The organism is Methylobacterium sp. 285MFTsu5.1 (assembly GCF_000383455.1).
In the GTDB taxonomy this organism is placed as follows: domain Bacteria; phylum Pseudomonadota; class Alphaproteobacteria; order Rhizobiales; family Beijerinckiaceae; genus Methylobacterium.
In genome coordinates this window covers 1-107,080 of sequence record NZ_KB911289.1, presented here as the reverse complement: position 1 = coordinate 107,080, position 107,080 = coordinate 1, and the positions used below count along the sequence as shown (strand labels likewise).

Annotated in this window: 97 protein-coding genes; 39 read left to right on the top strand and 58 right to left on the bottom strand. The window is 73.2% G+C overall.

The window, feature by feature from the left end; translation table 11 throughout:
* The 12 genes from H288_RS32790 to H288_RS0124200 form a co-directional block, all read right to left on the bottom strand.
* Positions 1 to 747: transporter substrate-binding protein (locus tag H288_RS32790; RefSeq protein WP_020095178.1), on the bottom strand; the 747-nt coding region annotated here is incomplete at its 3' end.
* A gap of 175 nt (positions 748 to 922) precedes the next feature.
* Positions 923 to 1,759, bottom strand: a complete 837-nt coding sequence (locus H288_RS0124250; protein ID WP_020095177.1) for an urease accessory protein UreD — start codon at positions 1,757 to 1,759, stop codon at positions 923 to 925.
* 2 nt (positions 1,760 to 1,761) lie between these two features.
* The gene (gene ureG / locus H288_RS0124245; RefSeq protein WP_020095176.1) at positions 1,762 to 2,388 is read right to left on the bottom strand and encodes an urease accessory protein UreG; all 627 of its coding nucleotides are present in this window, start codon (positions 2,386 to 2,388) and stop codon (positions 1,762 to 1,764) included.
* Positions 2,389 to 2,430: 42 nt separating this feature from the next.
* The gene (gene ureC, locus H288_RS0124240) at positions 2,431 to 4,143 is read right to left on the bottom strand and encodes an urease subunit alpha (RefSeq protein WP_020095175.1); all 1,713 of its coding nucleotides are present in this window, start codon (positions 4,141 to 4,143) and stop codon (positions 2,431 to 2,433) included.
* A gap of 10 nt (positions 4,144 to 4,153) precedes the next feature.
* Complete coding sequence (locus H288_RS0124235; protein WP_020095174.1) at positions 4,154 to 4,849, bottom strand: urease subunit beta; 696 nt, start codon at positions 4,847 to 4,849, stop codon at positions 4,154 to 4,156.
* 10 nt (positions 4,850 to 4,859) lie between these two features.
* Complete coding sequence (locus H288_RS0124230) at positions 4,860 to 5,543, bottom strand: urease accessory UreF family protein (RefSeq protein WP_020095173.1); 684 nt, start codon at positions 5,541 to 5,543, stop codon at positions 4,860 to 4,862.
* Positions 5,537 to 6,001 carry an urease accessory protein UreE gene (gene ureE, locus H288_RS0124225; RefSeq protein WP_026605247.1) on the bottom strand — a complete coding sequence of 155 codons (465 nt, stop codon included), beginning with the start codon at positions 5,999 to 6,001 and terminating at the stop codon, positions 5,537 to 5,539. The genes H288_RS0124230 and ureE overlap by 7 nt, the downstream gene beginning before the upstream one ends.
* A 90-nt stretch (positions 6,002 to 6,091) precedes the next feature.
* Entirely contained in the window at positions 6,092 to 7,399 is a 1,308-nt protein-coding gene (gene glnT / locus H288_RS0124220; RefSeq protein ID WP_020095171.1) for a type III glutamate--ammonia ligase, read from the bottom strand.
* A gap of 75 nt (positions 7,400 to 7,474) precedes the next feature.
* Positions 7,475 to 8,803 (bottom strand): FMN-binding glutamate synthase family protein, encoded by a 1,329-nt coding sequence (locus H288_RS0124215; RefSeq protein ID WP_020095170.1) that lies wholly within the window; start codon positions 8,801 to 8,803, stop codon positions 7,475 to 7,477.
* Positions 8,804 to 8,906: 103 nt separating this feature from the next.
* Entirely contained in the window at positions 8,907 to 9,593 is a 687-nt protein-coding gene (locus H288_RS0124210; RefSeq protein WP_020095169.1) for a GXGXG domain-containing protein, read from the bottom strand.
* 34 nt (positions 9,594 to 9,627) lie between these two features.
* Positions 9,628 to 10,536, bottom strand: coding sequence for a glutamine amidotransferase family protein (locus H288_RS0124205; protein WP_020095168.1), 909 nt, complete (start codon positions 10,534 to 10,536; stop codon positions 9,628 to 9,630).
* Positions 10,537 to 10,637: 101 nt separating this feature from the next.
* The gene (locus tag H288_RS0124200; RefSeq protein WP_020095167.1) at positions 10,638 to 11,324 is read right to left on the bottom strand and encodes an XRE family transcriptional regulator; all 687 of its coding nucleotides are present in this window, start codon (positions 11,322 to 11,324) and stop codon (positions 10,638 to 10,640) included.
* Between the two features lie 308 nt (positions 11,325 to 11,632).
* Here H288_RS0124200 and H288_RS0124195 point away from each other — a divergent pair, with 308 nt between their 5' ends.
* The 4 genes from H288_RS0124195 to H288_RS0124180 are packed head-to-tail and all read left to right on the top strand — an operon-like array spanning position 11,633 to position 14,973.
* Positions 11,633 to 13,087 (top strand): FAD-binding oxidoreductase, encoded by a 1,455-nt coding sequence (locus H288_RS0124195; protein ID WP_020095166.1) that lies wholly within the window; start codon positions 11,633 to 11,635, stop codon positions 13,085 to 13,087.
* 59 nt (positions 13,088 to 13,146) lie between these two features.
* Positions 13,147 to 13,566: a DUF4383 domain-containing protein gene (locus H288_RS0124190; protein WP_026605246.1), complete on the top strand. Its 420-nt coding sequence runs from the start codon at positions 13,147 to 13,149 to the stop codon at positions 13,564 to 13,566.
* Positions 13,563 to 14,690, top strand: a complete 1,128-nt coding sequence (locus H288_RS0124185) for a hypothetical protein (RefSeq protein WP_043713076.1) — start codon at positions 13,563 to 13,565, stop codon at positions 14,688 to 14,690. The genes H288_RS0124190 and H288_RS0124185 overlap by 4 nt, the downstream gene beginning before the upstream one ends.
* Positions 14,674 to 14,973, top strand: coding sequence for a hypothetical protein (locus H288_RS0124180; RefSeq protein ID WP_020095163.1), 300 nt, complete (start codon positions 14,674 to 14,676; stop codon positions 14,971 to 14,973). Before H288_RS0124185 ends, H288_RS0124180 begins: the two co-directional genes overlap by 17 nt.
* A 46-nt stretch (positions 14,974 to 15,019) precedes the next feature.
* On the opposite strand, the gene H288_RS0124175 is transcribed toward H288_RS0124180, so the two are convergent.
* The 11 genes from H288_RS0124175 to H288_RS0124125 form a co-directional block, all read right to left on the bottom strand.
* On the bottom strand, positions 15,020 to 15,364 hold the full coding sequence (locus H288_RS0124175; protein WP_020095162.1) for a hypothetical protein: 345 nt from the start codon (positions 15,362 to 15,364) through the stop codon (positions 15,020 to 15,022).
* A gap of 128 nt (positions 15,365 to 15,492) precedes the next feature.
* A complete protein-coding gene (locus H288_RS0124170) occupies positions 15,493 to 16,419 on the bottom strand; it encodes a lysozyme inhibitor LprI family protein (RefSeq protein ID WP_020095161.1) in 927 nt (308 codons plus the stop codon).
* 91 nt (positions 16,420 to 16,510) lie between these two features.
* Positions 16,511 to 16,930, bottom strand: coding sequence for a hypothetical protein (locus H288_RS0124165; RefSeq protein ID WP_020095160.1), 420 nt, complete (start codon positions 16,928 to 16,930; stop codon positions 16,511 to 16,513).
* A 141-nt stretch (positions 16,931 to 17,071) separates the two neighbouring features.
* Positions 17,072 to 17,881: a hypothetical protein gene (locus H288_RS0124160; RefSeq protein ID WP_026605244.1), complete on the bottom strand. Its 810-nt coding sequence runs from the start codon at positions 17,879 to 17,881 to the stop codon at positions 17,072 to 17,074.
* A 67-nt stretch (positions 17,882 to 17,948) separates the two neighbouring features.
* The gene (locus tag H288_RS0124155) at positions 17,949 to 18,716 is read right to left on the bottom strand and encodes a hypothetical protein (RefSeq protein WP_020095159.1); all 768 of its coding nucleotides are present in this window, start codon (positions 18,714 to 18,716) and stop codon (positions 17,949 to 17,951) included.
* A gap of 52 nt (positions 18,717 to 18,768) precedes the next feature.
* Positions 18,769 to 20,100 carry a hypothetical protein gene (locus tag H288_RS0124150; RefSeq protein ID WP_020095158.1) on the bottom strand — a complete coding sequence of 444 codons (1,332 nt, stop codon included), beginning with the start codon at positions 20,098 to 20,100 and terminating at the stop codon, positions 18,769 to 18,771.
* 12 nt (positions 20,101 to 20,112) lie between these two features.
* A complete protein-coding gene (locus tag H288_RS0124145) occupies positions 20,113 to 21,540 on the bottom strand; it encodes a peptidoglycan-binding protein (protein ID WP_020095157.1) in 1,428 nt (475 codons plus the stop codon).
* Entirely contained in the window at positions 21,537 to 22,898 is a 1,362-nt protein-coding gene (locus tag H288_RS0124140; RefSeq protein ID WP_026605243.1) for a hypothetical protein, read from the bottom strand. Before H288_RS0124140 ends, H288_RS0124145 begins: the two co-directional genes overlap by 4 nt.
* Before the next feature lie 22 nt (positions 22,899 to 22,920).
* On the bottom strand, positions 22,921 to 24,876 hold the full coding sequence (locus H288_RS0124135; RefSeq protein WP_026605242.1) for an AAA family ATPase: 1,956 nt from the start codon (positions 24,874 to 24,876) through the stop codon (positions 22,921 to 22,923).
* 85 nt (positions 24,877 to 24,961) lie between these two features.
* Complete coding sequence (locus H288_RS0124130; RefSeq protein WP_020095155.1) at positions 24,962 to 26,062, bottom strand: AAA family ATPase; 1,101 nt, start codon at positions 26,060 to 26,062, stop codon at positions 24,962 to 24,964.
* Between the two features lie 3 nt (positions 26,063 to 26,065).
* Positions 26,066 to 26,659 (bottom strand): hypothetical protein, encoded by a 594-nt coding sequence (locus H288_RS0124125; RefSeq protein ID WP_020095154.1) that lies wholly within the window; start codon positions 26,657 to 26,659, stop codon positions 26,066 to 26,068.
* A 274-nt stretch (positions 26,660 to 26,933) separates the two neighbouring features.
* On the opposite strand from H288_RS0124125, the gene H288_RS0124120 reads away from it, so the two are divergent.
* The 3 genes from H288_RS0124120 to H288_RS0124105 all read left to right on the top strand — a co-directional run bounded on the left by H288_RS0124120 (position 26,934) and on the right by H288_RS0124105 (position 30,581).
* On the top strand, positions 26,934 to 27,566 hold the full coding sequence (locus H288_RS0124120) for a response regulator transcription factor (RefSeq protein ID WP_020095153.1): 633 nt from the start codon (positions 26,934 to 26,936) through the stop codon (positions 27,564 to 27,566).
* Between the two features lie 79 nt (positions 27,567 to 27,645).
* A complete protein-coding gene (locus H288_RS0124115; RefSeq protein WP_106735945.1) occupies positions 27,646 to 28,503 on the top strand; it encodes a hypothetical protein in 858 nt (285 codons plus the stop codon).
* A 431-nt stretch (positions 28,504 to 28,934) separates the two neighbouring features.
* Positions 28,935 to 30,581: a hybrid sensor histidine kinase/response regulator gene (locus H288_RS0124105; RefSeq protein WP_020095150.1), complete on the top strand. Its 1,647-nt coding sequence runs from the start codon at positions 28,935 to 28,937 to the stop codon at positions 30,579 to 30,581.
* A 17-nt stretch (positions 30,582 to 30,598) separates the two neighbouring features.
* Here H288_RS0124105 and H288_RS0124100 read toward each other — a convergent pair whose 3' ends face one another.
* From H288_RS0124100 to urtA, 7 genes are all read right to left on the bottom strand, one after another.
* On the bottom strand, positions 30,599 to 30,895 hold the full coding sequence (locus tag H288_RS0124100; protein ID WP_020095149.1) for a hypothetical protein: 297 nt from the start codon (positions 30,893 to 30,895) through the stop codon (positions 30,599 to 30,601).
* A 100-nt stretch (positions 30,896 to 30,995) separates the two neighbouring features.
* Positions 30,996 to 31,202, bottom strand: a complete 207-nt coding sequence (locus tag H288_RS0124095; RefSeq protein ID WP_020095148.1) for a hypothetical protein — start codon at positions 31,200 to 31,202, stop codon at positions 30,996 to 30,998.
* Positions 31,203 to 31,502: 300 nt separating this feature from the next.
* The gene (gene urtE, locus H288_RS0124085; protein WP_020095147.1) at positions 31,503 to 32,198 is read right to left on the bottom strand and encodes an urea ABC transporter ATP-binding subunit UrtE; all 696 of its coding nucleotides are present in this window, start codon (positions 32,196 to 32,198) and stop codon (positions 31,503 to 31,505) included.
* 2 nt (positions 32,199 to 32,200) lie between these two features.
* Positions 32,201 to 32,911 (bottom strand): urea ABC transporter ATP-binding protein UrtD, encoded by a 711-nt coding sequence (gene urtD / locus H288_RS0124080; protein WP_042675143.1) that lies wholly within the window; start codon positions 32,909 to 32,911, stop codon positions 32,201 to 32,203.
* An 89-nt stretch (positions 32,912 to 33,000) separates the two neighbouring features.
* Positions 33,001 to 34,155: an urea ABC transporter permease subunit UrtC gene (gene urtC, locus H288_RS0124075; RefSeq protein ID WP_026605241.1), complete on the bottom strand. Its 1,155-nt coding sequence runs from the start codon at positions 34,153 to 34,155 to the stop codon at positions 33,001 to 33,003.
* Positions 34,156 to 34,160: 5 nt separating this feature from the next.
* A complete protein-coding gene (urtB, locus tag H288_RS0124070; RefSeq protein WP_020095144.1) occupies positions 34,161 to 35,732 on the bottom strand; it encodes an urea ABC transporter permease subunit UrtB in 1,572 nt (523 codons plus the stop codon).
* A 91-nt stretch (positions 35,733 to 35,823) separates the two neighbouring features.
* On the bottom strand, positions 35,824 to 37,119 hold the full coding sequence (urtA, locus tag H288_RS0124065) for an urea ABC transporter substrate-binding protein (protein WP_020095143.1): 1,296 nt from the start codon (positions 37,117 to 37,119) through the stop codon (positions 35,824 to 35,826).
* 325 nt (positions 37,120 to 37,444) lie between these two features.
* Here urtA and H288_RS0124060 point away from each other — a divergent pair, with 325 nt between their 5' ends.
* Entirely contained in the window at positions 37,445 to 37,663 is a 219-nt protein-coding gene (locus H288_RS0124060; RefSeq protein WP_020095142.1) for a hypothetical protein, read from the top strand.
* 224 nt (positions 37,664 to 37,887) lie between these two features.
* A complete protein-coding gene (locus H288_RS0124055; protein ID WP_020095141.1) occupies positions 37,888 to 38,667 on the top strand; it encodes a Crp/Fnr family transcriptional regulator in 780 nt (259 codons plus the stop codon).
* A 3-nt stretch (positions 38,668 to 38,670) separates the two neighbouring features.
* Here the strand turns inward: H288_RS0124055 and H288_RS0124050 are convergent, their stop codons facing one another.
* Both H288_RS0124050 and H288_RS0124045 read right to left on the bottom strand, forming a co-directional pair.
* Positions 38,671 to 39,390: an HWE histidine kinase domain-containing protein gene (locus H288_RS0124050; protein ID WP_020095140.1), complete on the bottom strand. Its 720-nt coding sequence runs from the start codon at positions 39,388 to 39,390 to the stop codon at positions 38,671 to 38,673.
* A 57-nt stretch (positions 39,391 to 39,447) separates the two neighbouring features.
* Entirely contained in the window at positions 39,448 to 40,179 is a 732-nt protein-coding gene (locus H288_RS0124045) for a Crp/Fnr family transcriptional regulator (RefSeq protein ID WP_026605240.1), read from the bottom strand.
* Between the two features lie 424 nt (positions 40,180 to 40,603).
* Between H288_RS0124045 and H288_RS0124040 the strand changes: the two genes are divergently transcribed.
* From H288_RS0124040 to H288_RS0124020, 5 genes are read left to right on the top strand one after another with little or no spacing between them, the layout of a single operon-like run.
* Positions 40,604 to 41,554, top strand: coding sequence for an ABC transporter ATP-binding protein (locus H288_RS0124040; RefSeq protein ID WP_020095138.1), 951 nt, complete (start codon positions 40,604 to 40,606; stop codon positions 41,552 to 41,554).
* Positions 41,551 to 42,444 carry a branched-chain amino acid ABC transporter permease gene (locus H288_RS0124035; protein ID WP_020095137.1) on the top strand — a complete coding sequence of 298 codons (894 nt, stop codon included), beginning with the start codon at positions 41,551 to 41,553 and terminating at the stop codon, positions 42,442 to 42,444. Before H288_RS0124040 ends, H288_RS0124035 begins: the two co-directional genes overlap by 4 nt.
* Positions 42,445 to 42,471: 27 nt before the next feature.
* Positions 42,472 to 43,485 carry a branched-chain amino acid ABC transporter permease gene (locus H288_RS0124030; protein WP_234083011.1) on the top strand — a complete coding sequence of 338 codons (1,014 nt, stop codon included), beginning with the start codon at positions 42,472 to 42,474 and terminating at the stop codon, positions 43,483 to 43,485.
* A gap of 33 nt (positions 43,486 to 43,518) precedes the next feature.
* A complete protein-coding gene (locus tag H288_RS0124025) occupies positions 43,519 to 44,886 on the top strand; it encodes an ABC transporter substrate-binding protein (protein ID WP_020095135.1) in 1,368 nt (455 codons plus the stop codon).
* A 7-nt stretch (positions 44,887 to 44,893) separates the two neighbouring features.
* Positions 44,894 to 45,694 carry an ABC transporter ATP-binding protein gene (locus H288_RS0124020; RefSeq protein ID WP_020095134.1) on the top strand — a complete coding sequence of 267 codons (801 nt, stop codon included), beginning with the start codon at positions 44,894 to 44,896 and terminating at the stop codon, positions 45,692 to 45,694.
* Positions 45,695 to 45,733: 39 nt separating this feature from the next.
* On the opposite strand, the gene H288_RS0124015 is transcribed toward H288_RS0124020, so the two are convergent.
* The 3 genes from H288_RS0124015 to H288_RS34850 all read right to left on the bottom strand — a co-directional run bounded on the left by H288_RS0124015 (position 45,734) and on the right by H288_RS34850 (position 47,638).
* Positions 45,734 to 45,955 (bottom strand): hypothetical protein, encoded by a 222-nt coding sequence (locus tag H288_RS0124015; RefSeq protein WP_020095133.1) that lies wholly within the window; start codon positions 45,953 to 45,955, stop codon positions 45,734 to 45,736.
* Between the two features lie 98 nt (positions 45,956 to 46,053).
* The gene (locus tag H288_RS0124010; protein ID WP_020095132.1) at positions 46,054 to 47,304 is read right to left on the bottom strand and encodes a hypothetical protein; all 1,251 of its coding nucleotides are present in this window, start codon (positions 47,302 to 47,304) and stop codon (positions 46,054 to 46,056) included.
* A gap of 55 nt (positions 47,305 to 47,359) precedes the next feature.
* A complete protein-coding gene (locus tag H288_RS34850) occupies positions 47,360 to 47,638 on the bottom strand; it encodes a hypothetical protein (RefSeq protein ID WP_020095131.1) in 279 nt (92 codons plus the stop codon).
* A gap of 640 nt (positions 47,639 to 48,278) precedes the next feature.
* Here H288_RS34850 and cysE point away from each other — a divergent pair.
* The 3 genes from cysE to H288_RS0123985 all read left to right on the top strand — a co-directional run bounded on the left by cysE (position 48,279) and on the right by H288_RS0123985 (position 52,959).
* Positions 48,279 to 49,151 (top strand): serine O-acetyltransferase, encoded by an 873-nt coding sequence (cysE, locus tag H288_RS0123995; RefSeq protein WP_020095129.1) that lies wholly within the window; start codon positions 48,279 to 48,281, stop codon positions 49,149 to 49,151.
* 429 nt (positions 49,152 to 49,580) lie between these two features.
* Positions 49,581 to 50,978: a family 2B encapsulin nanocompartment shell protein gene (locus H288_RS36295; protein ID WP_026605239.1), complete on the top strand. Its 1,398-nt coding sequence runs from the start codon at positions 49,581 to 49,583 to the stop codon at positions 50,976 to 50,978.
* Entirely contained in the window at positions 50,965 to 52,959 is a 1,995-nt protein-coding gene (locus H288_RS0123985) for a family 2A encapsulin nanocompartment cargo protein cysteine desulfurase (protein ID WP_020095127.1), read from the top strand. Before H288_RS36295 ends, H288_RS0123985 begins: the two co-directional genes overlap by 14 nt.
* Positions 52,960 to 53,073: 114 nt before the next feature.
* On the opposite strand, the gene serA is transcribed toward H288_RS0123985, so the two are convergent.
* The gene (gene serA, locus H288_RS0123980) at positions 53,074 to 54,294 is read right to left on the bottom strand and encodes a phosphoglycerate dehydrogenase (protein WP_020095126.1); all 1,221 of its coding nucleotides are present in this window, start codon (positions 54,292 to 54,294) and stop codon (positions 53,074 to 53,076) included.
* 220 nt (positions 54,295 to 54,514) lie between these two features.
* Between serA and H288_RS0123975 the strand changes: the two genes are divergently transcribed.
* Positions 54,515 to 55,534 (top strand): NAD(P)-dependent alcohol dehydrogenase, encoded by a 1,020-nt coding sequence (locus H288_RS0123975; RefSeq protein ID WP_020095125.1) that lies wholly within the window; start codon positions 54,515 to 54,517, stop codon positions 55,532 to 55,534.
* A gap of 48 nt (positions 55,535 to 55,582) precedes the next feature.
* Here H288_RS0123975 and H288_RS0123970 read toward each other — a convergent pair whose 3' ends face one another.
* From H288_RS0123970 to H288_RS0123930, 8 genes are all read right to left on the bottom strand, one after another.
* On the bottom strand, positions 55,583 to 55,810 hold the full coding sequence (locus H288_RS0123970; protein ID WP_020095124.1) for a DUF1127 domain-containing protein: 228 nt from the start codon (positions 55,808 to 55,810) through the stop codon (positions 55,583 to 55,585).
* Positions 55,811 to 55,947: 137 nt separating this feature from the next.
* Positions 55,948 to 56,640 (bottom strand): helix-turn-helix transcriptional regulator, encoded by a 693-nt coding sequence (locus tag H288_RS0123960; RefSeq protein WP_020095122.1) that lies wholly within the window; start codon positions 56,638 to 56,640, stop codon positions 55,948 to 55,950.
* A 70-nt stretch (positions 56,641 to 56,710) separates the two neighbouring features.
* Positions 56,711 to 57,553 (bottom strand): anti-sigma factor, encoded by an 843-nt coding sequence (locus tag H288_RS0123955; protein WP_020095121.1) that lies wholly within the window; start codon positions 57,551 to 57,553, stop codon positions 56,711 to 56,713.
* Positions 57,550 to 58,092: a sigma-70 family RNA polymerase sigma factor gene (locus H288_RS0123950; RefSeq protein ID WP_020095120.1), complete on the bottom strand. Its 543-nt coding sequence runs from the start codon at positions 58,090 to 58,092 to the stop codon at positions 57,550 to 57,552. The genes H288_RS0123955 and H288_RS0123950 overlap by 4 nt, the downstream gene beginning before the upstream one ends.
* A 165-nt stretch (positions 58,093 to 58,257) precedes the next feature.
* The gene (locus H288_RS0123945) at positions 58,258 to 58,485 is read right to left on the bottom strand and encodes a hypothetical protein (protein ID WP_245274569.1); all 228 of its coding nucleotides are present in this window, start codon (positions 58,483 to 58,485) and stop codon (positions 58,258 to 58,260) included.
* 193 nt (positions 58,486 to 58,678) lie between these two features.
* Positions 58,679 to 58,945, bottom strand: coding sequence for a hypothetical protein (locus tag H288_RS0123940; RefSeq protein WP_026605238.1), 267 nt, complete (start codon positions 58,943 to 58,945; stop codon positions 58,679 to 58,681).
* Positions 58,946 to 59,102: 157 nt separating this feature from the next.
* Positions 59,103 to 60,107 carry an SDR family oxidoreductase gene (locus H288_RS0123935; protein ID WP_020095117.1) on the bottom strand — a complete coding sequence of 335 codons (1,005 nt, stop codon included), beginning with the start codon at positions 60,105 to 60,107 and terminating at the stop codon, positions 59,103 to 59,105.
* Positions 60,108 to 60,148: 41 nt separating this feature from the next.
* Positions 60,149 to 60,364: a hypothetical protein gene (locus tag H288_RS0123930; protein WP_020095116.1), complete on the bottom strand. Its 216-nt coding sequence runs from the start codon at positions 60,362 to 60,364 to the stop codon at positions 60,149 to 60,151.
* Between the two features lie 192 nt (positions 60,365 to 60,556).
* On the opposite strand from H288_RS0123930, the gene H288_RS0123925 reads away from it, so the two are divergent.
* Positions 60,557 to 61,138: a hypothetical protein gene (locus H288_RS0123925; protein WP_020095115.1), complete on the top strand. Its 582-nt coding sequence runs from the start codon at positions 60,557 to 60,559 to the stop codon at positions 61,136 to 61,138.
* Between the two features lie 178 nt (positions 61,139 to 61,316).
* Here the strand turns inward: H288_RS0123925 and H288_RS0123920 are convergent, their stop codons facing one another.
* Entirely contained in the window at positions 61,317 to 62,147 is an 831-nt protein-coding gene (locus H288_RS0123920) for a porin family protein (protein ID WP_020095114.1), read from the bottom strand.
* A gap of 1,009 nt (positions 62,148 to 63,156) precedes the next feature.
* Between H288_RS0123920 and H288_RS0123910 the strand changes: the two genes are divergently transcribed.
* Together H288_RS0123910 and H288_RS0123905 are read left to right on the top strand one after the other, a co-directional pair.
* A complete protein-coding gene (locus tag H288_RS0123910; RefSeq protein WP_020095112.1) occupies positions 63,157 to 63,639 on the top strand; it encodes a DUF2721 domain-containing protein in 483 nt (160 codons plus the stop codon).
* Between the two features lie 222 nt (positions 63,640 to 63,861).
* Positions 63,862 to 64,041 (top strand): hypothetical protein, encoded by a 180-nt coding sequence (locus H288_RS0123905; protein WP_020095111.1) that lies wholly within the window; start codon positions 63,862 to 63,864, stop codon positions 64,039 to 64,041.
* Positions 64,042 to 64,060: 19 nt separating this feature from the next.
* Here the strand turns inward: H288_RS0123905 and H288_RS0123900 are convergent, their stop codons facing one another.
* The 4 genes from H288_RS0123900 to H288_RS35735 form a co-directional block, all read right to left on the bottom strand.
* Positions 64,061 to 64,321, bottom strand: coding sequence for a hypothetical protein (locus H288_RS0123900; RefSeq protein WP_020095110.1), 261 nt, complete (start codon positions 64,319 to 64,321; stop codon positions 64,061 to 64,063).
* Between the two features lie 337 nt (positions 64,322 to 64,658).
* Positions 64,659 to 65,024 (bottom strand): hypothetical protein, encoded by a 366-nt coding sequence (locus H288_RS32785; RefSeq protein WP_020095109.1) that lies wholly within the window; start codon positions 65,022 to 65,024, stop codon positions 64,659 to 64,661.
* Positions 65,025 to 65,197: 173 nt separating this feature from the next.
* On the bottom strand, positions 65,198 to 65,440 hold the full coding sequence (locus H288_RS0123890; protein ID WP_020095108.1) for a hypothetical protein: 243 nt from the start codon (positions 65,438 to 65,440) through the stop codon (positions 65,198 to 65,200).
* Between the two features lie 36 nt (positions 65,441 to 65,476).
* Positions 65,477 to 65,653: a hypothetical protein gene (locus H288_RS35735; RefSeq protein WP_020095107.1), complete on the bottom strand. Its 177-nt coding sequence runs from the start codon at positions 65,651 to 65,653 to the stop codon at positions 65,477 to 65,479.
* 207 nt (positions 65,654 to 65,860) lie between these two features.
* On the opposite strand from H288_RS35735, the gene H288_RS0123880 reads away from it, so the two are divergent.
* From H288_RS0123880 to H288_RS0123860, 5 genes are all read left to right on the top strand, one after another.
* Positions 65,861 to 66,040 carry a hypothetical protein gene (locus H288_RS0123880; RefSeq protein ID WP_020095106.1) on the top strand — a complete coding sequence of 60 codons (180 nt, stop codon included), beginning with the start codon at positions 65,861 to 65,863 and terminating at the stop codon, positions 66,038 to 66,040.
* Between the two features lie 265 nt (positions 66,041 to 66,305).
* A complete protein-coding gene (locus tag H288_RS0123875; RefSeq protein ID WP_020095105.1) occupies positions 66,306 to 67,346 on the top strand; it encodes an AraC family transcriptional regulator in 1,041 nt (346 codons plus the stop codon).
* A gap of 63 nt (positions 67,347 to 67,409) precedes the next feature.
* Positions 67,410 to 67,781 (top strand): hypothetical protein, encoded by a 372-nt coding sequence (locus H288_RS0123870; protein ID WP_020095104.1) that lies wholly within the window; start codon positions 67,410 to 67,412, stop codon positions 67,779 to 67,781.
* Positions 67,782 to 67,915: 134 nt separating this feature from the next.
* Entirely contained in the window at positions 67,916 to 69,301 is a 1,386-nt protein-coding gene (locus H288_RS0123865) for an efflux RND transporter periplasmic adaptor subunit (protein ID WP_020095103.1), read from the top strand.
* Between the two features lie 11 nt (positions 69,302 to 69,312).
* On the top strand, positions 69,313 to 72,552 hold the full coding sequence (locus tag H288_RS0123860; protein ID WP_020095102.1) for a CusA/CzcA family heavy metal efflux RND transporter: 3,240 nt from the start codon (positions 69,313 to 69,315) through the stop codon (positions 72,550 to 72,552).
* 45 nt (positions 72,553 to 72,597) lie between these two features.
* On the opposite strand, the gene H288_RS35730 is transcribed toward H288_RS0123860, so the two are convergent.
* The 3 genes from H288_RS35730 to H288_RS0123845 all read right to left on the bottom strand — a co-directional run bounded on the left by H288_RS35730 (position 72,598) and on the right by H288_RS0123845 (position 73,470).
* Positions 72,598 to 72,741 (bottom strand): hypothetical protein, encoded by a 144-nt coding sequence (locus tag H288_RS35730; RefSeq protein ID WP_020095101.1) that lies wholly within the window; start codon positions 72,739 to 72,741, stop codon positions 72,598 to 72,600.
* A gap of 105 nt (positions 72,742 to 72,846) precedes the next feature.
* Complete coding sequence (locus tag H288_RS0123850) at positions 72,847 to 73,059, bottom strand: TOBE domain-containing protein (protein WP_020095100.1); 213 nt, start codon at positions 73,057 to 73,059, stop codon at positions 72,847 to 72,849.
* Positions 73,060 to 73,188: 129 nt separating this feature from the next.
* On the bottom strand, positions 73,189 to 73,470 hold the full coding sequence (locus H288_RS0123845) for a hypothetical protein (RefSeq protein ID WP_020095099.1): 282 nt from the start codon (positions 73,468 to 73,470) through the stop codon (positions 73,189 to 73,191).
* Between the two features lie 615 nt (positions 73,471 to 74,085).
* Between H288_RS0123845 and H288_RS0123835 the strand changes: the two genes are divergently transcribed.
* From H288_RS0123835 to H288_RS0123780, 11 genes are all read left to right on the top strand, one after another.
* Positions 74,086 to 75,195: an AAA family ATPase gene (locus H288_RS0123835; protein ID WP_020095097.1), complete on the top strand. Its 1,110-nt coding sequence runs from the start codon at positions 74,086 to 74,088 to the stop codon at positions 75,193 to 75,195.
* The gene (locus H288_RS0123830) at positions 75,192 to 77,504 is read left to right on the top strand and encodes a DUF5682 family protein (RefSeq protein WP_020095096.1); all 2,313 of its coding nucleotides are present in this window, start codon (positions 75,192 to 75,194) and stop codon (positions 77,502 to 77,504) included. Before H288_RS0123835 ends, H288_RS0123830 begins: the two co-directional genes overlap by 4 nt.
* A gap of 47 nt (positions 77,505 to 77,551) precedes the next feature.
* Complete coding sequence (locus H288_RS0123825) at positions 77,552 to 81,442, top strand: WGR and DUF4132 domain-containing protein (protein ID WP_020095095.1); 3,891 nt, start codon at positions 77,552 to 77,554, stop codon at positions 81,440 to 81,442.
* A gap of 14 nt (positions 81,443 to 81,456) precedes the next feature.
* A complete protein-coding gene (locus tag H288_RS0123820; RefSeq protein ID WP_020095094.1) occupies positions 81,457 to 85,329 on the top strand; it encodes a DUF4132 domain-containing protein in 3,873 nt (1,290 codons plus the stop codon).
* Positions 85,326 to 86,456, top strand: a complete 1,131-nt coding sequence (locus H288_RS0123815; protein ID WP_020095093.1) for a VWA domain-containing protein — start codon at positions 85,326 to 85,328, stop codon at positions 86,454 to 86,456. The genes H288_RS0123820 and H288_RS0123815 overlap by 4 nt, the downstream gene beginning before the upstream one ends.
* Positions 86,457 to 86,465: 9 nt before the next feature.
* Positions 86,466 to 88,451, top strand: a complete 1,986-nt coding sequence (locus H288_RS36290; protein WP_020095092.1) for an SWIM zinc finger family protein — start codon at positions 86,466 to 86,468, stop codon at positions 88,449 to 88,451.
* A gap of 196 nt (positions 88,452 to 88,647) precedes the next feature.
* Positions 88,648 to 91,770: a hypothetical protein gene (locus tag H288_RS0123805; protein WP_020095091.1), complete on the top strand. Its 3,123-nt coding sequence runs from the start codon at positions 88,648 to 88,650 to the stop codon at positions 91,768 to 91,770.
* Complete coding sequence (locus H288_RS0123800; RefSeq protein WP_020095090.1) at positions 91,767 to 93,431, top strand: hypothetical protein; 1,665 nt, start codon at positions 91,767 to 91,769, stop codon at positions 93,429 to 93,431. Before H288_RS0123805 ends, H288_RS0123800 begins: the two co-directional genes overlap by 4 nt.
* A gap of 310 nt (positions 93,432 to 93,741) precedes the next feature.
* On the top strand, positions 93,742 to 95,592 hold the full coding sequence (locus H288_RS0123790; RefSeq protein ID WP_020095089.1) for a reverse transcriptase family protein: 1,851 nt from the start codon (positions 93,742 to 93,744) through the stop codon (positions 95,590 to 95,592).
* Positions 95,589 to 96,329, top strand: a complete 741-nt coding sequence (locus tag H288_RS0123785) for a hypothetical protein (protein WP_020095088.1) — start codon at positions 95,589 to 95,591, stop codon at positions 96,327 to 96,329. The genes H288_RS0123790 and H288_RS0123785 overlap by 4 nt, the downstream gene beginning before the upstream one ends.
* Positions 96,326 to 96,724 carry a hypothetical protein gene (locus H288_RS0123780; RefSeq protein WP_020095087.1) on the top strand — a complete coding sequence of 133 codons (399 nt, stop codon included), beginning with the start codon at positions 96,326 to 96,328 and terminating at the stop codon, positions 96,722 to 96,724. Before H288_RS0123785 ends, H288_RS0123780 begins: the two co-directional genes overlap by 4 nt.
* 32 nt (positions 96,725 to 96,756) lie before the next feature.
* Here H288_RS0123780 and H288_RS0123775 read toward each other — a convergent pair whose 3' ends face one another.
* The 6 genes from H288_RS0123775 to H288_RS35240 form a co-directional block, all read right to left on the bottom strand.
* Positions 96,757 to 97,857, bottom strand: coding sequence for an adenylate/guanylate cyclase domain-containing protein (locus H288_RS0123775; RefSeq protein ID WP_020095086.1), 1,101 nt, complete (start codon positions 97,855 to 97,857; stop codon positions 96,757 to 96,759).
* Positions 97,858 to 98,647: 790 nt separating this feature from the next.
* Positions 98,648 to 99,574 carry an alpha/beta hydrolase gene (locus H288_RS0123770; RefSeq protein ID WP_020095085.1) on the bottom strand — a complete coding sequence of 309 codons (927 nt, stop codon included), beginning with the start codon at positions 99,572 to 99,574 and terminating at the stop codon, positions 98,648 to 98,650.
* Positions 99,575 to 99,588: 14 nt separating this feature from the next.
* Complete coding sequence (locus H288_RS0123765) at positions 99,589 to 101,541, bottom strand: FAD-binding monooxygenase (RefSeq protein ID WP_026605234.1); 1,953 nt, start codon at positions 101,539 to 101,541, stop codon at positions 99,589 to 99,591.
* Between the two features lie 147 nt (positions 101,542 to 101,688).
* Positions 101,689 to 102,219, bottom strand: coding sequence for a lysozyme inhibitor LprI family protein (locus tag H288_RS34195; protein WP_128083443.1), 531 nt, complete (start codon positions 102,217 to 102,219; stop codon positions 101,689 to 101,691).
* A 147-nt stretch (positions 102,220 to 102,366) separates the two neighbouring features.
* Positions 102,367 to 102,897: a lysozyme inhibitor LprI family protein gene (locus H288_RS34190; RefSeq protein WP_081636529.1), complete on the bottom strand. Its 531-nt coding sequence runs from the start codon at positions 102,895 to 102,897 to the stop codon at positions 102,367 to 102,369.
* A 180-nt stretch (positions 102,898 to 103,077) separates the two neighbouring features.
* Positions 103,078 to 103,344 carry a hypothetical protein gene (locus H288_RS35240; protein WP_128083444.1) on the bottom strand — a complete coding sequence of 89 codons (267 nt, stop codon included), beginning with the start codon at positions 103,342 to 103,344 and terminating at the stop codon, positions 103,078 to 103,080.
* Positions 103,345 to 104,137: 793 nt separating this feature from the next.
* Between H288_RS35240 and H288_RS0123755 the strand changes: the two genes are divergently transcribed.
* A complete protein-coding gene (locus H288_RS0123755) occupies positions 104,138 to 104,623 on the top strand; it encodes a MucR family transcriptional regulator (protein WP_020095082.1) in 486 nt (161 codons plus the stop codon).
* 463 nt (positions 104,624 to 105,086) lie between these two features.
* The coding region (locus H288_RS34185) for an autotransporter-associated beta strand repeat-containing protein (RefSeq protein ID WP_245274568.1) at positions 105,087 to 107,080 on the top strand (1,994 nt) is incomplete at its 3' end.

Genomic DNA, 107,080 nt, shown 5'->3' with positions numbered 1-107,080 from the left:
GTTCGAGCCGCCCACGATCGTGGCGAAGATCACCTTCGGCTTGGTGAGCTTGATCTTGTTGATGACCGAGTTGAACTGCGTGTGGCCGAGGGGGAAGTACTCCTCGCCGACGACCTTGCCCTTGAGCACGGTCTCCACGTGCTTGCGGGCGATCTTGTTGGAGGTGCGCGGCCAGATGTAGTCGGAGCCGATGAAGTAGAAGCTGTCGCCGCCCTTCTCCTTGTGGACCCAGTCGAGGCCGGCGAGGATCTGCTGCGTGGCCTCCTGGCCGGTGTAGAAGACGTTCTTCGACTGCTCCAGGCCCTCGTAGAAGGTCGGATAGTACAGCAGGCCGTTGTACTGCTCGAAGACCGGCAGCACCGCCTTGCGCGAGGCCGAGGTGAAGCAGCCGAACACGGCGGCGCAGTGGTCGTTGACGAGGAGCTTCTTGGCCTTCTCGGCGAAGGTCGGCCAGTCGGAGGCGCCGTCCTCCTGGATGATCTTGATCTTGCGTCCGAGCACGCCGCCGGCGTCGTTGATCTGCTGGATCGCCAGCTTCTCGCCCTGGCTCGGCCCGGTCTCCGAGATCGCCATGGTGCCGGTGATCGAGTGCAGGATGCCGACCGTCACCTCGCTGTCGGTCACCGCCAGAGCGCCGGCCTCGGCGGCCGCCGCGACGCGCGGCAGCGATGCCGCGAGCGGGGCCGCCGCCAGCCCGAGCAGCAGGCGCCGGCGGAGGGTGAAGTGCGCGGGATCGTCTGTCGCCATGGGGGGCAAATCCTTCAGATCGTTCGAGAAGGTGGGCCGCCCCGTCCGCACCGGATCAGCCGTCGCGCACGGATCGTCTCCTTCGGCATATTTCTTCAAAAGAAAATAAATTTCGCAAGATGAAAACATCGGCAGCCTGCCCATATCGGCGGCGGCGATCCCGGGCGCCGGCTTCCTATTTGCGGCGGCGCGCCGGGGCGAGCCCGGTCAGCGCCGCGAAGGCGCGACCAGCGGCCGCCTCCAGCCCCGCCGCCAGGGTGCCGCCGTCGGGCGCGAGGAGCCGGAGGCCGAGCCCGGCCGCGTTCGGCAGCGGGCTGAGCCCGGCCCGGCAGCCGGTGCGGTCGGCCGCGGCCTGGACGTCCCCGGGATCCGGCAGGCACGGGGCCGGACCGAGGATGACGAGGGCGCCGTAGGCCCGCCACGGGCCGAGCGGCGAGGCCGGATCGCGGAACTCGGCGCCGGCGATGCGCGCCCGCTCGCGGACCAGGACGGCCCCCGCCGCCGTCTCGATGCCGAGGGCGAGCTCGACGTGCTCGAACGGCCTGCCGCGGCCCTCCGGGTCGTGACACGCAATGCTCTCGGAGACGACGGCACGGGCCCCGGGCTCGAGCGTGACCCGGGTCGAGGCCGAGAGGGCGGCGCCGGGGAACAGGATCAGGGGATCGGGCACGCAGTGGAGGAAGGCATCGGCGCCGACGCGGATCCGCGTGTCCTGGCGGGCCGGCTGGTCGGCGCTGCGATGGACGACCGTGGCGGCCTGGGTGGTGACGTGCGCCGCCGAGCCCGGACCCATCGTGATGTCGAGGCCGAGACGGTCGCCGCGGTAGAGGCCGCCGGAGGCCGATTGCAGGTACAGCGTGATCAGCTCCGGCCGCTGCGGATACAGGCGGAACGGCTTCGTGATGTGGAACGGGTACGGCACGTGCTGGTCGGCGAGCACGCTGGTCCCGCCGCCGCGCACGAAGCCGAGGCGGGCCGTCGCGCGGCGGCCGGTCTGGACGTCGTCGGGCACGGCTAGGGCGCGAACAGGACGGCCCGGCCGATGGCATCCGCCACCGCGTCGATGCCGAGGCCCGCGCGCGCGTTCGTGGCGAGGACCGGCCTGCCGCTCCGGACCCGCGCGGCCTCCGCGAGCATCCCGTCGAGGTCGACGCCGACATGCGGCGCGAGGTCGACCTTGTTGATCACGAGGAGGTCGCAGCGCAGCACGCCCGGGCCGCGCTTGCGCGGGATGTCGTCGCCGCCGGCCACGTCGATCACGAAGATCCACCAGTCCACGAGGTCGAGGGAGAAGGTCGAGGCGAGGTTGTCGCCGCCGGATTCGAAGACGAGCAGCTGCAGGCCCGGGAAGCGCGCCTCCAGCGCGTCGCCCGCGGCGATGTTGAGGGTCGGGTCCTCCCGGATCACCGTGTGCGGGCAGGCCCCGGCCTCCACCGCCTCGACGCGGCTCGGATCGATCAGCCCGGAGCGGCGCAGCCGCTCGGCATCCTCCTTGGTGACGAGATCGTTCGTGATCACCGCGAGATCGACGCCCCGCGCCCGCAGCACGGGGATCAGCCGCTCGATCAGCGCGGTCTTGCCGGATCCGACCGGGCCGCCGATCCCGATCCGGGCGGCGTTCGCGGGAGTCACGTCGGTCATGGGGAGCGGGGCCGTGAGAGGGGTGGCGGGGTTCGGCGCCGCTCAGCGCAGCATGTAGCGCTGGGCGAGCGGCAGAGTCCGGGCCGGCTCGCAGGTGGCGAGCACGCCGTCGACGAAGACGTCGAAGGTCTGCGGGTCGACGCGGATCTCCGGGCAGGCGTCGTTCCAGAGCATGTCGGCCTTCGTCAGCGTGCGGGTCCCGCGGGCGGGCAGGAGCGCCTTGCGCAGGCCGAGCCGGCCGCCGAGATCGGCCTCGATCGCCAGGGGGTGGACGAAGCAGGCCGAGAGCGCCTGCTTGGCGCGCCCGAAGGCGCCCCATTGCGGGCGCATCAGCACCGGCTCGCAGGTCATCAGCGAGGCGGCGGAATCGCCCATCGCGCCCCAGGCGATGAAGCCGCCCTTGATCACGAGCTCCGGCTTGATCCCGAAGAAGGCCGGCCGCCAGACCACGATGTCGGCCATCTTGCCGGGCTCCAGCGAGCCGACATGCTCCTGGATGCCGAAGGTGCGCGCCGCGTTGATCGTGTACTTGGCGATGTAGCGCCTGATCCGGGCATTGTCGCCGAAGCCCGGCCTCTCCTCGGGGAGCGGGCCGCGCTGGTCCTTCATCTTCGAGGCGAGCTGCCACGTCCGGCAGACGACCTCGTGGATCCGGCCCATGCCCTGGCTGTCGGAGCCGAGCATCGCGATCGCCCCGATGTCGTGGAGCACGTCCTCGGCGGCGATGGTCTGGGCGCGGATGCGGCTCTCCGCGAAGGCCACGTCCTCCGGCAGGGCCGGGTTGAGGTGGTGGCACACCATCGTCATGTCGAGGTGCTCGTCGAAGGTGTTGACCGTGTAGGGGTTGGTCGGGTTCGTCGACGAGGGCAGGCAGTGCGGCAGCCCGGCGACCCGGATGATGTCCGGCGCGTGGCCGCCCCCGGCCCCCTCGGTGTGGTACATGTGGATGGTGCGGCCGCCGATCGCCGCCAGCGTGTCCTCCACGAAGCCCGACTCGTTCAGCGTGTCGGTGTGGAGCTGGACCTGGAAGTCGTACGCGTCGGCGAAGCCCAGGCAGGCGTCGATCGCGGCCGGCATCGCGCCCCAGTCCTCGTGGATCTTGAGGCCGAGGACGCCGGTCTCCAGCTGCTCCTTCAGGGCGGCCGGCCGGTGGGTGTTGCCGCGCCCGAGGAAGCCGAAATTGACCGGCCAGGCCTCGGCGGCCTGGAGCATGCGGCCGGTGTTGAACGGGCCGCCGGAATCGATGCCGACGGTGATCGGCCCGAGCGAGCCGCCGAGCAGGGTCGTGACGCCGGAGGCGATCGCGTGGTCCGGCAGGCCGGCGGAATCGAAGTGCACGTGCACGTCGATGGCCCCGGGCGTCGCGATCAGACCCTCGCAGTCGCGCACCGTCGTCCCGGCCGACACGATCAGGCGCGGGTCGACGCCGTCCATGATCGCCGGGTTGCCGGCCTTGCCGAGCGCCACGATCCGCCCGTCCTTGATGCCGAGATCGCCCTTCTGGATGCCGAGGACGGGGTCGATCACCACGACGTTGCAGAGGAGGAAGTCGAGCGCGCCCTGCGCGGCGGTCACCCCGGGCGCCATCCCGATCCCGTCGCGCAGGGTCTTGCCGCCGCCGTGCAGGCACTCGTCCCCGTAGACGGCGTGGTCGTGCTCGACGACCGCCACCAGGGAGGTGTCGGCGAGCCGCACCCCGTCCCCGGTGGTCGGCCCGTAGAGGGCGGCGTAGTCGCGGCGCGGGATCGTCACCATGGCACTCTCCCTAGGCGCCCTTGAAGCCGCGGGCCTTGGCGCGGGCGAGGGCCGCCGCCCGCGCCGCGTCGTCGGGCAGGGTCCCCTGCGTCAGGTCGTTGAGCCCGGTCAGCTCCCGGGCGCCGCCGAAGCCGACCAGCGTCACGGTCTTGCGCTGCCCCGGCTCGAAGCGGATCGCCGTCCCGGCCGGGATGTCGAGGCGGTAGCCCAGGGCCGCCGCCCGGTCGAAATCGAGCGCCCGGTTCACCTCGAAGAAGTGGTAGTGCGAGCCGATCTGGACCGGGCGGTCGCCGGTGTTGACGACGTCGAGGGTGACCCGCGGGCGGCCCGCGGCCAGCTCGATCGCGCCGTCGGCCGGCAGGATCGCCCCGGGCTCCAGGGTGTCGGCGGGGGCGCCCGCCCGGGCGCGGACCGGCTCGTGGACCGTGACGAGCTTGGTGCCGTCCGGGAAGACGCCCTCGACCTGCAGGATCGGCAGCATGGCGGCGATGCCCGGCATCACGTCCTCGGTCGACAGGATCGTGGAGCCCCAGCCGATGAGGTCGGCGACGCTGCGCCCGTCGCGCGCGCCCTCCAGGATCTCGTCGGTGATGAGCGCCACCGCCTCCGGGTAGTTGAGCCTGAGGCCGCGGGCCCGGCGCTTGCGGGCGAGCTCGGCCGCGGTGAAGATCGTGAGACGTTCCAGCTCGGTGGGCGTGAGCAGCATCACCCGCTCCCTAGTTGGCGAACAGGCGCAGGTCGGCGCGCGCGTGCCGCATCGCGGCGACCTCGATCAGCGGCGTGAAGCCCGTGAGGACGATCGCGCCGTCGGGGTCCTCGGTCACGGGCCGCTCGGCGATCTCCGCGACGAGCGACAGCACCGTCTGGAGGGCCTGCTGGCCCTGGATGGCGCCCACCTGACCGAGCCGGACCGTGGCCGAGACCAGGCCGGAGACGAGCTGGTAGCCGGCGACGGCCGCCGCCTCCGCTTCCGACAGGCCCAGCCCCCGCCACAGGGCGCCCTGCACGGTGGCGAGGTGCCCCAGCATGAGCCCGGACCGGATCGCGGCGCGAATGTCCCCGGCACCGGGCGTGGCGAGCCGCGCGTGGGTGGTCAGCAGGGAGGCGCCGTTGCGCCGGCTGCCGGTGCGCATCGCCTCGACGAGGGTGGCCGCCTCCACGGCGGCGTCGATGCGGCCGAGCCGGGCCGGATCGGGGCCGGCGCGGTGGGCGAGGATCAGGGCGACGCGGTCGCTCTCCGCCCACCGGAAGCGCACGAGGGCCGTGAGCGTCCGCGTCAGGCTCACCGTGTCGAAGGCCGGGTCGCCCGCGACGAGCCCCTCGATCCCGTTGGAGAAGGCGAAGCTCCCGCTCGGGAAGGCGGCGTCGGCCTGCTGGAACGCCAGGAGCCGGCTCAGCACGGCGCCGCCTCGTCGAGGATGGTGTGGGTCACCTGCCGGTCGGTGACGAGGGCGCCGAGGCGGACGAGGTACGCGTCGGCCGGTCCGTCCAGGGCCACCAGGAGGGCGCCGTCGGCGAAGCGAACCCGCCAGTGGAGGTTGCCGGCGTGGTAGCCGAGCTCGAGGGCGGCGGCCTGGCTGTCCGGGACGAGGCGGAGCCAGCGCTCGGAGCCGACCCGGGCGACGAGGGCGCGGTCCGCCTCCAGCGCCAGCACGGCCCCGTCGAAGAGCGGCTCGTCCCGCGGCAGGGCGAGGGCGATCTCCTCGCCGGACTGGGTGGTCGCGCGGATCCGCCGCCGGGCGACGTCGGTGCTCGACACGACGAGCACGTCCACCGCGCCGTGATGCGCGAGATGGTGCAGGCGCTCGGCCATCCCGGATTCGTGCCGGCTGCCCAGGATACGATGGATCACACGCATGTCGGTCCGCGTCCCGCTCCCCGTCGCCAGGATCGAACTGGGCCTTGCAAGAGCCGGTCCGCCGTTCGGCGCGTCACCGGCAGCACCGGCTCAGACATCGAGCGTGGTCTCGCGCTCCCAGGCGGTGAAATGGGCGCAGTAGCTGTCCCACTCATTTTGCTTCAACTTGAGGTAGGCGACGGAGAACGCGCCGCCCAGATTGTCCCGCAGGGCCTCGTCGGCCTCGAAGGCCCGCAGCGCGTCCAGCAGGTTGAGCGGCAGGCGCGGCGCGCCGGTGACGGCGTGGCCGTCGCGGTACATGTCGACGTCGCTGTGCGGCCCGGGATCGGCCGCCGACGCCACACCGTCCAGGCCCGCGGCCAGGATCGCCGCCTGGAGCAGGTACGGATTGGCCGCCCCGTCGGGCAGGCGCAGCTCGAACCGGCCCGGCCCGGGCACGCGCACCATGTGGGTGCGGTTGTTGCCGGTCCAGGTCACGGCGTTCGGCGCCCAGGTCGCGCCCGAGATCGTGCGGGGCGCGTTGATGCGCTTGTAGGAATTGACCGTCGGGTTGGTGATCGCGGCGAGCGCGGGCGCGTGCCGCATGATCCCGCCGAGGAAGTGCCGGCCCCGGGTCGAGAGGCCGAACGGCATCTCGGGATCCGCGAAGGCGTTCACGGTGCCGGCCGTGTTCCACACCGAGACGTGGCAGTGGCAGCCGTTGCCGGTGAGGCCGGGGAACGGCTTCGGCATGAAGGTCGCCCGCAGGCCGTGCCGCTCGGCGACCGAGCGGACCATGAACTTGAAGAAGGCGTGCTTGTCGGCGGTGGCCAGCGCGTCGTCGTACTCCCAGTTCATCTCGAACTGGCCGTTCGCGTCCTCGTGGTCGTTCTGGTAGGGCTTCCAGCCCAGAGCCAGCATGTGGTCGCAGATCTCGGCGATCACGTCGTAGCGGCGCATCAGCGCCTGCTGGTCGTAGCAGGATTTCTCCGCCCGATCGTGGTGATCCGAGATCGCCGATCCGTCCGCGCTCAGCAGGAAGAACTCGGCCTCGACGCCGGTCTTGACCCGCAGGCCCTCGTCGGCGGCCCGCGCCACGAGCTGCTTCAGCACCACCCGGGGCGCCTGGCCGACGGGGGCGTCCGCCATGGTGCAGTCGGCCGCCACCCAGGCGACGTCTGGCTTCCAGGGCAGGCGGATCACCGAGGCGGCGTCCGGCATTGCGAACAGGTCGGGATGGGCCGGGGTCAGGTCGAGCCAGGTGGCGAAGCCCGCGAAGCCCGCGCCGTCGCGCTGCATGGCGCCGATCGCCTGCGCGGGCACCAGCTTGGCGCGCTGGCAGCCGAACAGGTCCGTGTAGGAGATCATGAAGTACTTCACGCCGTGCTCGGCGGCGTAGGCGGAAAGGTCGGTCGTCACGGCAGCCCCCTGAGCGCGGATCGGGTGGGGGCCGGCCGCGCCCCGTTCCGGCGCGACCGGCGGGGTTGAAGGGCCCTAGAAGCCCGCTTTGCCCGGGTACCAGTCGGTGCCGGCCAGCGGCACGCGGGCCATGGCGGCGGCCTCGAGCGTCAGCGCCACGAGGTCCTCGGGCTCCAGATTGTGCAGGTGGTTGTGGCCGCAGGCGCGGGCGATGGTCTGCGCCTCCAGGGTCATCACCTTCAGGTAATTGGCGAGCTTCCGGCCGGCGCGGACCGGGTCGAGGCGGGCCGCCAGCTCGGGATCCTGCGTGGTGATGCCCGCCGGGTCGCGGCCCTCGTGCCAGTCGTCGTAGGCACCCGCGGTCGAGCCGAGCTCGCGGTACTCCTCCTCGTAGGCCGGGTCGTTGTCGCCGATGGCGACGAGCGCCGCGGTGCCGATCGAGACCGCGTCCGCCCCGAGCGCGATGGCCTTGGCGACGTCCGCGCCCGAGCGGATGCCGCCCGAGATCACGAGCTGCACGCTCCGGTGCAGGCCGAGATCCTGCAGCGCCTGCACGGCGGGGCGGATGCAGGCGAGCGTCGGCTGGCCGACATGCTCGATGAACACGTCCTGAGTCGCCGCCGTGCCGCCCTGCATGCCGTCGAGGACGACGACGTCGGCCCCGGCCTTCGCGGCGAGCGCGGTGTCGTAATAGGGCCGGGCGCCGCCGACCTTCACGTAGATCGGCTTCTCCCAGTCGGTGATCTCGCGCAACTCGCCGATCTTGATCTCGAGATCGTCCGGGCCGGTCCAGTCCGGGTGCCGGCAGGCGGAGCGCTGGTCGATGCTCTTGGGCAGGTCGCGCATGGCGGCGACCCGGTCGGAGATCTTCTGGCCGAGCAGCATGCCGCCGCCACCGGGCTTCGCGCCCTGGCCGACCACCACCTCGATGGCGTCGGCGCGCCGGAGGTCGCGCGGGTTCATGCCGTAGCGGGAGGGCAGGTACTGGTAGACGAGGATGTCGGAATGGCCGCGCTCCTCGTCGGTCATGCCGCCGTCCCCCGTGGTGGTCGAGGTGCCGGCCAGCGTAGCGCCGCGGCCGAGGGCCTCCTTGGCGTTGGCGGACAGGGATCCGAAGCTCATGCCGGCGATGGTGATCGGGATCTTCAACGCGATCGGTTTCTTGGCAAATCGCGTGCCGAGGGTGACGCCGGTCCCGCAGGCCTCCCGGTAGCCCTCCAGGGGATAGCGGGACATCGAGGCGCCGAGGAACAGCAGGTCGTCGAGATGCGGGAGCTTGCGCTTCGTGCCGCCGCCGCGGATGTCGTAGATGCCGGTGGCCGCGGCCCGGCGGATCTCCGCCAGGGTGTGGTCGTCGAAGGTCGCCGACTTGCGCGGCGGCATCGGCGGGTTCTGATAGGTCATGCCCGGTCTCCCGCTTGAGCCGCTCCCGATCGGGAGCGGCTTTAAGTCCTTGATTCGACGCGCTCGCTCGCGCCGAACCGGTATCCACTCCGGCGGCGCGCTCTCAGTAGGCGTCGGCGTTGTCGATGTTGAAGCTGTAGAGTTTGCGGGCCGAGCCGTAGCGCCGGAACTCTTCCGGCCGGACGTCCGCGACCCCGGCGCGGTCCAGCAGGGCCGCGAGGTGCGCGCGGTGCTCGGGGCGCATCGGTTTCTCGATGCAGTCGGCCCCGAGGCTCTTCACGCTGCCGCGGACGAACAGCTTCGCCTCATAGAGCGAGTCGCCTAACGCCTCGCCGGCATCGCCCAGGACCACGAGGGATCCGGACTGGCCCATGAAGGCCGACATGTGCCCGATCGAGCCGTGCACGACGATGTCGATCCCCTTCATGGAGATGCCGCAGCGCGAGGCCGCGTTGCCCTTGATGACGAGGAGGCCGCCGCGCCCGGTGGCGCCGGCATATTGCGAGGCGTCGCCCTCGATCACGACCGTGCCGGACATCATGTTCTCGGCGACGCCCGGGCCCGCCGAGCCCTGCACCGTGACGGTGCCGCCGTCGTTCATGCCGGCGCAGTAGTAGCCGACCGGGCCGCGCACCGTGACGGTGACGGGCCCGTCGATCCCGACCGCGACCGCGTGCTGGCCCCGCGGGTTCAGCACCTCGAATTCGGTGTCGTTGGCGCCCGGCGCGACGCCGTGGAGGGCCTGGTTCAGGGCGCGCAGGGGCGTCGCCGCCAGATCGAAGACGGGCATGGGCGAGATCCGTGAAGGCTGCGGGGGGAGCGGCTCAGGCGGCCTGCCGCTGATCCCAGAAGTAGACGGTCGCCGGCTCGGGCTCCCAGACGCGGGCGGATTCGATCCCCGGCAGGCCGACGAGCGCCCGGTATTCCGAGCCGAAGGCGACGTAGCGCTCGGTCTCCGTCATGATCGCCGGCTTGCAGGCGATCGGGTCGCGCAGCACGCCGAAGCCGGACTTGGTGCCGACCACGAAGGTGAAGAACCCGTCGAGATCCGTGAGCGCCCCCGCGAGCGCCGCGCCGAGGTCCCGGCCACGCGCCATCGCGGTGGTGAGATAGGCCGCCGCGACCTCGGAATCGTTCTCCGTCTCGAAGGCCATGCCGGCCCGGGCGAGGCTCCGGCGCAGGTTGTTGTGGTTCGACAGCGAGCCGTTATGGACGAGGCACTGGTCGGCGCCCGTCGAGAACGGGTGCGCGCCCATCGTGGTCACGGCCGATTCCGTCGCCATCCGGGTGTGGCCGATGCCGTGGGTGCCCGACATTCCTGCGATGCCGAAGCGCGCCACCACGTCCTTCGGCAGGCCGACCTCCTTGTAGATCTCGACGCTCTCGCCCGCGCCCATCACGCGCAGATCGGGCGCGAGGCCCTTCAGGGCATCGCGCGTCGCGGCGAGGCAGTCGGACGCCACGGTGATGACCGCGTGCGAGCTCTTCACCGCCACCCGCGCCGAGCCGCCGGAGGCCTCCGCGAGGCGCTGCTCCAGGGCGGGGAAATCCGCCTCCGGGCGTGCCGACTGCACGGTGATCTTCGACAGGCCGGGGGCCGGCGGCCGGTAGATCGCGAGGCCGGCCGAGTCCGGCCCCCGATCCGTCATGGTGACGAGCATGTCGGCGAGCAGCGCGCCGAGCTGCGGCTCCAGGGCGGGGTCCTTCAGGAACAATCCGACGATGCCGCACATGGCACCACCTCCGTCGCGGGTTCGCCCGGAGCATAGGCGGCCTGCGCGGCGGAAATCAACCCTCAAGAAATAAGATTTCTTCTTGAGAACAACGCGGCCCGTCAGCCGGTGCGGCCCGACTGCGGATACGCGATCACCGAGAGGTAGCGGGCCGGCAGCACGAGCAGCTCCGCCGGCCCGTGCGGGGCATCGGCGTCGAAGAACAGGCTGTCGCCGGGCTGCATGTGGAAGTGCCGGTCCCCGTGCCGGTACAGCACCTCGCCCTCCAGCATGTAGAGGAACTCCAGGCCGGGGTGCTGGAAGGTCGGGAACACGTCCGAATCGGTCGTGAGCGTGATCAGATACGGCTCGACCGTCACGCCGCTGGTGTTCTCGTGGATGTGCCCGAGCAGGTTGTACTGGTGCCCGGCCCGCGTGCCGCGCCGCTCCAGCTCGATCCCCTCCCCGGCCTTGACGAAGACCGCGTTGCGGACCTCCTCGTAGCCGCGGAAGAAGCCGGTGATCGGCATGCCGAGCGCCTGGGCGAGCAGCTGCAGCGTCGTCAGGGACGGCGAGATGTTGCCGTTCTCGATCTTCGACAGCATGCCGGGCGACAGGCCGGTCGTCGCGGCGAGGTCCGCCGAGGTGATGCCGAGCCGCTTCCGGCGCTCGCGCACCGCGTGGCCGATCGCGCGCTCGAGGTTGTTCTCGCGCGGCTCGCGGACGGCGTGCGGATCCTGCAGCAGGACCGGCTCCCGCTCCGGCCGCGGGGCCTCCCCTGCCGTCCGGTTCGAAGCGCCTGACGGCATGGCGGATCTCCCTCCTCGGCGATCGTGGGCTCCGGCCAAGCGGGTCCTCCGCCGCCGTGCCGTGGCCCCGGACGCCTGTCAACGTCGCGATCCGCGACCCGTCGAAGAATCGCGGTTGAGGACGGATCGGCGCGCGGCGCCGACGGCCGGAGCGCGGGCGCTCGACCGCGCCGGGGGCGGCGTGGCATCGTCCCGGCCGGCGGCGCACCGCGCTCCGTGCGTGATCTCACGCCGCCGGATCCGAACCCGTCGCAGGGTTGGCCGGCGGGGCGAGCCGGTCGCCCCGCCGGCGCGAATCGAGGGTGGGCATGGCCGGGACAGGACCGAGCAGGCGCGGGATCCTCGCGGGCGGCGGCGCCGCGGCGGCCGCCGCGCTGCTGCCGCGGGCGGCCCGGGCCGCGCCGCGGATCATCCTCAACGACGCGAGCGGCCTCAACCCGACCCCGGTGACGCGCCACGCCGTGCTCCCGACGGGGTCGACCGACGCCCTGATCGAGGCCGTGCGCGCCGAGATCCGGGATGCCGCCGCCGCCGGCCGGCCTGTCGCCGTCGGCGTCGCCCGGCATTCCATGGGCGCCCAGAGCCTCGCCCGCGACGGGACGGCCGTGACCCTGGAGGGCGGCCCGATCGAGCCCGACACAGCCGCCGGCCTCTACCGGGTCGGGGCCGGCGCGCGCTGGTCGCAGGTCATCCGGCAGCTCGACCGGATCGGCTACTCGCCGACGGTCATGCAGTCGAACAGCGATTTCGGGGTCGGCTCGACCTTCTGCGTCAACGCTCACGGCTGGCCCGCGCCGCACGGCCCGTTCGGCTCCACCGTCCGCGCCGTCCGCCTCGTCCTGGCCGACGGCAGCCTCGTGACCTGCTCCCGCGAGGAGAACGCCGAGCTGTTCGGGCTGGCGATGGGCGGCTACGGCCTGTTCGGCATCGTGGTCGACCTCGTGGTCGAGATGGTGCCGAACCGCCTCCTCACGCCGACCTTCGCGGTGATGCCGGCCGCGGATTTCGCGCCGGCCTTCGCGGCGGCGGTGGCGCGCGACGCGCGCCTGCGCATGGCCTACGGCCGGCTCTCAGTCGCGCAGGCCGGCTTCTTCGACGAGGCGATCCTCGTCACCTACGCGGAGGCCGAGCACCCGCCGCAGGTCCTGCCCGCGGCGGCCGCCCAGGGGGCGTTCTCGGCGGTCTCGCGGGAGATCTACCGCGCCCAGGTCGGCAGCGAGTTCGGCAAGCGCGCCCGCTGGATCGCCGAGACCCGGCTCAACCCGACGCTCGATCCCGGCCTCGCCACCCGCAACAGCCTGATGAACGAGCCGGTGGCCAACCTCGCCTCGCGCGACCGCAGCCGCACCGACATCCTGCACGAGTACTTCGTCCCGCCCGAGCGCTTCGACGCGTTCCTCGCCGCCTGCCGCGAGACCATCCCGCGCTCGGGCTGCGACTGCCTCAACGTCACCCTGCGCTACGTGGCGGCGGACCCGGACTCGGCGCTGGCCTACGCGCCGGGCCCGCGCATCGGCGCGGTGATGTCGTTCTCGCAGGGCCTCACCCCCGGCGACGAGGCCGCGATGATGCGCATGACCGAGGCCCTGATCGAGCGCGTCGTGGCGATCGGCGGGGCCTATTACCTGCCCTACCGCCTGCACGCCCGGCGCGACCAGATGGCCCGGGCCTATCCGAAGCTCGACGCCTTCGTGGCGGCCAAGCGCCGCTACGATCCGGGGCTGCTGTTCCGGAACGCCCTGTGGTCGACCTACATGGCCTGACCGCGCCCCGGCACGGATCCGCCTCGCGCGGGCCGCGCGTGCCGACTCAGGAGACGCCCATGAGACCCACGCCCCCGCAGGTGGCCGCCCTCGCCTTCGCGGCCATCCTGCTGTTCGCCGCCGCCACCGACTACGTCCCGGCCTTCCGGGACGCGGAGGGCCGCGTCTTCGGCCTGTTCCGGCTCGACGTCTACAAGGACGCGCTCCACCTCGCCTCCGGCCTGTGGGCGCTCGCCGCCGGCCTGTGGTCGCGCTCCGCCGCCGTGACCTTCCTGCGGGCCTTCGGGGCGATCTACCTGCTCGACGGCGTCGTCGGCGTGCTCACCGGGTCGAGCTTCCTCGACCTGTCGCTGTTCCTGAAGGGCTTCCAGGACAGCCCGCTCCTCTCCAACGGCCCGCACCTGAGCCTCGGCCTCGCCGGCGTCGTGCTCGGCTGGTGGCCGTGGCGCGCCCGGACCGCGGCCGGGGTCGCCGCGTGAGCCCCCGGCCCCCCCGCCGCCGGCGACGGGTCGTCCGCTGGGCGGTCGCCGGCCTCGCCGTTCTGGCCCTCGCCTGCGCCCTGCCCGTCGCGGCGATCGAGGGGGGCTGCACTGTCAGGCCCGATCCCGCCGGGCCGGGGCGTTCGGCGGGCGGCTCGCGCTTCGGGATCGCCCCCGAGGGCTACAAGCGCGCGGCCGGCGACAGCTACCTCACCTTCCCCGAATGGGACATCGTCCACGCCTACGCGGACCTCGCCGGGGTGACGCGTTCCGCCTCGGAATCGGCCTTCGACTACTGGGCGGCGACGACGGGCTTCTGGACGAGCCTGTGCGGAGCGACCCGGGCGGCCGGGCGCACCGGCGACGTCACCGCGGGCCAGAAAGTCACCAACTACGTGATCGGCCTGAGCTTCACGGCCGAGATGTTGATCCAGGGCGCCTACGAGCGCACCCTCGGGGCGCTGACCGCGTGGTGGCGGGGGCCGGAGCCGACGGACGAGGACCGGTTCAACGCCCGGCTGCTCGGGGATTACGCCGCGTTCCTGCGCCAGACCCCCTGGTACCGCTACCCGTTCGACGCGGAGCTGTCGCGGCTCTGGCACGAGGTCCCGTTCACGCCGTCCCTGCGGGCGGTCGAGCGGCGCGGCGCGCTCACGCTGCAATACGGGGTGAAATGGGCCTACGCCCAGGGGATCGCGTGGCTCGCCGGGATGGACCCGGCCGGCCTGACGATCCGCAGCGTCGTGGCGGGGCTCGATGCCGGCGACGCGGCCGCCGACCCGCGCATCACCCTCCTCGGCCCCGTCCCGGCCGGCGACGGCGGCCCGGCCGCCCTGATGGAGACGCCGCGCTACCGGGCCTTCACGGAGATCGTCCGGGGCCTCGGCGCGCGGGGCCGGAACGTCCTGGAGATCGCCGGCAACCACCGGATCCTCACCACCGTCCTCCTGCCGCCGGGCCGGACGGTCACCCTCGGCGGGGCCGAGCCGCTGTTCGCGATGCCGATCCAGTCCGAGCCGGGCTGGCAGCGCGTCGGCTACGACACCGCGGTAGAGCAGCTCGTCGCGCAGATCCGCGACGTGGAGGCCGCGGGGGGCCGGTTCGAGCATGCCTACGATTACTGATCGGCGCCCCCGGCGCGGCCTGCCGGTCGGCGCCGTCGCGGCGGCGCTCGCCGGGGGGCTCGGCGTGACCGCGCTGACCGCCCTCGCGGTCCAGCCGGAGACCGTGGTGGCGCTCGGGAACCCCGCCGCCCTGGCGGCCGCCGACGACGGGGCCCTGGTCTCGGCCGGCCGCGCGTATCTGGTGCTCCGGCCCGCCGCGCCGGGCGCGGTCCGGCGCCTCTACGCGGGCGGCGCCTGGCTGGTCCTGCCGGCGCCCGGGACCGGCTGCCTCGGCGTGCGCTGAGGACAGCGCCCGCGGGGCGGCCGGAGGGCCGGCCGCGGGCCGGTGCTCAGTAGGGATCGGATCGCTCGAGGATCTCCTGCCCCATCAGCACGCAGCTCCCGGGCATCGGCGCGTAGATCAGCCGGATCCGATACGCGCCCTTGTAGATGCTGCCCTCCACCTCGATCACCTGGAAGCGCCGCGTCCCGACCAGGGACGCGACGGTGCCGACGGACCGGACGGACGCGGGATCGACCGTGGCCCGCGCGTCGCCGTCGCTGTGGAAGCGCAGCAGCTTGAGGGCCTGCCGCTCGGCGTCGGCCGCGCAGGGGGGAATGGGGGCCGCGACCGCGGCGGTCGCGGCCAGGCCCGTCACGGCGATCAGCGGCAGCGCCCGCAGGATCCGTCTCATCGGCACGCGACCCCGTACTCGTGGACCTCGGGCAGTTCGCCGTCGCCCGTCGTGGTCACCGAGAGCGTGCCGGCGGCCCCGGGCCGGCGCAGGGCCCGGATCAGGCGCGGGGGCGTGCGGTCCCATCGTCACCGGCTGCTCGGGGCGCCCGCCGGCGCGGGCGGGCTCGATCCCGGGGCCGTCCGGGCCGCCGAAACCGGGTCGGGCGGCGGATAGGCGGGGTCGGTCAGGCACGCCGAGAGCCAGGTCTCGGCATCGGCGTCCGGGGCCAGCTCGACGTCGAGGACGGGCCGAGGTCCCGCGGGTGCCGCCGCGCCGGCGACGGCCGGGGCGGCAGGCCGCGCCCAGCGGCCGTCGGCGCTGTCGGGACCCGGGCATTCCGCGTCGTCGCCCCCGCCGATCGTGCAGGTCGCGACCGTGCGCGCGGCGCCGTCGACGACCCGCGCGACCGTGCGCGTCTCGGAGGTGTGGCCGCTCGCCCAGTCGTCGGACAGCGTGCAGACCCGGTCGCCGTTCTGGTAGCGCCGGCTGCCGAAGCACCCGTAGACCCGGTCCTGCCCGACGGGCAGGAAGTCGCACGCCGTGTCGAACCCCGCGAAGGGGCCGCCGGTGAACCGCGCCGCGAAGGCCCGCTGCCGCTGCGCCGCCGCGATCCAGTGCGGTCGGGCGGGATCGCTCTTCGAGCGGCCGGACAGGTCCTCGGTCCGTGCCCGGATCGCCTTCAGCACGACGGCGCGCGCGTCGGCCGCGTCCAGGTCGCCGAGCCACGTGTCCCGGGCCGCCACCCAGCGTTTCTGGCTGGCGACCAGCATCGCGCGGATCTCGGCGTCGTCCGTGCTGTGCAGGAGGCCGGAATAGGCCGCACCCAGGGCGGCGTCCGCCTTCCGGAGCGCCGGGTCGGCGCAGATCACGCGCTCGAGTGGGCTGGCCGCCTTGCGGCAGTCGATCGCGCGGGCCGACGACGGCGCCAGGAGGGTTGCGGCGAGGAAAGCGGCGAGGGCTGCCGCGAGGGTGGCCGCCGGGAGGCGCGTCACGGCCGGCCCCGCGCTGAGCATCGCCCCGAACCTTGCCCCGAAGCTCGCACCGGACTGCGCATCGGAACCTCGCCTCTGGGCCGCGTGCCTGGAGCCGGTCGGCATCGGGGGCCTAATGCGCCGCGGCATCGACGATGCGGCACAGGTTCTGGTCGACGTCCTGGCCGATCTGGCCGGCCTGCACCATGAACAGGGCGTCGACCCGGCTGCCCGCCCCGGCCTTGCGCACGACGACCCGCAGCGTCTGCGGTCGCCCCGAACCGGATGTCTCCTGCTGGGCCGTCAGGGTGCCGAGCGCCTTCTCCACGTGCACGCCCACGAACCCCTCGGCCAGGACCGCCCGCGTCACCCGGTCGAACGCGGCCCTGGGGCTGACCGAGGGGAAGATCATCCACGTCTTGTAGGTGATGGCCTGGAGCATCGGCGTCCCCTCGCTCCGGTAATGGTCGCGGCACGTCTCCGCCGCGGCCGCCGGGAGCGGGAGCGTCGATAGGATGGCCGCGTAGATGGACGCGTTCCGCATCGATCCCATGGGGCGCCTCTCACTTCGCTCTGCTGGTGGTTCTACTGGTGGCTCTGTCGGTGACCTGCCGGACCTGTGCAGCGGGGGCCCGGTCAGGCGTGGATTCGCCGGATGAGCGAGGCCGGGCCGCACCGGCCGGCCCCGCGGGTCTCAGAGCTGCGGCGTGGCCGCTGGCCGGGGGCGCGGCGCCGGCGCCATCGCGCGTGGCGGCGGAGGCTCGGTCCGAGGCGGCGCGCCGGGCGCGTCCGCCGCGGCCGCCTCGGACTTCGGAGGCTCCGCGACCGGTGCCGGCCGCGGGGCCGCGACCGAGCCGCGGACCGTGTCGCGCAGGAAGTCGCCGGTGCTGGTGCCGGCCTCCCGGGGGGCCGGAGCCGGCGTCGCCCGGGCCGCCGGCGCGGCCTGCCCGGCGCCGCCCGCGCGCGGGACGGGCGCCTGCGACACCGCCGGGGCCCGGCGGGGCTCGCCCGGCGGCACGGTGATCCGGAACGTGTACGGCACCGTGGACCCATCCCCGAAGGTGACGTCGATCGACAGGGTGTCGAGTCCGGAGAAGTCGGGCCGTGCCGTGTAGTAGAGCGACATCGAGTCCTTCTTGGCGTCCTCGCAGCCGTCCGGCTGCCGGATCTGCGCCCCCGTCTCGTCGACCTTGCCGCTGAGGATCCGGAACTCGCGCCGCTGCTCGATGCGCCCGCCGCGCGGCGGCCTGACGAGCTCGATCGTGGCCGCGCGCGAGCGGCACCCCTGCGTGGCGAAGTAGTAGGTGAAGCCCTGGAGGAAGATCCGCTGGCCGGCGCGCGCGGTCTTGTTCTCCACCTCCGCCCGGGCCGGCAGGGCGAGGCAGAGCGGCAGGCAGAGCGGCAGGCAGAGCGCCGATCCGAGGGCGAGGACGCCGGCGCCGGCGCGCCGACGCGGTCGGGTCGGTGCCGCGGATCGGGGGGCGTTCGGGAGGCGCTGATGCACGGGACTCGTCCTCGGCTTGGCGGTGGGGGTGCGGGCGGCCGGTCCGGCCGTCCGCGCCGGAGCTGCGTCAGAGCTGCGGCGCGGCGGGCGGGCGCGGTGGTGCCAGCTGCTGCTGCGGCGGCGGTGCGGGCGTGCCGGGCACGGGCGCCGCGGCCTCGGCGGCTTTCGGGGGCGGCGCGGCCGGCGCCGGCCGGGTGGCCGAGACCGCGCCCCGGACCGCGTCGCGCAGGAAGTCGCCGGTGCTCGCCTCCCGGGGCGCCGGAGCCGGAGTCGCAGCCGGAGTCGCGGCCGGAGTCGCCCGCTCGGCGGGAGCGGCGCGCGCCGCCGGGGCCGGCCGCGCGAGGCCCGCGTCGCGGGGGGCAGGTGCCTGGGACACCGCCGGCGCCCGCCGACCCTCGCCCTCGGGCACCGTGATCCTGTAGGTGTAGGTGGCCTCCTCGCCGGTGACGAAGGTGACGATCACCGACACCGTGTCGTGGCCGGCGAAGTCGGGCCGGGCCGTGTAGTAGAGCGTCCGCGCGTCCCGCTCGACGTCCTGGCAGCCGTCCCGCGACGGGGTGCCGTCGATGTTCTGGCCGAGGACCAGGAACTCGCGCCGCTGCTCGATGCGGCCGCCGCGCGGGGGCGTGACCAGCTCGATCGCGGCCGCCGGAACGGACGGGCAGCCCGGTCGGGTCTCGTGGGTGGCGTAGCCGTCGAGGCGGACCCGCTCCCCGGGCCGCGCGGTCACGCTCGTGGATCCCGCGAGCGCCGGTCCCGCGAGGCAGAGCCCCAGGAGGCCGACGAGGATCCCGGTGCCGCCGGCCCCTCCCGTCGTCGCAACGCGTCGTGCCATGGGATCCTCCTCGGGTTCGCGGGTCGGGCGATTCCGGTCCGCGGCGAGAGCCTCACTTCGCGTCGCCGCGCGTCAGGACCGGCTTGCCGCCGTCGGTGCGGAACCGGACCGCGTAGGTGCTGTTCGCCGACTGGGCGTTGCAGGTGATGACCACCGGGCCGCCCATCGGGTTGGGCATCTCGCAGGTGCCCTTGACCTTGAAGGTCGACTGGTCGCGCTCGGCGTACATCAGCTCGTCGACGGGCTGGTGCAGGGTGCCGCCCTCGACGAAGCCCTTGGCCGAGGCCATGAACGCCATGGCCTTGCCGTCGGTGGTGCCGAAGATGAACCCGGCCTTCGGGCTGCCGACGACGGAGGTGTTCACCGCCTCCGGGGCGCAGGTCGCGGTGAGGTCCTCCCCGTCCATCATCAGGGACTCGCAGCGGCCCTTGAAGGACAGCTTCAGGAACGTGCCCGGCGGCGGATCGCGCCCCTCCGCGCCGTCGCGCGGCGGAGGCGGCGCCTGTGACGGCGCCTGTGACGGTGGCGGCGACGGCGGCGTCTCGGGCGGGGCCGGAGCCCGGGCCTCGGCCCGCCGGTCCCAGCCGCCGCGGGGCTGGCCGGGCTGCCAGACGCAGAGACGGGCGCCGTCATTGTCCCAGCAGGGGCCGCTCGGCGACAGGGCGCCGAGGGCCTCGGCGGCGCGCAGGCCCCCGGACGACCCGTTCCAGAAGGCCGTGGCCTTCAGCGGGTTCTGCGGGTCGCGGACGAGCTGCGCCACGACGTCGAGCTTGCCCGCGGCGTAGGAGCGGATCTCGAAGCCGCGGGCACCGGTCTGCCCGGTCTCCGACCGGAACTGGCAGGCCCCGTCGAGGCGGACATCGCCCGCGACCTCGAGGTAGCAGTCGGCGGCCCGCGGGGCGCCGGCCTCGGGCGCCGCCGCGGGGGCGCCGCCGAAGCCGGGGCGGCCCTCGCCGACCTTCCAGGCGCAGATCCGGCTCCGGGACCCGGTCCAGCAGGCGCCCTCCGCGGTGACGCTGTCGGCGGGGCCGTCCTCGGGCTTGCCGCCGGGCTCCCGGTTCCAGGTCGCCGTGCCCTGGCCGGGCGCCGTCACCGACACGACCACGCCGTCGCGCAGGTAGCCGTTGGTGTAGGTGGCGAGGCGGAACCCGCCCACGCCGTAGCTGCGCGCGTCGGTCAGGAACTCGCAGACCCCGTCGATGACGGTCCTGCCGTCGGCCGCGAAGAAGCAGTCGGCCTTGCGGACCTTGATCTGCGCCTGCGCGGCGGCGGGCAGGAGGAGGCCGGCCAGCAGGCCCGCCATCAGGGCGGCGGTGCGGTGGCCGATGCGGCTTCCGGCCCTGGGGGCCGGGAACCGCGCGGGATCCTTGCGGCGGGGACCCATGATGGCCGTCTCCTATGGATTGCCGAGGAGGCGGCGCGCCGCCTGGATGGTCCGGTCGTTGCGCTGGTCGACGACGCGGCCCTGGTAGAGATTCCGGTCGGCGAGGCGCTGCTGGAGGGCGGCCCAGAAGCCGGCGCCCCACTGGTCCTGCTCGAGATTCTGCAGGATCTCGGTGGACTTGAGCTCGAGGGCGCGGATCGTCAGGTCGGCCGCCTTCGCGGGATCCCGCTGCAGGCCGGCGCCGCCGAGGTCGTACAGGAAGGCCGCCGAGGCCGCCGCGGGGGCGAAGGAGCGCTCGACCGCGAGGCGCTCGAGATAGCGGCTCGCGAGGGGGCCGTCCGGCGCGGTGACCCGCTGCTCCTTGTTGGCCGGGGACAGGTGCATCGCGGCGTAGAGGTACTGCGCCACCGGGACGCCGCTCTCCGCCAGGCCCCGGAGCTTCGCCGCGTCGGCGGCGTTGGAGACCGCGCTCTTCGACAGCGCGATGAGGTCCTCGACGCTCGGCGTCGCCGCGGGCGGTGCCGGAGGCGGCGGGCCGGCGGGCTTTCCGGCTCCGCTGTTGCCGGCTCCGGGGTTGCCCGCCCCCGCACTGCCAGCTCCCGCGTTGCCCTGCGGGCCGGCACCCCGGCCGGCCAGGGCCTGCACGGCCGCGCGCGTCTGCGGCGTCGCCGTCCCGTCGGCCGGCCCGGTGTAGAAGCCGCGCTTGGCGAGGTCGCGCTGGATCGCCGCCACGAGGTCGGGGGGCTGGCGGCCGAGCTCGTCCGTGAAGGTGGTGACCGCCCGCGGCAGCTTGGCCGCCACCGTGTTCATGTAGAGGTCGGCGGCCTTCTGCGGATCCCGCGGGACGCCGCTCCCGGCATCGGTGTAGCAGCCGGCGATCCAGTAGAGCGTCGACCAGGAATCGAGGTAGTTGTTCCGGACCGCGACCGGGTTCGCCTGGAAGGCCAGCCCGTAGCGGCAGCCCCGCTTGAGATCGTGCTGGCCGCGGGCGGGGTCGAGCAGGAGCTCGGTCATGCCGCGCTGGGCCCCGGGGAAGCCGAGGTCGGCGGGCTTCTGGTAGTAGGTCAGCGCCTTGGCGGCGTCGGGCTTGACCGGGTTCTTGGCGTAGACCGCGGCCCATTCGGGATTGTAGAGGGCGCCCATGAACGAGCGGGCGCTGACGTCGCCGGCCTCGGCGGCCGTCCGCAGCTTCTCGAAGGCGGCCCGGTCGCCGTCCTTGCCGGCCTTGTCGAGCAGGTCGAGATAGAGCTTCTCGTTCTCCTTGCTGTCGGCGGGCTTGCCCCACTCGCCCGCGGGCTTCAGCAGCGCCAGGGCGAGGCCGGCCAGGAGGGCGACCGCGGCCTGGGGCAGGACCAGCCAGGCGAGGCGGTAGCGCGCGTCCGCGTACCAGAGCGTCGCGTGCGCCCGGAGCCGGTCGGTCCCGATCGTGACGCCGCTCATGACTTGGCTTTCATGTAGGCGCGCAGGGCCGTGATGACCGCGGAATTGCGCTTGTTCTCGACCGGGAGCGTGTAGAAGCCGCGGGCGGTCAGCGCGGCCTGGATCGCGCCCCAGAACCCGTCGCTCCAGTTGCCCGCCTCCGGGAACAGCAGCCAGAAGGTGATCTGGTCGTCCTTGAGGTCGACGCCCCGCAGGGCGAGGGCGGCGGCCTTCCGGGGATCCTTGGCGACGTTGCCGTAGCCGGAATCGTACAGCACCGCCGCCTCGCCGGCCGCCATGCCGTTGCCGGCGGCCGCGGCGCGCTCGTAGGCGGCGACGGCGACCTGCGCGTCCGGCGCGAAGACGTCGCCCTTGTTCATCACCGGGTTGAACAGGCGCGCGTAGGCGGTGAGCGCGTCCGCGTCCCCGGCCTCGGCGCGGCTCTTCAGGTCGGCCATCTTCCGCCGGTCGCCGGTCCGGGCGGCGGCCTGGAGGGCCAGCACCTCCGGATCCGGGCCCTTGGGCGTCACCCGCCGCGGCTCGGGCCGCGGGGTCGCGACCGTGTTGGTGATCCCCGCCTCCACCTGGAGGGCCGTGATGATCCCGGGATTGGGCCGCCCGTCCACCGGGCCGATGTACCGGCGCTGCTCGGCCAGGTGCCGCTGGATGCCCGACACCAGGGCGGGGTTCTGCTGCCCGAGATTGTTGATGAAGGCGTCCATCGTCGGCCGGTGGCGGCGCCACAGCACCGCGGTCACCAGCCCCCCGGCCCGCACCGGGTCCTGCGGCAGGCCGCTCTCAGGCTCGACGTAGCAGGTGGCGAGCTTGACGGTCAGCCGCTCCTCGCCGGTGATCGTGCGCTCGAGCGTCTCGGGGGCGTCGATCCAAGTCTGGGCCAGGCGGCAGCCGCGCCGGAGGTCGCGGTTGGGGTTGGCCGGGTCGAGCAGCACGTCCGCGAGGCGCGTGACCGCCAGGAGATCGCCGATCGCGGCGCCCGGTCCGTAGAGGGCGGCCGCCCGGTCGAAATCGTTCGGCGCGGGCTTGTTCGGGAAGTAGGCGGCGGTCAGGGGGTCGTAGAGCGTCCCGAGCTTGGTCGCGGCGTCGATCTGGCCCTGGGTGGCCGCGGCGGTCAGCGCGTCGAACGCCTTGCGGTCGCCGTCCTTGCCGGCCCGGTCGCGCAGGGCGCTCAGCTCGGCGAGCCGCGCCTTCGAGGCGGTGGCCGGCTGACCCCAGACACCCTGCGCGGCCAGCGCCATGCACAGGCCCGCCACCGCGCAGGTCACGGCCTGCGGCAGGGCGAGCCAGGCCAGGCGGTATCGGCGATCGTCGTACCAGAGGGCCGCGTGCGCGCGCAGCCAGTCCTCGCGGGCGATGCTCATGGCTGCGACGGCTCCCGGGCCGTCACGACAGGGCGGCGGCGCGCGGGGCCCCGCCGCCGAGCGCCCGCTCGACATCCACGAGCTCGAACTGGCCGTAATCGCCCAGGGGATCGCTGGCGAGGCGCATCGCCTGGGCCTCGCGCAGGCGCTCCAGGAGCGTGCGCATCTCGCGGGCATTCGCCCAGTCGTGCCGCTGCGCGCGCTGCTCGACCCACGGGATCAGCAGGGTCTCGAAGCGCGGCGGCAGCCGGAACGATTGCCGCGACGCCATCAGGCGCAGGATCTCGACGAGGTCGTACGGGTCGTAGGCCGGGAACGCGACGGTCTTGGTGAAACGGCCGGCGAGGCCGGGATTCGTGTCGATGAACCGGGCCATGTCGCCGGTGTAGCCGGCGACGATCACGATGATCCGGTCGCGGTTGTCCTCCATGAACTTGAGGAGGGTGTCGATCGCCTCCTTGCCGAAGTCGCTGCCGCCCCCGCCGCCCTCGGCCAGCGTGTAGGCCTCGTCGATGAACAGGATGCCGTCGAGGGCCTCGCGGCAGCGCTCCAGGGTCTTGGCCGCGGTCTGGCCGACGTAGCCTGCCACCAGCCCGGCCCGGTCGACCTCGACCACGTGCCCCTTCCGCAGGACGCCGAGCGTCCGGAAGATGTCGCCCATGATGCGCGCCACCTCGGTCTTGCCGACGCCGGGGGGCCCGGTGAAGACCATGTGCTGGCTCACCGCGCCGACCTCGATGCCCTCGGCGCGGCGCCGGGCATCGACCAGCACCCGCGCCGCCACGGTCTTCACCTGCTCCTTGACCGGCGCGAGCCCGATCATCGCGTCGAGGCGGGCCATGACCTTCCGGGCCGCGTCCATGTCGACCGCGCCGCCGGCTTGGCGGCCGAGGGCCGCGGCGATGTCGGCGGGTTCGAGCCGGTTGATGTCGCCGCCGGGGCTGGCGGCGAGGCGCAGCGCCTGCGCCTGGCGGGCCTTCTCCAGGACCGTGCGCATCTCGCGGGCGTTGGCCCAGTCCTCGGCCTTCGACCGGGCCCCGACATAGGCGGCGAGGTCCTTCTCGAACCCCTCCGGCATGACGAAGCCCTGGCCCGCGGCCATGCGCTTCAGGATCTCGGCGAGCTCCGGCGGGCTGTAGGGCGGGAACTCGACGGTCTTGGTGAACCGGCTGGCGAGACCGGGATTCGCGTCGATGAACCGGCGCATGTCGTTGGTGTAGCCGGCGACGATCACGATGATCCGGTCGCGATTGTCCTCCATGAACTTGAGGAGGGTGTCGATCGCCTCCTTGCCGAACTCGCCGCCGCTCCCGCCGCCGGGAGCCAGCGCGTAGGCCTCGTCGATGAACAGGATGCCGTCGAGGGCCTCCTTGCAGCGCTCCAGGGTCTTGATCGCGGTCTGGCCGGCGTAGCCCGCCACCAGCCCGGCCCGGTCGACCTCCACGAGGTGGCCCTTGCGCAGCACTTTCAGCGCCTTGAAGACGCTGCCGAGGACCCGCGCCACCTCGGTCTTGCCGACGCCGGGGGGGCCGGTGAACACCATGTGCTGGCTCATGGCCGCCACCGGCAGGTTCTGGGCGCGGCGCTGCTGCTCCACCTGCATCCGGGCGATGACGCCCTTCACCTCCAGCTTCACGGGGTCGAGCCCGACCATGCCGTCGAGGGTCGCGAGCGCGGTGGCCAGGAGGTCCTTCTTCTCCGCGGCCGCGCCGTCGTCGACGAAGCGGATCGGGCGGATCTTGCGGCTCGCCCGGGCCCGGTCCAGGGCGCGCCGCGTCGCCTCGATCCGCGCCGGGATGTAGCTCGCCGCGAGCAGGCCGCCGACGAGGCCGCCGAGGATCAGGCCGTTGCGCAGCAGCGCCGACGGCGTCGCGGCGAGCGACCCGAGCACGTCCGGCCGCAGGGCGACCAGCAGGCCGGTGGCACCCAGCACGATGACCGCGAAGAGCGCGACCGGATGCTTGTCGAGGCGTTCCATGGACGTGGTGAACCTTGGTGCTGGCCCTGGTGATGGCCTGGGTGCTGGCCTGGGTGCTGGGCGCGCGTGGCCCCTCGGGCCGCCCTCAGGCGTCCTCGCCGGTGGCGCGGAGCAGATCGACGATCTCCAGGCGGCGCAGGTCGCCGCCCTGGAGGGCGACCCGGGCGGCCTGGGCCTCGCGGGCCTTCTCGAGGAGGGTGCGCATCTCGCGGGCGTTCGACCAGTCGTCGGCGCGGGACCGCTGCGCGAGCCAGGGGGTCAGCGCCGCCTCGAACCCCTCGGGGAGCGCGAATTGCTGCCGGGCCGCCATGCGCTTCAGGATCTCGCAGAGATCCTTCGGGCTGTAGGGCGGGAACTCGATAATCTTGGTGAACCGGCCGGCGAGGCCGGGATTCGTGTCGATGAACCGGCGCATGTCGTTGGTGTAGCCGGCGACGATCACGATGATCCGGTCGCGGTTGTCCTCCATGAACTTGAGGAGGGTGTCGATCGCCTCCTTGCCGAAGTCGCCGCCGCCCCCGCCGCCGGCGGCCAGGGTGTAGGCCTCGTCGATGAACAGGATGCCGTCGAGGGCCTCGTGGCACTTCTCGAGGGTCCTGGCCGCGGTCTGGCCGACATAACCAGCCACCAGGGCCGCGCGGTCGACCTCCACGAGATGCCCGCGGCGCAGCACCTCGAGGGACCGGTAGATCTCGCCGATCGCCCGCGCCACCTCGGTCTTGCCGACGCCGGGGGGGCCGGTGAACACCATGTGCTGGCTGATCGCCGCCACCGGCAGGCCCTCGGCGCGCCGCCGCTGCTCCAGCTCCAGCCGCGCGATCAGGGCGTTGACCTCGCGCTTGACCGGCGCGAGCCCGACCATGGCCTCGAGATTCGCGATCACGGCCTCGGGGGACCGGGCCTCCACGACCCGGCGCGGCGCCACGATCAGGCGCGGCAGGGCCAGCAGGCCGCCGGCCGGCTGCCCGAGGCCGGCCTCCGCCTTCCGCGCGGCCGTCGCGGTCGCGGCGAGGCCCAGAGCCGCCAGCAGGGCGACGGCGATCCCGATCGCCGCCTTCCAGCGCAGCTCCGGCCCGGCGGCGTTCCACCAGGCGATCGGGCCGTAATCGGTGCTCAGCAGGAGCGGGGTGAGGACCGCGACCACCAGCCCGGAGACGACGAAGGGGAGGATGGCGGATTTCGACATCCGTCAGCCTCCGCAGGGCTTGCTGGTATTCCAGATCACGGGGATCCGCTGGACGCCGCCGGTCGTGTCGATCTTCAGGCCCGGCGTCAGCTCGACGAAGACGTCCTTGGCGGCGCCCTCGATGGTGATCTCGCCCTTGCCGGTCTCGTAGGGCGCCGGGAACGGGACCGCGATGTTGATCGGGCCGTCGGCGACGTTGAAGGCGGGGGACAGGTAGTTCCCGGCCCGGATGCGCACCACGCCGCCGGCATCGGCCGCCATCTTCGACAGGCGCATCTGGCCCAGCGGGGCTCGGCAGGCCTTGGCCTCCGCGACGATCTTGTCCTTCTCGTCGGAGGGCAGGGTCTCGGCGGCCTTGTCGATCTCGCCCGCCTTGACCAGCGTCAGGGCCGGCCGCGCGGCCGTCCCGGCGGTCTCGCCGCCGCCCGAGAGCAGCACGCCCGCGACGGCGCCCGCCGCCACCAGGCCGCCCACGATCGCGATGAGGCTCGGCGAGAGGCCCGCCTTGGCGGCGGGCGGGGCGCTCGGGGCCGCGCGGGGCTCGGAAAGCCTATCCTGAGCCTGCCGCTCAGCATTCTGGTGTTCGACTTCCGACATCCAGCGGGCCCCCGAACATGGAACGACGTAATTCGTGCGTCGCGTCGGCGCGCACGACATGACCTGCAGCCTCGCTCTTTTTGGAAAGATTCGAAGAAATTAGCGGGTCGATGCCTGTCACCATGACCGGCCGACTTCTAGGCAGGCGGAAAAAACCGGTCTACTAGTGTATATGACCTATCGTCGCAGCCTTGACACGCCGGGGATTTTCCTCGGCATGGCTCCGCGCCGCGACGTCATGGGGATAGATTCCGATGCTGCGACCGGGAGTGGCATGAACGGCTCCGCGCGAGAGACCCTGATCGTTGCCGACGATCACCCGCTGTTCCGCGAGGGCATGCGGCGCATCGCGGAGCGGCTCTACCCGCAGGCCCTGGTCCGGGAGGCCGCCACCATGGAGCAGGTCCTGGCGATGGCCCGCGCCGGAGCGCCCCCGCGGGCGTTCCTCCTCGACCTCCTGTTCCCCGGCCTCGATCCCCGCCACTCCATCGGCGCGCTGCGCGTCGAGTTCGAGCGGGCCTCGATCATCGTCGTGTCGATGATCGAGGACGAGAGCCTGATCCGGACCGTCATGGCCGAGGGTGCCGACGGCTTCATCGGCAAGGCGCTGCCCGCCGCGGAGATCGCCCAGGCGATCGCGGCGATCCGCGACGGCGAGTTCGTGATCCGGCGCAGCCCGGTCTCGGGTCTCGCCGCGCCGCGCGGCCCGCTCCCGCCCCTGACGCAGCGCCAGCGCGACGTGCTGCGCCTCGTCGCCCTGGGACGCACCAACAAGGAGATCGCCCGGGAACTCGAGATCTCCCCCTTCACCGTCCGCATCCACGTCTCGGCGCTCCTGCGCGCCCTCGACGTCACCTCCCGGTCCGCCGCGGCCGCGAAGGCCGCCACGGCCGGCGTCGGGGATTGAGGAGGCGGACCGTGCTGCGGGGCCGATCGTACACCTGTCCGAATGGCCCGGTGCCGGGCTCCGTGGCAGAGCCCGGCGCATGAGACGGGCGGGACGGGGAGACGGGCGCGCGGCCCGCGGGCGTTTTCTGACGGGCCCGGCCCTGGCGGTGCTGCCGGTGCTGGCGGCCGGACTGGCGGTCGGACTGGCTGCCGGGCTCGCTGCCGCGCCCGCCGCGGCCGATCCCGACCTCGCCATGCTGCCGCGCGCCACGGTGCTGGCGGCGATCTGCGGGCGGCCCGCCGACAAGGAGGCCGAGACCTGCCGGATGAAGGACGGCCGCACGGCGGAATTCTGGACCGCCGCGATGTTCTCCACCGAGACCGGGAGCCGGTTCACCGGCTTCGTCACGATGCCGGCCCCGGGCGCGGACGCCGCGGCGCCCGACCGGCTGAGCGTCGCGGCCGCCACCTACGTCCTCAAGGATATGCGCTGGCGCCTCGAAGACGTGCAGGTCCTGTCCGGCCGGATCGGGACCGGGAACCGCAACGGCGGCGCCCCGGAGGTGGACGAGCGGCTCGGCGCCGTGTTCAGGCCGCTGAGCCGGGGCCGCCTCCTGATGGGCCTGCGCCTCACGGTCTACGGGACGGCCGGATCGCAGGGCTTCTCGTACCTCCTCCTCCAGTTCCGCGACGCGCCGGCGCACTGGACGCTCGCGGGCGAGGTCGCGGCGGGCGCCGACGAGACGGCCGGCTGCTCGGAGGATCCCTGCCGGCTGGGATCGAGCACGGGACGGCTGGAGATCCTGCCGGAGGATCCGCGCGACCCCGCCGCGTGGCCCCCGGTCCGAGTCGCCCTGAGCGGCACCGTGCTGGGCGCGGACGGGGTGCTGCGTCCGGCCACGGACCGGGATGCCCGGGTCTATCGATTCGATCCGGGCGCCGGCACCTACCGCTGACGGCGCCCGCGACCGTGCGTGCGGCCGGTCGACGAGATCAGACCTGCAGTGAAGTAAAAAATAATCTGCCGCATATTTTCCGCAGGAACGTCTCGCTGCAGCACGGGGACCATTGTAGCGGAGACTGAATAAGCGGTTCTAGCACCGAAGACTCGTCCGCGCCGCCACATCGCGGGCTCCCGCCGCGTCTGGTGGCGTCGATCACCTTCAGGTAGACTTGTCAGATCTGTCCGCGATCGGCGACGGCGGCGCGCCGTTGCCCGGATCCCGGGCGGCGACGCGGCAGGGCGACTGCACGATGAAGCGACAGCGGGAGACCGGGGCCGGCACGGCGCGATTCAGGGCGGACGCCGCGGGGTCCGCTCCGGCGGAGCGGGTGCCCGGCCTCGGTCTCGGTCTCGGCGTCGCTGCCGAGCGGGCCTGAGCCGACGATGTTCGGGTCGCGGCGCCGGCGGGACGAGACGTACGACAACGAGAAGGCGCAGGCGCTGATCCGGGCCGTCGTCATCGGCCTCGCCTGCCTGTATCTCCTGCCCCAGATCTACGGCGGGATCGCCCCGCCGGAGGCCCGGTTCGTCGCCTATCTGGTGACGTGCCACTGGGTCTTCGCCGTGGCGCTGTACGGCTGGATCAGCCGCAACCCCGGCAGCAACACGCCGCGCCGCGTCGTCACCTTCCTCCTCGACCTCGGCGGGATGACCTACACGATGGCGGTGGGCGGCGCGCCGTTCCTGCCGCTCTACGCGATCGTCATCCGGCTGATCGTCGGCAACGGCCTGCGCTACGGCGTCACCGCCCTGAAGGCGTCCACGGCGGCGGCCCTGGTCTCGATCGCGGTCACCACGTACTTCAACGCGTACTGGCGCGCGAACCCGTTCCTCGTCCTGACGCTGACGGCCATCACCGTCCTCGTGCCGACCTACATCTACAGCCTGCTGGAGCGCCTGCGCGGCGCCTACGAGCGCGAGCAGGAGGCGAGCCTGTCCAAGTCGCGCTTCCTGGCGCAGGCGAGCCACGATCTGCGCCAGCCGATCCACGCCATCAGCCTGTTCACCGCCTGCCTGCGCGGCGCCCGGCTGGGGCCGGAGGAGCTGCAGATGGTCGAGAACATCGACCGGTCGCTGCAGAGCGTCTCGCGCCTGTTCAAGTCGCTCCTGGACATCTCGACCCTCGACAGCGGACGGGTGGAGCCCCGGCCCGAGCCCGTCGCGATCAACGACATCCTCGAGGATGTCCGGCGCCAGAACTCCGAGGCCGCCCAGATCGCCGGGACGGCCCTGCGCAGCCGCGCCTGCGCGGTCGTGGTGCGCACCGACCGGGCCCTGCTCACGACCATGGTCCAGAACATCGTCAACAACGCGATCAAGTACGCGCCCGGCCGGCCGATCCTGATCGCCTGCCGCCGGCGGGGCGACCGGCTCGCCATCCAGGTCTACGATCGCGGCCCCGGGATCCCGGTCGCGCATCAGGAGCGGGTCTTCGACGAGTTCTACCAAGTCCGCCGCCGCGGCGACCGGGACGTCGAGGGGGTGGGCCTCGGCCTGCCGATCGTCCGGCGGCTCGGCGCGCTCCTGGACCTGACGGTGACGCTGCGCTCGGTGCCGGGGCGCGGGACCTGCGTGACGATCGGTGACCTGCCCCTCGCCCGGGCCCCGCAGCCCGTGGCCCTCCCCGCCCGGCTCGACCCGCCGGCGACGATCGGCGGCCTGCGCGTGCTGCTGGTGGAGGACGACGCTGCCGTGCTGCGGGCGACCGCCAGCCTGCTGGAGAAATGGGGCTGCCGCGTCCGGCCCGAGACCGGGATCCCCGACGCCGTGCCGGAGATCGACCTCCTCATCACCGATTTCGAGCTCGGGAACGGCGTCACGGGGACGGACTGCATCGCGGCGGTCCGGAGGCTCGCCGGCCGCCCGCTGCCGGCGGTGGTGATGAGCGGCCACGACGAGGCGCGCGTGCGCGAGGATCTGGGGGCGCCGGACATCCCGATCCTCTCGAAACCGGTCCGGCCGGCCGAGCTGCGCTCCGTGCTCACCGCCGCGAGCCTCCGGCTGCGCCCCCGGCCGGCGCCGGCCGCGTGAGGCGCGCGGTCGGCGCCCTACCGGGCCGGTTCGCCCGGGGCCCTGCCCGGCCCCCTGCCCGGCTCCTCGCCGGGACGCGCGGTCCCCGTCCGGCCGCCCTGCTGGTCGAGCATCGCCCGGAGCAGCGCGTCCCGCGCGAGGCCGTGCTCGGTCGCGATGCGGTCCACGATCCGGAGCGCCTGCGCGGCGGGGGAGCGGTCCGTCACCGGCAATTGCGCGAAGGCTTGGCTGAGTCGCGTTCCCGCGACGTATCCGATGACGATCCCGACGAGGACGCCGCAGGCGCCGGCCAGGATCAGGACGCCGAACTTCATCACTCACCCGCCGGCTGCCGCGAGACTGCCGGCCTTCTGACCATCCCGCGCGGGTGATCTCAAGAGGCGGGCCGCCGGCTCGGCGGCCCCGGTCGCCGCGTCAGCCCTGCTCCGCGCGGTCCGCGCCGTCGCGGGCCTCGGCCTCCCGCCGGGCCGCGCGGGCCTGGGCGATCAGGTCGACGGCCGTCAGCGGGGCATTCGCCCCCACGCCGCCGGCCAGCAGCAGGCCCGGCGGCACCGTCCGGACCTGGGCACGGCCGCCGCGGACGCCGCGGCGGCCGGCCCTTCGATCGGTCGCGTTCGTCATGACAGCGCGCCGCCCGTCAGCGCGGGCCGGCCTGCGGCCGCGGCCGCGGAACGGCGATGGTGACCAGCTCGCCGGTGATCGGATCCAGGATCGTCATGGGCCCCCCGTGGTTGTGCCCCATGGCGGACCTGAATTGTGTTTTAACATTGGCCAACCGGGGCCGTGTGCACAGATTTGGCGGTCGATGTCGGCCCCGGCCGCGCTCCGATTGTTGATTATCCGTCCCGATATCCGGATCGAAGTGCGGTATTCCCGGGCCCGGCGCCGGCGGGACGTGCGGCGGGACGTGCGGCGGGCGCGCTAGACGGACATCCAGCGGAGCACGTCGGCCTCGACCATCCCGGCCCGGGGGCCGGCCAGCACCACCTGCCCGCGATCCATCACCGCGTAGGAGTCGCAGAGGTCCCGGGCCCACTCGAAATACTGCTCGACCAGCACGATCCCCATCTCGCCCTTGCCGCGCAGGTAGGTGATCGCCCGGCCGATATCCTTGATGATCGAGGGCTGGATCCCCTCGGTGGGCTCGTCGAGCACGAGGAGCTTCGGCCGCGTCACCAGCGCCCGGCCGATGGCGAGCTGCTGCTGCTGGCCGCCCGAGAGGTCGCCGCCGCGCCGGTGCAGCATGTCCTTGAGCACCGGGAACAGGTCGTAGATCTCCCCCGGGATATGGCGGTCGCGGCGCCTGAGCGGCGCGAAGCCGGTCTCCAGGTTCTCCTTGACGGTGAGCAGCGGGAAGATCTCGCGGCCCTGGGGCACGAAGGCGATCCCGGCCCGGGCCCGGTCGTAGGGCGCGAGGCCCTGGATCGGGCGGCCGTCGAGACGGATCGCGCCGGAGCGCACCGGCTGCTGGCCGACGATCGCCCGCAGCAGCGAGGTCTTGCCGACGCCGTTGCGGCCCAGGACCGTGGTGACCCGCCCGGCCTCGGCCGTCAGCGAGACGCCGCGGAGCGCCTGCGCGGCGCCGTAATAGAGGTCGATGCCGTCGACGGAGAGCATGGTCATCGTCCCAGATACACCTCGACGACCCGCGGGTCGGCCGAGACGGCGTCGATCGAGCCCTCGGCCAGCACCGCGCCCTCGTGCAGGCAGGTGACCCGGCAGCCGAGGTCCCGGACGAAGTGCATGTCGTGCTCGACCACCAGCACGGCGTGCTCGCCGGCGATGCGGCGCAGCAGGCGGGCGGTCTCGGCGGTCTCGGCGTCGGTCATGCCGGCCACTGGCTCGTCGACCAGCAGGAGCTTGGGGTCCTGCGCGAGCAGCATGCCGATCTCCAGCCACTGCTTCTGGCCGTGGCTGAGATCGGCCGCCGGGCGGCCCCGGTGGGCCAGCAGGCCGACGGTCTCCAGCAGCGAATCGATCCGCGCGGCCTCCACCCGGTTGCGCCAGCCGAACAGGGACGCGAAGGCGGCGCGCGGACCTTTGAGGGCGAGCAGGATGTTGTCGGCGACCGTGTGGCTCTCGAACACGGTGGGCTTCTGGAACTTGCGGCCGATGCCGAGGTCGGCGATCGCCGGCTCGTCGCTCCTGAGCAGGTCGTGGGTGCCGTCGAACAGCGCGATGCCGCTGTCCGGCCGCGTCTTGCCGGTGATGCAGTCCATCATGGTGGTCTTGCCGGCGCCGTTCGGGCCGATGATCGCCCGCAACTCGCCGCGGGCCAGCGTCAGCGACAGGCCGCGCAGGGCCTTGTAGCCGTCGAAGGTCACCCGCAGGTCGTCGAGGTAGAGGAGCGCGTCCGTCTCGCGCTTCCGGTTGGCGGGGCCGCGGGCAGCGGCATCCGGCGGTTCGAGGAGGTCGGTGCTCACGAGCCCTGCCCTTCTTCGGCAAGTTTCGGGGCGATGGCGGGCTCCGGCGGCAGCTTGGCGGCGGCGCGCCGGGAGCCGAACCGCTCGATCGCGGTGCCGACGAGGCCGCGCGGCAGGAACAGCGTCACGAACACGAACAGGCCGCCGAGCGCGAACAGCCACGCGTCCGGCATCGCGCCGGTGAGCACGGTCTTGGCGTAGTTGACCAGCACGGCGCCGAGCGCCGCGCCGACCAGCGTGCCGCGACCGCCCACCGCCACCCAGATGACCGTCTCGATGGAGTTGGTGGGCGCGAACTCCCCCGGGTTGATGATGCCGACCTGCGGCACGTAGAGGGCGCCGGCGACGCCCGCCATCATGGCCGAGACCGTGAAGGCCAGCGTCTTGAAGTGCTCCGGCCGGTAGCCGAGGAAGCGCGTGCGGCTCTCGGCGTCGCGCACGGCGATCAGGATCTTGCCGTAGGCCGAGACCGTCATGACCCGGGCGATCAGGTAGCCCAGCGCCAGCGCGATTCCGGTGGCCACGAAGATGCCGACGCGGAAATTCTGTGCCTGAACCGAGAGTCCCAGGAGATCCTTGAAGTCGGTCAGCCCGTTGTTGCCGCCGAGCCCCATGTCGTTGCGGAAGAAGGCGAGCATCAGCGCGTAGGTCAGCGCCTGGGTGATGATCGACAGGTAGACGCCGGTCACCCGCGACCGGAAGGCGAGCCAGCCGAACACGAAGGCCAGCAGGCCCGGCACCAGCAGCACCATCAGGGCCGCGAAGGCGAAGTGGTCGAAGCCGTACCAGTACCAGGGCAGCGCCTTGTAGTTCAGGAACACCATGAAGTCGGGCAGGACTGGGTTGCCGTAGACGCCCCGGGCGCCGATCTGGCGCATCAGGTACATGCCCATCGCGTAGCCGCCGAGGGCGAAGAACGCCCCGTGGCCGAGCGAGAGGATGCCGCAATAGCCCCAGACGAGGTCGAGGCTGACCGCGAGCAGCGCGTAGGCGAGGTATTTTCCGAAGAGCGAGACGAGGTAGGTCGGCAGGTGCAGGCCGGAGCCCTCCGGCACCGCGAGATTCAGCACCGGCACGGCGAGGCAGAAGGCGGCCAGGACGGCGAGGAAGATCCAGCCCTTCAGGTCGATGAGGGGGGTGCGAGGCGGTATGGGGCTCACGATTCCACCGCCCGGCCCTTGAGCGCGAACAGGCCGCGCGGGCGCTTCTGGATGAACAGGATGATGAAGATCAGGAGGCCGATCTTGGCGAGCACCGCGCCGATATACGGCTCGGCGAGCTTGTTCACGACGCCGAGCGTCAGCGCCGCCACCAGCGTCCCCCAGAGGTTGCCGACGCCGCCGAACACCACCACGAGGAACGAGTCGATGATGTAGCCCTGGCCGAGATTGGGCGACACGTTGTCGATCTGCGAGAGGGCGACGCCCGCGATCCCCGCGATGCCGGAGCCGAGCCCGAAGGTCAGGGCGTCGACGTAGGGGGTGCGGATGCCCATCGCGGCGGCCATGCGGCGGTTCTGGGTGACCGCCCGGGTCTTCAGGCCGAAGGACGTCTTCCGCAGCACGAACAGGAGGCCAAGGAACACGGCGAACGCGAACACGATGATCCACATCCGGCCCCAGGTGATCGACAGGCCGTAGAAGTCGAAGGCGCCGCTCATGAAGGCGGGGGCGCCGACCTCGCGGTTGGTTGGGCCGAAGATCGAGCGCACGCCCTGCTGCAGCGCGAGGCTGACCCCGAAGGTGGCGAGCAGCGTCTCCAGCGGGCGCCCGTACAGGAAGCGGATGATGAACCGCTCGATCAGCACCCCGACGAGGCCGGCGACCAGGAACGCGCAGGGGGTGCTGATCGCCAGCGACCAGCCGAACAGGACGGGCGCCTTGGTGCGGATCAGCTCCTGCACGAGGTAGGTCGTGTAGGCGCCGAGCATCACCATCTCGCCGTGGGCCATGTTGATCACGCCCATCACCCCGAAGGTGATGGCGAGCCCGATGGCGGCGAGCAGCAGGACCGAGCCGAGCGAGATGCCGTACCAGACGTTCTGGAGGGCGCCGATTATCGCGAGCCGCGTCTCGATCGCCGCGATGCCGCGGGCGGCGGCGGCGCGCACGGCCTCGCTCGGATCCGCCGCGAGACCGCGCAGGATGCCCATCGCGTCGCCATCGCCCCGGGCCTGGATGGCTGGAATCGCGGCAATCCGGTCGGGTTCCGCGGTGCCCGGCCTCGCGAGCAGCACGGCGGCGCGGGCCTCGGTGAGCGCCTGCCGGACGCCCGGACTGGTCTCGCGGGCGAGCGCCGCGTCGAGGGCCGGCAGCGCGGCCACGTCCCGCGCCTTGAACACCGCGTCGGCGGCGGCCCGGCGCCGGGCCGGGTCGGGGCTCGCGAGGTCGAGCTGCCCGCGGGCGGCCTCGATCGCCCGGCGGACGCGGTTGTTGGCCCGCACCGGCTTGAGGTCGGGGCTGTCGGCGGCCGGGGCGCCGGTCCTCGCATCCACGACGGCGCCGCCCTGCCGGATGAGCAGGGTCTTGTCCGGGCCCACCAGCAGGCGGCCGTCCGACAGGGCCGAGAGGATCGCGTCGGCCCGCGGGTCGCCAGAGGCGGCGAGGCCGGAGACGCCGGCCTCGATCTCGGCGTAGCCGTCGCCGGCGAGCTGCGCGTAGGGATCGGGCGCCTGCGCGAGCGCCGGGGCGCAGAGCAGCAGGACGAGGAGAGTCAGGAGACGAAGCATCGGGGCCGTTCTGCGAGCCGGGAGCGGTGCGCCCCACACGGGTGAGGCGCGTGTCCCCTCTCCCCGCTCGCGGGGAGAGGAGGTGCAGGGCTTACGCGCCGCCGCAGGACTTGGTCTTGGTGTTGTAGTTGCCGCACTTGAGCTTGACCCAGTCGGCCTCGAGGTCCTTCGAGCCCTCGAGCTGCTTCGACCACGCCTCGCCGGGGATCAGGCCCTCGGTCTTCCAGACCACGTCGAACTGGCCGTTCGACTCGATCTCGCCGATGAAGACCGGCTTGGTGATGTGGTGGTTCGGCAGCATCTTCGCGGTGCCGCCGGTGAGGTTCTTCTGCTCGATGCCCGGCAGCGCGTCGATCACCTTGTCGGGGTCCGTGGTGCCGGCCTTCTCGACCGCCTTCACCCACATGTTGAAGCCGATATAGTGGGCCTCCATCGGGTCGTTGGTGACGGCCTTGGGGTTCTTCTTGAACGCCTGCCACTTCTTGATGAAGGCCTCGTTCTCCGGCGTCTTGATCGACTCGAAGTAGTTCCAGGCGGCGAGGTGGCCGACCAGCGGCTTGGCGTCGATGCCGGCGAGCTCCTCCTCGCCCACCGAGAAGGCGACGACCGGGATGTCGGTGGCCTTGATACCCTGGTTGCCGAGCTCCTTGTAGAACGGCACGTTGGCGTCGCCGTTGATGGTCGAGACCACGGCGGTCTTCTTGCCGGCCGAGCCGAACGCCTTGATCTTCGACACCTCCGTCTGCCAGTCCGAGAAGCCGAACGGCGTGTAGTTGATCATGATGTCCTCGTCCTTGACCCCCTTGGACTTGAGGTAGGCTTCGAGGATCTTGTTGGTGGTGCGCGGGTAGACGTAGTCGGTCCCCTCCAGCACCCAGCGCTTCGCGCCGCCGCCATCCTCCGACATCAGGTAGTCGACCGCCGGGATCGCCTGCTGGTTCGGGGCGGCGCCGGTGTAGAACACGTTCCGCTCGCTCTCCTCGCCCTCGTACTGGACGGGGTAGAACAGGATGTTGTCGAGCTCCTTGAAGACCGGCAGCACGGACTTGCGCGACACGCTGGTCCAGCAGCCGAACACGGCCGCGACCTTGTCCTTGCTGATCAGCTCGCGAGCCTTCTCGGCGAAGAGCGGCCAGTTCGAGGCCGGGTCGACCACCACCGGCTCCAGCTTCTTGCCCAGCACGCCGCCCTTGGCGTTCTGCTCGGCGATGAGCATCAGCATCGCGTCCTTGAGGGTGGTCTCCGAGATCGCCATCGTGCCCGACAGCGAGTGCAGGATCCCGACCTTGATGGTCTCCTGCGCCCGGGCGGCGCCCGCTCCCAGCGTGCCCATCGCCAGCCCGGCGGCCAGCGCGGCGGCCGAGGCCCAAGTTCCAAATGCCTTCATGGCGGTCCCCTGCGTCGTCTTCCTCGCGACGGGCCGGGCTTCGCAAATCGTGTGCCAATTATTTAGGCATGGCGCGCCGGGAGGCTGCTCGGGGCGCGCCGGCGCCCAGAAGGACGGCGTTTCGCCCGCCGGAGCGGCAGCGCCGTGCCGCGTCCTGCGGCGTCGGGGGGCACGTCGGGGGGCGGGCGGACCAAGCGGTGGGCACCGGCGACCGCAATCTCGCCAGCACGTTGAACGGATGCGGATCGATGCCACTTACCTCAGCCCGCGGGGCGGGCGGCACCCGTCCGCCGGGGCGGGAGGGGGTCCTGGGCTGAAGGCTGTCATGGCAGAGCGCTACTATTTCCGCCTGAGGAGCGACGGCGAGACGATCGAGGACGAGACCGGCGTCCTCGCCGCGTCGGTCGCGCACGCGGAGGCGGAGGCGCTGGTGCTGATCGAGGAGTTCCGGAAGGCCGGCGAGCTGCCGGACGCTGCGGCGGGCTGGCGGATGGAGATCCACGACGCGAACGGCACAGTCCTGCGCACGCTGCCGCTCTCCTGATACGCCGACCCGGCCCCATGCCCCGACGGGCACGGCGCGGCGCGACCCCAGCGCGATCCGGTACGACCTTCGCGGCCGATGCCGGGAGGCGGCCCCGGTCCGATCGCGCCGAGAGCCGCATCCGGGCGTGGCGATCATTTGATGCGTTCGCGGAGTAAGGATAAGCCGTCACGCGTTTACGCAGAGGCGGCTCCGCGCGCGTGGCAGGATGTCCGGGAGATCCCTTGAACCCCTTCCTTCGGAAGCTGGCCCTGCGCGCGAACCTGGACGAGGGCGACGTGGCCGCCCTGGCAGCGGCCACCAGCGATGTCGCGCAGGTCGAGGCGGGCCGCGACCTGGTCTCGGAAGGCGTGCGGCCCGACGCCGCCTACGTGATCCTCGACGGGTTCGCCTGCCGCTACAAGCTGGTGCCCGACGGGGGGCGCTCGATCCTCGCCTACCTCGTGCCCGGCGACGGCTGCGACCTGCACGCGTCCCTGCTCAACCGGGCGATCCACTCCGTGGCGACGCTGACGCCCTGCACCGTCGCCTCGGTCCCCTACCGGACGATCAAGGAACTCGCCGCCCTCCGGCCCAACATCTACCGCGCCCTCTGGTGGTCGATCCTGGTCGACGAGGCCGTCCTGCAGGAATGGCTCGTCGGGGTGGGGCGCCGGTCCGCCGACAGGCAGGTCGCCCACATCATCTGCGAGCTCTTCGCGCGCCTGAACGCCGTCGGCCTCGGCCTGGAGCCCGATTACCGCCTGCCGCTGGCGCAGTCCGAACTGGCCGACACGGCGGGGCTCTCGAACGTCCACCTCTCGCGCGTCCTCTCCGATCTGCGCAGGGCCGGCCTGATCGAGAGCGGGCGCAAGAGCGTGCGCGTGCCGAATCTCGAGCGTCTGCGGGAGTTTTCCGGGTTCACGCCCGACTACCTGCTCCTGCCCGGCCCGAACCCGCCCGTGGAGGCGCTCGGCGCGCTGCCGCAGATGACCGGGCAGGTGCGGGCGGCGTCCGGCTCGTGAGGCTCACCGGCCGTCGCCGTCCCAGTCCGTCTCGGGATCCTCGGCCACGCGGCGCCCGATCTGGGCCGTGAGCGGCACGCGGATCGCGCAGCGCAGCCCGTCCGGCTCGTAGCGCTGGTCGACCGCCGCGCCGAGATCGTAGGCCAGCATCTCCGTCAGCACGTCCGTGCCGAAGCCGCGCCGTCCGGAGGCCTGCACACCGCGGCCGCCGGTCTCGGCCCAGTCGAGGCTGAGGACGGGCGGTCCGGCCTCCGCGTCCGTCACCCGCCACGCGGCGCGGATCCGGCCCTGGGGGAGCGCCAGGGATCCGTGCTCCACCGCGTTGCTGGCCAGTTCGTGCAGGGCCAGCGCGACGACCTGGGCGGCCTTGGGGCGGAGGCGCACCCGCGGGCCCGCGAGGCTGGCCTGCTCGCCCTCGCGGGCGAGGTGGAACATCAGCTCGTCCGAGATCAGCGTGTGCAGGTCCGCGTCGCCGAACGCGTCCGTGGCGGCCTGCACGCGCATGATCGCCCCGAACCGGCCGTCGAGATGCGCCACGTAGCTCTCGACATCCGCGGCGCTCTCGGCGGAGCGGTGCATGACGGTGCGCATCATCGCCATCGTGTTGCGCATGCCGTGGCGCAGGCCGTCCGGGAGCCCCGCCGCGTCGAGCAGCCGGCGCAAGCGCGCGTTGTTGGCCTCGAGGGCCGCGAGTCGCTCCGCCGGATCGCGAGGGTCTGTCATGCCGGGCCACTCCGGATGTCGTTCAACCTGGCTCAATCACCGCGGGGCGGCCAGGGTTCAGCGCGCGGCGGCGTGGCCGGCCTCGGTGAGATGGAGGTACGCGGTGTCGAAATGCGCGAGCCGGGCGAGCGCGGCCGGATCGTGGATCGTCAGGCGCCGGCTGCGCAGGGTGATCAGCCCCATGCCGCGCAGTTCCTGGAGCGTGCGGTTGATGTGCACGCTGGTCTGCCCCATCGCGTCGCCGAGATCGTTCTGCGTCATCGGCATCGCGCAGGTATTCCCGTCGTTCAGGCCGATGGCTGCCAAGCGCGCGTGCACCTCGCAGAACAGGTGGGCGAGGCGCTCGATCCCGGTGCGGCTGCCGAGGCTGACCGTCCACTCGCGCTGGATCGCCGCGGTGGCCAGGGCCTCGCGATGGAAGGCCATGTCGAGCCGCGGGCTGCGGGCGATCACGTCCCGCATCGCGCGGCCGGAGATCTGGCCGAGGAGCACGGGCGTGATCGCGCCGATCGCGTGATCCATCTCGTCGAGGAGGAAGATGTGCGGGTCGCACGGGTCGCCCGGGAGCAGGAGCGAGACGATCTGGCGGCGCCCGTTGGCGAACTGCCGGTACCGGCAGGCCCAGCCCTCGAGGATCACGTTGATCGCGCGCGGATCGTCGCCCTCGTGGATGATGTCGGTGCGCGCGGCGACCATGCGGCTCGGGCTCATGGCGTCGGCCAAGCACATCCGGTCGTCTTCGGAGAGCCCGACATAGCAATTTAGCTTGTGCACGAGCGGGTTTGGCATGGCGGCGTCTCCACGACGGCGTGGGGGCGCGAACCTACATTTTGTTTCAAGCCATGAATACTTACGCAGATTAGTTTGTGCTACCGTAAGGTGTCTTTCCGCCCGCCGCACCTGGCCGAATCGCCCGGATCCGGGCCCGTCACCGTCGCGAGGCGGCAATATCTCGGCGGTTCGGGCGGCCCATCGCGAGGACTAGGGCAGTGATCCCGCGCCGGACTCTCCCGGAGGGAGAATGTTCGCGCGTCGTGTCGAAATTGAAAAGACTGTGCTTTTGACTTCGTGGGCCCGGCGGAGCACGATTTGACGGGCGGGAGTGCCGGAATATCGGCTCGGGACACGTCGTCGTCCTGTTCCTCGCCTTCTCTCAACGGGTTCCGCCGGTTCGCGCCGCAGCGGACGGCCTATCGTGGACGGATTCCTGCCCATGCAGCCTGCGCTGCGCCTCGTCCGCCCGGTCCGGGACGGGCGACCCCCCCTCCCCCGGCCCGCCGCCCGCCCGGCGGCAGGCCCCGGCGGCGGCCCGCACCGGGACCGGGCGGACGCGGTCCTGTCGGTCGAGGGGCTGTCCCTCGCCTTCGGCGGCACCGTCGCCTTCGCGGAGATCGACCTCGCGGTCGGGGCCGGCGAGATCCACGCCGTGATCGGGCCGAACGGCGCCGGCAAATCCTCGCTGATCAACGCGATCACCGGCCTCTACGCGCCGCGGGCCGGGCGGGTGCGGCTCGGCGCGGAGAGCTTCGCCCGGGTGCCGGCCGGGCGGCTCGCCGCGCTGGGCGTCGCCCGAACCTTCCAGAACCTCGCCCTGTTCGCGGGCCTGAGCGTGCGCGACAACGTCCTCGCGGGGCTCTCAGCCGCGCGGCGCGCTGGGCCCGCGGCCCAGATCCTGGGCCTGCCCTCCGCCCGGCGGGAGGCGCGCGCCCACCGCGCCGCCGCCGAGGCGGTGATCGGACGCCTCGGCCTCGCGGCGGTGGCCGACCGCCTCGCCGGCAGCCTCCCCTACGGGCTCCAGAAGCGGGTCGAGCTCGGCCGGGCCCTGGTGGCCGGGCCGCGGCTCCTGCTCCTCGACGAGCCGATGGCCGGCATGACGGCGACCGAGAAGGCCGAGATGACCGGCTTCATCCGGGCGGCGCGGGATCGGTCCGGGGCCGCGATCGTCCTGATCGAGCACGATATCGGCGTCGTCATGCGCCTCTCCGACCGGGTGACCGTGCTCGATCACGGCCGCCGCATCGCCACCGGCACGCCCGCGGAGGTGCGGGCGGACCCGGCGGTCATCGCGGCCTATCTGGGGCTCGCGGACGGGGAGGCGGATGCCGCCGCGGATGGAGACGCGGATGGAGACGCGGCCGAAGACGGGGACGCGGCCGCCGCATGAGCCCGGATCTCGCCTTCCTGATCGAGGTTGTCGTCGGCGGCCTCCTGTCGGGCGTCATGTACGCCCTCGTGGCGATCGGCTTCGTGCTGATCTACAAGACCTCGGGCGTGCTCAACTTCGCCCAGGGCGCGATGGTGCTGTTCGCCGCCCTCACCTTCGTGAGCCTGACCGAGCGCGGCCTGCCCGTCCCGGCGGCCCTGGCCGCGACGCTCGCCGCGATGGTGGTGGTCGGTCTCGGCGTGGAGCGCCTGGTGCTGCGGCCGCTCGTCAACCAGCCGCCCATCACCCTGTTCATGGCGACGCTGGGCGTCGCCTACGTGATCGAGGGCGCGGCCCAGCTCGCCTGGGGCACCCAGGTCCACGGCCTCGACCTCGGCATCGACGACACGCCGATCGATCTCGGCGGCGTGCTGGTCAGCCGGTTCGACCTGTTCGCCGCCGCGGTGGCGGGCCTGATGGTGGCGGTCCTCGCCGCCTTCTTCCGCTACACCCGCACCGGCCTCGCCTTCCGGGCGGTGGCGGACGATCCGCTCGCCGCCCTCAACACCGGCCTGCGCCTGCCCCGGATCTGGTCGGCGGTCTGGATCGCCGCCGGGATCGTCGCGCTGGTGGCGGGGCTGCTCTGGGGGGCGCGGCTCGGCGTGCAGTTCTCCCTGTCGCTGGTGGTGCTGAAGGCGCTGCCGGTGCTCGTGCTCGGCGGCTTCGACTCCGTCGCCGGGGCGATCGTGGCCGGGCTGCTCGTCGGCGCGGCGGAGAAGCTGTCCGAGGTCTATCTCGGGCCGGTCATCGGCGGCGGCATCGAGGGCTGGATCGCCTACGTGGCGGCCCTGGGCTTCCTGCTGGTCCGGCCGTCGGGCCTGCTCGGCCTGCGCGCCGTCGAGCGGGTCTGAGCCGCCGTGGTGGCCCTCCCCCGCGCCGTGCCGCGCCCGCACCTGCCCGCCGGGACCCTCGGCCTCGGCGCCCTGCTGGTCCTGGCCTACGGGATCCTTCCGCTCACCGGCACGAGCTACCTGTTCGAGGCGCTGCTGACGCCGTTCCTGGCCCTGGCGCTGGCCGGCCTCGGGCTCAATCTGCTCACCGGCTATGCCGGGCTGCTCTCCCTGGGCTCGGCCGCCTTCATGGCGGTCGGGGCCTACGCGGCCTTCAACCTGTCGCTGCGCCTGCCCGGCCTGCCGCTCCCGGCGTCGCTCCTGCTCGCCGGCCTCGTGGCGGCGCTCGCCGGGCTGGTGGCGGGGCTGCCGGCCCTGCGCCTGCGGGGCTTCTACCTCGCGGTCTCGACGCTCGCCGTGCAGTTCTTCGTGGCCTGGGCGCTGAACCGGATCGGCTGGATCTCCGACGACAGCCCCTCGGGCATCGTCACCGCCCCCCGGCTGGCGGTGGCCGGCCTGTCCTTCGACGACCCGCGCGGCCGCTACCTGGTCACGCTCACGGTGGTCACGCTGCTGACCTTCGTCGCGTGGAGGCTCGTGACCTCGCCCACGGGGCGGAACCTCGTGGCGATCCGCGACAACGAGACCGCCGCCCGCCTCGTCGGCGTGCGGGTCGCCCGGACCAAGCTCCTGGCCTTCGCGGCCTCGTCCTTCGTGATCGGGATCGCCGGGGCGCTCTGGGCCTTCGCGTATCTGCGCACCGTCGAGCCGGCGGGGTTCAACCTCGACCGCTCCTTCCAGATCCTGTTCATCGTGATCATCGGCGGCCTCGGCACCCTGCGCGGCGCCTTCCTGGGCGCGGGCTTCATCGTGGTGCTGCCCCTGCTCCTGTCGCGCCTCGGCGCGGCGCTGCTCGGCGACGGGTTCGATTCCGGCACCCTGGAGATGGTCCAGCGCGTCGTGCTCGGCGCCCTGATCGTCGCCGTGCTGATCCGCGAGCCCGCCGGCCTCGCCGCCCTCCTCGACCGGGCGGGCCGCCGCCTCGGCCGCCGCGCGGCCTGATCCCCTCCCCGCCCGACCAACCCCAGGACGACCATGCCCCTGACGACCCGTCTCCGCGCCGCGCTCCTCGCCGGCACCGCCGCGCTCGCCGGCGCGGCCCCCCGGGCCGCTTGGGCCGACGAGCAGTATTTCCCGCTCCAGAGCTACCGGGTCGGCCCCTACGCGGCCGGCGGGACCGGCTTCTTCGGCGGCTTCATCGACTATCTCAACCTGATCAACGCCCGCGACGGCGGGGTGAACGGCGTCAAGCTCACCTGGAGCGAGGGCGAGACCCAGTACGAGGTCGAGCGCGGCGTCGAGGTCTACGAGCGGCTGAAGTCCCGGCCCGGCATCGCCGCCTGGAACCCGCTCTCGGTGGGCATCGCCTACGCGATGATCGACCGCATCACCGCCGACAAGGTGCCGCTGATCACGATCAACCACGGCCGCACCGACTCCACCGACGGGCGCGTCTTCCCCTACGTGTTCCCGCTGCTGCTCAACCCCTACAGCGAGACGAGCGGCATCATCCAGTATCTCGGCACCCGCGCGGGCGGCCTCGACAAGCTGAAGGGCAAGACCGTCGCGGTGCTCTACCACGGCTCGCCCTACGGTAAGGAGACGATCCCGATCTACGCGCGGCTCGCCGAGCGCTACGGCTTCACCGTCGCGCAGATCGAGGTGCCCCATCCCGGCAACGAGCAGCAGTCGCAGTGGCTCACGATCCGGCGCCTGAGGCCCGACTTCGTGGTGCTGCGCGGCTGGGGCGTGATGAATCCGGTGGCCCTGAAGACCGCCCAGAAGACCGGCTTCCCGGCCGACCGCATCGTCGGCAATGTCTGGTCGAACTCGGAGGAGGACGTGATCCCGGCCGGTGACGCCGCCAAGGGCTACGTCGCCATCACGACCCAGGCCTCGGGCACCGCCTACCCGGTGATCCAGGAGGTCGTCGGCAGGGTCTACGGGGCCGGCAACGGCAACCTCGCCGACCGGAAGCGGATCGGCAGCGTCTACCACAATCTCGGGGTGCTGAACGGCATCCTCAACGTCGAGGCGGTGCGCATCGCGCAAGCGCGGTTCGGCCAGCGGACGCTCACCGGCGACGAGGTGCGCTGGGGCTTCGAGCACCTGCGCCTCGACGAGGCCCGGGTGGCGGCGCTCGGCGCCAAGGGCCTGTTCCACTCGATCAACGTCACCTGCGCCAACCACGAGGGCGAGGGCCGCGTCACCTTCCAGCAATGGGACGGGGCGAAGTGGACCGTGGTGTCCGACTGGATCGCCCCCGACTGGGCGAGCCTGCGCCCGATCATCGAGGCGTCCGCGACCGCCTACGCCAAGGAGCGCGGCATCACCCCGCGCGACTGCGCCGCCGAGGAGGCCGCGGACGCGGCCGGCAAGCAGGCCGCCGCGGCGGCCCGGTGAGCGCCCGGTGAGCACCGCGCTGCCCCTCCTGCAGGTCGAGGCCCTGGAGGTCGTCTACGGCGGGGCGGTGCACGCCCTGCACGGCGTCGACCTCGCGGTCCGGGCGGGGGAGATCGTCGCCCTGGTCGGCGCCAACGGCGCCGGCAAGACGACCCTGCTGCGGGCGGTGTCGAACCTGCTGCCGGCCCTGCGCGGCCGGGTCACGGCCGGGCGCCTCGCCTATGACGGGCGCGACGTGACGCGGACCCGGACCGACGTCCTCGTCCGCGCCGGGCTCGTCGGCGTGCTGGAGGGGCGCCACTGCTTCCGGAGCCTGAGCGTCCAGGAAAACCTCGTGGCGGGCGGGCTCGGGCGCGGTACGGGCCGCGGCGGCGTGCGCGCCGATCTGGACCGGGTCTACGGCCTGTTCCCGCGGCTCGCCGCGAAGCGGGGCGTCGCCGCCGGCCTGCTCTCGGGCGGCGAGCAGCAGATGGCGGCGATCGGCCGGGCGCTGATGGGGCGGCCCCGGCTGCTCGTCCTCGACGAGCCGTCCATGGGGCTCGCTCCCCGCGTGGTCGAGGAGATCTACCGGGTGCTCGCCGGCCTGAACCGCGCCGAGGGTCTGACCCTGCTGGTGGCCGAGCAGAACGTCCACCTCGCCCTGCGCCACGCCCACCATGCCGTGGTGCTGGAGAACGGGCGCAGCGCGCTGGCCGGCACCGCCGCGTCCCTGCGGGCGCGGGACGACGTCCGGTCCCTGTATCTCGGGGGCGCCGACGATGCCGGGGCCGCCGCGCTGCCGGAGACGGGCCGCCGCGCATCGGGCTGACGGTGCCGGCCCGCGTCAGACCTCGCATCAGGCCTCGCGTCAGGATTCCCGGTCGGCCCGGCGCAGGGACCAGAGCAGGGTACCGTGGGCGTCGACCAGCCACAGGGCGTTCACCGCGTCGTCCTCGATCGTCAGCGAGCGGCTGTTGGCGAGGCGCACCGCCTCCTTCGCGTCCGCGGCCGTGAGCACCTCGTCGACGCGCGGCGCGCCGATCTCACCATCCTCGCCACGGACCGCCCCGCGCAGGCGATAATCCGGCATCCGTCGAACCCCCATCTCCCCGCGGCCGGCGCCCGTCCGGGGCGTGCCGCGGGTGCGAAGATAGGCGCCGGCGCGGCGTGTCGAGGGTCGGCGGGCCGCTACGGCCCGTCGCGGCTCGCCAGGATCCGCTGCGGCTCCGTGAGGAACACGGCCCGCAGCGCGGCGGCCGATTCGCGGGCCGCAAGGTCGAGGGCCCGCCGCGTCGCGGCGATCCGGGCGGCGCAGTCGCCCGAGGGGGCCGCCGCTGCGGCCATCGACCGCGCGGTGCCCGGATCCGCGGCGGGCGCGGCCGCCCCGTCCGGCCGCGCGGCCCGTGTCCGGGCGAGGAGCGGGGCGAGCCCGTGCGACGCGGGCCGCTCGGCCCGCAGCCGCGCGTCGAGCGCCACGAGGTCGCCGGCCGCGAGGAGGCCGCAGGCCGCCGCGTCCCCCGCGCCGGCCCGCTCCAGCGTCGCCAGGATCCGCTGGCCCAGGGCGCGGACGACGGCGTCGTCGGCCGACCGGAAGCGCCGCTGCAGGTAGCCGGCGGCCATCCACCTCAACCCCGCGGCGGCCTCCGCCTCCGGCCGGCCGGCGGCGTAGCCGTCCCGGTACCACCGGGCGATCGGGTCGAGCCCCGCCGCCTCGGCTTGGCGCAGGATCGGCAGGTTCCGCAGGATCGCGGCCCGCGCCCCGGCCGCGCTCGGATCCGCGTCCAGGGTGGAATCGGGGAAGCGGTCCGGTCCGACGACCTCGGTGACGATGCCGGCCGCGCGCAGCTCCCCGTCCGTCGGGATCCAGATCCCGGCCGGGGGCACCGCCAGCGCCCGCGTCACGAAGGCCGCCGGCAGGCCGGCGGCCCGGTAGGCCGCCCGCTCCGGCGCGGAATCCACCGGGTGCATCCGGCCCCGCGCCCCGATCTCGTAGGGGGCGTGGAAGCCGAGCCGGCCGCCGGTCGCGAGGTAGCGCGTCCGGCCGCGGATGAAGATCAGCGTGCAGGCCGAGGCGCAGGCGTCGGGGACGTAGGTGGCGAGGCCGCGGGCCGCCACGAGCGCCCCGATCGCCGCCCCCTCCTCCACGAGGCCGCCGTCGCTCGTGAGATGGATCCGGGCGATCCGCGGGTGCGCGGCGAGGATGGCCCGGACCCGCGCGGCGACCCCGGCCGCGAGATCGCCCGCGAGCCTCAGGTCCCGTCCGCCCGGCCCGACCGTGAGCCGGGCCGGGACGTCCGGCACGCCGGCCGCGCCGCGGCCCTTCGGCGGGTTTCCGGCCGCGGCCGGGCCGGCGGCACCGAGCGCCAGGGCGGGCGCCAGGGCGAGCGCGCAGGCGGCCGTCCCCGTCCAGCGCCTCCACCCGCGGGGGAAGACCGACATGGCAGGTTTCCATCGTTCGTGGTCGGAGAGGCCGGCGCGGCCGGCAGCGACGCGCCTACTGGAGGTAGGCGACGAACATCTCGGACACGGCCCGGGACGCGTAGGCTTCCGGGCTCTCGCCCCAGCGGATCGGGAAGGCCTCGGCCACCGGGCGGCCGGCGAGGATCTGCGCGACCTCGTCGGGCATCAGGCCGTCGTCGAGGGCGCTCGCGAGGGCGGCGCGTTCGTGGGAGGGATGGGAGCGGACGCTCCGGGACAGGGCCCGGCCGAGGGCGGCGGCCGGTTCGGGGCTCAGGTCGGGACGGGTGTTCCGGGTCGTGTCATAGGTCAGCATCGGTGGTCGCCTCGCGTGTCTGATGTCGTGCGCTCTCCTCCTCTTGGACGCGGCAACACGGCAGACACGGCGCAGTCATCCGGGCGAACCGTTCCTTGCTGGTGATCACGGCAAACCTCCGTTGGGCTCCGCATCGACTGTATGTCGACGCCGTCAATGTAGACGCCAGGCCCGAGAATGTGCTGCCAAATTGGCGAGGACTTGCAGCGCAGGTTGTTCGTCGAAGCCGCGAGCCGGAGCAGAAGCACGGGGTCGGCGGAGATATGCCCGGATCGCGGCCGCGATCGATCGCCGGTGCCGGTCGGCGACGGCCGGCTCCCGGGACTTGCCAAAGCCGGCGCGATGCCTGAATATCATTTTGTAACAACAACTTAGCGAAACAATGCTCCGGCAACGCGCTCGTGCGGTCGAAACCTTCTCCGCCGGGCCGGGGCATCCGGAAGAGACTTCTCGCCGGCGCCGCCGGCGGCGGAATCGGGCCGCTACCGCGACCGGTTCGAGGGAGACGACACCATGGCCCCGGGGACGATGATGCGGGGCGACGCCCCGGCCAATGTGGGCGTGACGGTCCAGGGGCACGACGCCCTGGAGCGCGGCCGGCCCGGCCCGTTCCGCCCCCTGCCGTGATCGGCGACGACCGATGCATCACGCTGCCCTGCCCGCCGCGGGCGCCACGATGGCCGTGGTCCAGCCGCCCCTGCGCATCACGAGCCGCAGCACCGCGGAGGCCGAAGTCTGGGCCGCCCTGCGCGCCGAGGCCGAGGCGGCCCTGATCGAGGAGCCCCTCTATGCGGGGATCATCCAGGCGACGATCCTCGACCAGCGCTCGCTGGCCCAGGCCCTCGCCTACCGCCTCGCCCACCGGCTCGGGGACGGCGACCTCGCTCGCCTGTCGATGCGCGACCTGTGCCTCTCGGCCTTCGAGGCCGACCCGCAGGCCGGCGCCCACGCGGTGCGCGACCTCGTGGCGATCCGTGAGCGCGACCCGACCTGCCGCCGCTACCTCGACCCGTTCCTGTTCTACAAGGGACTCGCCGCGCTCGAGGCGTACCGGGTCGGCCACTGGCTCTGGCACCGGGGCCGGGCGACCCTGGCGCTGCACGTCCAGAGCCGGATCTCCGAGGTGTTCGGCTGCGACATCCACCCGGCGGCCCGGATCGGTTCGGGGGTGTTCATCGACCACGCCACCGGCGTGGTGATCGGCGAGACCACGGTGATCGCCGACGACGTCTCGATCCTCCAGTCGGTGACGCTCGGGGGCAACGGCAAGGAGAGCGGCGACCGGCATCCCAAGATCGAGCGCGGGGTGCTGCTCAGCGTCGGCGCCAAGGTGCTGGGCAACATCCGCGTCGGGGCGGGCGCCAAGGTCGCGGCCGCCGCGGTGGTGCTGCAGGACGTGCCGCCCCACACGACTGTGGCGGGCGTGCCGGCCCGGGTCGTCTCGCGCCTGCCCGTCGACGAGGAGCCGGCGCTCAGCATGGACCAGTCCTTCGGCTACGGGGACGGCATCTGAGACGCGCGAAAGATTTTTCCTGACAACAAAGTCGTCCGGGCGCCGCCGCCGGGCGCGACTCCGTAGAATTAAGTTCTCTGACATGCCTGTCTGAGGACGGTCGTGTCCTGTTCGTCGTGCATACCACGGGATCCATTTCTACGAATCGATGAAAAATAGGGACATCATTCCGTTGACCCTTGGGCGAATCAGACTTTATCCAGACATCGCCGGAACAACGATGAAGTCGGCCCGGCCGAGCGTTCGACGATGGCTGTCGGACTGCTAGAGAATACATGATTTGATTGACGGTGCGGCCGCTCAAGTAGCGATCGTCGTCGCGTTCTGATCGGAACGACTTGCGTCCGCCCCGCACAGGCTGCGGGGCGCACCGCCGCCGCGCGGATCGGCGCGGCGCGCCTGAAATCCTGGATGGAGTGAGGACGAACGATGAGTGGACCGGGTCTGAGCGTGAGCGCCACGGCGGCACGCAATCTTGCGACGGCGACCGTCACCTCGGTCCAGAACGCGGCCAACACGCCGCGCTGGCTGCTCCGGCTCCTGCCCTTCGTGGACGTGGCGGGCGGGGTCTACCGCGTCAACCGCCGCGCCGTCGTGCTGGCCCGCCCCGGCCGGATCGATCTCGTCGCCGAGGACAAGGGGGACGGCAAGGTGATCCGTCCCGCCTCCCTGCGGGCCGTGCCGCTGTTCAGCCGGCTGGGCGATGCCGAGCTGGCGGCGCTGGCGGCCAAGTTCACCGAGAGCCGGCACAAGGCCGGAACGGTGATCCACGAGGAGGGCTCCGCCGGCCGCAGCCTCACGGTGGTGGCCGACGGCACCGTCGAGCTGACCCTGTCGGGCCCCTACAAGGGTCGCCTGCGCCAGGGGCTCGCCACGAAGGGCGACTATTTCGGCGATGCGGGCCTCGCCGGTGAGCGCGCGCCCGCCCCGGCCGTGAAGGCCCTGTCGGCCGTGACCCTCCTGACCCTCGACGCCGCCGCGGTGGAGAGCGAGGAGATCCGCGCCAAGATCGCGCAGTACCGCGAGGAGCGCGACCGCCTCAAAGGTCACACCAACTCCTACGGCGAGCAGGGGATCGAGCTGCTGGCGGTCCATACCGGCGAGCCGCGCCTGCCGACGACCTTCGTGGACTACGAGGTCGATCCGCGCGAGTACCACCTCTCGACCATCCAGACGATCCTCAACACCCATACCCGCGTCACCGATCTCTACTCCAACGAGATCGACCAGCTCCGCGAGCAGATCCGCCTCACGGTCGACGCCGTGAAGGAGCGCGAGGAGTGGGAGCTCCTGAACAACGCGCAGTTCGGCCTTCTCGGCGAGGTCGGCCCGCGCCAGCGCATCCCCACCCGCGGCGGCCCGCCCACCCCGGACGACCTCGACGAGCTGCTGACCCTGGTCTGGAAGAAGCCCGCCTTCTTCGTGGCCCATCCCCGCGCCATCGCGGCCTTCGGCCGGGAGGCGACCCGCCGCGGCGTGCCGCCGGTCGTCGTCCACCTGTTCGGCGCGCCGTTCATCACGTGGCGCGGCGTGCCGCTGGTGCCGAGCGACAAGCTGCCGATCGACCTCGACCCGGTGACCGGGGCCGAGACCACCTCGATCCTGCTGCTGCGCGTCGGCGAGGGCGAGCAGGGCGTGGTCGGCCTGCAGAAATCGGGCGTGACCGGCGAGATCGAGCCCGGCCTGTCGGTGCGCTACATGGGCACCAACGACCACTCGATCGCCTCGCACCTCGTGACCCGCTACTTCTCGGCCGCCGTGCTGGTCGAGGACGCGATCGCCCGCCTCGATAACGTGCTGCTGGGCAACTACCATGACTACGCCTGAGGCTGTCGCCCTCGGGCTGCCCGGGGCGAGCCCGGGCGAGCTGGCCCACGCGGATCTCGTCGGACGCCTCGCCCGGGAGATCTACGGGCAGGGTCAGGCCGCGAGCCGGCCCTTCGCGCCGGCGCTCCCCGCCGGCCCCCAGGTCCCGCAGGCCCTCGAGAGCCTGCCCCAGGGCCCGGGCGGCGCGCCGCTGCCGAGTGCGCCCCTGGGCGTCCCTTCCGCCCCAGCGGGCGGCCAGCCCGCCGGCCTGCCGCCCGACGCCTCCGCGCTGGCGGCGCGCTCCTTCGGGGCGCCGCCGGTCGGCCTGCCGGGCCTCTCCGGCCCGACCGTGCCGAACCTCGCACCCGCGAGCCCGGCCCTCGCCGATGTCGGGGCGATCCCGCCGGTCCACCCGGCGAGCCCGCGCCCCGTGCTGCCCGATTTCTCCTTCGCCAGCGCCCCGGCGCTGGCGGCCGCCCTGCCCGGCGGTCCGGAGCTGCACCGGCAGATCGCCGCGGACCATCCCCGCGCCAACGCCTTCGCGCACGCCCTCGCGCCGACTCTCGTGCCGGCCGACCCGTCGAAGGCCGGCCGCGATGCGGCGCAGGAGCGCTTCGCCCGGACCGGCCATCTGTCCCGGGTGCCCGAGGCGTCGGCCGGCGACTACTACTTCCTGAACCTCGGCCCCGGCCCGGCCCGCAGGGCGCCGGCGAGCCCCCGGGTGGAACCGGCCCGCGACCCGGGCCCGGCGCCGCGCCTGGCCGCGCAGGGGGCGAGCCCGGTGGCGGCGCCCTTCGACGTGGAGCATGTCCGCCGGGACTTCCCGGCCCTGCACCAGAGCGTCAACGGCCACCCGCTGGTCTGGCTCGACAACGCCGCCACCACCCACAAGCCGCAAGGGGTGATCGACGCGACCTCGGAGTTCTACGCTCGGCACAACTCGAACATCCACCGGGCCGCCCACACTCTGGCGGCGCGCGCCACCGACCTGTTCGAGGGCGGCCGCGCGGCGGTGCGCCGCTTCCTCAACGCGCCCACGAAGGACGACATCGTCTTCCTGCGGGGCACCACGGAGGCGATCAACCTCGTGGCGAACTCGTACGGCCGGGCCAATGTCGGCCCGGGCGACGAGATCATCGTCTCGACCATCGAGCACCACGCCAACATCGTGCCCTGGCAGCTGCTGGCGCAGCAGACCGGGGCGACGCTCCGGGTGATCCCGGTCAACGATCGGGGCGAGATCATCTTCGAGCAATACGCGGCGTTGCTCTCCGGCCGGACCAAGATCGTCTCGGTGACGCAGGTGGCCAACGCGCTCGGCACCGTGAACCCGGTGCGGGAGATCATCCAGCTCGCCCACGCCTACGGGGTGCCGGTGCTGGTCGACGCGGCGCAATCCGCGCCGCACATGCCGCTGGACGTGCAGTCCCTCGACGCGGACTTCCTGGTCTTTTCCGGCCACAAGGTGTTCGGGCCGACGGGCATCGGCGCGCTCTACGGCAAGACCCACCTGCTGGAGGCGATGCCGCCCTGGCAGGGCGGCGGCCACATGATCGAGGACGTCACCTTCGCGAAGACCGTCTACAAGGGCGCGCCCGAGAAGTTCGAGGCGGGCACACCCGACATCGCCGGGGCGGTCGGTCTCGGAGCGGCGCTCGACTACCTCGCGGCTATCGGCATGCCGGCGATCGCCGCCTACGAGCACGACCTCCTGGGCTACGCGCAGGGCGGGCTCGCCGACGTGAAGGGCCTGCGCCTGATCGGCACGGCCTGGGAGAAGGCGAGCGTGATGTCCTTCGTGATCGAGGGGCAGACGAACGAGGCGGTGGCCCACCACCTCGACGGTCACGGCATCGCGGTGCGCTCGGGCCACCACTGCGCCCTGCCGGCCCTGCGCCGGTTCGGAGTCGACCAGTCGGTGCGGGCCTCGCTCGCCTTCTACAACACCCGCGCGGAGGTCGACGCCTTCCTGCGAGCGCTGCACACCCTGCCGCGACCGTGACCGGCGCGTCGCCGGCCGGCGGGCGCGGGGGCGTCGTGTCCGCGCCGAACCCTGCCCTGCGGGCGTGAGGATCCGCGCGACCCGTCGCCGACGTCCGGCGCGGCGCGCGGATCCTCACGCCGCCGGCCGGAGATGCCGCGTCCGCACCGTGCCGTCGATGGCCCGCAGCGCGCGGAGCACCGCGTCCGCCTCGCCCGGCGGCACGGACGCGTCCACCACGACGTAGCCGAACTCGCCGTCCGTCTGCAGGTACTGCGCGTCGATGTTGAGCGACCGGCCCGAGAAGATCGCGTTGATCTGCCCGAGCACGCCGGGCACGTTCCGGTGCACGTGGAGGAACCGCGCACCCGACAGGCGCGGCGGCAGCTGGACCTGCGGGAAGTTCACGGCGCCGAGCGTCGAGCCGGTCTGGACGTAGTCGACCAGCTTGCGGGCCACCTCCGCGCCGATGCGGTCCTGGGCCTCCTCGGTCGAGCCGCCGACATGGGGGGTGAGGATCACGTTCGGCAGCCCCTGCAGGGGCGAGACGAAGCGCTCGGCGTTGGAGGTCGGCTCCACCGGGAAGACGTCGATCGCGGCCCCGGCGAGGTGACCGTCGCGCAGAGCCACCGCCAGGGCGTCCAGGTCCACGACCGTGCCGCGGCTGTTGTTAATCAGGTAGGCGCCCGGCTTCATCGCGCGGATCCGCTCCGCGCCCATCAGCCCGTGAGTCAGCGGCGTCTCCGGGACGTGCAGGCTGACCACGTCGCTCACGGCGAGCAGGGCCTCGAAGCTCTCGGCCGGCTCGGTGTTCCCGTGGCGCAGCTTGTCGGTGAGGTCGTAGAAGATGACGCGCATGCCCATCGCCTCGGCGAGGTTCGAGAGCTGCGCGCCGATATTGCCGTAACCGACGATGCCGAGCGTCTTGCCGCGCACCTCGAAGGCGCCGGTGGCCGACTTGTCCCAGCCGCCTTCATGGGCCGCGACCGAGCGCGGCACGATGCGCCGGAGCAGCATCACGATCTCGCCGATCGTCAGTTCGGCGACGCTGCGCGTGTTCGAGAACGGCGCGTTGAACACGGGCAGGCCGCGGGCGCGCGCCGTCTCGAGGTCGACCTGGTTGGTCCCGACGCTGAAGCAGCCGATGGCGGCGAGGTCGGGCAGGGCGTCGAGAAGCGCGGCGGTGACCTGCGTGCGCGAGCGGATGCCGAGGACGGTGACGTCGGCCAGTTCGCCGGCGTCCCCGGGGCTGACCGCGCGCGACAGCTGCCGGATGGCGCCGATCCCGGCCTGGGTGAAGATCCTGGACGCTGTCGGCGCTATGCTTTCGGTCAGAACGACGCGCTCGGTCGACACGGTCTGTCCTCCCTCTACGGACGGGATGGGATCCGCGACCTTGGCGCCGGCGCGGCGCAGCGGCAAGGGCGGCGCGGGCGGGACGGGGTTGCGGGCGCGCGGCGCGGGCCGCCCTCCCCGCCCCGCGGCGGACGGCCCGGCCCCGTCGTCTCGACGGCGCGCGCCGGGCCTGCCAGTGTCCGCCTCCCGGCGGCCGAGGCCGCGGAGCGACAGGTGCACCATGACCGGATCGACAGCCCGGGCCGTGATCGTCCAGCCCGGCGGCGGCTTCGACGCGGTGACCTTCGGCGAGCGGCCCGTGCCGGAGCCCGGGCCCGGCGCGATCACCGTCCGCCTGCGGGCGAGCTCCCTCAACTACCACGACTACGCGGTGGTCAGCGGGATGTGGGGCCCGAGCGAGCCGCGCATCCCGATGTCCGACGGGGCCGGAGAGGTCGAGGCCGTGGGGCCGGGCGTGACCGAGTTCGCCGTGGGCGACCGGGTGGTCAGCACGTTCTTCCCGACCTGGCTGGAGGGCACGCCGCGCGTCGAGGGCTTCGCCACCGTGCCGGGCGACGGGGTCGACGGCTACGCCCGCGGGGGCGTAACCGCGCCCGCCACCGCCTTCACCCGCGCCCCGCGGGGCTGGGACCACGCCGAGGCGGCGACGCTGACCACCGCCGCGCTCACCGCGTGGCGGGCGCTGCACGCCGATGCCGGCCTGAAGAGCGGCGACGTGGTGCTGGTGCAGGGCACCGGCGGCGTGTCGCTGTTCGGCCTGCAATTCGCCAAGGCGGCGGGGGCCACGGTGATCGCCACCTCCTCCAGCGACGCCAAGCTGGAGCGCCTGCGCGGTCTCGGCGCCGACCACGTCATCAACTACCGCACCGACCCGGCCTGGGGCGAGACCGCCCGGCGCCTGACCGACGGGCGCGGCGTCGACCACGTCCTCGACGTCGGCGGCCCGGCGACGCTGGAGCAGTCCATGGCCGCCGCGCGGGTCGCCGGCCACGTCTCGGTGATCGGAATCCTCTCGGGGGTCGCGGGCGAGCTGCCGCTGGTGCCGGCGCTCCTGAAGCAGATCCGGCTGCAGGGCGTGCTGGTCGGCAGCCGGCGCCACCAGATCGAGATGATCCGCGGCATCGACGCCTGCGGGCTGCGGCCGGTCATCGACCGCCGCTTCCCCCTCGACGACCTCGTCGCGGCGTTCCGCCACCAGGAGAGCAACCGTCACTTCGGCAAGATCTGCGTCGAGATCTGAGCGGTCCGGCCGGACCCGAGGCGGTGCAGCGGGCGGTGCGGCGGGCGTTCAGCGGAAGGCGATCCCGAGCCCACCGGGTATCATCAGGGCCCGGGGCGTCTCGGCCTGGCTCGGCGGCGGCGGCACGTGCGCGCAGCCGTTCTCGCAGAACGTGCGGAGTGTGCGCCGGTCGAGGCCGATGTCGCTCAGCATCTCGTCGTCGAGGGCCGAGAGAATGCGAAGATTTCGCGCCGCGATGCGGCTCTTCCGGGCAGATTTCAGGAACGAGAGGATCATGATCCAGCCTCCGTTGCGCCGAAAGATCCGTGGTTTGTCCACGATCGGCCGGATCAGCGTCGCTTTAATGCGGACTATGCGCATCCTCCGTTCGGATTAAGGGTGGCGCGCGGCGCGAATATTTTTGCCGGAGTGCGCTAGGCGTCCGCGATCGGCTGCGGGCAGAGCAGGAGCAGGCGCACCAGCTCGGCCTGGCGGCGCGTCCCCGTCTTCTCGAACAGGTGGCGCAGGTGCACGCGCGCCGTGTTCCGGGTGATCCGGCGGCGCGTCGCGCTCGCCGCGAGGTCGTTCCCGGCCAGGATGTCGACGGCCAGGGCCGCCTCCGCGGGCGTGAAGCCGAACTGGTCCTGGAGAATGCCGGGATCCGGCAGGCGCGGGGTCCCGGGGTCGGTGAGACGCAGGAGAACCGCGCCCTCGCCGATCGGGCCGAGCGTCCCAGGAATCGCCGAGGCGGCGACCAGGAGCGTCCCGCCCGCGCCCTCCAATCGCACCGAGCCGCCGCGATGGCCCGCGGCGCAGCGGGCGATGACCCGGCGCAGCGCCGCGCTGTCCTCGGGCGTCGCGCCGCGCAGGCCGCCGTGCTCCAGGCACAGGAGGCCGCGCGTGACGAAGGCCTGCGCCGCGCGGTTCAGGAAATGGGCCCGCCCGTACCGGTCGGTCACCGCCAGCCCCTGCTCGAGATGCTCCGCCAGGAGATGGAGCGCCGCCTCCACGAGGGTCGGGTCCGGGAAGGCCGGGGTGCCGCCGGCCTGAACCCGCCGCTCCTGGGCGGAGCCGATCCCGGATATCGTTTCGGCTCTGCGGGTGTGCAGGTGGGATTGACTGATCACGCTGGGATCCTCGCCGGATCGACATCACGATATCAGTAATAACCCGAAACTGGCGTCCCTTATTCCCGCCTTATCCCGGCGGGCCCCCGGTCCGGGACTGAAACAGGTCGGCGAAGGCGCGCAGGTCGCGCCGGTTGAGGTCCGAGACCGCCCAGTAGGTGAGGTCGCCGAGGTGCCAGCGCTCGATCGTGGACCCGTCGCGCCGCTCCTCGCCGGCGCCGGGGCCGTCGGCGGCGGGGACCACCGTGACGCTGATGACGTGCCTGTCGCGGCGATAGACCAGGGTCGGCACGGGGGTTCCGCCGACGATGTCGACCCGGCCGCCGACCAGCGGGAAGCCCTTGTCGGACAGGTCGGGGGCCTCGGGCGCGAGGGTGGTCCGGCCGTTGAACCAGGGCTTCACCACGTGCCGGTCCGAGGAGGCGACGTCGAAGGGCTGGGGCGCCGCGAGGCCGCGGAGATGGCCGGCGAGCACGGCCGCGCCGGTATCCGGGGCGCCGTCGGGGCGGTCGAGATAGACGATCCCGCTGCCGAGCGCGGCCCCGCCGACGAGGCCGACGAGCAGCGTCGCGGCCAGCGCCTGCCGGGATCTGCGCCAGGATTCGAGCCAGGCCTCGACCCAGGTCCCGACCCAGGACCCGAGCCGGGTCCCGAGCGGGCCTCCGAGGCGGCCGCGCGACGGGGGCGGGTCGGTGAAGCCGATCTGCTCGATCACGCGCGCCCGCAGGGATTCCGGGGCGGGCGGCCCCGCGAGGGGCCCGCGCAGGGTGGCCGAGAGGTCGCGGAGGCGTTCCGCCAGGGCCCACGCGTCGGGATCCGCCGCGAGACGGCGCTCCATGGCCAGGACTTCGCCGGGCGACAGCTCGCCGTCCGCGTAGGCGCTGAGGAGCAGGAGGGTCTCGTCGTCGGTCATCGCCCGTCCTTCGCGAGCCGTGCAAGCAGGTGCTGCCGCGCGCGGCCGAGGCGCGACATCACGGTCCCGATCGGGACCCCCGTCACCGTGGCGATCTCCCGGTAGCTGAGGCCGTGGTACTCGCGCAGGACCAGCGCCTCGCGGAAGGCCACCGGCAGGGCCTCGACCGCCCGGGCGAGCTGCCCCGCGTCGTCGCGGGCGATGAGGGTCGCCTCGGGCGTCTCCGGGACCTCGGTCAGGGCGCCCCCGATCTCCAGCTCGGCGCGGGCCTCGGGGGCGAGGTCGTCGGCGAAGACCACCGCCCGCGGCCGGTGCCGCTGCAGCCAGGAATAGCCGGTGTTGCGGACAATGGTCAGGAACCACGCCCGGGCATTGCCCTCGGCGAACCCCTCGATCGCCCGGTAGGCGCGCAGACACGCCTCCTGCATCACGTCCTCGGCGTCGGTGGCGTTGCCGGTGAGCCAGTGCGCGAGCCGGTAGCCCTCGTCCAAGCGCGGGAGAACGAGCTGGCTGAAGCGCGCGCGCGCCAGGGTCGTCATGTCGGCGGCTGGGCCGGGCCCGCCCCGTCGAGAGCCTGCGAAGCCATGGGGTCCCTGCCCTCGCGCTCCTGCCTGCAGCCTTGTGCCACACAATCGGGAACCGGGCGGCGGCGGGCTTTATTCCCGCGTCCGGGCACGCGAATGTTCGGGGCGCTACTCGGGGCGCTACTCGGGAAGCCTCTCGGGCCGGTGGCGCGTCGCGACCGGCCGCCCCGGAGGCGCCCGGCGGTCCGGCGCCGCGGCCTCGCTCCGGCGGGCCTGTCCGGACGGCGATCGCCGGTCGGGTGCCGGTTCCGGGCAGCCGTCCGGACCGAGGCGCTTGCGGGCGACGCGCTCGGCCGCCGCCCGTTCCGCCGCCGAGGGGTTCGCGCCGCCGCTCTGATCCTGGGCCATGGCCATGTCCAACCGGAGCGGGACCGTCCGCGGTCCCGGTCGTGGCATCCCCGGCGCTGCCGGCCCGCATCACCGCCAACGGGAAGGGGCAGGCCCCGCCTCCTCGGAGACGGGACCTGCCCCTGGATCAACCCGCGGGTCGGGTCACGGTTCGGCGCCGGACCCGCGCGTCGGGATGCGTGCCTGCGCGACCTTAGCGGCAGACGCGCCGCGGTCCCCACGGGGTCGGACGGAAGAAGCAGCGCGGGCCGTAGAAGCGCGGCCGCCGGTAGATCGGCCGGCAGCGCCCGTACGGGCCGGGCGCCCAGCCGGGGCCGCAGCCGAAGGCGACGGTGCTGACCGCGGCGGGGCCGGTGAGCGTATCGGCGCCGGCGGGCGCCAGGGGCGCCGCGCCGGCGGAGGCCAGGCCGAGGCCGCCGACGACAGCCGCGGCGGCCGCGATCATCTTCACGTGCATCATCATCAGACCTTCTGTTCGGCTCCGCGCCAGTTCGGCCCGGCGCAAGACCCGGTCAGAATGGTCATCGGGCCTGAATGTCGGCTGACCTCCGCCATCATCGTCTAGAAACAAACATTCCGGCCGGCGCCCGCGCGGGGGCGGGCGCCGCGGCGGGGCTCTAGCGGCGGTCGGCGCGGCCCAGCAGCGAGGCCGCGGCCGCGGTGGCCCCCGCCAGCAGGATCCCGGTCAGGACCGGGTTGATCGAGGCCCGGGTGTAGGCGCTGCGCATGACGTGATGGGGCGAGCCGCCCCGCACGGCCCCGTCGCGGCCGGCCGCGTGGAGGGCGCCGTCCCGCCGCTTGCCGGCCGCGCCCGCCGTCTGGCTCCGCGACATCACCTGGGCGCCCATCCAGTCGGTCGCCGCGGGGACCCGCTTGCGCAGCGCGCTCATCAGCTTGCCGCCGCCGCCGACGTAGAGGTCGCGGGGCCCGTGCTCCGCGGCGTACAGGATCGCGTCGGCGACGTCGGCAGGGTCGTAGACCGGCGGCGGCAGCTTGGGCGCCTGCGCCATGTAGTTCCGGGCATGCTCCGGGAACGGCGTGTCGATCGAGGCCGGCTTGATGAGCGTCACCGAGACCGGGGCGCCCTCCTCTTGGAGCTCCATCCGGAGCGCGTCCGTGAAGCCTTTGATCGCGTGCTTGGAGGCGGAGTACATGCCCTGGATCGGCAAGGCGAGGTCGGAGGCGACGGAGCCCAGGTTGATCAGCGCGCCGCCGGTCCGCTTCAGGTGCTGCAGCGCCACCGTCGAGCCGTAGACGATCCCCCAGAAATTGACGTCGAACAGCCGGCGATGGTCTTCGTCCGAAACCTCCTCGAGGCGGCCGAAGATCGAGAGACCGGCATTGTTGACCCAGGTGTCGAAGCCGCCGTAGGCGCGCACGGTCTCTGCGGCCAGCGCCTCGACATCCTCGCGGCGGGACACGTCGGTCACGACGGCCCGGGCCTCGCCGCCGCGCTCCTGGATGTCGCGGACGATGTCGTCGAGGGCGGCGCCGTTCCGGGCCGCCAGCACGACGCGGGCGCCGCAGCGGGCGGCCGCCCGGGCCGTGGCGAGGCCGATCCCGCTGGAGGCGCCGGTGATGACGATCACCTGCTCGCGCAGGGGCTTGTGCCGGATCTGCATGCTGCGTCTTCCTCTCTCGCGTGCTGTCTCGATGGCGGTGCTCAGCCCCGGCCTCCGCCCGGCCGGTCGCGCTCCGCGCCGAGGCTGGTCCCGCCCTGGCGCGCCTCCTCCTTCTCGGTGCCGGCCCGCTCCATCGGGCCGTCCTGCGGCCTGACCGTGCCGGTTGCGGTGTCGCGGGGGCTGTCGGCCAGGCCCGCGCGCTCCGGCTCGCCGTGCGGCATCCGCTCGGCCTGGGTGTCGTCCGGCGTGTCCGCCATGCTGCATCCCTCGCGATGGGCCTGATCCCCTGAGGGCCAACCCGTCAGGCGGCCGGCGTATCCGGCGGCCCCGGCCACGACGGCGGACGCTGCGCGGGTGGAGATGCGGGAGGGTGCGGGTCGGGCGAACGCGCCGCAGGAACACGGCCGCGGGGCCCGTGTTGTCTGCCAAATCTTTTTCACGAGGCGCCGATGTCAGGAACCGCCAAGAAGACCGACCCGAAACTGTGGGACAAGGTCAAGACGCAGGTCACGAAGTCCGAGAAGGGCGGGAAGCCCGGCCAGTGGTCGGCGCGCAAGGCGCAGATCGCGACCGCCGAATACAAGAAGGAAGGCGGCGGCTACGCCGGCAAAAAGTCGGCCGACAACCATCTCCAGCAATGGACCGACGAGGAGTGGGGCACGAAGTCTGGCAAAGAGAGCGGCAAGACCGGCGAGCGCTACCTGCCCAAGAAGGCCCGCGAGAGCCTGACCGACACGGAATACGCCGCCAGCACGGCCAAGAAGCGCGCCGATACCCGGAAGGGCAAGCAGTTCTCGAAGCAGCCGAAGGCCGCCGCCGAGAAGGCCGCCGCGGCGCGCGAGGACGGCAAGTCCACCAAGGCGTCCGGAAAAGGCAAGACGTCCGGCAAGACGACCGGCAAGTCTGCCGCCAAGGCGTCCGGCAAGGCGGAAACGACCAAGGCCGCGCTGATGCGCAAGGCCCGGGCGCAGAACGTGCCCGGCCGGTCGCGGATGTCGAAGGCGCAGCTGGAGCACGCGGTCCACGCCTGAGGCGCGCCGCGGCGGGCCCTCGCCCCCGACGCAAGACGTCCCGGGAATGGCTCCCGGGACGCTCCTCGGCTCAAGCGGCCAGTTTGATCGGGCTGGGGATGCTCAGGTCGAGAGGGGATGCGGCCTGTCCAGAGGCCCGCGCGCCGTCCCGGTGGTCGGGACGGCGCGCGGGTGGATCTTAGTACGAGCCGAACTTGTAGTTCAGGCCGGCGCGGATGACGGCGAACTCGTCGTCGCGGCGGCCGATGTTGTTGTACACCACCGGGAAGTTGTTGGCGGCGTTGATGACGAACGCACCCTGGTTGCGGGTGTTGCGGTCGAGGTTGACGTACAGGCCTTCGACCTTGAGCGTCACGGCGTTCGAGCGGAAGAAGTTCAGGAACGAGTCGGTGGGCAGGGCGTACTCGATGCCGCCGCCGACCGCGTAGCCGGTGCGGAAGCTGTCGTTGCCGGCGAAGCCGCCGAAGGAGCGGTCGGCGCTGCCCGAGCCGTAGGCGAAGCCGCCGGTGCCGTACACGAGGACGCGGTCGAAGGCGTAGCCGATGCGGCCGCGGACGGTGCCGAAGAAGTCGAGGCTGGAGAGGCCGCGCGGGTCGGTGACGTAGTAGCCGGGGGCCAGCGGACCGACGAGGAAGGCGTTGTTCCGGCTGCGGCCGAAGTCGAGGTACTGGGCGTCGGCCTCGACACCGACGACGATGCCGGAGCCCGGGGTGAACTGGAAGTTGTAGCCAACCTGGCCACCGCCGGTGAAGCCTTCCTGGTTGCGCTGGCTGAAGAAGGCGGTGGTGCCGTTGCCGTAGGGGGCGGGCACGCCGAAGCTGTTGGTGTTGTTGCTGCTGGCGTCGAAGGCGTAGCCGGCGTTGATACCGAAGTAGGCGCCGGTCCAGGTGAAGACCGGGACGGGGGTGAACACCGGCGGCGGGGCGGCGCGGCGCGGCAGGTCGGCGGCCGAGGCGGCGCCGGTCAGGAGAGCCGTGGCGGCGCTCGCGAGCAGAAGCTTCTTGATCATCTGGTCCTCTGTCTCCCGTTGGGCGGGATGTGTGCGGGGCGGACAGAACGCCAGGACGTGCCGGGGCGATAGTGCATCGCTGCAACAGCTCGGAATCGGGTCTTTGACCCCGAAACAGCCAGGTGCGCTGGAGCACATCGCGAAATCGACTGGTCTAGCCCGAGAAGAACTTCGGTATCCGAATGTTTCCAGAAACAAAATGCCCCGTCGCGCTCGAGCGGACGGGGCTTCAGTTTGTCGGTGAACGTTCCCAGGACCAACCAGGAAGCTTCGAGGTTTAATAAATCCTACCGGTCGGCGGCCCGCAAGCCCGATCGCGATCCCGCGAGCGGTTAACATTAATTTACGGGTGGTGCCCGCGCATCCCCGGGCGCGCGGGTGCGGGCGGCGCCGCAGATCTCGCGCGATCCCGTCCCGTATTGCGGGGCTTTCGGACGCCATCGCGCCTCTGTGCGGGCACCACTCGCGCGTCCGGCCGCGGATCTGCACAGATGAAACCGGCCGCCCGACTGGCCCGAGTCTTGATCGCGCATCGCCGGGTCTTGGCGCGCGGCCGCGGCCGGATCGATCTCCTCGGAACCGGCAGATCTCGCGGGGGATCGGCGGCGGCGCGGCGCCGGTCTCCCGGCCTGTGGAGAAGGCGCCGCCGCGCCGGGGCGGCGCGGCGGCCGCGGCTTTTCCGGCGCGCCGCAGGCCCTATCTGCCGGCCTCGTCGTCGGTGGAGATTTCAGGAGACGCGCATGCACCCCGTCGCGCTGCCTTCGATGCCGGCCCTCCGGGCCCGGACCGGGATCGGGGATGCCGGCCCCGCGCCGGCCGGGAGGCCTCGATGACCGACACGCCGGCCCCGTATCTCGCGGTGGCGTTCCTCTCGGCGCTGTGCCTGCTCGTGGCCGGGCTGCAGGCGGAAGGCCTCCTGTGGTGATCCGCCCGGTCCGGAGCCGCGCCGCCGTCCGTCCCGGCGGCCGGCGGAGGCGGGGCGCGGCGCGTCCGCCCGCGTAGCCCGCCGATGTTCGGCTTCTCCCTCAGCGCGACCGAGCCCGACAGCATCGCCCACATCATCCAGGTGGCGCTCGCGCCCGCCTTCCTGCTGTCGGCGCTGGCGACGCTGCTCAACGTGTTCTCGACCCGCCTCGGCCGGATCTCCGACAAGGTCGACAGCCTCTCGGCGGAGGCCGCCCGGGCGACGGAAGCCGAGGCCGGCCGCCTCGCCCGCCGGCTGACCTTCCTGCGGCGGCGCTCCTTCGTGCTGGACGTGGCGGTGGTCCTGGCCTCGCTGGCGGGCGGCCTGATCGGTCTTGCCGTGCTCACGCTGTTCGTCGGCGCGCTGCGCGACGCGGCGACCGCGTCCGTCCTGTTCGCCTGCTTCGGAGCGGCGCTGGTCTGCACCGTGGCGGCGATCGCGGCGTTCATGACCGAGATCCTCATGGCCGGCCGCGGCGTCCGCGACGCGGTCGACCGGCAGCAGGATCAGGTTTCGACGCCGCGGTGAGGCCCGTCCCGGATCGCCCGGACGCGCTCCGCGACCGGGGGCGGCCTCCCGGTCTTCCGGAGATCGCGGGGCGAGCCCGTGCCGCGCGCTGCGGCCGCGCCCGCCGTGCGGGCTGGGCGATCCGGAGCGAACGGGCGGTGATTTCGGTTGCGGCGTGCGCGAGCCGGGCCTTAGTCTCGCGGTGGCCCGACTCCGCCGCCGGCGACGCCCGAGTGTTCCGTCATGAGCATCGCGATCCTGATTGCCTTCGTTGCCGGCGCGCTCTGCCTCGGGATCCTGTCCGCGGTCATCCCGTTCGGGCGGCGCGAGGCCGAGGAGCTGGACGAGGCGCTCCCGTACGAGGACGAGTTCTTCGACGTGGGCGGCCCTGTGATCGATCTGGAGCCGCGCCACCTCACCTGACGGCGCGTCGGTCCGAAGCCTACCGGCCTGCCGATCCCCCGGTGCCGGACGTCGCGGCGTCCTGCCGGGCCGACCAGACCACCCGCCCGGCGGAATCCCGCAGGGCCGCCGAGCCCGCGCGGCCGGCGCGCAGCTCCGCGAAGCGGGCCTTGGCGGCGGCGACCGCCGCCTCCACGAGGGGCCCGGGAATCTGCTCGTCGTGGATGATGATGCCGCCGGCGCTTTCCCGGTGGATCATGCACTGCAGCCGGTAGGGCGCCTGGGTCTCGGGCGTGGCCATGTGGCGATCTCCCGTCCGGTCACGGGACCCGCGCGCCGCCGGAACGGGCGTGGCGCAAGCATCCCGGGCGCCGGCCTCTCTCGGTACGACGCGTCGAGCGCGATCCATACCAGATCGGTCCGGCCCGCGGGCGATCCCGCGCGGTGCCTCTCGCGCTCGCCCCCAACATCCCGCGCGGACGGGCATCGCCCGGCGGTCGGACGCCGCCCTGGCTCCGTCAGGCCGCCTCGCCCGCCGCGTCGTCGGCGTCCGGGATCGTCTCCGGATCGCCTACGAGGGCGTCGTGCCGGTCGGCCGTCGCGACGCGCTCGCGGTGTGGTCGGCCACCTCGCCGCGCTCAACCGCGCCTGCGGGTGTAGCGCTCGACCACGCGCTGCCGGTGCGACGGGAGCTCCGGCAGGCGGGAGGGGCCCGCCAGGGCACGGTCCCGGGCCGCGGGGGGGCGGGGCGCGGGCAGCAGCTCCGGCGGGAACCGGGGCGTCTCGACGACGACCGCCTCCAGCACGATGGGCCGCATCCGCGGCGCGGAACGCACCGGTCGGCCAGGCCGTGCCGCGAGGGTGCCGAGGGCCCAGAGCCCGAGGCAGAACAGGCCGATCAGGATCCCGTCCCAGGACGGCTCGGTCCGGCACATCAGGATCCCGGTGCCGGTGAGGGCGGCCGCGGCCGCGAACAGGCGCGGTGTCGGATCGGCGGAACGCATGCACCACCGTCGGTGCGGAGCCCTAGGGACGCGTGAACGGGATCGCTTGAATTGTCGGCACCGCCGGATTCTCCCCAGGCTATTCCCAGGTTCTCTCCAAGTTCTCCTCAGGTTCTCCCGGTACGCACCGGCCCCGGCGGCCGGGACGGGCACCGCGGCCCGGCGGACGCGCCTCAGTCCGCCAGGCTGGACGGGGCCTGCCACGCGACGCCGGCATGCTCGCGGATGTCCCCGGCCCGGGATCCGGTATCGGCGTCGCTCGTCCAGTCGCCGGGCTCGGCGACGTGGGCGATCTCGGCGTCCGGATAGGCGGCCGCCAGGAACAGGCGCGCCTCGCCCTCGGCCTCGGCCCGGACCGTCACGAGCGGCCGCTCGCCGCCCGCGTCGCGCACCTGCGCGATGAACAGCTTGGTCATGGTCTCCCTCCGGACTCGTCCGCCGGCGCGGCGGGATCAGGCCTGCAGTTCCTCGACGTGGAGGCCGCCGGCCCGCAGATGGTTCGGGATCCGCGTGCGGTCGCGGAAGCCGGCGGCGCGCGCCATCGCGTCGAGGGCGGCCATCGGATCGAGCGCCGCACCGCTCCAGAGAATCGCGCCCGTCGCCGCCTGCATGATCCGGAACACCTTCACGCCACGCTCCCGGTCTCGACCCTCGGACAAGCTCGCGGGATTCGCGGGTGTTCCCGACGCGCGGCCGCGGGCGGCTGCGGCCGATTCGCGCCGGCCCGGCCCCGGCGGGAACGGGCGCCGCCGGGGTGCGGTTCTCCAGCCGACGCCGGCACAAGCCGGCACGGCGACGACCCGCGTCGAGACCCCGCTCGGGATCCAAGGAGAGCCATGACCAGCCGCACCGTTCAGTCCGCCCTGCTCGCCCTCGCCCTCGTTGCCGGCAGCGCCGGGATGGCCGCCGCGCAGAGCACGCCCAACGGCAACACCTCGTCTCCCGGCGCCCCCGCGGGCGACAACAGCACCGGCAACGGCGCCACCGGCAGCGGCGCGGCCCCGAGCGGCCGGTAACCGCCGGTTAACCATAAGGGTCGAAGCCCTCGATCCTCACAACCGTGCAACTCACCGTCCCGCGGCCACCCGGCCTGCGGGACGTTCTGTTTCACGGCCCCTTGCCGGCCCCTTGCCGGCCCCTTGCCGGCCTCTCGCCGACCGCGCCGGGACGGGGCACGGCGCGGAGTCCGGTGATTGGAACGGAGTGCCACTTTTCTGGGCAGACAGAATCGCCATATTGTCGGCGTGACCGGGCCGCGCCCGGTCAGGACTAACACGGGCGATGCGACCGAAACCGATCCTGCAGCTCAGGGGCGAGAGCCCGGGTCATCGTCAGGCCGACGACTGGCGCGACGCCGTCGCGCCGTTCTGGGATTTCACGATCCGCCGGGAGGACCTACCCGATTTCCGCGGGCAGTCCCGGGTCCGTCACCTCGGCACCGCGATCGTCTGCAGCGCCCGCGCCTCCGGGCTCCGGTTCGTGCGCGCGCGGGCCCTGACCGCCCGGATGGGCGTCGACCACATCGTCGCCCACATGCGCGTCTCCGGGCAGTCCCGGGTCACGATCGGCGGCCGGGAGCGGGACTGCGCCCCCGGCGACATCTGCCTGTTCGACCTGTCGCAGCCGCTCTCCGCCGCCTCCACGGACTACGAAGCCATCACGGTGGTGCTGCCGCGCCCGCTCTTCGGATCCCGGCAGAGCGGCCTCGACGCCCTGCACGGCTCGGTGATCCGGGGCGCGACCCCGTTCGGCCGGATGCTCAGCGACCACCTGCACTCCCTGAGCGCGCACGCGACCGGGTTCTCGGAGCCGGAGGCCGCGGCGGCGGCCGAGGCCACCGCCGCGCTGCTCGGCGCGGCGACCCTGGGCCTGCCGGAGGACGGAGGGGGCACGCAGCCGCCCGAGCGGGCGCCTCTGCTCGTCGCGATCCGGCGCTTCATCGAGGCCGAGCTGGCCTCCGCGGACCTGTCCGCCGAGACGATCGGGCGGCGGTTCGGCGTCTCGCGGAGCGCCCTCTACCGGCTGTTCGTCCCCCTCGGGGGGGTCTCCGGCTACGTCCGGCAGCGCCGGCTCGCCCGCGCCTACCGCGACCTCGCCACCGGCGACGGGCGCTTCGCCCGCATCTCCGAGGTGGCGTATCGCTGGCGCTTCGAGAGCCCCGCGCATTTCACCCAGGCCTTCCGCGCGGAGTTCGGCTGCGCCCCCCGGGACGTCCGCGACCGGGCCGCGGCCGAGCCCGACCGGTCCCCGGCCGCGGAGCCGCCGGCCCAGGCCGAGACCTGGGCCGACTTCTACCAGTGGGTCCTCAAGCTGGCGGCCTGAGGGGTCCGGGGCCGGCACCCCGGACCTTGTGCCCCCGGCCTCGGATGGATCATAAGGGCCGCGATGACCTTCGGGGTTCGGCATAGGCGCCCGGCCGGGGCGCGGGGCTGGTGGGCGCTCGCCGCCCGCGCGCTCGCGCTCGTCCTGGCGCTGACCGTCGCCGCTCCGGGCGTCGGCCTCGCGGCGGATCTCGCCTTCCACGCGGGCGGCCACCACGACCGGGGCCAGGGCCCGGCCCTCGACGCGCCGGCGGCGCCCGCGACCGTCGATCCCGGCCTCTCGGAGCACCTCCATTGCGGCTGCCATCAGGCGGCCCGCCTGGAGGCGACCGAGATCGCGCCCCCGGCCGCTCCGGGCCGGGTGCTGCCGGGCGCCCTCGCCCAGGGCCGCCCCTCCGTCAGTCCCGACCGCCTGCCGCGGCCTCCGCGCGCGTGAGCTGACGCCGCCCGCGGGCGGCGCTCCGCCCGGCTGCCGAACCGGCTCCGGGTTCACCCCCACGCGACACCTGAACGGGACCCTCCGGGACCGCCGCGCGCGGCACCCCGCCCTCCCGGCCGAGCAGCTTCCCCATGCGCATCATCCTGTCCGTGGCCGCCGCCGCGGCACTCCTGGCCGCCGGCTTCGCCCTCGGCGCCGCCGCCCCCGGCGCCCCGACCCTGCCCGACCGTCTCCGGCAGACCCTCACGTCCGTCGGGCTCGCCCGAGCCCCGGCCGACGACCACGATCAGCGCTACGCGGCGGCCGCACCGGACCGGCCCAAAGCCGCGCCCGACCCGCACGCGGGCGACGATCACGCCGGCCACGACCACGACCACGCGCACGGCAACGAGCACGGCGACGCGCACGGCGCCGACGAGCCTCACGAGGCGGGCACGATCCGGATGCGGCCCGATCAGGTCGCCGGCCAGGACATCGTCACGCGCAGAGTGGAGGGCGGCACGCTGGCGCGCCACCTCCTCGTCCCCGGCACGATCACGCCCGACACCGACCGGATCGCCCGGGTCCCGGCCCGGGTGGTCGGGACCGTGGCCGAGATGCGCAAGCGCCTCGGCGACGCCGTGCAGGCGAACGAGGTCGTCGCCATCCTCGACAGCCGCGAGGTCGCCGACGCCAAGAGCGAGTACCTCACCGCCCAGGTCCAGGCCGAGCTGCAGACGATCAACTTCGAGCGCCAGCAGAAGCTGCTCGCCTCGCGCAGCGCCTCCGAGGCCGCGTTCGAGACCGCCCGGGCCGCCTATCTGGAGAACCGGCTCCGGGTCGACCTCGCCCGCCAGAAGCTGTCGGCGCTCGGCCTCGACGCCGCCGAGGTGGCGGCCGCCCAGAAGCGCGACGAGGCGACGCCGAACCAGTCGACGCTGCGCCGCTATCCCCTGCGGTCGCCGCTCGCCGGCCGCATCGTCGAGCGCAAGGTCGATGTCGGCACGGCGGTCGGCAAGGAGGGCGATCCGGCCGACCTCTACACGGTGGCGGACCTCTCCACGGTCTGGATCGAGCTGTCGGTGCCGACCGTGGACCTCGCCCAGGTCCGGGAAGGCGCCCGCGTGACGGTCACGCCCGGCCGGACGGGCGAGACGGAGCGCCGGGCGGAGGGCCGCGTGATCTTCGTCAGCCCCTTCCTCAACCCCGACACGCGCTCGGCCCGGGTGGTGGTCGCCCTGCCGAACCCCGACTTCGCGTGGCGGCCCGGCACCTTCGTGACCGCCGAGGTCGAGATCGCGCAGGATTCGGTCCCGGTCCGGATCCCCAAGGCGGCGGTCCAGACCGTCGAGGGCCGGAGCGTCGTCTTCGCGCGCACGGCCGAGGGGTTCGAGAAGCGGCCGGTCACCCTCGGCCGCTCCGACGACGAGGCCTACGAGGTCACCGCCGGGCTCGAGCCCGGCGCCGAGATCGCGGTCGGCAACGCGTTCCTGCTGAAGGCCGAGCTCGGCAAGGCCGACGCCGGCCACGCCCACTGAGGAGACGGACGATGATCAGCCGCATCCTCGCCGTCTCGGTCCGCCAGCGCTGGCTGGTGCTGCTCCTCGTGCTGCTGGCCTCGGCCTTCGGCGCCGCCGCGCTCACGCGGCTGCCCATCGACGCCGTGCCCGACATCACCAACAACCAGGTCCAGATCAACACCCTGGCCCCGTCCCTGTCGCCGGCCGACGTCGAGCGGCAGGTCACCTACCCGGTCGAGACGGCGCTCGCGGGCATCAAGGGCCTCGAGTACACCCGCTCGCTCTCGCGCAACGGCTTCTCGCAGATCACCGCGGTCTTCGCCGAGTCCCTCGACATCTACTTCGCCCGCCAGCAGGTCGCCGAGCGTATCGCCCAGGTGCGGGAGGACCTGCCCTCCGGGGTCGAGCCGCGGATGGGCCCGATCTCCACGGGGCTCGGCGAGATCTACATGTGGTCGGTCCAGTACGCGCCGCTGCCTGAGCGCGCGACCGTGCCGGCGGGCCGGCCGGGCTGGCAGCCGGACGGGAGCTACCGGACCCCGGAGGGCCAGGCGCTCAGGACGGAACTGGAGCAGGTCGCCTACCTGCGCACGGTGCAGGACTGGATCGTGCGGCCGCAGATCAAGTCCGTCCCGGGCGTCGCCGGCGTCGACGGGATCGGCGGCTTCGAGAAGCAGTACCACGTCCAGCCGGACCCCACGAAGCTCACCGCCCTCGACCTGTCCTTCGCGGACGTCGCCCGGGCGCTCCAGGCCAACAACGCCAACCAGGGCGCCCGCTACCTGGAGGATAACGGCGAGAGCTACGTCGTGCGCGCCGCCGGCCGCCTGGAGAGCCCGGAGGCGATCGCCGACGTCGTCGTGGCGAGCCGCGGCGGCGTGCCGGTGCGGATCCGCGACGTTGCCACGGTGCGGATCGGGCGCGACCTGCGCACCGGCTCGGCGAGCGAGAACGGGCAGGAGACCGTCATCGGCACCGCCCTGATGCGGATCGGCGAGAACAGCCGCACGGTGGCGGCCGCCGTCGATGCCCGCATGGACCAGATCCGGCGGGCCCTGCCCCCCGGCATCGTCGTCCAGACCGTCCTCGACCGGACGCAGCTCGTCGAGGCCACGATCCGCACGGTGGGCAGGAACCTCGCCGAGGGCGCGGCCCTCGTGATCGTCGTCCTGTTCCTGCTGCTCGGCAACATCCGGGCGGCGCTGATCGCCGCGCTGGTCATCCCGGCCGCCATGCTGATGACCGTGACCGGCATGGTCGAGGGGAGGATCTCGGCGAACCTGATGAGCCTCGGGGCGCTGGATTTCGGGCTCATCGTCGACGGGGCGGTGATCATCACCGAGAACGCGCTGCGCCACCTCGCCGAGCGGCAGCACGCCCTCGGGCGGCCGCTCGTGCTGGAGGAGCGCCTGGAGACGGTGCGGGACTCGGCCGAGGAGATGATCGCGCCGTCCCTCTACGGGCAGGCGATCATCATGCTGGTCTACGTCCCGCTCCTGACCTTCACGGGGGTCGAGGGCAAGATGTTCCAGCCGATGGCGCTGACCGTCATCCTCGCCCTGGCGGCGGCCTTCGTGCTGTCGCTGACCTTCGTGCCGGCCCTGATCGCCATCGCGCTGACCGGCCGGGTCACCGAGGCCGAGAACCCCCTCGTCCGTGGCCTGAAGGCGCTCTACCGGCCCGTCCTCGCGGCGGCGATCCGGGCGCCCGCCCCGTTTGTCGGGACGGCGCTGCTCCTCCTCGCGGGCGCAGGGCTGCTCGCCACCCGGCTCGGGACCGAGTTCATCCCGCAGCTCGACGAGAAGAGCATCGCCCTCAACGCCACACGGATCCCGTCCACCTCCCTCACCCAGTCGCAGGCGATGCAGCTCAAGGTGGAGCGGGCGATCGCCAAGTTCCCGCAGGTCGCCTACGTGTTCTCGAAGACCGGTACCGCCGAGGTCGCCACCGACCCGATGCCGCCGAATTCCTCCGACACCTTCGTGATGCTCAAGCCGCAGGCGGACTGGCCCGACCCGGGCCTGTCGAAGGCCGAACTGCAGGAGCGGATCGAGGCGTCCTTGAGCGAGCTCGCCGGCAACGTCTACGAGTTCTCCCAGCCGATCCAGCTGCGCTTCAACGAGCTGCTCGCCGGGACACGGGGCGACCTCGCCGTGAAGGTGTTCGGCGACGCCTTCGAGCCGATGCTGGAGACCGCCAACAGGATCGCCGCGATCCTGCGCGGGATCCCGGGCGCCGACGACGTGAAGGTCGAGCAGATCACCGGCCTGCCGGTCTTCGAGATCAGGATCGACCGGACCGAGGCGGCCCGGCTCGGCCTCAGCACCGGGGCGATCCAGGACGTGATCGGCGCCGCCATGGGGGGCCGGGACGCCGGGGTCGTGTTCGAGGGCGACCGGCGCGTGCCGATCGTCGTGCGCCTGACCGATCAGGTCCGCGAGGACCGGGAGGCCCTGGAGAACCTGCCCGTCCCCCTCCCCCCGGGCGCGAACGGCAAGGCCGCCTCCGTGCTCCTGCGGCAGGTGGCGCAGTTCTCGGTGAGCGAGGGGCCGAACCAGATCAGCCGCGAGAACGGCCGGCGCCGGGTCGTGGTCACCGCCAATGTCCGCGGGCGCGACATCGGCTCGCTGGTGGCGGAGGCGCAGGCGAAGGTCGCCGCGCAGGTGACCCTGCCGGCGGGCTCGTACGTCACCTGGGGCGGCCAGTTCGAGAACCTCGCCTCGGCTCAGGCGCGGCTCACCGTGGTGGTGCCGGTGTGCTTCTTCCTGATCTTCCTGCTGCTCACCTCGGCGCTCGGCAGCGCGCGGGACGCGCTCCTGGTGTTCAGCGCGGTGCCGCTGGCGCTCACCGGCGGCAGCGCGGCCCTGTGGCTGCGGGGGATGCCGCTGTCGGTGCCGGCCGCGGTCGGGTTCATCGCGCTCTCGGGGGTGGCGGTGCTCAACGGCCTCGTGATGCTGACCTTCATCAAGCAGCTCGTCGCCGCTGGCCGGCCGCTGCGGGCGGCGATCCGCGAGGGCGCCCTCACCCGGCTGCGGCCGGTGGCGATGACCGCGCTGGTCGCCTCCCTGGGTTTCGTGCCGATGGCGCTCGCCACCGGCACCGGGGCCGAGGTGCAGCGGCCGCTGGCGACCGTGGTGATCGGCGGCCTGATCAGCGCTACCCTGCTGACCCTGGTGGTGCTGCCGGCGCTCTACGCGCGGTTCGGGCGCGCCGGTCCGGCCGACCGCGCCGCGCCCACGGCGGAGCCGGTGGCGGATCGCGCCGCCTGACGGCGCCCGCGCCGCGGCCGCGCCCGTCGCCGGGCGGGACGGTCGTCAGGCGGGGAGGATGTGCAGCATCCCGCCGACCATGCCGAGGGCGCCGATGCCGATCAGCCCCACGGCGATGTAGAGCCGCATCCGGCTCTCGTCGGCGGCCGACGGCGGCTGGGGGTCTTCGGGCAGGTCGAACCAATCCATCGGGTGAGCGCAGCCGGTCGGGTGGGCGGGAGGCGCCGCCCTAGGCCGGCCGGATGACGACGGGATGACAACGGGATGACGGCGGTATGCCGGCCGCGCAGGCCGCTACGGCTTCACCAGCAGCACGTTCACCGCCTTGGCGAGCACGTGGACGGTGTCACCTTCCTTGAGGCCCAGCTCCTCCAGCGAGTCGACCGTCATGACCGAGGCCATGCGGTAGGCGGTGCCGACCAGTTCCACCTCGACCTGGGCCATCACGTCCCCGCGCTTGATCGCCGTCACCGTGGCGGGGATGTCGTTGCGCGCGCCGTGTTTCATGGGACCTTCCGGGTTGCGCGGCCCGTCCGGCCGCCGTCCAGGCCTATCGCGGCCGGGGCCTCGGCATCAATCACGACGCCGGGTCCCCGGCCTGGAGACCGCCGGGCAGCGGCCCCGGGCAGGGCAAGATCAGCGACGGCCGGAGGCTCCGGCCGAGCCGCCATCGCTGCCGCCGGGCTGGAATCCGGCCGCGTTCGGCGGCCCCTTCATCCGGCCGTCCTGCTTCGGCATCTCCGAGCCCGGAGATCCGGTCGTCGTGCCCGTCGTCTCGCCTTTGCCCGTCGCGCCCTGGCCCGTGTAGCCGGCCGCGTTGGGCGAACCCTGCATGCGGGTCCCGGTATTCTCCGCGGCCGTGGCGGCCGCGCCTGTCGCCAGGAGGCCGGCGACGGTCAGGCTGATCAGCGTCTTCATGTGCGAATCCTGCAAGCGTTTCCCCAGGCCGCCTCTCCGGGCGTACCGGGGCAACGCGGCCGGCCGGATCCCGTTCACGCCGCCGCGACCGGACCGGCGCGGGCGCCGGGGTTGCGGGACAATACTTGCTGCGATGCGATATTTCTGCATCGAAGACGGGGCGCGAGCCCGTCCCGCGAGGCAATGTATTGATTTATGTACGGAGTTGAGCCGCCCGGCACAATTGCATTCCGTCGCAGAATCTGTTTGAATATTCGGACGCGTTGCATTCCATCGTGGTGACTGAATTCGCTTGCGGCCTATCGGGCTCCGCGAGGAGGTCGAACATGTACGCTTTGGCCAAGACCAGAGAGAGAACCGACTGGGAGCTGGTCGTCGTCTTCGGCAGCTGGATCGTCTTCGAGATCGCGATCCTGATGCTGTGCTTGGTGTCGATGTAGGCTTTCTTCGGGACTACGCCCGATCCGTCGCGCCCCGGGCGGTGCCGGATCCCCGGCCCGGTGGCCGATGCTTGGAGATGCGCGGAGACGCTTGAGAAACCCGCGCGTGCCGGGGCATGCTCTGCCGATCGCAGGAGTCGCCGACAGGGTCGGCGCGACGGCAGGGGACGGGTGCATGGCGAAGGCGGTGCGGGCGGGCGGTGATCGCGAGGCGCGTCAGAGACCCCCGGCCGAGGACGTCCACGCCGCGGAACTCGCGCGCCTGCGCGCCGAGGATCCGGCGCCGCGGCCGCCGGGCTGGCAGCTCTCGCTCCAGGCCGTCCGGCGCTTCATCTGCGGCGACGGCGCGACGCCCGCCAAGGTGGTCTGCGCCCCGGCGCTCGTGGAGCGGGCCATGGTCACCCTGGCGACCTCCCGCGCCCTGCTGCTGATCGGCGAGCCCGGGACCGCCAAGAGCCTGCTCTCGGAGCTCCTTGCCGCCGCGATCAGCGGGCGCTCGACCCTGACGATCCAGGGTGGCGCGTCGCTGACCGAGGACCAGATCCGCTACGGCTGGAACTACGCGCTGCTCGTCGCCGAGGGGCCGAGCCCGCGCGCCCTGGTGCCGGGCGCCCTCCATACCGGCCTCAGCGAGGGGCGGATCGTCCGCTTCGAGGAGCTGACCCGCTGCCCGCTGGAGGTGCAGGACAGCCTTCTCTCGGTCCTGTCCGACCGGGTGCTCGCGGTGCCCGAACTCACCGGCGCGGACGGGATGGTCTACGCCCGGGAGGGGTTCAACCTGATCGCCACGGCCAATACCCGCGACCGGGGCGTCAACGAGATGTCGGCGGCCCTCAAGCGCCGGTTCGGCTTCGAGACCGTCTTCCCGATCGCCGATCTCGACGCCGAGCTCGCCCTGGTGCAGCGCGAGGCCACCGCCCTGCTGGCCCGCTCCGGCGTGCCTCGCGCCCCGGATCCGGAGGTGCTCGAACTCCTCGTGACCTGCTTCCGGGAGCTGCGCGAGGCCGTGGACACCGAGGGCACCGGCATGGAGCGGCTCTCGTCCGTGATGAGCACCGCGGAGGCGGTCAGCGTCGCCCACGCCATCGGCGTGAAGGGCCATTTCCTGCGCGGCGATGCCGGCCGGCCGGAGGACATCGTCGCCTGCCTCGCCGGCACCGCCGCCAAGGACGACGCCGAGGACCTCGCCCGCCTGCGCCGCTACCTCGACCAGCGCGTCAGCCGCCGCTCCGGCGCGGCGTGGCGGGAGTTCTACGCGGCGCGGCACCTCCTCACCCCGCAATGAACCCCGCAACGAGCGGTCCCGCGCCGGATCCCGGCCGCCTGACCGTCATCGGCGTGCGCCACCATTCCCCGGCCTGCGCCGGGCTCGTCCGGCGCACGATCGCGGCGCTGCGGCCGGCCTGCGTGCTGATCGAGGGGCCGGTCGACTTCAACCCGCACCTGCCCGACCTCGCCCTCGGCCACGACCTGCCGGTGGCGATCTTCTCGTTCCGGGCCGACGCGGCGGGCAGCGCCGCCTCCTACACGCCGTTCTGCGCCTTCTCGCCGGAATGGCAGGCCCTGGAGGCGGGCCGGGCGGTGGGTGCCGAGACGCTGTTCTGCGACCTGCCGGCCTGGGACCCGGCCTTCGGACGCCGCGCCAACCGCTACGCCGACCCGCACGGGGCGCGCGCCGAGGCGGCCGAGCGGGCGCTGGCCGCCGCCCTCGGCGTCGCCGACCAGGACGCCCTCTGGGACGTCCTCGCCGAGGCGGCGCCCGAGGCGGAACTGCCGGCCCGGCTCGACCGCTACTTCGCCCTGCTGCGCCCGCCCGGCACGGACGATCCCGCCGAGGAGGCCCGCGAGCGCTTCATGGGCGCCTACGCGGCCCACGCCCTGCGGGCGGCCGGCGACCGGCCGGTCGTCCTCGTCTGCGGCGGCTGGCACGCGGACGCCGTCCGGCGCCACGCCGCGCGCGCGGACGGGACCCGGCCCGAGCCGGCGCCGCCGGAGCCGGACCTGCGCATCGGCAGCTACGTGGTGCCCTACGCCTATCCCCGGCTCGACCGGTTCTCGGGCTACGCGGCCGGCATGCCTGCGCCGGGCTACTACGAGCGCGTGGCCGAGTCGGGCCTCGCCCCCGCGGCCGACTGGGCGATGACGGCGATCACCGCGGCCCTGCGCGAGGCCGGGCAGGTCGTCTCCACCGCCGACCGCGTCGCCTGGCGGGTCCACGCCGAGGCCCTCGCCCGGCTGCGCGCCCATCCCGCGATCCTGCGCGCCGACCTGATCGACGCGGCCCTCGCGGCCCTGGTGAAGGACGCCCTCGACCGCCCGCCCGCCTGGGCTGCCGGCCGCGCCGCGCCCGGCCACCCGGCGCTCGCCGCGATGCTGCGGGCGCTCACCGGCCCGCGCGAGGGACGCCTCGCCCCCGGCACCCGGCAGCCGCCCCTCGTGGCCGACGTCGCCGAGCGCCTGCGCGCCGCCGACCTGGAGCCGGGGCCGGCCCGCCGCAGCGTCGACCTCGACTGGGCCGAGCCCGGCGACCGGGCGCGGGCGCACCTGCTCCACCGGCTGGTCCTGCTCGGGTTGCCGGGGATCGCCCGCGAGGGCCCGGACCGCGCCGGGCCCGGCCTGCCGCGGGAGCGCTTCACGCTCGTGCGCCACCCGCACTGGCTCGGCGCCCTGATCGAGGCCTCGCTCTGGGGCGGGACCCTGGAGATGGCTGCCTCCGCCCGGATCACCGCCCGGGTCGAAGCGGCGCCCGATTCCCTCGAAATCCTCGCCGGGGCCCTGTCCGACGCGCTGTTCGCCGGCCTCACCCTGGAGGGCGAACTGCTCGCCCGCCTGAGCGCGGGCATCGCGGCGGCGCACGACGCTGCCGCCCTGGGCGCCGCCGGGGCCGGGATCGTGCGGCTGTACCGGTTCGGCGACGCCTTCGCGCCGGCGCGGCCGGCCCTGGCCCGCCTCTGCGCCGTCCTGGCGGCCCGGGCGCTCTTCGTCGTCGAGGCCGTCCAGGACCCCCGCGCGGGGCTCGGCGCGATCCCGCTGGTCCTCGCCTGCCGCGACCTGTTCCGCGAGGTCTGCGCGGAGATCCCGGGCCTCGACGACCTGCGCCCCCCGTTCTCCGCCATGCTCGGCCGCCGCCTCGCCGATCCGGCGACGCCGCCGGCCCTCGCGGGGGCGGCGCTCGGCTTCCGGGTCGCCTGCGGCGCGGCCGGATCGGACCCGGAGGCCGCCCTGGCCTGGCTGCGCCGCTTCGGCCTGCCCGCGACGCTCGGCGACTTCCTCGCCGGCCTGTTCGCCCTCGCCCGCGAGGAGATCGCCGCCGACGCGACCCTCGCCTCCGTCGAGGGTCTGGTGGCCGCCTGGGGCGACGACGACTTCCTGCGCGCGCTGCCGTCCCTGCGGATGGCCTTCGCGTGGTTCCCGCCCCGGGAGCGCGAGCGCATCGCCGTCGCGATCCTGCGCCGGAGCGGCCTCGGCGAGGCCCGGGCCGAGGTCGAGGCCCTGGCCTGGATGCGCCAGCGCGCCCGCCCGGCCGATCAGGCCGAGGCCCTGGCCCGCGAGGCGCGGGTCGCCGCGCGGCTCGCCCGCCACGGGTTGACCTGAGCCGCGACAAGGAAAATTTTACCGCCGCGCCACGGGGAGAGGACTGCATGCAGCGTTACGAGCTGACGGCGGGAACATCGGCGAAGTTCTGGGAGGCCGGAGCCGAGGACAGCGTTCTCATCGTGAGATTCGGCCGGATCGGCACGCAGGGGCAGTCCAAGACGAAGAGCTTTCCGAGCGCGCAGGCGGCCCAGGTCGAACTCGACCGGCTGGTACGGGAGAAGACCGGCAAGGGCTATCGCCCGGCGGGTGAGGCCGCGCGGGCCGGACCGGATCCGGCCTCCGGAGCGGGCGCCGCGGCGACGGGCAACGCCGCCGCATCCCCGGCGGCCGATGCTCAGGTCGCCGAGGCCCGGTTCGCTGAGACCGGGACCGCCGGGACGTCGCCCGCCCCCGCCGCCGGCGCGGAGGCGCGCCGCGTCCCGCTCTTCACCGGTACGCCCCTGCCCACCCGCAGCCGGCCCGGCGCGCCCCTCGACGCCGCCGCCGACTGGGCCGCCTTCGCGGCGCGGATCCGCCCGCTGCTGGCGGCCGCCCCGGACGAGGCGCGCGCGCCGGCCGAGGCCCTCGCCGCCCGGCTCGACAGCGCGCCGCCGGCCCTCGACCCGGACGAGGTCCGCGCTTGGCTGGAACAACTCGAGGCGGCCTGCCCGGCGCTGAGCCAGCGCCCCTGGGGCGCCAAGCCCGGACCGCAGGGGCCGGCGGCCCGGGCGGCGTTCACGCATCTCGCCCGCTGGCTCGTAGCCCGCTCCGGCACCGGGGGGACGCTCGTGGCCATGCTCGACCGGCTGCGGCCCCGTCCCTCCGGCCGCTACGGCTCGCTCCCGGTCTCGGCCTGGGACATCCCCACCACCTTGGGTCTCCGGGCGGCCCTGGTCGCCGCCCCCGAGGCGGCGTACGCGGAGGCCCTGGACGCGGCCCTCCGGCTCGCCGCTTCGGACCCGGAGCCCACCCTCGCCCGCTGGCTCGCGGTGATCTTCGCGGACGACCGGCCCGGCGCCGACCACGCCCTCTCCGCCCGCGCGGTGCTGGCGCGCTGCGACCCGCCCGATCCCAAGGCCTACGGCAATTCCCACGTCGCCCTGCCGCTGATCGTCGACCTGCCGCCCGCGCAGGCCGCGCCCTGGTACGCCGCGCCGTATCACCGGGCGACGCTGGCGACCTGCGATGTCGGGGCCGAGGAGGCCGCCGCGGCGGTGATCGCCGTCGCCGACGCGGCCGGCGAGCCGGCCACCCCCGGCCTCGTCTGGCTCCTGGAGGGGGCGGTCGGCCCCGAGCGCACGATCGTCGCCCGGGCCCTGCTGGAGACCCGCGCCGCCGACGCCCTCGACGCGCTCCTGCCCTTCGTGGGCACCAAGCTGGTCCGCGACGCCCTCGATGCCGCCGACGCGGCCTTCCCCGACTGGATGCTGCGGGCCTATCTGGGCGCGCTCCAGGGCAAGGGGGAGCCCGCCTACGGCCCCAGGGCCGTGACCCTCGCCGCGCGCCACGGGCACGAGACCGCCCGCGTCTGGGCGGCGGCCGAGGGCGGCCGGGGCGCGGGGCGCCTGGACCGGCTGCTCGCCGCCGGCAGCGCGCCGCAGGCGGCCCCCGAGGCCCTGCCGTCCGTGCTCCGGGATCCGCCCTGGCGGCGGCGCGGGGCCGCGCGCGCCCGGTCGGAACGGGCGGTGGCGCCGATCCCGACGCCCTTCGCGCACGGCTTCGACCCCGACGAGGCCCTCGACCGCAGCACCTTCTACTTCGAGGCCGGGACGCTGGTGGAGTCCATGACGGACCTCGCGGCGCGGATCCGCGCCACCGAGGCGGAGGCCCTCTACGACATGCCGATCCCGCCGCCGGCCGAGCCCGTGCCCGCCGCCGACGCGGATCCGGCCACCGCCCTGGCCTGGCTCGACCGCCGGCTCGACCTGGACCGCGACGCATTCACCGGCTTCTTCTACTTCAACTACGGGCCCTGGTTCCGGATGGTCGGGTGGCAGCCCGAGCCCCTGGCGCTGATGCTGTGGGAGAAGACCGGGCCGCAGCGCGCCCACTACGTCGCGTGGCGGCGCACCATCGCGGTGATGCTGTCGCGCTTCGGCGCGCGGGCCGTGCCCGGCCTCGTCCGCCTCGTCGCGGCGGACCCGGCGCTGCTCCTGCCGGAGGTCGAGCCGGTGGACGCCGCCGACCTCGCCCCGGTCGCCGCCCGGGCCTTCCACCGCACCCGCAAGCTGCGGCCGGCCGCGGCCGCGTGGCTGCGCGCCCATCCCCGCACCGCCGCGCTGCGGCTCCTGCCCGAGACCCTCGGGGCCGCCGGCCCGGACCGCGACGCGGCCGACGCGGCCCTGCGCTTCCTCGCCGCCGAGCCCGCGGGGCGCGCCGCCCTCGACGCCGCCGTCGCGGCCTACGCGGAGCGGGATCCCGGCGTGCCCGGGGCGGTGGCCGCCGGCGTCGACAGCGACCCGCTGGAGCAGGTGCCGTCCAAGCCGCCGAAGCTCCCCGACTGGGTGGTCCCCGCCGCCCTGCCCCGCCCGGTCCTGCGGAGCGGCGGCGCCCTGCCCGACGCCGCCGTCACCGCCCTGTGCGAGATGCTCGCCTTCTCCGACCCGCTCGCGCCCTACGCGGGCGTCGCGCAGGTCCGCGCCGCCTGCACGCCGGAGAGCCTCGACGCCTTCGCGGTCGCGCTGTTCCAGTCCTGGATCGCCGCCGGCGCCAAGGCGACGGGAGAGTGGGCGATGCAGGCGCTCGCCCTGATCGGGGGCGACCACGCCGCCCGCGACCTCACCCGGCAGATCCGCGCCTGGGGGCAGGCCGGCCTCAAGCCGCGCGGCAAGGCCGGCATCGCCGTGCTCGCCGGGATCGGCACCGACGTGGCGCTGATGAACCTCAGCGCCATCGCCGAGAAGAGCCCGCTGCTGCAGCTGCGCGAGGCCGCCCGCGCCGCCATCGTCGACGCCGCCGAGGCCCGCGGCCTCGACGAGGTCGACCTCGCCGACCGGCTCTCCCCCGATCTCGGCCTCGACGCGCGCGGCGGGCTCGACCTGTCCTTCGGGGAGCGCCGGTTCCGGGTCGGCTTCGACGAGACCCTGAAGCCCGTCCTGCGCGACGCCGAGGGCCGGCGGCTCGCCGCCCTGCCCCGCCCGACCAAGGCAGACGATCCCGAATCCGCCAAGGCGGCGTCCCGGCACTGGGCGGCCCTGCGCAAGGACGCGGAGGCCGCGGCCGGCCTGCAGATCACCCGGCTCGAGGCCATGCTGGCGTCCCAGCGCCGCGTCGCCCCCGGGGTGTTCTGGCCGTTCTTCGCCGCCCACCCGCTGATCCGCCACCTCGCCGGGCGGCTCGTCTGGGGCCTCTACCCGGACGCCGCGCCCGCGACGCCGCCGGGGCACGTCTTCCGCCTCGCGGAGGATCTCTCGCCGACCGATGCCGCGGACGACGCCCTCGCCCTCGACGTCCCGGCGGCCGAGGGCGTGGTCGGCCTCGTCCACCCCCTGCACCTCGACCCAGAGGAACGGACCGCCTGGAGCGGCCTGTTCGCCGATTACGAGATCGCCCAGCCGTTCCCGCAGATCGCCCGCGAGACCTTCGCGTTCACCGAGGCCGAGCGGGGCGCCGCCGAGACCCACCGCTTCGACGGGGTCCGGGTGGGCGGCCGCCGCCTGCGGGGGCTGCGGCCCCAGGGCTGGTCGACCGACACGGGGAGCGAGCACGTCCATGCGGTGCAGCGCCCGGTCGCGCTGCCCGACGGCACCCGCCTCGTCGCGGTCCTGCGCTTCGAGGACGGGTTCTGGCACCGGCCCGGCCCGGAGGGCGACGGGATCCAGACGCTGCGGACCCTGACCCTGTCCGATACCGGCTGGCGCGCCGCGGCGGCCCACCGGTTCGGCGACCTCGACCCGGTGACCGCGAGCGAGGTCCTGCGGACGCCGAGCCTGCTCGCCGCCTCCGGCGACGCGTGAGAGGGAGACAGGCCATGGAACGCTACGAGCTGGTCGAGGGCAGCGCGGCCAAGTTCTGGGAGGTCGGCGTCTCCGGCCGGACGCTCACCGTCCGGTTCGGGCGCCTCGGCACCCAGGGCCAGAGCAAGGACAAGACCTGCGCCGACGCGGCCGCGGCCGTGAAGGAGAAGGACAAGCTCGTCCGCGAGAAGACCGCCAAGGGCTACGTCCGCGCCGACGGCGCGGCTCCCGCCCCGGCGCCGGCCCCCACCCCGGCACCGACCGCCGCCGCCACCTCGAAGCCCGCCCCTGCGCAGGCGTCCGGGCCGGTCGGCGAGACGGTTGTCGAGCCCGCCGCGGAGCCGGCGGCCGCCCCGCCGCCGGTCGAGGCCCCGCCGGAGCCCGTCCCGCCCCCCGCCCCGGCCGCGGTCTTCGCGGCGGTGCCGCTGCCGACCCGCCTGCGCCCCGGTCCGCGCCCGGACGCGGCGGAGGCCTGGCGGGCGATCGCGGCGCCGCTGGCAGCCGCGCTCGGCGATGCCGAGGCCGCGCGCCTCGCCGGAGCGCCGCCGGACCGGGACGGCCTCGCCGCCTGGCTGGACGCGATCGTCGACGCCGCGGAGGCGCGCCGACAGGGGAATCCGTCCCGGGCCGCCACCGGCGACGCCGTCCTTCGAGGGGCACTGGAGGCGGTCCTGCGCTACGCCGTGGCCGAGGGCGGGACGGAGGCCGTCGCCCGGCTGGCCGACCGCCGCCGCCCGACCCCGAAGACGCCGCGCGCCTACCAGCGCCTGTCCTGGGCCGAGCCGCTCCACCTCGCCCTGCGGGCCGCCCTGGTGCACGCCCCGGAGGCCGATTACGACGCCGCGGTCGCGCTCCTGAACGCCCGGATCGCCGAGGACCACGACTGGCCGGCGGCCTGCGCCTTCGCGTTCATCCTGGCCGACGACCGGGCCGCCCCGCACCCGCTCCAGCCCGTCGCGGTGGTCGAGGCCGCCGCGTCGGCGGGGATCGACGTCGCGGCCGATACGGCCTACCTGCCGCTGCTGGCCGACGCGCCGCCGGAAGCGGTCGCGCGCTGGCGCGCCAAGCGCAGCTACCACCTCTACTTCGTCTACTGCGCCCTCGACGCGGCCGAGGCGGCCGCGACCCTGCTGGCGGTGGCCCGCGCCGCCGGGCAGCCGGCCCTGCCGGCCCTCGACTGGCTGCTGCACTACGCCCTTGACGAGCAGCGTCGCACGGTCGCCCTGGCGATCCTGTCGACGGGCGAGGCCGGGGCGCTCCCGGTCCTGCTGCCCCACCTCCACGAGAAGCCCGTCGCGGCCGCCCTCGACGCGGCGCTGGAGGCGGACCCCGCCGCGATCCTGCCCCGCTGCCTCGCGGCCCTCGCGGGCGGCCGGTCCGAGCCCGCCCTGCGCGCCCGGGTGAACCGGGCGCTCGACGCCCACGGGCTCGACACGGTCCGCGGCTGGCTCGCGGCGTCGGGCGGGCGCGGGGCCGGCATCCTCGACGCCCTGGCGGAAGCCCGCGCGGTGCCCCTCGCGGAGCCCGCCGCCTGGCCGCGGGTGCTGCGCGACCCGCCCTGGCGGGCCAAGGCCCGGACCCGGGACGACCTCGTCCTCGCGCTCGCGCCGCTGCCGACGCCGTTCGCCCACGCAGTGCCGGAGGTCGCGCCGAGCTACTGGCGCGCGCGGAACGCCGTCACCCTCGACGGCCCGGAGGCGCTGCGGGCCTTCGTGGCGGCCGCCGAGCTTTCCCATCCGACGCAGGGCTGGAGCCGGATCCCGCCCCCGCTCTCCGAGCCGCCGCGCGACGATCCGCCGGCCCTGATCGCCTGGGTCGCCGGCCGCGTCGCCCAGATCGACGAGGCCTGCCATTACTGGGCGAACTCGCCCTATCGCCAGCTGGTCGGCAGCCTGGAGCGGCAGCCCGAGCCCCTGGCGCTCGCCCTCTGGGCCCAGTCGCGCGTCGTTGCGGGATGCTTCCACGTCTCGCAGTGGCCGGAGATCGTGTGGGCGATGCTGTCGCGGTTCGGCGAGCGGGCGATGCCGGGCCTCGTCGGGCTGGTCGAGGCCGATCCGGTCGGGCTCCTGCCGGCCGTCCTGGCGGTGGACGATGGCCGCCTCGCCGGGCCCGCCGCCCGCGCCCTCACGAAGCTCAAGAAGGCCCGCGAGCCGGCCCTGGCCTGGCTGCGCCGCCATCCCGAGACCGCCCTCACCCGCCTCTTGCCCGACGCCGTGGGCCGGCCCGGGGCGCTGCGCGACGCCGGCGAGCACGCCCTGCGCGTGCTGGCGCAGGACCGGGCGGACGGCCGCGCCATCATCGCTTCCGTGGTCGCGCGCTACGCGGACCAGGCACCGGACGTGACCGAGGCGGTCGCGCAGGTGCTCGACCGCGATCCCCTCGCCCGCGTCCCCGCCAAGGTCGGCAAGCCGCCCGCCTGGGTCGTGCCGTCCATGCTGACCCGGCCGCGTCTGCGGGACGGGACCGCCCTGCCGGACGCGGCGATCCTGACCCTGTGCGAGATGCTGTCCTTCACCAACCCGGACGCCGTCTATGCCGGCGTGCCGATGGTCCGCGAGGCCTGCACCGAGGCGAGCCTCGCGGCCTTCGCGTGGGACCTGTTCTCCGCCTGGATCGCCGCCGGGACGCCCTCCAAGGACGGCTGGGCCCTGCGCGCGCTGGGCTGGTTCGGCACCGACGCCACCGCCCGCGACCTGACCCGCCTGATCCGCCGCTGGCCCGGCGAGGCCGCCCACGCCCGCGCGGTCACCGGACTCGACGTGCTGGTCGACATCGGCACCGACGTCGCGCTGATGAACTTCAACGGCATCGCCGAGAAGCTGAAGTTCAAGGGGCTCCAGGAGAAGGCCCGGCAGAAGATCGCCCAGCTCGCCGAGGCCCGCGGCCTCACCCCCGAGGAGCTGGCCGACCGGCTCGCCCCCGACCTCGACCTCGACGAGCGCGGCGGCCTCGACCTCGATTTCGGCCCCCGCGGGTTCCGGGTCGGGTTCGACGAGACCCTCAAGCCCTGGGTCCGGGACGCCGCCGGCCAGAGGCTCAAGGATCTGCCCAAGCCCGCCAAGGCCGACGAGGCCGGGAAGGCCGCGGCGGCGGTGGCCCGCTGGGGCGCCCTGAAGAAGGACGCGCGGGCCGTGGCGAGCCTGCAGGTGGCCCGCCTGGAGGCGATGCTCGCCGGCGCCCGCCGGGTCCAGCCGACGGTGTTCGGCCCCTGCTTCGCCGCGCACCCGCTCCTGCGCCACCTCGCCCAGCGCCTCGTCTGGGCCACCTTCGCGGATGCCGACCCGCGGACCGGTCCGGGCCTGACCTTCCGGATGGCCGAGGACCTGACCTTCACGGATGCCGACGACGCGCCGCTCGACCTCGACCTGACCGGGGCGGCCCCGGGCCTGATCGGCCTCGTCCATCCCCTGCAGCTCGACGCCGGGGCGCTGGCGGCCTGGGGGGCGCTGTTCGGCGACTACGAGATCGTCCAGCCCTTCCCGCAGCTCGCCCGCGAGACCTACGCCTTCACGGAGGCCGAGGCCGCCGCATCGACCACGAGCCGCTTCGCCGGGACCGTCGTGGAGGCCAACCGCCTGCGCGGCATGGCCGCCCGGGGCTGGCCCCTCGGGGCGCCCCAGGATGCCGGGGTGGTGTGGTGGATCGAGCGCGCCGTGACCTTCCCGGGCGGCGCGGCCGGCCAGGCGTCGCTGACCTTCTCGGAGGGCCTGTTCACCGGCGCGGTGGAGTTCGAGGATCGGGAGCAGACCCTCGGCGACCTGACCCTCGGCTCGCCCTGGAGCAGCCGGTCGGATCCGGGCCAGCGCACCTTCGGCGAGCTCGCGCCGGTGACGGCGAGCGAGCTCCTGCGCGGACCGAGCCTCCTCGCCGGGACGCGGCTGCGGTGAGCCTCGACCCGGTCACGCGCTGGCGGCTCATCCTGGGCGAGGCGGCGGATTCCGCCTGCGCGGGGGCCGGCTGCGCCCTCTCGGGCGATGCGGCCGCCATGGATCAGGCGCTCGACTGGCTCTACGGCCGCGACGCCGAGGGCGCGGCGCGGGGGGAGCGCCGCCAGGGCGGCCGCGAGGGCTCGACCCTGACGGTGCCGGGCTGGATCAACGCGGTCCACACGCTCTTCCCCCGCGAGACGATCGAGCGGCTGGAGCGCGACGCGATCGAGCTCTACGCCATCGACGACGTGGTCACGAACCCCGAGGTGCTGTCCCGGGTCGAGCCGAACGAGACGCTGCTGAAGGCGGTCCTGCGCACCAAGCACCTGATGGCGCCCGACGTGCTGGTGATGGCCCGCAAGCTCGTGCAGGAGGTGGTGCGGCAGCTGATGGAGCGGCTGGCGCGGGACCTCGCGGTGGCGTTCTCGGGAGTGCTCGACCGGCGGCGCCACACCCGCCTGCCCGGCGCCCGCGACCTCGACCTGAACCGGACGATCCGCGACAACCTGCGCCACTACGATCCCGAGAGCCGGCGGATCACCGTCGAGCGGCTGCACTTCTTCGCCCGGAACCGGCGCCAGATGCGGCCCTGGCAGGTGATCCTGCTCGTCGACCAGAGCGGGTCGATGCTCGATTCGGTGATCCACGCCTCGGTGATGGCCGCCTGCCTGTGGAAGCTCCCCGGCATCCGCACCCATCTCGTCGCCTTCGACACGGCGGTGGTGGACCTGACCCGCGACTGCGACGACGCCTGCGAGCTGCTCATGAAGGTCCAGCTCGGCGGCGGCACCGATATCGGGGGCGCCGTGCGCTACGCGGCCGGGCTGATCACCGCGCCGGAGCGGGCGATCGTGGTCCTGGTCTCCGACTTCTACGAGGGCGCGAGCGAGGCCGCGCTGGTCGAGCAGGTGCGGGCGCTCTCCGGCCAGCGGACCCGCGTGCTGGGCCTCGCGGCCCTCGATTCGGAGGCGCGGCCCGCCTACGACCGGGCGATGGCCCAGCGGCTCGTGGCGGCCGGCGCCGAGATCGGCGCGATGACGCCCGGCGAGCTCGCCGGCTGGCTCGCCGCCGCGATCCGGGCCTGAGCGGCGCCGATGGCCCGCCCCGACCTCCGCGCCCTCACGGATGACGGCCTGATCCAGCTCGCCAATGCCGGGCTGGTGAAGCGGGCGCTGCGCGAGGTGGCCGCCGGCCAGGGGCCGGACCTCGCGGAGGCCGGGGACGGCACCGTCGAGGCGCGCTTCGCCGACGGCACGGTCACGCGGCTCGGCCCCGGCCGGCCTCCCGGCGAGGCCAGCTGCACCTGCCCGGCGAGCGGGATGTGCCGGCACCGGGTCGCCCTCGTCGTCGCCTACCGGGCCGCCCCGGTCGCGGACGGGCCGGCCGATGGGTCTTCCGCGGGGGCCGCCGATGGGGCCGCCGAGGGTGCGGCGGTGCCGGCCGCGGCGCCGGTCGCCTGGGATCCCGGCACCCTCGACGGCGCGGCCCTCGAGGCGGGGCTCGGCGGCGCGGCGGCGGCGGAGTTGCGGCGCCTTCTGGCGGGTGGGATCACGGTCGGGCTGGAGCGGGGCGCCGTCCCGGCCGCGCGGCTCCCGACCGCGACCGTGCGCTTCCTCGTGCCCGACGCCGTCGGCTACGCCCGCTGCGACTGCGCGGCCGGGGGCGGCTGCGCCCACGTCGCCCTGGCGATCCGCGCCTTCCGGGATTCCGCGGGCGCCCCCGAGATCCGCCTCGGCGGCGCGGCCCTGGCCGGAGCGGAGGCGAAGCCGGCGGAGACGGACCTCGCGGAGGCCGCCGACCGGGTGGTCGCCGGCCTGCTGGAGGCCGGGGTCGTGTCCGGACCGGAGGCGCACGGCGCGGCCCTCGTCCGGCTCCGGCGGGCGGCCGAGAGGCGGGGCGCCACGCAGCTCCTGCTGGCGGAGGCGGATCTCGACGGGCAGGTCGCGGCCTATGCCGCGCGCCACGCCGCCTACGACGCGGCCGTCGTCCTGGCGCTCGCCACGGAACTCCTCGGCCGCGTCCGGGGCGGGGAGGCCGCCCTCGGCCTCGGCCAGCCCTACGAAACCGCCATGGGCAAGACGCGCCTCGTCTCCCTGGGTGCCCGGCTCCTCGCCCGCGGGCGCGGCGCCACCGCCCGGGTGGCGCTGGCCGACACCGATACCGGCGCGCTCCTGGCGCTGGAGCGCGCGTTCGCGCCGGGCGAGGCCGAGGCGGATATCGCGGCCGGCCTGCCCGGGCGCCTCCTGAGCCCGGGCCTGTCCGTCTCGGGCACCGGCCAGGGCCAGATCCTGACCAGCGTCGCGCGGCGCCGGGCCGACGGGCTCCTCGCCCTCGGCCAGGGCGCGCGGGGCCGCACGGCGCTGCTGCCGCGGGACGCCCTGGTGGCCCTGCCGGCCCCCCTGGCGGCGCGGGACGTCCCGTCGATCCTGCGCCGCCTCGCCGACCGGCCGCCCGTCTTCCTGCGCCCGCGCGACCGGCTGGAGGCCTTCCACGTCTTCCCCGTCGAGGCTGTCCTGGGACAGGCCTGGGCGCCCGGCGCCCAGACGTGGCAGGCCGCCGTCGCGCTGCCGGGGGCGGCCGGCACGCTGCATCTCGCCCGCGCCTACGACCCCGCCGCGCCGCACGCCCTGGACGCCCTCGCGGGCGCCTGCGCGGGGCGCTGGGGACCCGTGCGACAGGTCGCCGGCCCGGTGCGGATCGCGGACGGCGCCCTGGTCTGCGATCCCTGGTCGGTGTCGGTCGACCGGCTCGTCGTGCCCGACCTCGCCGTCCCCGACGGCGCCGGCCACCCGATCCCGCCGGCGCCGGACCTGGGGCCGGCCACGCTCCTCGACGAGGCGGCCGAGCTCCTGGCGAACGCCCTCCATGCGGGGCGGCGGGCCTTCGCGTCCAGCGCCCGCGCCAGCGGGGCCGACCTAGTCGCACGCCTCGCCGCGACCGGCTATCCGGCCACCGCCGCGCGGCTCTCCGCCTTCCTCTCCGCCACCCTGGCGGCTCCGGGCGCGCAGTCCGAGCCCTTCGCCCGGGCCGCCCTCTGGGTCGCCGCCATGCGCGACGATCCCGGGCCGGAAGAGGCCTGATGAGGCCCGATCACGGAATCGTGCGCGCGCGGTTGCCCCCTCGGTCCCGCTGGGGCAGGTTGCCGCGGCTTCGGGCGCCGCGATTCGCCGGCCGGCCCGTCCCGGTCGTTTCGCGAGGAGCCCGGATGCGAGGACCCGTCGACCGTCGCGCGCGCGCGACGCATCCCTGCCCGGCCGCGCGAGCCGGCGCGGTGGCATGAGGGTCGTCCGCGCGGCGCGCCTCCACCTGCGGGACGCCACCTCCGACAAGGTCTACGACGTCGACCTGATCGAGAACGAGGCCCTCGGGACGCCCGAGCGCTACTTCGTCAACACGCGCTACGGCCGGCGCGGCGCGACCCTGCGCGAGGGCTCCAAGACGCCCCAGCCCGTGACCGCCGAGGCGGCCGCCCGGGTGTTCGACAGCGTGGTCGTCTCCAAGATCAACGGCGGCTACCGGCGGGTCGACGGCCCGGAGACCGCCGCACCCGAGGCGACGCCCGACGGGCGCGATGGCGTGCTGCGGGCGCGGCTCTCCGCCTGCCTGCGCGAGAGCTGGGCCGAGCGTGACCGCGACCGCCTGCTCTGGCGCATCGGCGAGCTGCGGCTGGCCGCGACCGCCCCGGACCTGATCGCCCTCGCGCGGGGCCTCGGCCCGGCGCGGGCGAGCTACGCCCTGGTCTGGGCGCTCGCCCGGGCGGCGGGCGCACAGGCCGGTCCGGCGCTCGCGGCGATCGCCGCCGAGGCGCCCGGCAGCGTGGTCCGCGACCTCGCCCGCTTCGCGCTCACCGCCCCGCTCACCGGGCCCTACCGGCCGCCGGAGGCCGAGCCGGACCTGCCCGGCATGGTCGCCCGGCCGGCCGAGGCGGGCGACGTCGACGGGTTGTGCGGGGCGCTGGACGGCCTTGCCCGGCACGATCCGGGCCGGGTCGGGCCGGCCCTGGTGGCGCTCGGCCGCCGGGCGCAGGCGGCGCCCGGCCTGCACGCGACGCTCTGCGCCGCCCTGCTCCGGCTGCCGGCGCGGCCGCCCTACCTGATCGGCCTGCGGCGCCTCTTCAAGCACGCCGAGATGGCCGACGATGCCGCCCTGTTCGGCGCCACCGCCCAGCGCTTCGAGACCGCGCAGGCGATGTATCAGGCCGGCCGGAGCCACGCCTACGTCCCCGACCTCCGGCGCTACGTCGCGGTGGACGCGGCGCGCCAGGGGCCGGAGGCGCGACTCGGCCTGTCCACCGCCACCCGCGCCTACATGAAGCGGCGGATCTGGCGCGCCCTGCGCAAGCGCGGCGCCGTCGGGGACCCGGCCTTCGCGGCGCTGGCGGCGGGCTTCCTGCTGGCGCTCGGGCCGGAGGATCTCGATCCCCCGACCCGCTGGACCGCCTGGGGGCGGAAGCCGGACGGGACCTGGGGCCGGCAGGCGCGGGCGCGGGGACCGCTCGGCCGCAACTGGACGGCGAGCCAGCTCCTGTACCGTCACGCCCCGGAGGCCCGGCCGCGGACGGGTTCGCTGACTTTCCTGGAGACCGGCGCCGTCGATCCCGACCGGCGCGACGAGGCCTTCCCCGACCTCTGGAGCGCCCGCCCGGACCTGGCGCTCCGCCTCGCCGCGGAGGGGCGGATCGAGCCGGTGGCGCGGCTGGGCCTGCGGGTGCTGCGCGCGGACCCGCGGGCCTGCGCGGCCCTGACGGCCAGCGAGATCGGGCGCCTGCTGGCCGCCCCGCACGACGCCGTGCGGACCTTCGCGTTCCGGACCGCCCAGGCGCGTCTCGCCGCCGGGATCGCCGAGCCTGCCGAACTCGCCGCCCTGGTGGCGGCGCTGCTCGCGAGCCCGGAGCCGGAGGCGCGGGCGCTGGCCCTGCGGCGCCTCGAGGCGGAGGCGCCGATCGTCTGGTCGGATCCCGACCTCGCCGCCGCGCTGCTCACGAGCCCGGAGCCGGACGTCCAGGCGGCCCTCCCCGGCCTCGCCGGGGCGCGGGCGCTGCCCACCGGGCTCGCGGCGCCCCTGGTGGCGCGGCTGGTGGCGTGGCTGCGGGCGATGCCGCCGGAGCCCGACGCGGCCGCGACGGCCGCGATCCGGGGTCTGCGCGCCGCCCTGCCCTTCCTGTGGCCGGACCGCGACCTGCCGGTCACGTCCGAGACCGCCGCCGCCCTGATCGCCCACCCGTCCGCCGCGGTCCGGTCCGCCGGCCTCGCCCTCCTGGCGCAGTCCGAGGCCGGGGCCGCCGGCCTGCCGCCGGAGAGCTGGGACGCGCTGATCGGCGCGGAATCCGAGGACATCCGGATCGCCGCCCTCGTCCTGCTGGCGCGCCTCGACGACGCGCGGCTCGGGCCCTACGCGGACCGGATCGTCGCCTTCGCCAGCGGGCCCGGCAGCGCCGTCCGGCGGGCTGCCCGGCCCCTTGTGGCGCGCCTCGCGGCGGCGGATCCGGGCCTCGCTCCCCGCCTCGCCCGGGAGCTGATCGGCAGCCTGTTCCGCGCGGAGCCCGACGACGCCTACGCGGCCGACACCGTGGCCCTGCTGCGCGAGGCCCTGCCTGGGGAATGCGCCGCCCTCGACGACGGCACCCTGTGGCGCCTGCTGCAGGCGCGGGCCGACGGCGCCCGCCGCCTCGGCGCCGCCCTCCTGCCCGACCGGCGCCCCGAGGCCCTCAGCGTCCGCCAGATCGCCCGGCTCGGCAGCCACCCGTACCGGGCGGTGCGGGACTGGGCGACGGCGGCCTTCGCGGCCGACCCGGCCCGGTTCCAGGCCGCGGCGGCCGAGGCCGTCCTCTTGGTCGAGAGCGACTGGCCCGACACCCTCGCCTTCGCCCGCGGCCTGTTCGACGCGTGGCCGGAGACCGCCTGGACGCCCGAGGCGCTCGCCGTCGTCACCGACAGCGTCAAGCCGGAGGTCCTGGCCCTCGCCCGCCACCTCCTGCGCAGCCGGCTCCGGCCCGAGGACGCGGAGGCGCAGGTCCTGCGCCTCCTAGAGCACCCCGCCCCGTCGATGCACCTCCTGCTCACCGAGTTGCTCACCGAGCAGGCCGTGGCGAGCGAGGCGGCCTTCGCGCGGCTGATCCCCCTCGCCCGCATCGTGATGCTGCAGGTGCTGCGCGGCCGGGTCGCCAAGGACCGGATGGCCGCCTTCCTCCGGGCCGAGGCCCTGCGCAGCCGCGCCCGCGCCGAGGCGCTGCTGCCGCTCTTCGCCGACCTGACCCTGAGTGGCACGGCCCGGGACCGCAGCGCCGCGATCCTGGCCCTGCGCGACGTCGCCGACGCGCATCCCGATCTCGCCGTGCCCCTCGTCCGGCGCCCGCCGGAGGCGCGGGGACCCGTCTCCGTCTCGGAAGAGGCCCGATGAACTTCGTCCATCGCTACCTCGGCGAGAGCCGGGCCGTCTCGGACGCGGACGCGACCCGGCTCGGCTTCGTTCCCGACACCCTGCGCGAGCCGACCTACTTCGCCGGGACGGTGGCGCGGCACCTGCCGTTCCGGGAGGCGATCTCCGCCCTGCACCACGTCGTCGTGTCGGACCTGCGCTTCAAGCCGAAGGACCGCACCGCCTACTTCGCGTGGCTCCAGGCCCACGAGCAGGAGCTCCTGGCCGAGGCTCTCGCCGAGAAGGACAGCCTGCGCGCCGAGATCGAGGCGCTGCGCGCCGAGTCCCGGGACATCGCCGCCCGCTCCGACGCGGTGATGCGGTCGTTCTACGACGCGCGGAAGCGGTACTTCGACTATCTCTACCGGGAGAACCTCGACGCCTGGATCGTGCTCGATCCGGTCATCACGGTCCATCCGGACGAGATCTTCTTCGAGGCGTTCAGCCTCGACGAGTCGAGCTACGGGCGCCTGTCCTGCGACCACGACACGTTCGCGCGCATCGGCGACATGGCCTGCGGCACGACCAACATCGACTACAGCCACGCCCTCTACGACGAGTTCCAGAAGATCCGCAGCTACCGCGACACCGAGCTGGCGATCGACCCGACCGGCTTCGCGGTCCAGACCTCCGGCGAGGCCGCCTATCGCGAGGACAAGATCGACCTGCCCGATTCCTGGATGCGGGGCTTCCTGCAGGTGTCGAGCGCCATGGCGCAGCCCGCCCACGTGGTGGACCTGCACCCGGTCGACATGCACGCGATCCTGACCCGCCTCGCCGCGCGCCGGGAGCGCCACGGCCCGCGCTCCCTGCGGTTCCTGCTCGAGCCCGGCCGGCCGGTCAGCGTGCTGATCGAGCCCTGGAACGAGCGGCTGACCTTCCGGCGCTCGATCTACCGCGGGGGCGAGACGGCGGAGATCCGCCTGTGGGGCCGGCGGCGCCTCGCGATCCTGGCCCGGACCCTGCCGCTCGCCCGGTCGGTGCGGCTGCACCTCCTCGGCACCGGTCTGCCGAGCTTCGCGGTGGTGGATTTCGGCGGCCTGCGCTTCACGCTCGGCCTGTCGGGCTGGACCGCCAACGACTGGTCCCGGGCCGGGCAGTTCGACCTGCTCGCGCCCCGGGCCGACGTCGACGCCGACACCGCCGCCCGGGTCTTCGCGGCGCTCCGGCGCCACCACGCCGCCGACACCGGGCAACTCGCCGCCGAGACCGGCCTCGACCGGTCCACCGTGGAGGCGGCGCTCGGCGGCTACGTGCAGGCGGGCCGCGCCATGTTCGACCTCGACAAGCGGGTCTACCGCCTGCGGGAGCTGACCCGGGAGCCGCTGGCGCCGGGCGCCCTGCGCTTCGCCTCCGAGCAGGAGGCCAAGGCCGACCGGTTCCTGGCGGCCGGACTGGTCACCCTCGGGCCCGTCGAGCAGGCCGGCGACAGGCGGCGCCTGAGCGGGACCGTGCTGGACGACGGCCGGAGCCTGACGCCCGCGGTGGAGCTCGATTCCGACGACCGCATGGTCGGCGGCAGCTGCCAGTGCGGGTTCTACACCCACAACCGGCTGACCCGGGGCCCCTGCGAGCACATGCTGGCCGTGCGCCGCCTCGTCCACGCCCAGGTCGAGGGCAAGCCGGTGCGGTGGCAGGCGTGAGACGGACCCGATTGATGCGGCCGCGCGCCTGGCCTATCCTCCCCGCGACGAGGGGCGTCGGCCGAGGCGGACCTTGCATTTCGGGCGGCGATTCGCCGTCCCTGCACCCTGCCCGGCAAAGCGTCACTGGCCCGCTCTTCACTGGGCCGGCACTGACCACCGGTGCGCGTTCGCGGTTTGGGTTCGCTGAACCCAAACGCGCACCGGTGGTCGTGCCGGCGTCGAGTGGACCGGGCCAGTCCCGAGACTTGACGAAGGCATCCCGGCCGACGTCCCCCGTCACGCCTCCTGCCTGCGCCGGAGGTCGCCGATGAGCCAGCAGCCCGGCAGCCTGACCCGCCAGCAGCTCTACGACCGGATCCGCGAGAGCTCGAAGGACGAGGTCATCCTCGAGGAGATGATCCGGCTCGGCTTCTGGCCGGACGGGGAAGCGCAACCCAACCCGCCGGACGACCTGATCCGCCGCCGCGGCGAGATCGCCCGCGCCCTCGCCGACCTGCACCGGCGGGAGGCGGCGTGGCGCGACCCGGAGGCCGCCCTCAAGGAGATGCATCGCCGCCGCAAGAAGGCGGCGCTGGAGCGGCGGCGCGAGACGCGGCTCCGTAACGCCCGCGACCGCCACGCCCGGGCGCAGGCATGGCACGCGCGCCGGGAGGCGGAGATCCTCCATCTCGGCGACGGCGTCTCGGCCGGCCTCGCGCACGCGGACGCTCCGGGGCGGGGGCCCGCCCCCGGTCTCCCGCCCCTGGCGAGCCCGAAGGCGCTGGCCGAGGCCATGGGGATCGGCCTCGGCGAGCTGCGCTTCCTCGCCTACGACCGGGCGCTCAGCGCGGTGAGCCATTACCGGCGCTTCACCATCCCCAAGAAGGCTGGCGGCCTGCGCCGCATCTCGGCGCCGATGCCGCGCCTGAAGCGGGCGCAATACTGGATCCTCGACGCGCTCCTCGCCCACGTCCCCGTGCACGCGGCGGCCCACGGCTTCGTGCCCGGCCGCTCGATCGTCACCAACGCCGCCGCCCATGTCGGGCGGGACGTCGTGGTCAATCTCGACCTCAAGGACTTCTTCCCGAGCCTCGATTACCGGCGGATCAAGGGGAAGTTCCGGGGCCTGGGCTACGCCGAGCCGGTGGCGATCGTGCTGGCGCTGCTCTGCACCGAGCCGGGCGTGGACGCGGTCGAGATCGACGGCGCCCGCCTCTACGCCGCCCGGGGACCCCGCCAGCTGCCGCAGGGCGCGCCGACGAGCCCCGCGCTCACCAACCTCGTCTGCACCCGGCTCGACGCCCGGCTCGCCGGCCTCGCCGGCAGCCTCGGTTTCACCTACACGCGCTACGCCGACGACCTGACCTTCTCGGCCTCCGGCGAGGCCGCCGGGAAGGTCGGCGCGCTGCTCAAGTACGTCCACGCCATCGTTGCCGGGGAGGGCTTCACCGTCCATCCGGACAAGACCCGCGTGATGCGCCGCGGCCGGCACCAGGAGGTGACCGGGCTCACCGTCAACGAGCGGGTCGGCGTGCCCCGCGAGACCCTGCGCCGCTTCCGCGCCCTCCTGCACGGGCTCGAGCGGCACGGGCCGGCCGGGTGCCGCTGGGGCGCGGCCGGCGAGGCGGGCGTGCTCCGCGCCGCGGTCGGCTTCGCGCAGTTCGTCCGGATGGTCACGCCGGAGACCGGCGCGCCGCTTGTCGCGCAGGCCCGCACCCTCGCGGACCGCCATTCGGCCCCGGCGACGGCGCCCCGGCAGCCGGACTTCCGCGCCCGGTCCGCGCGGGGCGCGGTGCCCCTCGCCCGCTGGTGGGTGCCGGCCCCCCGCCCCGCGCCCGAGCCGGACCCGATCCTGGTCGAGGCCGAGGCGGCCGCCGCCCGGGAGGCGGCCGAGGTCGCGGCCCGCGCGGCCGCGCCGGTGCCGGGCCGCAGCGGCGTGCCGGCCTCGGGGCGCCCGCGCCTCGGCGCCCCGGAAACGGCCGCCCGCGCGGAGGCCGCGCCGGACGCGGGCGCCGAGCCCGACGACACCCCGATGAAGCCCTGGAAGGTCGTCCTGGGGATCTTCGTCCTGTTCCAGGCGGCCGCCCTGCTGCACCCGGCGCTCGGGCTGCTCGTCCTCGCGGTCGCCCTGCTCCTCGGCCTGCGACGCCTGCTGCACCGCTGGCGCCGGCGCCGATGAGCCTGGCCCGGAGCCTCCCGGCCGGGCACCTCCGGACCAGCCTCGCCGCGCTCTTCGCCCTGGCCCCGGTCCTCTCGCTCGGACCGGGGGCGTCCCGGGCCGACGAGGCGCCTGCCGCACCCGTCTTCAACAAGGCCGAGGCCGCGGAGATCGCGGCGCCGCTGCGGCAGGACCCGGCCTTGCTGCGCAGCTTCGGCACCTGCCCGGCCGACACCTTCGCGCGGGAGCGCCCGTTCTGGCGGTGGGCGTTCGCGCCCCGCCGGCCCACCGAGCGCCGCTGCGCGCGCGAGCCCGCTTCCTGCTACGCGCTCTGCACCCGGTGGTCGAACGCGCCGGCCTGCTTCGACCTCGCCCTCGCCCTGGAACACCACTCCCTCGACGTCGCCGACATCCTCGACAAGGAGCGGCTCTACGCCCTCGCCTGCGCGGGCGGGTTCCCGGCGGGCTGCACCAACCGGGCGGCCGGGATCCGGAACGGCGGCTACGCGGAGGATCCCTTCCGCGACGCGTCGCGCGCCGACATGGATGCCTGCCTCGCCCGGAGCTTCCGTCTCGATTGCGACCGGCGCGGCGCCTGGGGCTGCGCCATGCTCGGCCAAGCCTATCGCCTCGGCGAGGGCGTCGCCGCCGAGGCGTCCCGGGCCCGGGCGGCGTTCGACATGGCCTGTGCGATCAACCCGGACTTCGCGGCCTGCACCTTCGCCAAACGGCAGCTGGCCGAGATGGGCGCGCCGTGAGCGCCGGCGACGCCGGACCGGCTTCCGACGCCCTGCGGGCCCTCTACGGGCGGGTCGACCCAATGCCCGAGGGGCCGCCGGCCCCGGGCCACGCCCGCGCCTCCCTGTGCGTGGACGTGTGCGACGGGGACGACGTCGCCGCCGCCGAGCGCTGGATGCTGGCCCATGCCGGCCGGCTCACCCGCGTGCGCAGCACCGGCTGCGGCTGCTGCGTGATCGGCTGGGACATCGAGGGGCCGGCGGCGCTCGTCGCCACCCTGCCGGCGGCGCTCGGGGCAACCTCCGACTGGGCCGGCCCGGCCGCGACCCCGCGGCGCGCGGCGAGCGCGCGGGGCCGGCGCTTCTGGGCGCACGGGTGGGAGCGCTGGTGGGAGCGCTGGGTCCGCCGCCGCTGAGACGCGACCGACACGCGGCCCCGACGGGGAGCCTAGCGCGGTTCCGCGACGGCCTCGGCGCGGTCCAGCACCGGCGGCGCCGGCCTCTGCTCCGGGATCAGCCGGTCCGGCGCCGCGCCGCGCTCGAGGGTGGCGACCGCCAAAGGCGCGCCGCGGCCGCGCAGGGCGTGCATCCCCAGTGCGCGGGCGCGGACGCCGTCGGGCAGCCGGTCCAGCCGGTCGAGGAGATCCTGCGAGATCAGGATGTCGACGCCCAGCGGGCGGCACAGGGCCTCGATCCGCGCCGTCACGTTCACGGCGTCGCCGAAATACGCGATCTTGTGGCGGTCGACCCCGACTTCGGCCGTGACCACCGGACCGCCGTGCAGCGCCGCCCGCAGCCGCGGGACCGTCCCGAACCGGGCTTGCCAAGCCGCGGCTTCGGCCTCGATCCGGTCGAGCACCGCGAACACGCAGGTGACGCAGCGCGCGTCCTTGAGGCCGCGCTTCATCGGCCACGTGATCATCGCGAGGTCGCCGATGAAGTCGTCCGTGGAGCCGGCGTTGCGCCGCACCGGCTCGGCGAGCGTCGCGAACACGGTGCTGAGATAGTCCTGGGCGCGCAGGTCGCCGTGGGTCTCCGCGAAAGCCGTGGAGCCGACCACGTCGAGGAACAGGAAGATCCGCTCCTCCTGCACCGGCTTGTGGTAGCGGCCGATCATGAAGTTCACGAACACCTCGCCGCCGATCAGGTCGCGCATGCGCATGACGAAGACCAGCAGGGCCGACACGGCCAGCGAGTAGGCGAGGAACCGCGGCGTGATCCGCACCGCCGTGGACAGGCTGTCGGCGGTGAGGCCGAAGGTCCAGACGACCAAGCCGCCGAGCGCGCAGCCGAGCGTGATCAGCACCACGTAGAGCAGTTCGGCAGCCAGCATGTAGACCAGCGCCGGCAGGCGGCGCAGCCGCGTCTGGACGCCCGACAGGGCCAGGCCGGGCACGAAGGCCAGCACCGTCCCGCCCACCGCCAGGGCGTAGACCAGGCCGGCGAGCATCGAGGCCCCGCCGACGAAGAGCAGGTTGTAGAGGAGGCCCGCCCCGCCGGAGGCGAGGAGGAGGGTCAGGGCCCAGAGCCAGCGGTACTGTGGGAGCATGGGCGGTCGGCGGGGTCGAGCGTGGCGGTGAGCACGGTTGGACCTACGCGATGGCGGGGGGCGAAGGCGAGAGGGGGGCGCCGCGACGGGTGGATCGGGCTGACGCCCTCGGGCTGGCCGGTCGCCCGTGACCGATCCGGAGCGATTCGCGCCGTCCACCCGACGTCGTCGGCCGGTGTCGCCGCGCGGCCACAGGTGGGGGCGCGTTCGATCCGGGAGGTTGAGACCTGCCCCCCGGCGGATCCCGCGATCGCGGGAGGCTGGTGGTCCCGGCAGGACTCGAACCTGCAACCCAAAAAGGCTATTTCCGCCAGCAGCCTAACGAACGTCTACGGGTAATGGTTAGCACTTTGTGCGACGACTGCAAGACGTAGCGCTGGCAGTTTCGTTTGAAGGTGACCGCAGCGCGGCCGGTCCTTCATCCAAACTCTTGGTATTGCTGGCTGCGTGATCATGTCTCTTCAATCAGAGCTGAACTGCAGCGCGCTCGCACGTTTCATCAAGAGGCAGCTCTCAAGATTGCAATCGAGCAGCGGAATAACACGGTCTGGCCAAAAGAATCTGGACCTACTCCGAGATCGTTTGGCCGGATAGGCAGGCAATCCGCCTCCCGACACACTGATGAGATTTACGAGAGTCTGCCGCGATTGCAGAGGCGGTTCATTTCCAGCTTATCTATTTAGGCTTAAAATCTCCAAAGAACGAAGTCGGAATGAAAGTCTTATTAAATTTCATGTCGGGATTGCGCTCATCAGCCGATAGTCATGCGCGGGTAGGATCGGTTGACTGGCTATACGGACGCAGCCTCAGTTCGCATATTAGGCTCCATGTTTCTCGGCTTGAGGTGGCCATCCACGAAGGTGCCGGCCTCCGAGAGAGCTGCGCGCCCCTCCGCAAGGTTCGGGAAGAACAGATGCCAAGCGTGGATCATCGCGGGCCAAATCCGAAGCGTGACGTTCATGCCCGCGCTGCCGGCCGCGCCGGCCAGACACACCGCATCATCGAGGAGCGTCTCGTCCGAGCCGACTTGGATCAGCGTCGGGGGCAAGCCCTTTAAATCGGCGTAGAGGGGTGAGGCCAAAGGGTTCTGAGGATCCGCGCCGCTCAGGTAGGCCGCCGCAAGTTCGGAGAGGTAGAGGCGCTGGATCATGGGATCCACCGCTGCCTTCGTCCTGAAGCTGTTGCCGCGCAAGGCCAAGTCGATCCAGGGTGAAGAGAGCCAGAGACATCCGGGCAGCGGGTCGCCCGCCTCTCGCAGGCGCAGCGCGGCGGCGACGGCGAGGCCACCGCCCGCGCTCTCGCCGCACAAGGCGATCTGTTCGGGCGAGATCCCCTGCTCCAGCACGAACCTATAGCCCGCCACCGCGTCGTCGAGGGCAGCGGGGAAAGGGTGCTCAGGGGCGAGCCGGTAGGCGAGTGCGAGGGTGCGGACGCCGGCGTCCTGCCCCGCGCGCGCAACGACGTGGCGATGGCTGTCGAGGGATCCAGCCATGTACCCGCCGCCGTGGAGGAAAATGAGGACGCGCTCGGAATCGACACCAGGGCAGAGGGTCCACTCACCCGGCACGCCGCCGGCATCGACAGGGGTGACGCGGGTGCCGGGCGGAAGCGCGTCGCGGCGGCCGAAGCTGTCGAGCCGGGCGCGCCGTGCGACGAGATCCGCCGGCCGCGGCTGCGCCTGGAGGAAGGCCCGGATCGCGTCGATCTCGCTGCGCATCGCGTTTCCACCCGCTACAGCATGAATCGATCGAAGAAGGCCGCGAGTTCGGCATGGGCGTCCAGGGGCAGCACATGCGCGACGTGCTGGTCCGGCCGCACGACGACGATGCAACCGTCCGCCCGCCAAATGCCGCGCAGTGCGAAGATATCGCCGGCCTTCGGGTCCGGGCAGAAGACCTTCTCGCAGTCGACGAGGTTATAACGCCCCTTCGGCGGTCGCAGCAGCGGTGGCATCGCTCCTAGAACGAACTGCCGGTGGCCCTGCTGCAGGATCGACCGCACGTCGATGACGGAGTCGATGTCGGCGCCCGCGGGTGTGAACCGCCGGATGGGCGCGTCGTCCGCTTCGGCAAGGTACGTGCACACGGCGCGCAATCGCGAGGATCGCGCGTCGGGCGATTCCGGATCCGCGAACAGGAACAAGCGCCAGCGGCCATCTGCCTTGACGGTGTGGCCGAGCTGAAGTGGCTTAGCATCGGCCAGCCGGATCACCGGCGCCGAATGAAAGCGTGTCCCGATCCTGAAGCCCTCGGCGAGGTTCTGATGCGTGGACTGGCCGGTGATGAGGGACGGCGGATAGCAGGTCTCGGTACCGGCGGTGAAGCGGCCATGCTTGACGAAGTACCGCTCGAACTCGGCCGGATCGACGCCGTCGCCGCCCGTCACGTCGGATGGCCTGGGCGGGGCGCTGAACATGCGGGCGAACGCACGGTCGAAGTCGATGAGTTCCTGGGCGACGGCGCGACGCTCCATCGAGTAGGTCTGGAGAATCTGCGGTGTACACTGCCCGCGGACCACGGCGGCGAGTTTCCAGCCGAGGTTGAAGACGTCCTGCATCGAGACGTTCATGCCCTGGCCCGCTTTCGGGCTGTGCGTGTGGCAGGCATCGCCAGCGATGAAGATCCGGGGCGAACGATGTTCACGGTGCGCAAGGCCGCCATCATCGAAGGCTTCGCAGAGCCTCTGCCCAATCTCGTAGACCGACCACCATGGGACTTCCTTCACCTCCAGCGTGTAGGGGTGCAGGATACGCCGCGCCGCCGCCATCAGGTGATCGACAGTCACCGCGTCCCTTGCCAGGCGCCGATTCGCGTCGAGCTTGTCGAGTTCGATGTACATGCGCACGAGGTAACCACCTTCGCGCGGGATGATTAGGAGGCTGCCCTCTTTGGCGGAGTGGATGGCGGACTTCAGGCGGATGTCCGGGAAGTCAGTCACGGCAAGTACATCCATGACGCCCCACGCCTGATTGGCGGAGTCACCGTGCACCGTAAGGCCCACAGCGCCACGCACGGCGCTGTGGGCCCCATCGCACCCGACGATGTAGCGCGCGCGTACGGTCTCGACGGCAGACGTCTGCGAATCGTCGATCCGCTCAAGCCTGACGTTGACCGGATAGTCGAAGTCGCTGGATGGCTCGATGCCGTCGCCCGTTTCGGCGTCCGTGAGAGCCAGATCGAGGAAGTTGCGTCCGTAGCTCGGCTCCAGGCGAGTGGGCGCGTTCTGCATCGTTGCGAGGAAGAAGTCGTGGACCCGCGCCTGGTTCATGATGACGTGCGGGAACTCGGACAATCCCTCCTCCGTATCCACGATGCGGCCAGTGCGGGTAATCACGTTCGACTGGTTGGGATCGGGGTTCCAAAAGCAGGTTTCGTTGACCCAGTACGCCTCCTTGAGGACGCGCTCGCTGAAGCCGAATGCCTCGAACATCTCCATCGTCCGGCATGCGATCCCATCGGCTTGACCGACGAGGAGGCGGCCGCGCTTCCGATCGATGATCCGAGTCGTGATGTTGGGGAAGGCCGCGAGTTGCGCGGCGAGTGTGAGGCCGGTCGGTCCGCAACCGATTATTAGGACATCGACCAGATCCGGCGATGCGCCCTTTAAGTGTGAATTTCCTCCTACCGCTGGTGGTTCGGCGATCGCTGGATCCCCGGACTTGTAGCCGTTGAGATGGAACTGCATCCGCGCAAATTCTCGGCCTGCTATCGGGGGCCTCAAACGGTCTATAGCGTCAGATCCGTTTCGGCACATTCATCTAAACACATTCGTAGCGACAACGACAGTCTCGCGGCCCTTCTAGAGGTATCACCGGGAGAAGAACGCTAGCGTTTACCAGCGGTCATAGCGCCGCTTAAGCTCCGCGGTTCGCGCTTCCGTATGCCCGAGTAAGCAGGTGGCGATAGCTGGATAAGTCCCTGTACCGCCATGCCACTCATCGGTGATGAGATCGCCGCAGTCGGCATTGCGGAATCGCATCCAAGACTGTTGAGCAAGTCTGAGCTCCTCCTGCCACTTCTTACCGTTATCCTCGCTGCTGATCGATTTCATGGCGCGTGCGTAAATCGCGTTCAATTTCTTATCTGCGATTTCCTGGGCTCGACCCAGGCAGGCGGTCATCCCTGGGCTGATCACCTCAGAACAGGCAGCGTCAAGTTTGCCCGCAACATCTCCGTAGGCCTTCGACAGCGCCTTCGCTGCATCCTCACCATGACGGTTCAGGCAGGAGTCTATTGTATTGTCATCCATGCAGGCCAAGGGCGGCGGTTCTTTCGAGGCTGATGGCGTCGCATCATTCGGCGCAGCGTATGCCGCGCTAAGAAAGCCGGCAGATAAAATAATAGAGAGAGCGAGGGCCTTCATCGTCGACACCTTTATATTCCGCGGATGCTGCCTTAGCGTATGCGCCTATTCGTCCGGCGCGGTGTATATCAATCTCAAACTAAATCCATCGAGGGCCAGAAACGGGGGCGTTAAGGCCAGGAGGGGCCCAAAGTCCGCGTCACAAATCTATTCGCGGTCGTAGCGCCGCTTAAGTTCTGCCGCTCGCTCTATGGTATGCGCGACCAGACAGGCTGATCCCGCTGGACCGGCGCCTGTACCGTCCATCCACTCGAATGATATGACATTGCCGCAGTCGGCATCCCGAAATCGAAGCCAAGCCTGTTGTGCGAGCTTGAGTTTTTCGCGCCATTTGCGGGCTGCGTCATCGTCGCTGCCTATCGACTTCATCGCACGGGCGTAGGTCTCATTGAGCTCCTTGTCCGCGACTCGTTGAGCACGCTCCAAGCAATCGCCGATGGCCGGGCCGATCACCTCGAAGCACATCGGAGCGACCTTTTTGGATGCGTCGGCGTAAGCATTAGACAACATATTCACAGCCGCTTCGCCATGGCGGCTCAGACATATGGTTGGGTCGTCCGAGTCACATGTCTCAGCGGCGGGCGCACTTGGCGCTGCAAGGGCCATGGGCACCAAAGTCACGCTGGCCACTGCGCCAGCAAATGCACCGGCAAGGGTGCGAAGAGCGGCCTTGCTCATACTGCTACCTGATCTGACTGTAATACTGCAACAAGCCACAGATTTACGGCCGTAATTTTGAGGTGTGTTGATCGCGCAGCATTTGCGATCTCGAAGCACGAGCTACGCTTGCTGCAATTGCCACATGGCCGGACCGCGCCTCACATGAGGCGCAGGTTGGATCACTTGGTTTCCGGCGCCTCAATAGTAACGCCCCGGAATGAAGCGAGTACGGGTCGCGTTCCAGTGACCTCTCATGTAGCCAACCGGCCGATTGGTGGCATGGCAAGCGGGGATCCACCTCGTGCCGTGATAGCAGAGTTTGCCGTAGCGGCTGAGCCAAGCGACGTTGGACACGAGGGGCTGATCGGAGGTTGTGAATGCCTTATCCAGGGCGATGATAGGTCCCGCATTCGCCGCGCCGATCGAGGCGATCGAAATGGCTGCGGCAACAACAATGGACTTCATGGATTGCTGCTTTCGTTAACAGATGGCGCATTGAACAGATCTAACTTGATCTGGGGCGATCCGGTTGATTTTGCCGGTTCGCTGCGGGAGTACATATCTCCGACCTCGGAGAGCTTAGGTGCTTCAGAACACGTCAGCTGCGGCGCCTCATTCGGCCTCCGCGCTGAAGAGCATCTCTCTCACAGCAGCGGCAAGGAGCCCGTATTCAAAATACTTGGCAGCGACGGTGGTAGCTTCGGAGTTGCAGGGTCACGGACCGGCGGAAGACCAGCCGCCGGCGGCCAGCTCGATCCGGTCGCCGTACGATTCGAGCATCTCGTCACGGTCTGGCCGGATGGCCTCGTCGGGAGCCGGGCCCGGGATGCCCGCGCCGTCTTCGAGGCGCTGTCCGAATCCGAGCAACTCGCGGCGATCGCCGCGGCACGGGCCTACGCGGCACACGCTCAGCGCAAGCCGGGCTACGCCTTCGCGTCGCAGGCGTGGTTGCGCCAGACCGACTTCGCCCCGCTGCCCAGCCCAGGGCGCCGCACAGCCGCGTCTTCGTCCGCGACGACTCGCCCGGATGGGAAGCGTGGGCCGCACACTACCGGCGCCTCGGCAGGCCGATGATGAACCCCCATCCACATCGGCGGCCAGGACGGCTGGCGCTTTGGGAGCCCGCTGCCGCCCACGGCAACCTCCGCGGCCTGATCGTGGCCGCTCCTCATCCGCCCGGTCCTCGCGATCGACCCTCTGATCAGGAGAGCCCCATGTCCGATTCCCCCGACGACCTCCTCAGCCCACCACCGGCATCGTGGCGGCCTTCGTCAGCCGCCAAGCGGTGGCCGCGGCCGATCTGCCCGGCCTGATGCGCACCGTCCGCGACGGCCTGCTCGCGCTGGGCGATGTGGGCCCGCCGATCGTCGCCGAGCCGGAGCCCGACCGCCCCGCCCCGACGCCCGCCCAGATCCGCAAGTCCGTCCACCCGGACAGGCTGATCAGCTTCATCAACGGCTGCGAATACAGGACGCTGAAGCGGCACCTCACGGCCTACGGTCTGACACCGGACAGCTACCGCGCACGCTTCAGCCTGCCCCACGACTATCCCATGGTCGTCGCCGGCTATGCTGCAAAGCACTCGGCGCTCGCGAAGGCGATCGGGCTAGGCGTGCACGGCGCCCAGGCGGCGTGGCAGGCGAGCAGCAGCATCGTCAACGACGCCGAGCACTTATACCGGTCGAGAAATGCCGTTTTGGGACGCGCAAAGCTTCCGGATCGACAAACGAGGATGACTCCCTAAGAGACGGTTTACCGATTGTTAATGTTTCCGTTTCTTTTCTGAATCTTCCCGATCGTATATTTAGAAGTCTTATTGGATGATTTTGACAGACGCCTATCGTTATCGTGCTGCGCTGCTCGCGGGTATGGCGTTCTCGATGCCCGCCACGGCCGGGAGCGCTGAGGGACTGCCGTGGGGCTTATATTCGGACAAATCTACCAGTATTGCTATCCCATTTGCGTCTCCAATTATCTGGAAGGCAAAGGACGAATTTGGCAACAATAGCCCCGGAGCAACGCTGAGTGTCGGTATCGACGGCATGAGCCCAAGCAATTTCATGCTCGATACTGGTTCGACGGGTATAGCCATCGGAAAAGACTCTAAAGTTTGGCAACCTGCTCCTGGCCAAGCGCCGATCGGACCGGGACAGATCACATATTCTAGCAGCCAGCGTGTCTTAACAGGTCAGCTCTACGAGACCACCGTGCAGCTTTACGACCCGGCAACGAAAAAACCTGTCGCTGCCGCGCGCGTACCCATACTGCAGGTGACGGCGGAAACAGTGGGCGGCGTTGCCGTAACCGGCGAAATTAAGACACAGATGTTTGGTGTCGGCTTCGGCCGTGAGGCAAAGGGTTTCCCGAATGGGACACCCGATGCAAATCCGTTGCTCAATATCAACTATATCGCCACTGGCGACGCATCCAAGCTTGTGCGTGGCTACATTATAACTAAGGACGGAATACAACTTGGACTTACAGCCGCAAATACACAAGGGACGACGTTCCTTAGGTTAACTGCCGGCCCGAAATCGGGGAACGCCATCGAATGGCAGATGACGCCGGGCGACCTGCAGGCTGGGGGCGCCATCGGCTCCGGAACTGTTCTGCCTGATACGGGCCTCTACGACTCCTACATCATCCTCCCGGATGGCAGCAGCCTCACACCCCATGCGAGGATCCCCAAGGGAACTCTCGTAACAGTTTACATGCCGGGTCGTACGAGCCCGCCTGTAGCGCTTTACAGCTTCAGAGTTGGTGACACGCGCAATCCGCTTGCGCCGGTGGGCGAGGTCTATGCGGAGAGCACGCCGGTGCCTGATACCGGCGCAACCTACATCAACACGACGATCACGATCCTCCGCGGCTTCAATCTCATCTATGACGCCGATAGCGGGTTCGCGGGTTACCAGCGCATTGCCCCCGAAAGTGCAGATCTCATTGCCCAGCCGATGATCGCACTGCAGGGAAGCTTGAGCTTGGCCTCGCAATTCACGACCGGCCTTCCCGTCTTCCTGATGAGTACGACGGCGCTGAACCCGCTCGATGTTGCGAGCCTCGGCGGCGACGTCTCCGGGCCTGGCGGCCTGATTAAGGTTGGGCTCGGCACCCTCGAACTTGCTGGCACCAACACCTATGCCGGCGGCACCACCATCCTCGGCGGCACCCTGGCCGTTTCCCGCGACGCTAATCTCGGCGCCGCCGGCACCGGCCTGACCCTCGGCGGTGGCACCCTCGAGGTCCTCGCCGACGGCTTCGCCACCGCCCGCCCGATCACGCTCGCCGGCCCCGGCACCCTGCAGATCGACGTCGGCACCGCCACCTTCGCGGGGCCGATTGCCGACGGCAGCCAGCCGGGCGTGCTGATCAAGTCCGGCTCCGGGACCGCCGTGCTGTCGGCCGCCAACACATTTACCGGCGGCGCTGTCATCAGCGCCGGCACTCTCGCCCTGACTGCCACCGGCAGCCTCTCCGCACCGGTCCTCGTCGGTGCAGGTGCGAGCTTTCTCAATGCCGGCCTCGTCGCCGGCAGCGTCGGCAACTTCGGCGTGCTCGCCAACAGCGGTACCATTAATGGCGCGATCGCCAATGCCGGTATGGCCGTCAACGCCGGTACCATCGCCGGCGGCACGACCAACAGCGGCAGCCTGGTCAACACCGGCACCCTCGCGGGCGGTCTGACCAACACCGGCACCGCCCTCAACACCGGCGCGATCGCCGGCGGCGTCATCAGCAGCGGCAGCCTGAGCAACGCCGGCACCATCGGCGGCGGCGTCGCCAACACCGGCCTCCTCGCCACCAGCGGCACGATCAGCGGCGGCCTGACCAATGCCGGCACCGTGCTCGCCAGCGCCGGCCGCATCGACGGGCCCATCGCCAACAATGCCGGCCTGCTCGCCGTCGCCGGATCCCTGGCCGGCACCGGCCCCTTCGCCAACGCCGCCGGCGCGACGCTCGCCGTCACCACGGGCGGCAGCTACAGCCTTGCCGGCCCCCTCGCCAATGCCGGCCTCGTCGCCGTCGCCCAGAGCGCCAGCCTCACCGCCTCCGGCGGCCTCAGCAACGCCGGCCTCGTCGCCAGCGACGGCACCCTCACCGCCGACCTGACCAACACCGGCGTCGCCCGCCTGTCCGGGCAGTTCAACGGCACGCTCACCAACACCGGCCTCGTGCAGATCACCGGCCCGCTCGCCGGGCT

Bases quoted from the DNA above. Each gene is read 5' to 3' on its own strand.
- ureG (WP_020095176.1), bottom strand. From the start codon at position 2,388: ATGACCGACGTGACTCCCGCGAACGCCGCCCGGATCGGGATCGGCGGC.
- ureC (WP_020095175.1), bottom strand. From the start codon at position 4,143: ATGGTGACGATCCCGCGCCGCGACTACGCCGCCCTCTACGGGCCGACC.
- H288_RS0124235 (WP_020095174.1), bottom strand. From the start codon at position 4,849: ATGCTGCTCACGCCCACCGAGCTGGAACGTCTCACGATCTTCACCGCG.
- ureE (WP_026605247.1), bottom strand. From the start codon at position 6,001: ATGCGTGTGATCCATCGTATCCTGGGCAGCCGGCACGAATCCGGGATG.
- H288_RS0124215 (WP_020095170.1), bottom strand. From the start codon at position 8,803: ATGACCTATCAGAACCCGCCGATGCCGCCGCGCAAGTCGGCGACCTTC.
- H288_RS0124210 (WP_020095169.1), bottom strand. From the start codon at position 9,593: ATGCCCGTCTTCGATCTGGCGGCGACGCCCCTGCGCGCCCTGAACCAG.
- H288_RS0124205 (WP_020095168.1), bottom strand. From the start codon at position 10,536: ATGTGCGGCATCGTCGGATTGTTCCTGAAGGACCCCGCCCTGGAGCCG.
- H288_RS0124200 (WP_020095167.1), bottom strand. From the start codon at position 11,324: ATGCCGTCAGGCGCTTCGAACCGGACGGCAGGGGAGGCCCCGCGGCCG.
- H288_RS0124195 (WP_020095166.1), top strand. From the start codon at position 11,633: ATGGCCGGGACAGGACCGAGCAGGCGCGGGATCCTCGCGGGCGGCGGC.
- H288_RS0124190 (WP_026605246.1), top strand. From the start codon at position 13,147: ATGAGACCCACGCCCCCGCAGGTGGCCGCCCTCGCCTTCGCGGCCATC.
- H288_RS0124180 (WP_020095163.1), top strand. From the start codon at position 14,674: ATGCCTACGATTACTGATCGGCGCCCCCGGCGCGGCCTGCCGGTCGGC.
- H288_RS0124175 (WP_020095162.1), bottom strand. From the start codon at position 15,364: ATGAGACGGATCCTGCGGGCGCTGCCGCTGATCGCCGTGACGGGCCTG.
- H288_RS0124170 (WP_020095161.1), bottom strand. From the start codon at position 16,419: ATGCTCAGCGCGGGGCCGGCCGTGACGCGCCTCCCGGCGGCCACCCTC.
- H288_RS0124165 (WP_020095160.1), bottom strand. From the start codon at position 16,930: ATGGGATCGATGCGGAACGCGTCCATCTACGCGGCCATCCTATCGACG.
- H288_RS0124155 (WP_020095159.1), bottom strand. From the start codon at position 18,716: ATGGCACGACGCGTTGCGACGACGGGAGGGGCCGGCGGCACCGGGATC.
- H288_RS0124150 (WP_020095158.1), bottom strand. From the start codon at position 20,100: ATGGGTCCCCGCCGCAAGGATCCCGCGCGGTTCCCGGCCCCCAGGGCC.
- H288_RS0124145 (WP_020095157.1), bottom strand. From the start codon at position 21,540: ATGAGCGGCGTCACGATCGGGACCGACCGGCTCCGGGCGCACGCGACG.
- H288_RS0124140 (WP_026605243.1), bottom strand. From the start codon at position 22,898: ATGAGCATCGCCCGCGAGGACTGGCTGCGCGCGCACGCGGCCCTCTGG.
- H288_RS0124135 (WP_026605242.1), bottom strand. From the start codon at position 24,876: ATGGAACGCCTCGACAAGCATCCGGTCGCGCTCTTCGCGGTCATCGTG.
- H288_RS0124130 (WP_020095155.1), bottom strand. From the start codon at position 26,062: ATGTCGAAATCCGCCATCCTCCCCTTCGTCGTCTCCGGGCTGGTGGTC.
- H288_RS0124125 (WP_020095154.1), bottom strand. From the start codon at position 26,659: ATGTCGGAAGTCGAACACCAGAATGCTGAGCGGCAGGCTCAGGATAGG.
- H288_RS0124120 (WP_020095153.1), top strand. From the start codon at position 26,934: ATGAACGGCTCCGCGCGAGAGACCCTGATCGTTGCCGACGATCACCCG.
- H288_RS0124115 (WP_106735945.1), top strand. From the start codon at position 27,646: ATGAGACGGGCGGGACGGGGAGACGGGCGCGCGGCCCGCGGGCGTTTT.
- H288_RS0124105 (WP_020095150.1), top strand. From the start codon at position 28,935: ATGTTCGGGTCGCGGCGCCGGCGGGACGAGACGTACGACAACGAGAAG.
- H288_RS0124100 (WP_020095149.1), bottom strand. From the start codon at position 30,895: ATGAAGTTCGGCGTCCTGATCCTGGCCGGCGCCTGCGGCGTCCTCGTC.
- H288_RS0124095 (WP_020095148.1), bottom strand. From the start codon at position 31,202: ATGACGAACGCGACCGATCGAAGGGCCGGCCGCCGCGGCGTCCGCGGC.
- urtE (WP_020095147.1), bottom strand. From the start codon at position 32,198: ATGCTCTCCGTCGACGGCATCGACCTCTATTACGGCGCCGCGCAGGCG.
- urtB (WP_020095144.1), bottom strand. From the start codon at position 35,732: ATGCTTCGTCTCCTGACTCTCCTCGTCCTGCTGCTCTGCGCCCCGGCG.
- urtA (WP_020095143.1), bottom strand. From the start codon at position 37,119: ATGAAGGCATTTGGAACTTGGGCCTCGGCCGCCGCGCTGGCCGCCGGG.
- H288_RS0124060 (WP_020095142.1), top strand. From the start codon at position 37,445: ATGGCAGAGCGCTACTATTTCCGCCTGAGGAGCGACGGCGAGACGATC.
- H288_RS0124050 (WP_020095140.1), bottom strand. From the start codon at position 39,390: ATGACAGACCCTCGCGATCCGGCGGAGCGACTCGCGGCCCTCGAGGCC.
- H288_RS0124045 (WP_026605240.1), bottom strand. From the start codon at position 40,179: ATGCCAAACCCGCTCGTGCACAAGCTAAATTGCTATGTCGGGCTCTCC.
- H288_RS0124040 (WP_020095138.1), top strand. From the start codon at position 40,604: ATGCAGCCTGCGCTGCGCCTCGTCCGCCCGGTCCGGGACGGGCGACCC.
- H288_RS0124035 (WP_020095137.1), top strand. From the start codon at position 41,551: ATGAGCCCGGATCTCGCCTTCCTGATCGAGGTTGTCGTCGGCGGCCTC.
- H288_RS0124025 (WP_020095135.1), top strand. From the start codon at position 43,519: ATGCCCCTGACGACCCGTCTCCGCGCCGCGCTCCTCGCCGGCACCGCC.
- H288_RS0124015 (WP_020095133.1), bottom strand. From the start codon at position 45,955: ATGCCGGATTATCGCCTGCGCGGGGCGGTCCGTGGCGAGGATGGTGAG.
- H288_RS0124010 (WP_020095132.1), bottom strand. From the start codon at position 47,304: ATGTCGGTCTTCCCCCGCGGGTGGAGGCGCTGGACGGGGACGGCCGCC.
- H288_RS34850 (WP_020095131.1), bottom strand. From the start codon at position 47,638: ATGCTGACCTATGACACGACCCGGAACACCCGTCCCGACCTGAGCCCC.
- cysE (WP_020095129.1), top strand. From the start codon at position 48,279: ATGCATCACGCTGCCCTGCCCGCCGCGGGCGCCACGATGGCCGTGGTC.
- H288_RS36295 (WP_026605239.1), top strand. From the start codon at position 49,581: ATGAGTGGACCGGGTCTGAGCGTGAGCGCCACGGCGGCACGCAATCTT.
- H288_RS0123985 (WP_020095127.1), top strand. From the start codon at position 50,965: ATGACTACGCCTGAGGCTGTCGCCCTCGGGCTGCCCGGGGCGAGCCCG.
- H288_RS0123975 (WP_020095125.1), top strand. From the start codon at position 54,515: ATGACCGGATCGACAGCCCGGGCCGTGATCGTCCAGCCCGGCGGCGGC.
- H288_RS0123970 (WP_020095124.1), bottom strand. From the start codon at position 55,810: ATGATCCTCTCGTTCCTGAAATCTGCCCGGAAGAGCCGCATCGCGGCG.
- H288_RS0123955 (WP_020095121.1), bottom strand. From the start codon at position 57,553: ATGACCGACGACGAGACCCTCCTGCTCCTCAGCGCCTACGCGGACGGC.
- H288_RS0123950 (WP_020095120.1), bottom strand. From the start codon at position 58,092: ATGACGACCCTGGCGCGCGCGCGCTTCAGCCAGCTCGTTCTCCCGCGC.
- H288_RS0123945 (WP_245274569.1), bottom strand. From the start codon at position 58,485: ATGGCCCAGGATCAGAGCGGCGGCGCGAACCCCTCGGCGGCGGAACGG.
- H288_RS0123940 (WP_026605238.1), bottom strand. From the start codon at position 58,945: ATGATGCACGTGAAGATGATCGCGGCCGCCGCGGCTGTCGTCGGCGGC.
- H288_RS0123935 (WP_020095117.1), bottom strand. From the start codon at position 60,107: ATGCAGATCCGGCACAAGCCCCTGCGCGAGCAGGTGATCGTCATCACC.
- H288_RS0123930 (WP_020095116.1), bottom strand. From the start codon at position 60,364: ATGGCGGACACGCCGGACGACACCCAGGCCGAGCGGATGCCGCACGGC.
- H288_RS0123925 (WP_020095115.1), top strand. From the start codon at position 60,557: ATGTCAGGAACCGCCAAGAAGACCGACCCGAAACTGTGGGACAAGGTC.
- H288_RS0123920 (WP_020095114.1), bottom strand. From the start codon at position 62,147: ATGATCAAGAAGCTTCTGCTCGCGAGCGCCGCCACGGCTCTCCTGACC.
- H288_RS0123910 (WP_020095112.1), top strand. From the start codon at position 63,157: ATGTTCGGCTTCTCCCTCAGCGCGACCGAGCCCGACAGCATCGCCCAC.
- H288_RS0123905 (WP_020095111.1), top strand. From the start codon at position 63,862: ATGAGCATCGCGATCCTGATTGCCTTCGTTGCCGGCGCGCTCTGCCTC.
- H288_RS0123900 (WP_020095110.1), bottom strand. From the start codon at position 64,321: ATGGCCACGCCCGAGACCCAGGCGCCCTACCGGCTGCAGTGCATGATC.
- H288_RS32785 (WP_020095109.1), bottom strand. From the start codon at position 65,024: ATGCGTTCCGCCGATCCGACACCGCGCCTGTTCGCGGCCGCGGCCGCC.
- H288_RS0123890 (WP_020095108.1), bottom strand. From the start codon at position 65,440: ATGACCAAGCTGTTCATCGCGCAGGTGCGCGACGCGGGCGGCGAGCGG.
- H288_RS0123880 (WP_020095106.1), top strand. From the start codon at position 65,861: ATGACCAGCCGCACCGTTCAGTCCGCCCTGCTCGCCCTCGCCCTCGTT.
- H288_RS0123875 (WP_020095105.1), top strand. From the start codon at position 66,306: ATGCGACCGAAACCGATCCTGCAGCTCAGGGGCGAGAGCCCGGGTCAT.
- H288_RS0123870 (WP_020095104.1), top strand. From the start codon at position 67,410: ATGACCTTCGGGGTTCGGCATAGGCGCCCGGCCGGGGCGCGGGGCTGG.
- H288_RS0123865 (WP_020095103.1), top strand. From the start codon at position 67,916: ATGCGCATCATCCTGTCCGTGGCCGCCGCCGCGGCACTCCTGGCCGCC.
- H288_RS0123860 (WP_020095102.1), top strand. From the start codon at position 69,313: ATGATCAGCCGCATCCTCGCCGTCTCGGTCCGCCAGCGCTGGCTGGTG.
- H288_RS35730 (WP_020095101.1), bottom strand. From the start codon at position 72,741: ATGGATTGGTTCGACCTGCCCGAAGACCCCCAGCCGCCGTCGGCCGCC.
- H288_RS0123850 (WP_020095100.1), bottom strand. From the start codon at position 73,059: ATGAAACACGGCGCGCGCAACGACATCCCCGCCACGGTGACGGCGATC.
- H288_RS0123845 (WP_020095099.1), bottom strand. From the start codon at position 73,470: ATGAAGACGCTGATCAGCCTGACCGTCGCCGGCCTCCTGGCGACAGGC.
- H288_RS0123835 (WP_020095097.1), top strand. From the start codon at position 74,086: ATGGCGAAGGCGGTGCGGGCGGGCGGTGATCGCGAGGCGCGTCAGAGA.
- H288_RS0123830 (WP_020095096.1), top strand. From the start codon at position 75,192: ATGAACCCCGCAACGAGCGGTCCCGCGCCGGATCCCGGCCGCCTGACC.
- H288_RS0123825 (WP_020095095.1), top strand. From the start codon at position 77,552: ATGCAGCGTTACGAGCTGACGGCGGGAACATCGGCGAAGTTCTGGGAG.
- H288_RS0123820 (WP_020095094.1), top strand. From the start codon at position 81,457: ATGGAACGCTACGAGCTGGTCGAGGGCAGCGCGGCCAAGTTCTGGGAG.
- H288_RS36290 (WP_020095092.1), top strand. From the start codon at position 86,466: ATGGCCCGCCCCGACCTCCGCGCCCTCACGGATGACGGCCTGATCCAG.
- H288_RS0123805 (WP_020095091.1), top strand. From the start codon at position 88,648: ATGAGGGTCGTCCGCGCGGCGCGCCTCCACCTGCGGGACGCCACCTCC.
- H288_RS0123800 (WP_020095090.1), top strand. From the start codon at position 91,767: ATGAACTTCGTCCATCGCTACCTCGGCGAGAGCCGGGCCGTCTCGGAC.
- H288_RS0123790 (WP_020095089.1), top strand. From the start codon at position 93,742: ATGAGCCAGCAGCCCGGCAGCCTGACCCGCCAGCAGCTCTACGACCGG.
- H288_RS0123785 (WP_020095088.1), top strand. From the start codon at position 95,589: ATGAGCCTGGCCCGGAGCCTCCCGGCCGGGCACCTCCGGACCAGCCTC.
- H288_RS0123775 (WP_020095086.1), bottom strand. From the start codon at position 97,857: ATGCTCCCACAGTACCGCTGGCTCTGGGCCCTGACCCTCCTCCTCGCC.
- H288_RS0123770 (WP_020095085.1), bottom strand. From the start codon at position 99,574: ATGCGCAGCGAGATCGACGCGATCCGGGCCTTCCTCCAGGCGCAGCCG.
- H288_RS0123765 (WP_026605234.1), bottom strand. From the start codon at position 101,541: ATGCAGTTCCATCTCAACGGCTACAAGTCCGGGGATCCAGCGATCGCC.
- H288_RS34195 (WP_128083443.1), bottom strand. From the start codon at position 102,219: ATGAAGGCCCTCGCTCTCTCTATTATTTTATCTGCCGGCTTTCTTAGC.
- H288_RS34190 (WP_081636529.1), bottom strand. From the start codon at position 102,897: ATGAGCAAGGCCGCTCTTCGCACCCTTGCCGGTGCATTTGCTGGCGCA.
- H288_RS35240 (WP_128083444.1), bottom strand. From the start codon at position 103,344: ATGAAGTCCATTGTTGTTGCCGCAGCCATTTCGATCGCCTCGATCGGC.